102 protein-coding genes, 1 tRNA gene and 1 pseudogene (2 of these 104 cut by a window edge) are annotated in these 115343 nt (G+C 27.4%); 47 read left to right on the top strand and 57 right to left on the bottom strand.

Going from position 1 to position 115343, the window contains the following annotated elements; all coding sequences use genetic code 11:
- The 5 genes in view from MARPI_RS10575 to MARPI_RS01085 are tightly spaced (at most 52 nt apart) and all read left to right on the top strand, a layout consistent with a single transcriptional unit that may run on beyond the window.
- Positions 1-191 carry the 3' end of a response regulator gene (locus tag MARPI_RS10575; RefSeq protein WP_014295747.1) on the top strand. 460 nt of this gene lie to the left of the window's left edge, so the window shows 191 of its 651 coding nt (coding positions 461-651); its start codon lies beyond the left edge, outside the window; its stop codon occupies positions 189-191.
- A 52-nt stretch (positions 192-243) separates the two neighbouring features.
- On the top strand, positions 244-4434 hold the full coding sequence (locus MARPI_RS01100) for a hypothetical protein (RefSeq protein ID WP_014295746.1): 4191 nt from the start codon (positions 244-246) through the stop codon (positions 4432-4434).
- Positions 4421-5380, top strand: coding sequence for a Wadjet anti-phage system protein JetD domain-containing protein (locus tag MARPI_RS01095; RefSeq protein WP_014295745.1), 960 nt, complete (start codon positions 4421-4423; stop codon positions 5378-5380). The genes MARPI_RS01100 and MARPI_RS01095 overlap by 14 nt, the downstream gene beginning before the upstream one ends.
- A complete protein-coding gene (locus MARPI_RS01090; RefSeq protein WP_014295744.1) occupies positions 5373-6737 on the top strand; it encodes a hypothetical protein in 1365 nt (454 codons plus the stop codon). Before MARPI_RS01095 ends, MARPI_RS01090 begins: the two co-directional genes overlap by 8 nt.
- Complete coding sequence (locus tag MARPI_RS01085; protein ID WP_014295743.1) at positions 6691-7437, top strand: DUF6063 family protein; 747 nt, start codon at positions 6691-6693, stop codon at positions 7435-7437. The genes MARPI_RS01090 and MARPI_RS01085 overlap by 47 nt, the downstream gene beginning before the upstream one ends.
- A 46-nt stretch (positions 7438-7483) precedes the next feature.
- Here MARPI_RS01085 and MARPI_RS01080 read toward each other — a convergent pair whose 3' ends face one another.
- On the bottom strand, positions 7484-8833 hold the full coding sequence (locus MARPI_RS01080) for an ATP-binding protein (RefSeq protein WP_014295742.1): 1350 nt from the start codon (positions 8831-8833) through the stop codon (positions 7484-7486).
- A gap of 275 nt (positions 8834-9108) precedes the next feature.
- On the opposite strand from MARPI_RS01080, the gene MARPI_RS01075 reads away from it, so the two are divergent.
- Together MARPI_RS01075 and MARPI_RS01070 are read left to right on the top strand one after the other, a co-directional pair.
- A complete protein-coding gene (locus tag MARPI_RS01075) occupies positions 9109-9834 on the top strand; it encodes a DNA alkylation repair protein (protein ID WP_014295741.1) in 726 nt (241 codons plus the stop codon).
- A 154-nt stretch (positions 9835-9988) separates the two neighbouring features.
- Positions 9989-11359 carry an ATP-binding protein gene (locus MARPI_RS01070; protein ID WP_337998606.1) on the top strand — a complete coding sequence of 457 codons (1371 nt, stop codon included), beginning with the start codon at positions 9989-9991 and terminating at the stop codon, positions 11357-11359.
- A gap of 96 nt (positions 11360-11455) precedes the next feature.
- Here MARPI_RS01070 and MARPI_RS11045 read toward each other — a convergent pair whose 3' ends face one another.
- Entirely contained in the window at positions 11456-13045 is a 1590-nt protein-coding gene (locus MARPI_RS11045) for a hypothetical protein (protein ID WP_171814216.1), read from the bottom strand.
- Positions 13046-13367: 322 nt separating this feature from the next.
- On the opposite strand from MARPI_RS11045, the gene MARPI_RS11280 reads away from it, so the two are divergent.
- The 5 genes and pseudogenes from MARPI_RS11280 to MARPI_RS01050 all read left to right on the top strand — a co-directional run bounded on the left by MARPI_RS11280 (position 13368) and on the right by MARPI_RS01050 (position 18486).
- On the top strand, positions 13368-13499 hold the full coding sequence (locus MARPI_RS11280) for a hypothetical protein (protein WP_014295738.1): 132 nt from the start codon (positions 13368-13370) through the stop codon (positions 13497-13499).
- A 322-nt stretch (positions 13500-13821) separates the two neighbouring features.
- Positions 13822-15210 (top strand): radical SAM/SPASM domain-containing protein, encoded by a 1389-nt coding sequence (locus MARPI_RS01060; protein ID WP_014295736.1) that lies wholly within the window; start codon positions 13822-13824, stop codon positions 15208-15210.
- A complete protein-coding gene (locus tag MARPI_RS01055; RefSeq protein ID WP_014295735.1) occupies positions 15180-16865 on the top strand; it encodes an ABC transporter ATP-binding protein in 1686 nt (561 codons plus the stop codon). Before MARPI_RS01060 ends, MARPI_RS01055 begins: the two co-directional genes overlap by 31 nt.
- A 134-nt stretch (positions 16866-16999) precedes the next feature.
- On the top strand, positions 17000-17113 hold the full coding sequence (locus MARPI_RS11375) for an ATP-binding cassette domain-containing protein (RefSeq protein WP_083825949.1): 114 nt from the start codon (positions 17000-17002) through the stop codon (positions 17111-17113).
- Positions 17114-17221: 108 nt separating this feature from the next.
- Positions 17222-18486: pseudogene (locus tag MARPI_RS01050) on the top strand (IS256 family transposase).
- A 349-nt stretch (positions 18487-18835) separates the two neighbouring features.
- On the opposite strand, the gene MARPI_RS01045 reads toward MARPI_RS01050, so the two are convergent.
- Positions 18836-19048, bottom strand: coding sequence for a hypothetical protein (locus tag MARPI_RS01045; RefSeq protein WP_041638416.1), 213 nt, complete (start codon positions 19046-19048; stop codon positions 18836-18838).
- Positions 19049-19269: 221 nt separating this feature from the next.
- Here MARPI_RS01045 and MARPI_RS01040 point away from each other — a divergent pair, with 221 nt between their 5' ends.
- The 3 genes from MARPI_RS01040 to MARPI_RS01030 all read left to right on the top strand — a co-directional run bounded on the left by MARPI_RS01040 (position 19270) and on the right by MARPI_RS01030 (position 23440).
- Positions 19270-20997 (top strand): ATP-binding cassette domain-containing protein, encoded by a 1728-nt coding sequence (locus MARPI_RS01040; RefSeq protein WP_014295734.1) that lies wholly within the window; start codon positions 19270-19272, stop codon positions 20995-20997.
- Between the two features lie 673 nt (positions 20998-21670).
- Positions 21671-22060: a response regulator gene (locus MARPI_RS01035; protein WP_014295733.1), complete on the top strand. Its 390-nt coding sequence runs from the start codon at positions 21671-21673 to the stop codon at positions 22058-22060.
- A gap of 12 nt (positions 22061-22072) precedes the next feature.
- The gene (locus MARPI_RS01030) at positions 22073-23440 is read left to right on the top strand and encodes a GAF domain-containing protein (RefSeq protein WP_014295732.1); all 1368 of its coding nucleotides are present in this window, start codon (positions 22073-22075) and stop codon (positions 23438-23440) included.
- Between the two features lie 17 nt (positions 23441-23457).
- On the opposite strand, the gene MARPI_RS01025 is transcribed toward MARPI_RS01030, so the two are convergent.
- From MARPI_RS01025 to clpX, 3 genes are read right to left on the bottom strand one after another with little or no spacing between them, the layout of a single operon-like run.
- Complete coding sequence (locus tag MARPI_RS01025; protein WP_014295731.1) at positions 23458-24351, bottom strand: tRNA dihydrouridine synthase; 894 nt, start codon at positions 24349-24351, stop codon at positions 23458-23460.
- Positions 24348-25355 (bottom strand): tRNA (adenosine(37)-N6)-threonylcarbamoyltransferase complex transferase subunit TsaD, encoded by a 1008-nt coding sequence (tsaD, locus tag MARPI_RS01020; RefSeq protein ID WP_014295730.1) that lies wholly within the window; start codon positions 25353-25355, stop codon positions 24348-24350. Before tsaD ends, MARPI_RS01025 begins: the two co-directional genes overlap by 4 nt.
- Positions 25355-26587: an ATP-dependent Clp protease ATP-binding subunit ClpX gene (clpX, locus tag MARPI_RS01015; RefSeq protein ID WP_014295729.1), complete on the bottom strand. Its 1233-nt coding sequence runs from the start codon at positions 26585-26587 to the stop codon at positions 25355-25357. Before clpX ends, tsaD begins: the two co-directional genes overlap by 1 nt.
- Positions 26588-26913: 326 nt before the next feature.
- On the opposite strand from clpX, the gene MARPI_RS01010 reads away from it, so the two are divergent.
- A complete protein-coding gene (locus MARPI_RS01010; protein WP_014295728.1) occupies positions 26914-27192 on the top strand; it encodes a hypothetical protein in 279 nt (92 codons plus the stop codon).
- A gap of 84 nt (positions 27193-27276) precedes the next feature.
- Here the strand turns inward: MARPI_RS01010 and wecB are convergent, their stop codons facing one another.
- The 6 genes from wecB to MARPI_RS00980 are packed head-to-tail and all read right to left on the bottom strand — an operon-like array spanning position 27277 to position 34057.
- On the bottom strand, positions 27277-28398 hold the full coding sequence (gene wecB, locus MARPI_RS01005; RefSeq protein ID WP_014295727.1) for a non-hydrolyzing UDP-N-acetylglucosamine 2-epimerase: 1122 nt from the start codon (positions 28396-28398) through the stop codon (positions 27277-27279).
- A gap of 45 nt (positions 28399-28443) precedes the next feature.
- Complete coding sequence (locus tag MARPI_RS01000; protein ID WP_014295726.1) at positions 28444-29772, bottom strand: hypothetical protein; 1329 nt, start codon at positions 29770-29772, stop codon at positions 28444-28446.
- 12 nt (positions 29773-29784) lie between these two features.
- The gene (locus MARPI_RS00995) at positions 29785-31143 is read right to left on the bottom strand and encodes a hypothetical protein (RefSeq protein ID WP_014295725.1); all 1359 of its coding nucleotides are present in this window, start codon (positions 31141-31143) and stop codon (positions 29785-29787) included.
- Positions 31140-31706: a DUF4416 family protein gene (locus MARPI_RS00990; RefSeq protein ID WP_014295724.1), complete on the bottom strand. Its 567-nt coding sequence runs from the start codon at positions 31704-31706 to the stop codon at positions 31140-31142. The genes MARPI_RS00995 and MARPI_RS00990 overlap by 4 nt, the downstream gene beginning before the upstream one ends.
- Positions 31693-32025 (bottom strand): hypothetical protein, encoded by a 333-nt coding sequence (locus tag MARPI_RS00985; protein ID WP_014295723.1) that lies wholly within the window; start codon positions 32023-32025, stop codon positions 31693-31695. Before MARPI_RS00985 ends, MARPI_RS00990 begins: the two co-directional genes overlap by 14 nt.
- On the bottom strand, positions 32018-34057 hold the full coding sequence (locus MARPI_RS00980; protein WP_014295722.1) for a CBS domain-containing protein: 2040 nt from the start codon (positions 34055-34057) through the stop codon (positions 32018-32020). The genes MARPI_RS00985 and MARPI_RS00980 overlap by 8 nt, the downstream gene beginning before the upstream one ends.
- An 81-nt stretch (positions 34058-34138) precedes the next feature.
- Between MARPI_RS00980 and MARPI_RS11040 the strand changes: the two genes are divergently transcribed.
- A complete protein-coding gene (locus MARPI_RS11040) occupies positions 34139-34699 on the top strand; it encodes a hypothetical protein (protein WP_014295721.1) in 561 nt (186 codons plus the stop codon).
- On the opposite strand, the gene MARPI_RS00970 is transcribed toward MARPI_RS11040, so the two are convergent.
- From MARPI_RS00970 to MARPI_RS00945, 6 genes are read right to left on the bottom strand one after another with little or no spacing between them, the layout of a single operon-like run.
- The gene (locus tag MARPI_RS00970; RefSeq protein WP_014295720.1) at positions 34700-35077 is read right to left on the bottom strand and encodes a late competence development ComFB family protein; all 378 of its coding nucleotides are present in this window, start codon (positions 35075-35077) and stop codon (positions 34700-34702) included. It abuts the gene before it with no gap.
- Complete coding sequence (rsmD, locus tag MARPI_RS00965) at positions 35077-35625, bottom strand: 16S rRNA (guanine(966)-N(2))-methyltransferase RsmD (RefSeq protein ID WP_014295719.1); 549 nt, start codon at positions 35623-35625, stop codon at positions 35077-35079. The genes MARPI_RS00970 and rsmD overlap by 1 nt, the downstream gene beginning before the upstream one ends.
- Before the next feature lie 11 nt (positions 35626-35636).
- The gene (recG, locus tag MARPI_RS00960; RefSeq protein ID WP_014295718.1) at positions 35637-37979 is read right to left on the bottom strand and encodes an ATP-dependent DNA helicase RecG; all 2343 of its coding nucleotides are present in this window, start codon (positions 37977-37979) and stop codon (positions 35637-35639) included.
- Positions 37979-38854: a DegV family protein gene (locus MARPI_RS00955; RefSeq protein ID WP_014295717.1), complete on the bottom strand. Its 876-nt coding sequence runs from the start codon at positions 38852-38854 to the stop codon at positions 37979-37981. The genes recG and MARPI_RS00955 overlap by 1 nt, the downstream gene beginning before the upstream one ends.
- Positions 38851-39105, bottom strand: coding sequence for a hypothetical protein (locus MARPI_RS00950; RefSeq protein WP_014295716.1), 255 nt, complete (start codon positions 39103-39105; stop codon positions 38851-38853). The genes MARPI_RS00955 and MARPI_RS00950 overlap by 4 nt, the downstream gene beginning before the upstream one ends.
- Positions 39102-41738, bottom strand: a complete 2637-nt coding sequence (locus tag MARPI_RS00945; protein WP_014295715.1) for an O-antigen ligase family protein — start codon at positions 41736-41738, stop codon at positions 39102-39104. Before MARPI_RS00945 ends, MARPI_RS00950 begins: the two co-directional genes overlap by 4 nt.
- A gap of 392 nt (positions 41739-42130) precedes the next feature.
- Here MARPI_RS00945 and MARPI_RS00940 point away from each other — a divergent pair, with 392 nt between their 5' ends.
- From MARPI_RS00940 to MARPI_RS00925, 3 genes are all read left to right on the top strand, one after another.
- Positions 42131-42586, top strand: coding sequence for a FeoA family protein (locus MARPI_RS00940; protein ID WP_014295714.1), 456 nt, complete (start codon positions 42131-42133; stop codon positions 42584-42586).
- Between the two features lie 238 nt (positions 42587-42824).
- Positions 42825-44774 carry a ferrous iron transport protein B gene (feoB, locus tag MARPI_RS00930; protein ID WP_014295712.1) on the top strand — a complete coding sequence of 650 codons (1950 nt, stop codon included), beginning with the start codon at positions 42825-42827 and terminating at the stop codon, positions 44772-44774.
- Positions 44771-45142 (top strand): hypothetical protein, encoded by a 372-nt coding sequence (locus MARPI_RS00925; RefSeq protein WP_014295711.1) that lies wholly within the window; start codon positions 44771-44773, stop codon positions 45140-45142. The genes feoB and MARPI_RS00925 overlap by 4 nt, the downstream gene beginning before the upstream one ends.
- Positions 45143-45172: 30 nt before the next feature.
- On the opposite strand, the gene MARPI_RS00920 is transcribed toward MARPI_RS00925, so the two are convergent.
- From MARPI_RS00920 to MARPI_RS00875, 10 genes are read right to left on the bottom strand one after another with little or no spacing between them, the layout of a single operon-like run.
- Positions 45173-47026 carry a WD40 repeat domain-containing protein gene (locus tag MARPI_RS00920; protein WP_014295710.1) on the bottom strand — a complete coding sequence of 618 codons (1854 nt, stop codon included), beginning with the start codon at positions 47024-47026 and terminating at the stop codon, positions 45173-45175.
- Between the two features lie 28 nt (positions 47027-47054).
- On the bottom strand, positions 47055-48482 hold the full coding sequence (locus MARPI_RS00915; protein WP_014295709.1) for a complex I subunit 5 family protein: 1428 nt from the start codon (positions 48480-48482) through the stop codon (positions 47055-47057).
- Positions 48482-48820: an NADH-quinone oxidoreductase subunit K gene (locus tag MARPI_RS00910; RefSeq protein ID WP_014295708.1), complete on the bottom strand. Its 339-nt coding sequence runs from the start codon at positions 48818-48820 to the stop codon at positions 48482-48484. The genes MARPI_RS00915 and MARPI_RS00910 overlap by 1 nt, the downstream gene beginning before the upstream one ends.
- The gene (locus MARPI_RS00905) at positions 48820-49503 is read right to left on the bottom strand and encodes an MnhB domain-containing protein (RefSeq protein WP_014295707.1); all 684 of its coding nucleotides are present in this window, start codon (positions 49501-49503) and stop codon (positions 48820-48822) included. Before MARPI_RS00905 ends, MARPI_RS00910 begins: the two co-directional genes overlap by 1 nt.
- Positions 49500-50237 carry a transporter substrate-binding domain-containing protein gene (locus tag MARPI_RS00900; RefSeq protein ID WP_014295706.1) on the bottom strand — a complete coding sequence of 246 codons (738 nt, stop codon included), beginning with the start codon at positions 50235-50237 and terminating at the stop codon, positions 49500-49502. Before MARPI_RS00900 ends, MARPI_RS00905 begins: the two co-directional genes overlap by 4 nt.
- Positions 50230-50511 (bottom strand): monovalent cation/H(+) antiporter subunit G, encoded by a 282-nt coding sequence (mnhG, locus tag MARPI_RS00895; RefSeq protein WP_014295705.1) that lies wholly within the window; start codon positions 50509-50511, stop codon positions 50230-50232. Before mnhG ends, MARPI_RS00900 begins: the two co-directional genes overlap by 8 nt.
- Positions 50504-50764 (bottom strand): MrpF/PhaF family protein, encoded by a 261-nt coding sequence (locus MARPI_RS00890; RefSeq protein ID WP_014295704.1) that lies wholly within the window; start codon positions 50762-50764, stop codon positions 50504-50506. The genes mnhG and MARPI_RS00890 overlap by 8 nt, the downstream gene beginning before the upstream one ends.
- Positions 50761-51183 carry a Na+/H+ antiporter subunit E gene (locus tag MARPI_RS00885; RefSeq protein WP_014295703.1) on the bottom strand — a complete coding sequence of 141 codons (423 nt, stop codon included), beginning with the start codon at positions 51181-51183 and terminating at the stop codon, positions 50761-50763. The genes MARPI_RS00890 and MARPI_RS00885 overlap by 4 nt, the downstream gene beginning before the upstream one ends.
- Positions 51180-52157, bottom strand: coding sequence for a DHH family phosphoesterase (locus tag MARPI_RS00880; RefSeq protein ID WP_014295702.1), 978 nt, complete (start codon positions 52155-52157; stop codon positions 51180-51182). The genes MARPI_RS00885 and MARPI_RS00880 overlap by 4 nt, the downstream gene beginning before the upstream one ends.
- Before the next feature lie 9 nt (positions 52158-52166).
- Positions 52167-52979: a purine-nucleoside phosphorylase gene (locus tag MARPI_RS00875; RefSeq protein ID WP_014295701.1), complete on the bottom strand. Its 813-nt coding sequence runs from the start codon at positions 52977-52979 to the stop codon at positions 52167-52169.
- A gap of 132 nt (positions 52980-53111) precedes the next feature.
- Between MARPI_RS00875 and MARPI_RS00870 the strand changes: the two genes are divergently transcribed.
- Entirely contained in the window at positions 53112-53717 is a 606-nt protein-coding gene (locus MARPI_RS00870) for a cyclodeaminase/cyclohydrolase family protein (RefSeq protein WP_014295700.1), read from the top strand.
- Positions 53718-53728: 11 nt separating this feature from the next.
- Positions 53729-54850, top strand: a complete 1122-nt coding sequence (gene tgt, locus MARPI_RS00865) for a tRNA guanosine(34) transglycosylase Tgt (RefSeq protein WP_014295699.1) — start codon at positions 53729-53731, stop codon at positions 54848-54850.
- Between the two features lie 15 nt (positions 54851-54865).
- On the opposite strand, the gene MARPI_RS00860 is transcribed toward tgt, so the two are convergent.
- From MARPI_RS00860 to MARPI_RS00810, 11 genes are all read right to left on the bottom strand, one after another.
- Positions 54866-55102 carry a Fic family protein gene (locus MARPI_RS00860; protein ID WP_041638412.1) on the bottom strand — a complete coding sequence of 79 codons (237 nt, stop codon included), beginning with the start codon at positions 55100-55102 and terminating at the stop codon, positions 54866-54868.
- Between the two features lie 89 nt (positions 55103-55191).
- Positions 55192-58440: a UvrD-helicase domain-containing protein gene (locus tag MARPI_RS00855; protein ID WP_014295698.1), complete on the bottom strand. Its 3249-nt coding sequence runs from the start codon at positions 58438-58440 to the stop codon at positions 55192-55194.
- Between the two features lie 13 nt (positions 58441-58453).
- Positions 58454-61735 carry a PD-(D/E)XK nuclease family protein gene (locus tag MARPI_RS00850; protein WP_014295697.1) on the bottom strand — a complete coding sequence of 1094 codons (3282 nt, stop codon included), beginning with the start codon at positions 61733-61735 and terminating at the stop codon, positions 58454-58456.
- Positions 61736-61942: 207 nt separating this feature from the next.
- Positions 61943-63649 (bottom strand): AAA family ATPase, encoded by a 1707-nt coding sequence (locus MARPI_RS00845; protein ID WP_014295696.1) that lies wholly within the window; start codon positions 63647-63649, stop codon positions 61943-61945.
- A gap of 191 nt (positions 63650-63840) precedes the next feature.
- The gene (locus MARPI_RS00840; RefSeq protein ID WP_050899146.1) at positions 63841-64278 is read right to left on the bottom strand and encodes a UPF0158 family protein; all 438 of its coding nucleotides are present in this window, start codon (positions 64276-64278) and stop codon (positions 63841-63843) included.
- A 69-nt stretch (positions 64279-64347) separates the two neighbouring features.
- On the bottom strand, positions 64348-66099 hold the full coding sequence (locus MARPI_RS00835) for an AAA family ATPase (protein WP_014295694.1): 1752 nt from the start codon (positions 66097-66099) through the stop codon (positions 64348-64350).
- A 134-nt stretch (positions 66100-66233) separates the two neighbouring features.
- On the bottom strand, positions 66234-69107 hold the full coding sequence (locus MARPI_RS00830; protein ID WP_014295693.1) for a type III restriction-modification system endonuclease: 2874 nt from the start codon (positions 69105-69107) through the stop codon (positions 66234-66236).
- A 2-nt stretch (positions 69108-69109) separates the two neighbouring features.
- Positions 69110-71254 carry a site-specific DNA-methyltransferase gene (locus MARPI_RS00825; protein ID WP_014295692.1) on the bottom strand — a complete coding sequence of 715 codons (2145 nt, stop codon included), beginning with the start codon at positions 71252-71254 and terminating at the stop codon, positions 69110-69112.
- Positions 71255-71452: 198 nt separating this feature from the next.
- Complete coding sequence (locus MARPI_RS00820) at positions 71453-72565, bottom strand: hypothetical protein (RefSeq protein WP_014295691.1); 1113 nt, start codon at positions 72563-72565, stop codon at positions 71453-71455.
- Positions 72558-73136, bottom strand: coding sequence for a restriction endonuclease subunit S (locus tag MARPI_RS00815; protein WP_014295690.1), 579 nt, complete (start codon positions 73134-73136; stop codon positions 72558-72560). The genes MARPI_RS00820 and MARPI_RS00815 overlap by 8 nt, the downstream gene beginning before the upstream one ends.
- Complete coding sequence (locus tag MARPI_RS00810) at positions 73123-73650, bottom strand: hypothetical protein (RefSeq protein ID WP_014295689.1); 528 nt, start codon at positions 73648-73650, stop codon at positions 73123-73125. The genes MARPI_RS00815 and MARPI_RS00810 overlap by 14 nt, the downstream gene beginning before the upstream one ends.
- Before the next feature lie 221 nt (positions 73651-73871).
- On the opposite strand from MARPI_RS00810, the gene MARPI_RS00805 reads away from it, so the two are divergent.
- Both MARPI_RS00805 and MARPI_RS00800 read left to right on the top strand, forming a co-directional pair.
- On the top strand, positions 73872-74492 hold the full coding sequence (locus MARPI_RS00805; protein WP_014295688.1) for a deoxynucleoside kinase: 621 nt from the start codon (positions 73872-73874) through the stop codon (positions 74490-74492).
- The gene (locus MARPI_RS00800; RefSeq protein ID WP_014295687.1) at positions 74492-75127 is read left to right on the top strand and encodes a deoxynucleoside kinase; all 636 of its coding nucleotides are present in this window, start codon (positions 74492-74494) and stop codon (positions 75125-75127) included. Before MARPI_RS00805 ends, MARPI_RS00800 begins: the two co-directional genes overlap by 1 nt.
- 38 nt (positions 75128-75165) lie before the next feature.
- Here MARPI_RS00800 and MARPI_RS00795 read toward each other — a convergent pair whose 3' ends face one another.
- The 9 genes from MARPI_RS00795 to MARPI_RS00755 are packed head-to-tail and all read right to left on the bottom strand — an operon-like array spanning position 75166 to position 82806.
- The gene (locus MARPI_RS00795) at positions 75166-75714 is read right to left on the bottom strand and encodes a 2-oxoacid:acceptor oxidoreductase family protein (protein ID WP_014295686.1); all 549 of its coding nucleotides are present in this window, start codon (positions 75712-75714) and stop codon (positions 75166-75168) included.
- Positions 75711-76466 carry a thiamine pyrophosphate-dependent enzyme gene (locus tag MARPI_RS00790; RefSeq protein WP_014295685.1) on the bottom strand — a complete coding sequence of 252 codons (756 nt, stop codon included), beginning with the start codon at positions 76464-76466 and terminating at the stop codon, positions 75711-75713. The genes MARPI_RS00795 and MARPI_RS00790 overlap by 4 nt, the downstream gene beginning before the upstream one ends.
- A gap of 15 nt (positions 76467-76481) precedes the next feature.
- Complete coding sequence (locus MARPI_RS00785; protein ID WP_014295684.1) at positions 76482-77537, bottom strand: 3-methyl-2-oxobutanoate dehydrogenase subunit VorB; 1056 nt, start codon at positions 77535-77537, stop codon at positions 76482-76484.
- A 13-nt stretch (positions 77538-77550) separates the two neighbouring features.
- Positions 77551-77781: a 4Fe-4S dicluster domain-containing protein gene (locus tag MARPI_RS00780; RefSeq protein WP_014295683.1), complete on the bottom strand. Its 231-nt coding sequence runs from the start codon at positions 77779-77781 to the stop codon at positions 77551-77553.
- 20 nt (positions 77782-77801) lie between these two features.
- Complete coding sequence (locus MARPI_RS00775) at positions 77802-78470, bottom strand: hypothetical protein (RefSeq protein ID WP_014295682.1); 669 nt, start codon at positions 78468-78470, stop codon at positions 77802-77804.
- Complete coding sequence (gene buk, locus MARPI_RS00770; RefSeq protein ID WP_014295681.1) at positions 78463-79551, bottom strand: butyrate kinase; 1089 nt, start codon at positions 79549-79551, stop codon at positions 78463-78465. Before buk (MARPI_RS00770) ends, MARPI_RS00775 begins: the two co-directional genes overlap by 8 nt.
- Before the next feature lie 12 nt (positions 79552-79563).
- Positions 79564-80457, bottom strand: a complete 894-nt coding sequence (locus tag MARPI_RS00765) for a bifunctional enoyl-CoA hydratase/phosphate acetyltransferase (RefSeq protein ID WP_014295680.1) — start codon at positions 80455-80457, stop codon at positions 79564-79566.
- 9 nt (positions 80458-80466) lie between these two features.
- Positions 80467-81528 carry a butyrate kinase gene (gene buk / locus MARPI_RS00760; protein ID WP_014295679.1) on the bottom strand — a complete coding sequence of 354 codons (1062 nt, stop codon included), beginning with the start codon at positions 81526-81528 and terminating at the stop codon, positions 80467-80469.
- A gap of 30 nt (positions 81529-81558) precedes the next feature.
- Entirely contained in the window at positions 81559-82806 is a 1248-nt protein-coding gene (locus MARPI_RS00755) for an aminotransferase-like domain-containing protein (RefSeq protein WP_014295678.1), read from the bottom strand.
- Positions 82807-83035: 229 nt separating this feature from the next.
- Here MARPI_RS00755 and glyA point away from each other — a divergent pair, with 229 nt between their 5' ends.
- From glyA to uvrA, 3 genes are all read left to right on the top strand, one after another.
- Positions 83036-84307: a serine hydroxymethyltransferase gene (glyA, locus tag MARPI_RS00750; RefSeq protein ID WP_014295677.1), complete on the top strand. Its 1272-nt coding sequence runs from the start codon at positions 83036-83038 to the stop codon at positions 84305-84307.
- A 100-nt stretch (positions 84308-84407) separates the two neighbouring features.
- Positions 84408-85580: a DUF401 family protein gene (locus MARPI_RS00745; RefSeq protein ID WP_014295676.1), complete on the top strand. Its 1173-nt coding sequence runs from the start codon at positions 84408-84410 to the stop codon at positions 85578-85580.
- Between the two features lie 50 nt (positions 85581-85630).
- On the top strand, positions 85631-88450 hold the full coding sequence (gene uvrA, locus MARPI_RS00740; protein WP_014295675.1) for an excinuclease ABC subunit UvrA: 2820 nt from the start codon (positions 85631-85633) through the stop codon (positions 88448-88450).
- A 49-nt stretch (positions 88451-88499) separates the two neighbouring features.
- Here the strand turns inward: uvrA and pyk are convergent, their stop codons facing one another.
- Both pyk and pfkA read right to left on the bottom strand, forming a co-directional pair.
- Positions 88500-89927, bottom strand: coding sequence for a pyruvate kinase (gene pyk, locus MARPI_RS00735; protein WP_014295674.1), 1428 nt, complete (start codon positions 89925-89927; stop codon positions 88500-88502).
- 12 nt (positions 89928-89939) lie between these two features.
- Positions 89940-90899, bottom strand: coding sequence for a 6-phosphofructokinase (gene pfkA, locus MARPI_RS00730; protein WP_041638685.1), 960 nt, complete (start codon positions 90897-90899; stop codon positions 89940-89942).
- Between the two features lie 176 nt (positions 90900-91075).
- On the opposite strand from pfkA, the gene MARPI_RS00725 reads away from it, so the two are divergent.
- The 5 genes from MARPI_RS00725 to gcvPB are packed head-to-tail and all read left to right on the top strand — an operon-like array spanning position 91076 to position 95598.
- Positions 91076-91291 (top strand): putative signal transducing protein, encoded by a 216-nt coding sequence (locus MARPI_RS00725; protein ID WP_014295672.1) that lies wholly within the window; start codon positions 91076-91078, stop codon positions 91289-91291.
- Complete coding sequence (gene gcvT, locus MARPI_RS00720; RefSeq protein WP_014295671.1) at positions 91291-92397, top strand: glycine cleavage system aminomethyltransferase GcvT; 1107 nt, start codon at positions 91291-91293, stop codon at positions 92395-92397. Before MARPI_RS00725 ends, gcvT begins: the two co-directional genes overlap by 1 nt.
- 12 nt (positions 92398-92409) lie before the next feature.
- Positions 92410-92775, top strand: coding sequence for a glycine cleavage system protein GcvH (gcvH, locus tag MARPI_RS00715; protein WP_171814206.1), 366 nt, complete (start codon positions 92410-92412; stop codon positions 92773-92775).
- Positions 92776-92828: 53 nt separating this feature from the next.
- Complete coding sequence (gcvPA, locus tag MARPI_RS00710) at positions 92829-94187, top strand: aminomethyl-transferring glycine dehydrogenase subunit GcvPA (protein ID WP_014295669.1); 1359 nt, start codon at positions 92829-92831, stop codon at positions 94185-94187.
- Positions 94171-95598 (top strand): aminomethyl-transferring glycine dehydrogenase subunit GcvPB, encoded by a 1428-nt coding sequence (gene gcvPB / locus MARPI_RS00705; protein WP_014295668.1) that lies wholly within the window; start codon positions 94171-94173, stop codon positions 95596-95598. Before gcvPA ends, gcvPB begins: the two co-directional genes overlap by 17 nt.
- A gap of 59 nt (positions 95599-95657) precedes the next feature.
- Here the strand turns inward: gcvPB and MARPI_RS00700 are convergent, their stop codons facing one another.
- Positions 95658-96287 (bottom strand): DUF6115 domain-containing protein, encoded by a 630-nt coding sequence (locus MARPI_RS00700; RefSeq protein WP_014295667.1) that lies wholly within the window; start codon positions 96285-96287, stop codon positions 95658-95660.
- A complete protein-coding gene (locus tag MARPI_RS00695) occupies positions 96284-96907 on the bottom strand; it encodes a DUF4897 domain-containing protein (RefSeq protein WP_014295666.1) in 624 nt (207 codons plus the stop codon). Before MARPI_RS00695 ends, MARPI_RS00700 begins: the two co-directional genes overlap by 4 nt.
- A gap of 96 nt (positions 96908-97003) precedes the next feature.
- On the opposite strand from MARPI_RS00695, the gene trpS reads away from it, so the two are divergent.
- The 5 genes from trpS to MARPI_RS00670 all read left to right on the top strand — a co-directional run bounded on the left by trpS (position 97004) and on the right by MARPI_RS00670 (position 100074).
- Entirely contained in the window at positions 97004-97981 is a 978-nt protein-coding gene (gene trpS / locus MARPI_RS00690) for a tryptophan--tRNA ligase (RefSeq protein ID WP_014295665.1), read from the top strand.
- Between the two features lie 4 nt (positions 97982-97985).
- The gene (locus MARPI_RS00685) at positions 97986-98663 is read left to right on the top strand and encodes a segregation and condensation protein A (protein WP_014295664.1); all 678 of its coding nucleotides are present in this window, start codon (positions 97986-97988) and stop codon (positions 98661-98663) included.
- Positions 98653-99183, top strand: coding sequence for an SMC-Scp complex subunit ScpB (scpB, locus tag MARPI_RS00680; protein ID WP_014295663.1), 531 nt, complete (start codon positions 98653-98655; stop codon positions 99181-99183). The genes MARPI_RS00685 and scpB overlap by 11 nt, the downstream gene beginning before the upstream one ends.
- Positions 99146-99901, top strand: coding sequence for a pseudouridine synthase (locus tag MARPI_RS00675; RefSeq protein WP_014295662.1), 756 nt, complete (start codon positions 99146-99148; stop codon positions 99899-99901). Before scpB ends, MARPI_RS00675 begins: the two co-directional genes overlap by 38 nt.
- A gap of 82 nt (positions 99902-99983) precedes the next feature.
- Positions 99984-100074: transfer RNA gene (locus tag MARPI_RS00670), tRNA-Ser, on the top strand.
- Between the two features lie 39 nt (positions 100075-100113).
- On the opposite strand, the gene MARPI_RS10565 is transcribed toward MARPI_RS00670, so the two are convergent.
- A complete protein-coding gene (locus tag MARPI_RS10565) occupies positions 100114-100734 on the bottom strand; it encodes a LexA family protein (protein WP_014295661.1) in 621 nt (206 codons plus the stop codon).
- A 183-nt stretch (positions 100735-100917) separates the two neighbouring features.
- Between MARPI_RS10565 and MARPI_RS00660 the strand changes: the two genes are divergently transcribed.
- Entirely contained in the window at positions 100918-101163 is a 246-nt protein-coding gene (locus MARPI_RS00660) for a hypothetical protein (RefSeq protein WP_014295660.1), read from the top strand.
- Between the two features lie 35 nt (positions 101164-101198).
- On the opposite strand, the gene glgP is transcribed toward MARPI_RS00660, so the two are convergent.
- The 3 genes from glgP to MARPI_RS00645 form a co-directional block, all read right to left on the bottom strand.
- A complete protein-coding gene (gene glgP / locus MARPI_RS00655) occupies positions 101199-103766 on the bottom strand; it encodes an alpha-glucan family phosphorylase (protein ID WP_014295659.1) in 2568 nt (855 codons plus the stop codon).
- Between the two features lie 98 nt (positions 103767-103864).
- Positions 103865-105202 (bottom strand): 23S rRNA (uracil(1939)-C(5))-methyltransferase RlmD, encoded by a 1338-nt coding sequence (rlmD, locus tag MARPI_RS00650; RefSeq protein WP_014295658.1) that lies wholly within the window; start codon positions 105200-105202, stop codon positions 103865-103867.
- Between the two features lie 54 nt (positions 105203-105256).
- The gene (locus tag MARPI_RS00645; RefSeq protein WP_014295657.1) at positions 105257-105736 is read right to left on the bottom strand and encodes a YybS family protein; all 480 of its coding nucleotides are present in this window, start codon (positions 105734-105736) and stop codon (positions 105257-105259) included.
- 70 nt (positions 105737-105806) lie between these two features.
- Between MARPI_RS00645 and MARPI_RS00640 the strand changes: the two genes are divergently transcribed.
- From MARPI_RS00640 to MARPI_RS00600, 9 genes are all read left to right on the top strand, one after another.
- Entirely contained in the window at positions 105807-106250 is a 444-nt protein-coding gene (locus MARPI_RS00640; RefSeq protein WP_014295656.1) for a MarR family winged helix-turn-helix transcriptional regulator, read from the top strand.
- On the top strand, positions 106237-107928 hold the full coding sequence (locus tag MARPI_RS00635; protein WP_014295655.1) for a PEGA domain-containing protein: 1692 nt from the start codon (positions 106237-106239) through the stop codon (positions 107926-107928). Before MARPI_RS00640 ends, MARPI_RS00635 begins: the two co-directional genes overlap by 14 nt.
- Positions 107929-107940: 12 nt before the next feature.
- Positions 107941-110253 carry a coiled-coil domain-containing protein gene (locus MARPI_RS00630; RefSeq protein WP_014295654.1) on the top strand — a complete coding sequence of 771 codons (2313 nt, stop codon included), beginning with the start codon at positions 107941-107943 and terminating at the stop codon, positions 110251-110253.
- Positions 110253-111059 (top strand): patatin-like phospholipase family protein, encoded by an 807-nt coding sequence (locus MARPI_RS00625; RefSeq protein ID WP_014295653.1) that lies wholly within the window; start codon positions 110253-110255, stop codon positions 111057-111059. The genes MARPI_RS00630 and MARPI_RS00625 overlap by 1 nt, the downstream gene beginning before the upstream one ends.
- On the top strand, positions 111046-111840 hold the full coding sequence (locus tag MARPI_RS00620) for a patatin-like phospholipase domain-containing protein (protein WP_014295652.1): 795 nt from the start codon (positions 111046-111048) through the stop codon (positions 111838-111840). Before MARPI_RS00625 ends, MARPI_RS00620 begins: the two co-directional genes overlap by 14 nt.
- Positions 111837-112499 carry an LptA/OstA family protein gene (locus MARPI_RS00615; protein WP_014295651.1) on the top strand — a complete coding sequence of 221 codons (663 nt, stop codon included), beginning with the start codon at positions 111837-111839 and terminating at the stop codon, positions 112497-112499. The genes MARPI_RS00620 and MARPI_RS00615 overlap by 4 nt, the downstream gene beginning before the upstream one ends.
- Positions 112496-113773, top strand: a complete 1278-nt coding sequence (serS, locus tag MARPI_RS00610; RefSeq protein ID WP_014295650.1) for a serine--tRNA ligase — start codon at positions 112496-112498, stop codon at positions 113771-113773. Before MARPI_RS00615 ends, serS begins: the two co-directional genes overlap by 4 nt.
- Positions 113773-114474: an RsmE family RNA methyltransferase gene (locus tag MARPI_RS00605; RefSeq protein ID WP_014295649.1), complete on the top strand. Its 702-nt coding sequence runs from the start codon at positions 113773-113775 to the stop codon at positions 114472-114474. Before serS ends, MARPI_RS00605 begins: the two co-directional genes overlap by 1 nt.
- 61 nt (positions 114475-114535) lie before the next feature.
- Positions 114536-114904 (top strand): hypothetical protein, encoded by a 369-nt coding sequence (locus MARPI_RS00600; RefSeq protein ID WP_014295648.1) that lies wholly within the window; start codon positions 114536-114538, stop codon positions 114902-114904.
- Positions 114905-114967: 63 nt separating this feature from the next.
- Here MARPI_RS00600 and MARPI_RS00595 read toward each other — a convergent pair whose 3' ends face one another.
- Positions 114968-115343, bottom strand: partial view of an ABC transporter permease gene (locus tag MARPI_RS00595; protein WP_014295647.1) — the 3' portion only. It continues 371 nt past the right edge of the window; only the last 376 of its 747 coding nucleotides appear in the window; its start codon lies beyond the right edge, outside the window; its stop codon occupies positions 114968-114970.

Raw genomic sequence — 115343 nt, 5'->3', positions numbered from 1 at the left:
AAAAACCAATAAGCGGGAGAGTTCTTGAAAAGATAAATAAGGTAGTTGATGGGCTTCTAATAATAAAACCTCTAAAGATTGTATTTACGTACTTTGATAATGAACATAACATATTTGCATTAAAAAAATCGTTAAATGATATAATGTTAAAAATAAAGCGACATGGTGGCGATGTCGATATTGAAATATAATGTATTGATAATTGAAAACTAATTTAATATATAAATCTGGGAGAAGATTAATATGCCTAAAATAGATAGTTTTAGAATAATTAATGTTGATTATGATAATAAAACAAAGAAAATAAATGATCTATATATTGAAATGTCTGGAAAAAATACCAATATTATAATAGCTAATGGTTCTGGTAAAACCTTTATTATTTCATTGTTATTCCAAACAATTATTCCTGGACAAATCTCTGCAGAGGGTAGAACCTTTGAGACAATGCTAAAGGATATTGAGGGAACAGCACATATAACATTATGTCATATACTCGATAACAATAAGAAACTAATTACAGGGTTTGTTGCTAAAAAGGCGGAAAGGATAAATTATTATAATTACACTATAGAAATTCCATATGATTATACATTAAAGGATATAGAATATGTAAAAGAAAATGGTGAAGTTGTAGAATATAATGAATTTCGTGAATACCTTGAAAGAAATAAGAAAGTATATAACATAAGAATATTCGGTGAAACCTTAAAAAGTGAATATAGAAAATATCTTGAAACATATAGAATATTTAAAAGTGAATGGGAAATGATGGCACGTACCAATCGTATCGAAGGTGGGGTATCGGAGTTTATATCCTCTGGAGCAAGGAAAAGTACAGAAAAACTACTTTCTCAATTTATTATACCGAATATTACGTATTCTTTGAAAAGAAAGAAATCAAATAATGAAATTGCTGAAGCTTTCAAAAAACAAATTGACAATATTAAAAATCTACCAATATGGGAAAAACAGATTGAAGATAGTAAAAGGGTAGAAAATCTATTTAAAGTGCAGGTAGAAAAACTGGAAAAATTATATCAAACGCAGATTGAAATTAATAAAAAGATATATACATTATTTGAAATAAATAGATTATTAAAAATTCAAAAAGAAGAATATAAAGAAGAGTATGTGAAAAACACGGCTATTTTTGAAAATCTTCAAAATGAAATAAATTTTATTTATCATAAAATTGAAAATATAAAAAACGGTTATTTATTATATCAATTAAAAAATAATGAGAAAAAACTTAAAAAAATTGAAGATTCAAAATACGAATATGAAAGGTTAATTGAAGAAGAGGAAGAAAAAATATCCTTAAAAAAAGCGTTGGATGAGTATCTCGAATATTGTGAATTAGAAAATGAGATAAATGTTATTGATGAAGAAATAAAAAATAAGAGTTCAAATAAAGATTTAAAAAGAGAAATAAAAAAGGTATCTTCAAAATTATATGATTATTATGATATGCAGATAAAAGAATTAAATAAAAAATTAAGGGATCTGGAATCAAATATATATAAACTTGAAGTTAGACGAGATAAAGTTATAAAAATCATATCTGAAAAAAATAATAGAATCAAAACACTTGTTAATGATATAAAATACCTTGAAAGAAAGCTATCCGAGATAAATAAAATAATTGAAATTAAAAAGATAAAAACACTTGATATTCAAATAGAAGAGATAAAGAATAAAGTAAATGTTATTCAGGAAAAGATTAGTGAAATAAACATCAATATAAAAACCATTGATAATGATTTAATAGGTAATACAAGTAAAAAAGAAAACTTAGTCGAAAAAATAAAAGAATTAAAAGATGAATATGAAAAGTTTAAGGAGTTATATAATGATATTGATGCTCTAAAAAAACTGTATGGAGTAAAAACTTTTAAAGTGTTATATATAGAGATTTTAGAAAATTCAAAAAAGTTGCTTATTGAAAAAGAATCAATTTCAAAAAAAATAACAGCTATAGATATTTTAATGGATAGAATTAAAAGAGATAATTATATTCCAATACCGGAATCTATAGAAAAACTTGATAATTATCTTCAGGAGAAAAATTTTTATGATTATACAACAGGATATAAATTATTAAGAGATGGAATAGAACACAAAAATCCAATATTGTTAAATTCTATTATAGTGGAAAAAAAGGATATAAAAAAATTATCTGAAAAACTTAGAAAATATAGATTTTCAAATGACATAATTTTTATACAAAATAGGGAAAATCTTGCAAATTATGAAATAAATGATAGTATTTATAATTCTGGAATTCAGATAATTATGAATGATTATCATAAATTTGTTTCTGGTGAAATTTCTATTGAAGAATTATATGAGAGATATAAAACAGATAAAGAAAAATTAGAAAAAAAGCTGGAAAGTATATCCGAAGAATACAATCGTATAAAAGAATATCAGGATATTGTAATTAAATTTGAAAATCTATATGGAAAAAATGATATTGAAAAAGATAATGAATTTCAAGAAAGAATAAAGGTTTTAGAAAAAGATAAAGATAATATCCTATTAAAGATTTCAAAATTAAATTCTGAAAAAGCAGAACTTATCAATGAAAAATCCAGATTAGAAACGGAAATAAAAGAGATATCAAATAAGTTAAATCAGTTACTGGAAAAACAGATGAAAATTAGAGATATTCGAAACACATTAAATGACCGATTTGGAATAGATATATTCCAGATAAATGAATTCAATAAAAAATTATATAGAGAAAAAGAATCTATAGATCTCAAATTATTGGAATTAAACAAAGAGCTGGAAAAACTTAAAGAAGAAAAGAGATACATCAGTGCAGAAAAAGATGAAACATTTTTAAAAAAGTCTGAATATAAATCATATTTAAATATATATGAAAAGGGAATATGGAAATATGAAAACGAAGATATTTATGAATTGTCTTCACGCTATGAATATCTTATACAGCAAATTGATACAAAAGAATTATATAAAAGGAAAGAAAAATTACAGAAAAAGCTCAATAATAAATTACAGAAAATAAAACGCTATAAATATGAATTGGAAACACTTGAAAATCTTAAAAATGCAGAATTAAAAGATGAAAGTTATTATCGAAGTAATATTAGGCGTTATAGAAATGAAATAGGTGAATTCAATAGAGAAATTGGAAAAATTGAAGCCGAAATAAAATTGTTGAAAAAGGATATAACCAATTTTGAAGTAGAAGAAATTCCTGAAGAAAAATATATTATTTTAAAAGAAAAATTTGAAAAAGAATTATCCGACAAAAAAGAAAATTTATCAGTAATTGAAAATCAAATAAACGCGCTTGAAAAAAATATAGAGCGTCTGGAAATGAATATAAATGATGAAGAAAAATTACTTCAACCATATGAATTCCCTGGAAAACAGATAATAACAAATTTATCAGTATTTCAAAAAGAACATTTGCATAATAATTTTATAGCAGTTTTTCAGGAATTAAAAGATCTGGAAAATACCGAAAAGAAGAAAAGGGAAGAGATATCAGATGGTTGGCAGAAAATAAAATTATTAATTTCAGAAGAAGGATTTGATTTAATAGTAAATATGGGATTTTTGTATGAAAGAAATGATTTTCAATTTAACTATGAAACCGCTAAAAATCTCTATATAACAGTAAAAGATTTAATAGAAAAGAAAATTAACACATTAAAAAGTTATAAAGAAAAAGCCATGCGATTTAAAAATGAGATGATAAAAAATATTCTGAGTGAAGTTTCAATATACATGTCAGCATTAAAAAAACTCTCAAAATATTCAGAAATATATGTTGAAGATAGAAAAATTGAAACAATAAAAATAATATTTAATAAATATAACGAAGAAGAAGCATATTCAAAAATTTCAGAGTATATAGATGAAATAATAAAGCATATCACAGATAAAAACAACGAAAAGTTTAAAAGCGAAGAGGAGATAACGAAGTATATAAATATTAGTTTTTCAATTTTTAATCTCTTAAAAGTGGTTAATAATGGACCGATAAAGATTAAAATATTAAAACCGGATAAAACATTTGAAAATCCACGATGGTATTTTCTTGAAAATGTATCAGCCTGGTCTGGTGGAGAAAAGTTCTTTGCATTTTTTTCAATATACATATCAATTGTAAAAGTATTAAAAAATAATATTGGCGGAAATATGGTTGTTATATCAGATAATCCATTTGGAAAGGCAAGTTCAGAACATATACTTTCACCATTAATGATACTCATGAAAAAGAATAATGCACAATTCATCACCTTTACGGCACATAATGACATGAATATATCCAGATATTTTAATTATAATTATAGCCTTGTCCTTGTAAAAAATAAGGTTGTTTCTAATAACATATTAAAAATAGCCAGAAAAGAACATAAAGAAACATTTGAAAAAGGGTATTATGTGGAATGGTGAAAATATGAATTTAAAAAAATATCTTGAATCATATAAAAAGAAATATATCACCTATGAAGAACTGGAAAAAATTTCAAATAATGAATATGAAGAAATATATAAAAAAATAACAAATTTAATGAATAAAGGAATTCTAATACCTGTAAAAAATAAAAAAGAAAATGGAAGATATCCCTCATTACCGGCCAAATATCGTATAAATATAAATAATAAAAAAGACGAACTCTTTTTATTACATCCTAAAATAAATATAGATTATTATTTAAACCATATAAATGAGTATCAAAAAGATAGAGAAATTATTTTGAAGATAGATAATTACTTGAAAAACGGTGATAAAAAGTATGTTGCTATGCGTGAAAGGGCCTATGAAATATTTGATAATGAAAAGGCATTTGAAAGGGATAGAGAAGTACTAAATGTATTAAGAAACATAAAAATAAACATAAAAGAAGATTTATATACCTTTGATTCAAGAGAACCATTTTATATATTTGCATTTAATAACAATATAAAAAAGGTTTTAATATCAGAAAATCAAACACCATTTTATAATTTTTATCTTTTACACCAAGAAGGAATAAATCCTTTTGATGCAGTTATATTTGGCGAAGGAAAAAAGATTTTACGCAGTTTTGAATTTATATATGAATATGTGCCTGTTAATACCATTTTTTATTATTGGGGAGATATAGATTATGATGGTATATTTATTCTAAACAAATTAATAGAAAGATATAATAAACATCATATTATCCCCTGGGAAAAGGGATATAAAGCTATGCTTAATCAAAAATCTAAAAAAAGCAAGGAAAGAAAGTTCAGTATAAAAAGTGAAAATAACCTTATAAAAGAGTTATTAAATATAATAAGAGAAGGGAAGAATATTCCTCAGGAAGCAATTAATTATCAGTTATTAAAAAAGCTGGTGAGTGAAAGTGTTTAAAACATTTCATGAAAGAGTTTTTACAATTGGAGAATTTGCAGCATTATATAGAAATCTCACATCCTTTAAAAAAATTTCTCCTTCACGTTCCTTTTCAATTGGAATACTCATGCTAATATATATATTTAATAAAACACTTGAAGGTGAAAAAGAGGTTGAAGTTAAATCTATAATAGAAAATATGAAAAATATAGATAATAAAATATCTGAGGATCTATTAAAGGAAATATTTGAAAGACTAATCTTTGAAAATGGTTTTAAAGGTTTGTCCTTTCAATATTATGATTATGTAGAGGGAATAGAGAAAAAAATAAAATATAACTTTCTTGATATACTTCCCAAAAGGGATATTAGCGGAATAAAAACGGTGGTTTCTTTAACAAAGTCAGGCAAGGATTTTATGCTTAAAACACTGGAAGTTTATAAAGAGCTACAGATAACCATGGAATTATTATTTCTTCAAGAACAATTTAGAAAAGGAACATTTATAAATGCAAGAAACTCAGCTGAAAAATTGAAATTAGTGGTTTCATCAGAGCTGGAAAATATTGAAAAATTAATATATGAAATCCGCAGAGCTCCATGGAGAGTGGAATTTAAAAAAATAGAGGAAACGTATGATTTTACTCTAAATCAATTACAAAATGAAAAACAAATATTTGACAGGATATTCTTTTTAATTGATGAATACAATCTTGATACTTTATCAGAAGAAAAAGCAAAAAATCTGAATTATATAAAGAAAATATTATTAGAATCAAGGGAAATGCATTCCAGATTGCTTACAAAGTATCAACAGATAACAACGGAAATCATGAGAGCTGGTGAAAAGAACTTCTGGGAACATATAATAAATGAAATAAATATTGAAAAGAAATACCTTGATAAATTATTTTTATACAAAGAATTAAATCCTTTTTCAATATACATATTTTCATCATTAAAACCAAAAAAAAGCATAGCCTTTAATGTATTCTTTAATAATTCATATGAACATAATCAAAAGAGCAGTATAATTTTAGATGAAAATGAAGTAGAAAATATAGACGAACAAAAAATGATAGAAGAAATGCAAATTTCTTTTCTAAAAAAATTATTAAAAGCTTTAAAAGAGGTCGAAAATAAAATATATTTAAGTCAGATTATAGAAAAACCAAATAAAATTATCCTGGATACAGTCTTATATATGCACCAGCTAAAGACAATAAATATTACCAGAGAGCCGTTATTTAAAAAAGCTTTAAAAGATTTCAACGAAATATTTGAATTTAAAAAAATACATATTATACCCCTTGAAGAGGAAATAACAATTGAAGATTTTACATTTACAGAATACATATTTAAAAAATCAAGGTGAGAAAATGGAATCCATAGAGAATGCAATACAGATAATAACAAAATTAATAGAAAAAACAGAGATTTCAGAAGAGGAAAATAGAGAATTAATTCATATATATTTCAATGATGAAGAAGTAAAAAAAATTGTTGAAATATTTGCTGAAAAAGCCAACCTTTCATTATATGAATCTCCATCGGAAAATTATATATGTATTATTCCACGAAGTGTAAGAAGTATTTACGCCTACACTAAAGATGATATATATAAGCGATACGGATTAGAAAAAAATTCATATATGTTATTTATGTTCTATACATTTTGTATATTGCATATCTTTAATGACTTACAGGAAATTAGCGTGAAGGTTGATAAAGTATATGAAATAGCAGAAGAGTATATAAACAAAATAAAAACAGACCTTTCAAAAGAAAATATCAATCAAAAATACAATTGGAATTTTGAAGGGCTTATAAAAATATGGGATGAAATGAAAGAAATTTCGAGAAGTGATTTAACAAAAGAAAGAAGCAGTATTCATAATAAAATCGGTATGTTGAAAAAAACAATAAATATATTAAGTGAAGAAAAAATTATTGAATATATAGGCGAAAGCATAAATGCCATAAAAATGACTGAAAAAACGCATGCAATTATATTTGAACTTTCAAAAAACGATACATATCTTACATTAAAAAAATATTTTGAGGAAAGAGACTGATAAATTAAAACTCTTCTGGAAATTACAATCCAGAAGAGTTTGTTTTTTAAAAATTTTCAGGGGTAAGCAAAAATAAATTTTTATCTTTTAAACTAAGTAAATCTTCTGCAAATCCGCTTTTAGAAAAAATCACAAATTTCTTATTTTTATTTCCGTAATTTACAAATTCGCTCCTCAATTTTAATTTATCATAAATTGATAAATCAACTTTTTTGTTATTCCATTTACATTCGCCGAAAAGTATATTATTCTCATCATAAGCTACAATGTCAATATCATACGACTCATTTTTCTTATAAGGAACCCGTCCCCATACTTTTCCAATATTTTCAGGTATAAAGTCAAATAATTGAGGATTTTCCTGGATAAAAGTTTTACATATCTCTTCAAATTGAAAACCCATATATGTATTAAATTCATTATAAATCTTTTCAATTGCCTTTTCAGGAAAAAATTCAATTAAAGAGTAATTTCTATAAATATGATAAAAAAAGAAATTATAAAACTTATCCTTTATAGAATAACGAATATCTTTATTTTTCTTTGAAAACAACGATTTTTCTCTTGAAATGATTTCGTATATATCGCTCAATTCATTTAAATATTTTGGCAGACTTGTTTGTGGGATTTTAGAAATATCCTTTATTTCAGATGTTGTTTTCATTCCACCAGCAAGTGCTTCAAGAATTGAAAAATATGACTTATGTTCAGAACCGAATTCACTTATTAAAATATTCTTAGCTTCTTCTCGTAAAGGAGAAAAATCATCAATAAAAATATCATAAATTAAACTTTTTATATCTTTTTTTTCTTTAAAAAGCCATAAATATTTTGGAATTCCTCCTACCATCCCATAAATTTCCAGAGATTCAATAATATCGTATCCAAAATCTTTAAGCATAATAAGAGAATCTTTTAATGAAAAATCTTTTATTTTCAAAAAATAATCACTTCGCCCAAATAATGGCATCTTTTCTTCCATAAATATTTTTTTAATCATTCCAACATATGAACCTAAAACAATTAATTTAATATTATTTTCAGTATCATCCCAGGCATGTTGAAAAGCATATAAAATTTCCGGATTGATTTTATAGAAATTTTGAAATTCATCAAAAATAACATAATCATATTTTTCAAACAGCTCTGTAAATAAATCATACCATCGCATATATATACTTTTTGAAAAAGCTAAACTTAACTCTTTTAACAGTGTTTCTTCCTTTTTTACTTCAATAAAATAATAGAATGAATTATATTCATTTTTAAAAGCTTTTTTAATTAATGTAGTCTTTCCAATTCTTCTTCTTCCATATAAAACAATAAATTTTTTATCTTTAGAATTCTTAATTTTTTCAAAAAAATCCAATTCCTTTTTTCTATTATAAAATTTCATATTCTCACCTCGGTATTATACTAATCAGTATTATACTATATATAATTATACTATACAGTATAATTATATACCGTTTAAATTTATTTGTCAATAGAAATATTACTTTAAAATGATAAAATAAAATTGGAATATAGTCAAAATTTTTTAATATTATTATTGACTTTATTCCAGAAAAATTATGATATTATATAAGAATATAGAATTTAATCTAAAAAGAAAGTGGTTAAATTGGAGTTTTTTAAAAACTTATCAAGAAGTTAAAAAAGAGAAGTGTTATGAAAAAAATTGAATTTTTTGGTGGTGATATAATGGGAAGAATTGAAAAAATCATTTCTGAAATATCTGAATTTAAAAATAGTGAAAGAGCCGAACATTCTCAAAAGTATTTTAAAGGTAATGATGGGTATGGAAAAGGAGATAAATTTTTGGGAATAAAAGTTCCTATTATAAGAAGATTTGCAAAAAAATACAAAGATTTAGATTTTTCAGAAATTGAGAAATTTTTAAATTCTGAATATCATGAATTTAGATTATTAGCTCTTTTTATATTGACACACAAATATAAAAAATATCCTGATAAAGTAGTAGAAGTATATCTAAAAAATATTGATAATGTAAACAATTGGGATCTTGTAGATAGTTCTGCACCACACATTTTAGGTGCATATTTATATGAAAAGGATAAAAGTCTTCTGTATGATTTTGCGAAGTCAAATAATTTATGGAAGCAAAGGATAGCCATCTTATCAACTTTTTATTTTATTAAAAGGAATGATTTTAGTGATGCACTTAGAATATCTGAAATTCTTATTAATCATGAACATCATCTAATTCATAAAGCAGTTGGATGGATGTTACGTGAAATAGGAAAAAGAAATAAAAAAGTTGAAGATGAATTTTTAAAGAAATATTATGAGAAAATGCCGAGAACAATGTTAAGATATGCAATTGAAAAGTATCCAGAAACTGAAAGAAAAAAATATTTGAAAGGTGAAGTTTAAAAATTTCTAAGAAATTATAGACTTGTCAGAATAAAAACAAGCTGAGATTTTTCAGCTTGTTTTTTTATTTAGATTTTTATGATATAATTATAAGTGTTATTATACTAATTTAAATTATACTAATCTAGTTTAGTATAATTAATTGTGAGGTGATATTATTTTTATAGACAGATTTGAAGAAAGAGAATTTTTTGAAAAGATATTAAATTCAAATAAAAAAGAGGTATTTGTATTATATGGTCGTCGAAGAATAGGAAAGAGTTTTTTATTAAAAGAAGTTACAAAAAATAAAAACACATTATATTATACAGCTAGAAAAATTTCTCCAAAAGAGCAATTAAAAACATTTTCCAATAAAGTTGGAGAATTTTTGAAATTTGGAAAAATATCTTTTGAAAATTGGGAAGATGCTTTTAGGGTTTTATTCGAATATTCAAATAGAGAAAGTATAATCATGGTTCTTGATGAATTTCAATATTTAGTTGAAAAAAATCAGGAAATACTTTCTATATTACAATTATTAATTGATGAGTTTGAATCATCAAAAATGAAATTAATCCTATGTGGTTCGAGCATAAGTTTTATGGAAGGTATTTTAAGTTATAATAATCCATTATATGGTAGAAAAACAGGAAATCTAAAATTAAATCCCATAGCCTTTAAAGATATTAATTTATTTATTCCAGATAATGATTATCATTCATTAATGACAATTTATTCCATTATTGGTGGAATTCCATATTATCTTCAATTGTGGAATAGTCAATTAGATATATTAAAAAACATAGAAAATTTATTTTTAACTCTTGGGGCACCCTTAAAAGAAGAGCCATATTTTATTTTAACACAGGAATTAAGAGAAACATCTATTTATCAATCAATTCTTGAAGCAGTCGCCAGTGGAAAAACAAGAATTAACGAAATAACCTCATTTATTGGTGAAACCGATTCAAGAAGGATACAGCCTTATTTAAAATCATTGCAGCTTTTAAAAATAGTAAAAAGGGAATATCCTGCTTTTACTAAAAATCCACATAGAATAAAGAACTTTATATATAAAATCGATGATCAATTATTTAATTTCTGGTATAGATACATTTTCCCACATAAAGATAGTGTTGATTTAAATGATTATTCCAATGTTATTGAAATTATAAAAAATGATTTGACGCAATATGTTTCTTTTGAGTTTGAAAAACAAAGCATAATATTTTTGAAAGAAAAATTTAATCTTGCTGAAGCAGGTAATTATTGGAATAAAAATATTGAAATAGATATGCTTGGAAAGGATTTTGAAAATAAAATATATGCTGCAGAAATAAAATGGAGAAATAGGAAGATGAATATAAAAGATTTTTATAACCTAAAATTCAAAACAGAAAAATCTAAAATAAGTGTGGATAATTTTATTTTGGTATCAAAAAGCGGATTTGAAGAAAATCTAATTTCATTGGCCAAAGAAGAAAAAATTACACTTATAGAATTTACAAAAGAAAAGGGATGGAAAATTGTAAATATCAAGTAACCTTGGAAAGAACCAATTTATTTTACCATATACAGAGGATTATATAATTGAGAAAATTTAATAGATATAATAAAATCCCTATTTATAGGGATTTTGTTATAAGAATTTATCAATAATCTCATCAATCAAAATTCTTTCGTCATCTTCAAAAGAGTAATAACCTAAAGCAATTCTTTTTTGACCAAGACCATATTTAATTGCAAAATCACGAATCTTGCTTTTTGGATAAGGAGTAATGGACCATTTAATATCGTATCGAACGCAATTTCTTAAAAACACATCAAAAACTTTCATTTCCTCATCACTGAGCTTAAAATAATTAAAAACAAACTCCTTAAAGTTCTTTGGTTTCTTAAAAAGCTCAGTGATGAGTTTTTTTCTTGCTAAATAGAATAAACAGCCTTCGGCAGTCTGAGGATTATTATTTTTATTCAGTAAATTATCTATGAGAATTTTCTCATGAAAATTCTCCATCATAACATTAAAAAAATACATCTTCTCATAATTAGCAGAGAAGAATTTAATAATCTTATTTTTATCATCTTTAAATATTAATTTCAATAGAGGTAATTTTGAATATTTGGGTTTATTTATATAGGATATATATGTAGCTAAAAATAATACAGAAAGATCAATTGTCTTTTTTAAAAATACTTCTTTATTTTTTTCAAATAAATTCTTTATTTGCCTTTTGAATATTTCATTATTTATTTCATACGGTTGGTTACTGGAAAAAATAAGATGATATTTTCTTATCAATTTATTTAAAGTAACACTTTGTATAGTCATATATTTTTTTATATCATTCAAATTCAAAACATTTTTCATATACTGAAATAATGAATTATCAATTTTATAATAAGTAACTGGAGAAAATAAAAATTTCATAAATTTTAAATCAATAGAAATTTCTGAATTATTATGATAAATCGCATTCACAACATCACAACATTCAAAAATTTTTATATCCTTGTTAATTCTTCTAACTTCAAAAATAGTATCAAACCAGTTATAAATATAATTTAAATCCTCAAAATAATAACCGATATAATACTCCAATAAATCAGCAGCAATTAAAGCTTTCTTTTTATCTACTTTTCTTATCCACCATGCAGCACCATTTAAACCATTACACATCATTGTTGGATGTGGAAAGTCTTTTGCAAGAAAATAACCATCTATAAATAATTCATATGCTTTATTATATTCTTCATTCTTAATGTATTCTCTTGCCTGAGAATATTTTAAAATAGCCTTATCTACATTATTTTCTTCATAATTATCAGAATACGCTTTAAAATCCTTATTAAGGATATTATATTTTGTATTCAATAATTTTAAACCAGGAATCATTAAATTCCTGGCATATTCAGAAATATTCTTAAAGTTATTTCTTAAACATTCACACTGTTTTTTAGCAGGTTCAAATTCTTTATTTTTCACATAAAGAGATATGAGTTCAAATCTTGCAAGTTCTCTTAATATTGTTGTTGTTGTTGTTGCAATAACCTTATTTGCATAAAATATTGCAGATTTAAAATCTTTTTTCCATTTTGATTTTAATAATAGAATATAATATTTTAAATCGTCTTCTGTATTGTTTTTATAAATATAATTAATAATTGGTGTTGAATAGTATCCATATTTTATAATATCGATAAGTATTTTAAAGGATATATCTTTCATTGTCAAACAATCACCTCAATGATTTGAATTTTGTGAAAATAAACAGAAATAAAAATGATACAAAATTTTAAAAATAAAAAATAAAAAACTTTTTCACAAATATTTTTGCGGAATAAAAGGATAAAATAAAAAAAATAAAAAGTTTAAAAGAGGCATAAAAAAAAGAAAAATAGAAAAAATTACAATTAAGTAACCATTGATAATTTACAACTTTGTGAAAAATATAGAAGTTTCTAATATTGATAAATAACGGATTTTTATTTTTGAAAAAACACTTGAAAGTCATGTTAGAAATGGTAAAATCAAAAATGGAGGTGAAAATATGAAAAAAATCACTATATTAATAATCATAGGAATAGTAATATTTTCAACAATAATATTTGCAGGAGATAATGATGATGAATATGCTACAGATTCAACCAATCCTCAAATCCAAATTGAATTTTCTGAGTAGTTAGATAGAATCTATTTTCTATTTTATATCTACGTAGATATTATATCAAAAATTTAAATTTTTTCAGCCGGCTGTTTTGTTCTGGCGCCAGAAAAATATAAAATAGAAGGAAATATAAGGAGGTTATAAAATGCTAAAAGGTTATTATTTTATTAATAGTAAAATAGAACCTGTTGTTGAATGTTCTTTTTGTCAATCTGCTATAGTAGTATGCGGAGTTATATGGTAACTACATAATTATTAGTAAATATAGTTAAACGTTTCCCATCATAAAACAAGATGGGAAACGTATTTTAAAAATTATCAAGTAAGGAGGAACAAAATGAAAAATAAAATATTATTATTATCCCCAAAAGTAAATTTAATAAAAACTAATAAAGGCGCTATTTTAAAGCGTGTGGGTGGAAGTAATCTGATATTTTTAAGTCAAACAGAAGCTTTATTTTTATCGTTGTGTGACGGAACTAAAACTTTTGAAGATATTAGTGAAAAGATATCAAATTTATATGAAGTTTCGATTGATATAGTAAAAAATGATTTACATATTTTAATAGACAAATTTAATAAAATTAATATAATAAATTTTTTACCTCAAAAATTACATAAAAGATTGTCGAAATATACTGAGAATGAATATCTTTTTATTCCTGAAATTGATAGTCCTATTATTATTCCACATAAAATTAATAGTATAGGTTTTTCTTTAACGGATTATTGTCCTTTAAATTGTAATTATTGTTTTGGTAATTTCAATTCAAATAATACTAAAAAATATTTACCAACCGAAAAAGTTATTTCAATTATTGAAGAAGCTGAAGAATTAGGAAAAGTAGAATATGTATCTTTATCAGGCGGTGATCCTATAGCTCATTCTGGATTAGCTAAAATTATTAATTTTTTGGAGAAAAAAAGAATAAATTATGAAGTTTCAACAAAAGGAACAATTCTATCAAAAGAAAAAATTATAGAATTAGTTGATGCGGGTTTAAGAAACATTCAAATAAGTATAGATGCATGGGAACCAGAAAAATGGTCCAGAATAACAGGTTTAAAGAAAGAAGATTTTAACAAAGTTATAGAAGCTTTTTATTGGTGCAATGTGTTTAATATAAAAACCAGGGGGCGAATAACTTTATCTAAGGAAAACTTAAATGATTTAGAAATTTTATTTCAGAAATTACCTTTTTTAGGTGTTGAAGAAATTAGAGTAGTTCCTATACTTCCAATTGGAAGAGGAATTTTATCCCAAACATTGACAGAAAATGAAATAAAATATGCAATATCGTTAAAAGAAAAATATGAAAAAATATACAATGGAAGTATCAAAATTACATATGGATTACAAAAATTTGCAAAAAATATAACCTGTGGCGGTGCAAAAGTTGCAATGCAAATATGTTCTGATGGGGAAGTTATATTGTGTGATGTAGTAGAAGGAATAAATAAATCGGCATTCAGTTATGGAAATATATTCGAAAAATCTATAAAAGATATATGGTTTTCCGAAAAAGCGAATAGATTTAGATATAATTTAGATTTAAAAGAATGTATTCAGTGTGATAAATTTAGTACCTGTAATGGTGGCTGCAGAGCAGTTGCATATAAATATTATGGAGATATAAACAAACATGATCCAAGATGTTTAAATTATTCAGAAAAGAAAGAAGGTGAATTATTTATATGGAAAAAAGAAGAGATGACAACAAATTAGAAAAAAAAGAAATATATAATTTTTTATTCAAAATATTTAAAAGATATTGGAAAAGACAAATAATAGCTATTTTATTTATTGGTTTGATGGCAATATCAGCATTGGTTTTTCCAATGCTGATTAAATATATGATAGATGTTGTAATACCAGAAAAAAATTTTCAAATTCTCTTTAAATATATATTTATAATGATAGGAGTATTGATTGCAACTTCTGTGATAAGTTATTTAGGTGAAATAATATTTGAGATGAATGCATTAATAGCCAAACGTGATATAAGAAAAGAAATTATAATAAAATTAACAAAATTACCATATGAATTTTTTATGAAAATTAATTCAGGTGAGTTAATATCAAAATTAATGTCAGATCTTGAAATGGTTGGAGTTGTAGTTTCTCAGGTGTTTCCAGTTTTTGTATTATCGATATTACAAATTGCAGGAATAATAGGAATGATGTTTTATTTAAATTGGAAACTAGCAATGGTGCCAATAATTTTAACAATAATATCCCTTTTAATTTTGAAGATCATAAATAAAAAAGCAGAACATATCTCAATTATTGAAAGAGAAAAATTTGGAGAAATTACAAATTTATTAGTAGATATTATAAATAATATAAAAACAATAAAAGTAATGAATGTGTATAGTTGGACAGAAGAAATGATGGATACTATATTATATAACCATTATAATGTTGGGAAAAAGTTTATAAAATTTATAAAATTATCCGGAGCAATAGGTAATTCCATAAATGGATTAATAACAGTTGGAGTATTTGGATATGGAGGATATTTAATTATAAAAAATGAAATAACTCTTGGAACATTAATAGCTTTTTGGACATTTATTCAAACATTGATGTCACCTTTGCAATTATTAATGAAGGTAAATATGGTACTTAGAAGCTCATGGGGTGGGATAAAGAGAATAGTTGATATAACAAAATATGAAGAAGAAAAGGTTGAAGAGAAAAAAATAGAAAATATTAATTCAATTCAACTGGAAAATATCGAATATGGTTTTAATAATGAAAAAATACTTGAAACAGTAAATTTAAACCTACAAAAAGGAAAAATAATATGTATAACAGGAGAGAATGGAGTAGGAAAGACAACTTTATTTAATGTAATAACAGGTCTATATATACCGAAAAAAGGAAAAATAAAATTAAATGATAAAGAAACAATAGAAAGTAATATATTAAGAAAACATATTGGATATGTGGAACAAGAACCCGTATTATTTAAAAATTGTAGTATTAAAGAAAATATATTGATGGGAAGAAAGATTTCAAAAGAGAAATTTGAGGAAATTTTGAAAATAACTGATCTGGAAAAAATAATATCAAAATTTGAAAATGGAATAGAGGAAAAAGTGCAGAATATAAATTTATCTGGTGGTCAAAAGCAAATGATAGCAATAGCAAGAGCATTAATATCAGAACCTCAGATTATCTTACTTGATGAATTTACATCTGCAATGGATGCGAAAAATGAGGAAATAATACATGAAATTTTAAAAAAGTTAAAAAAAGAAGGAAAAATAATAGTTTTAATAACACATAGGAAATCAACATTAGAGATATGTGATGAGAAACTAAAAATCGAAAAAGGTGAATTAGAAAAGCTTACTGATAAAAATTTATATTATTAAGCAATTATCCTCTGGAGGTATAACAAATGGAAGAATTATTAAAAGTAGAAAAAATAAGCAAAACATATCCAAATGGAGTAAGAGCAAATAATAATATAAATTTTAGTTTAAAAACAAATGAAATTATTGGATAAATTGGTCCAAATGGAGCAGGAAAAACAACATTAATAAGACAGATTTTAAAATTATTGAAACCAACTTCAGGAAACATTATTATAAATGATGGTAGTATAATAAAAAGTGTGTAAATAAAAAAATAGAAAAATAAAAAGAATGAATATGTGAAAAAAGGAAGCCCAGTAGTGTGGTGAAAGAGAAAGGGGATTTTGAAAAAAAGGTTACATGGGGGGATAGTAATGCCGAGAAAAAGAAAAGAGGAAAATGAACAGATTCTTGGCAATGTGGATAGGAATTTCATAAAACAATATATAAAAGAAAATGGAATTAAGGATTGGAATGATGTTGAGGATATAAGCAAAAAGCTTGTAAAAATAATGCTTGAAGAAATGTTGAAAGCAGAAATGGATTATGAACTTGGATATGAAAAGTATTCCAGAAAACCTGAGGATAACGATAATTATCGAAATGGTTATTCTAAAAAAACTGTAATAACTAAAAATGGTGAGATGGAATTAACAGTTCCAAGGGATAGGAATGGAGAATTTGAACCACAAATTGTTAAAAGAGACAAAGACATATTTCTGTTATTGAGGATTTGGTATTATCGCTATATTCAAAAGGATTAAGTGTCAGGGATATTAGAGACCATATTAAAGAAATATATGATGTGGAAGTTTCTCCAGAGAAAATCAGTATGATTACTAATTCTGTAATGCCTTTAATAAATGATTGGAGAAATAGACCTTTGGAAGAGATATATGCTATTGTATATCTGGACGCTTCATTTTATTCAGTAAAAGAAGATGGTGTTGTTAAAAGAAAGGCTATATATAACGTCATAGGTATTAATCTTGATGGATATAAGGATATCCTTGGTATATACATAGAAAAAACTGAATCCTCAAGATTCTGGATGAATGTCTTGAATGATTTAAAAGCCAGAGGTGTTAAAGATATTTTAATCGCTTCTGTTGATGGGTTAAATGGTTTTGTTGATGCAATCCATACCGCTTTCCCTAATGCTGAAGTTCAAATGTGTATTGTCCATCAATTGAGAAATACATTTAAATATGTCCCTCATAAGCATAGAAAAGCTGTTGTTAAGGATTTAAAACCTATATATCAAGCTCCAAGTCTTGAAGCTGCTGAAGCTGCACTTGAAGATTTCGAAAAAAAATGGGGCGAAACTCACCCCTTGGCAGTACAAATATGGAAAAATAATTGGGATAAATTATCAGCCTATTTTAAATATTCAGAACCAATAAGAAGGCTGATATACACAACCAATCCAATAGAAAATGTTCATAGACAATTTAGAAAAATAACCAAAAACAAAAGCGTATTTCCAACAGATGACTCATTGATAAAAGCAATATATTTTGCAGCAATGAGAATAACGGAAAAATGGACTACAAGAATTAGGGATTGGGGACAAATATTAAATGAGTTAAGAATATATTTTGGAGATGATAGAGTGCCTATTTACAGAACAAACGATTAAAAAGAAAATTCAAAATTCTGTATATATTAAACTTTGAAAAGTGAATATTTCTTAAAAGATTGCACTAAATTGTGCAAAAGGAGTGAAAACTCAAAAATTAGCTTCTTAAAAAACAAAAAGATTATTAAAAAAATTATTCAAACAATTTTTAATATCTCATTAAAAATTATAACTCTAATATTTTGATTTCACAAAGTATTGAATTTTCTTGAATTATTAAGAATAAACATCATATTTATTCCTAAACACAAATAATCTCTTATAACCAACTATAATTAATTTACACAGTATTTTGGATAGTCCCAAAAATTATAAAACTTTTAACCAGGTAAAGAAAATTGTGAAAGAATCAGTATGAGGTTTTAATTAAAAACCCCTCAATAATCCCATCAATCAAAAACCTTTCATCATCTTCAAATGAGTAATATCCTAAAGCAATTCTTTTTTGACCAAGACCATATTTAATTGCAAAATCGCGAATCTTGCTTTTTGGATAAGGAGTAATGGACCATTTAATATCGTATCGAACACAATTTCTTAAAAACACATCAAAAACTTTCATTTCCTCATCACTGAGCTTAAAATAATTAAAAACAAATTCCTTAAAGTTCTTTGTTTTCTTAAAAAGCTCAGTGATGAGTTTTTTTCTTGATAAAAAGATATTAGAGATATAAATTGATAGTCAAAAGTGTTATAAAGCGCCAAAGATACACTAAAAACTTTGTGAAAAATAAAAAATGTATAACTTAATTAATACAATACAGAGATTAAGGAGTGGAATACATGAAAAAGATAAAAGAAATAATAAATTTTTATAGATGTATTAGCAGGAAAAGATTGATTTTAACTCTTATTGGAGGTCTAATTCTTTCCTTTCCAATAATCATAAATATATATACGCCCGTTATTATAGGTAAAATAATCGATAATCTGTCAAATCAAACGCTAAATATAAATAATATATATCTTTTAATAGGATTATTTGCATTAAATATAATATTAGATTATATAGGAAATAAAATATATTTGTACAATAAATACAAAGCAGCAGATGAAATGAGAAACTATATATTTGAAAAAACTTTTAGTATACCTATAAAAGAATTTAACAGAAATGGTGCAGCATATTATTCTACATTAATTAGAGAACAATTAAATAACGCATTTGCAGTACTTGATTATTCGTTTATCCAAAATATTTTACTTACAGTACGAATGATATTTATTATGGGAATAGTATTTTTATGGAGCAAAATAATATTTATAGTATTTTTATTAAATGGTGTGGCAGTTTATTTGTTTTCAAAAAACATGAATAAATTGACAAGACCATATATAGAAAAAGGAATGAATGAAGTAAGGAAAATAAATTCCTTTCTAAATGAATCGTTTAATAATATCATACAGGTACTTTCCGGAAATTTCGTTAAAAAACTTTCAAGAGAATATCAGGAAAAGAATAAAATTACAACAGATTATTTTTTAAAATCAGAATATATAAGAGTGAAATTGAATATTTTGCTTTCTGAAATTCCGGAAGCATTTACAAAAGTGTTTATTATAGTTTATTCTGCATATCTGGTTTTAAAAGGAAATATGGAAATAGGTCAGATATGGGTATTATTGACTTATTATTCTTATATAAAACAACCATTTGAATTCTTTAGATACTTCTCTAAAGCATTTTTAGAAGGTGATGTAACTATTAATGAAATAAATAAATTTTATAGTAAAACAAAAGAAAACAAAGGAAAAGATAAAAAATATATGGAGTTATTATCTGAAGATAATTTTTACACATTAAAAAATGTAAACTACAAAATAAATGGAAGAAAAATATTGAAAAATATAAATATTGTATTCCCTAAAAATAAAATAATAGGAATAGTTGGTTTATCTGGAGAAGGAAAATCAACACTGATAAACATCTTATTAGGATTTGAAAAAGAATATGAAGGAGAAATATACTTAAATAGAAAAGACATAAGGAATTTAACTCATGAAGAAATATTTAACGAATTGGATTATTATGAACAAAATGTAAAAATATTTAATAAATCACTAAAGGAAAATATAATTTTAGGTCGAGAATGGAATAAAAAAAGATATGAAGAAATAGTCGAAAAATTAAAATTAAAACATTTAGAAAATAGAAAGTTAGGGAGCAATGGTGAATTTATTTCTGGTGGTGAAAAACATAGAATTCAATTAGCCAGAATTATGTATTCAAATAAAAAATATGTAATCCTTGATGAACCGCTTACCAACCTGGATGCAATTAATGAAAAAGAACTGCTGGATATATTAAATGAACATTTAAAAGATAAATCAGCAATTATAATTTCTCATAAATTTAATATCATAGATATTTGTGATTTAATAGCGGTAATAGAAAACAGTAAGATAACCTCATTTGATGCTCATGAAAATTTATTAAAGAAAAATGATTTATATAAAAAATTAAGAGATATAGCTGTTAATTTTGAAAATCGATCTAAAATAAATCAATGAATTTTATTAATTTTATAGTAAAACTCAAGAAAAATTTCCTTAAAAAGAATTTCGCGATATAAGACCTTTGTTTGAAATCGGATGATAAATTAATCATCCGATTTTTTTATTGCCTTTAAAATCGCTAATTTTTAAAAATCATAAATTTTGATACCTGGTAAAATTATATTTTTCCACTTAACTTCGGTAAATCAAAATTTACCGAAGTTAAGAGAAAGTCTTTAATAAAGCTAAAAATCGCTATTTTTCTATTAAATATACCTATAAAAATACAAATATTTGAGTATGAGACATTATCTATTTTTTCTAGATGAAATATTTTTTTAGTACTTTTTTATATAATATATATAGTTTATACAATATATAATAATTATTACATTGTATTTGTGGTCTTTGTTTGTTTTTGATTTTTCTATTGGTCGTATTAATGTATATTGCATTATATAATTTATTATTGAATATATAATAATTTATCTATTGTATAATATAAATATTTGATGTATAAGAAAAATGAAATTGATTATTTTTAATTTTTAATAAATAAATTTTATCTATGAATATATAATATATATTAAAATATATAATGTATAAATTTAATTGATAAAAAAATTCCAGATTTGAATTTTTATGGTATACTTATCATGGAGAAATTTTTTGATTGGAGGATGAAATTATGGGAAAGGTTCTAGTTGTTGATGATGATAAAGTAATTAGAGAATTTTTAAGAGAATTACTAACTTCAAAAAATATTGAAGTTAACGATGTAGAAAAAGGAAGCGAAGCTATAGAATTACTTAAGCATACAGAATATGATGTTGTATTATTGGATATAATAATGGAGGATTTAGATGGAATAGAGGTTTTAAGAAGAATAAAGAAAATGTCACCATTAACTACTGTAATTATGATGACTGCTTATTCAAGTCCGGATTATGTTTTGCATGCACTAACTCTTGGTGCAACTGATTTCGTTGAGAAGCCGTTTGAGCCAGAACTGATATTAAAATTAGTTAAGGAAAATCTTACTCGTGTGAAAAGATGGAAAAAATCTTTGGGTTTATGAGGGCTATATATTATGTCCTTTATATCTAATCTAACTTTTTCGGAGTTTAATGAATATATTAGTAAAATTTTTGATTTAATAATAAAAAAAGTAAGAGCTGATTCTGGCTCTATTCTTGTTCTTGATGAAAATGAAAATATTATATACAAGGCTGAAAAAAATCTTACCATTGAAATTGAAAAAATCTCTGTTGGTGAAATTGACAGACTTGTTTCCAGAATGAAGAAGCCTGTTATTCTTGAAGATTTATCAGAATTTCCTGATTTAAAAGGTAAAAAACGAGAGGAAATAAAATCATCTATTATTTTTCCAATGTATTTCAAAGATAAATTAATAGGTTTTTTAAATTTAAATAGAAAAAATTCGTCTTTTATCAATAAAGATATTGAAATTATAAAAGAGCAGGAAGTTTTTTTAATTCCTACTATATATAATATTGTTCTTTTAGAAGAAATAAATAAGGAACGTAGAAAGTTTAATAGATTTATTATTGCATTAAAAATTATGATAGATTCATATTCTAACTCAAAAAATACATTTGAATTTTTAGGAAAGGTTTTAAGTGCGGTAAAAAAAGAATTGAATGCAAAAATTACATTTGTTTTTCATGATTCACAATATACTGGAAAGGGGATAAGATTTGGAGACAAGGTGCTTGAGATAGTATATGGTGAAAATTATGATATTGAGTATGTTGAAAAAATAGAAGAATTCTTTAAAAGTATATTATTATTAAAACATCTTGAAGAAATTACAAAAACCATAGATGTATATTCTGAAAATTCCAAAGAAATTTTAATGATGAATTTTGTATCCTGGGAATTGCTTCAAGAGGTAAATAGCACCTTAACCTCATTAAATATGATAGCTTTTATGTTAAAAGACAAAGATCCACGATTAGCAGAAAATATAAAAGAAACTGTTAAAAGATTACAAAGTGCATCTGATAAATATAAATCTAAATTCTTTAAAGATAAAAAAATAGAACTTGTGGATATCTATGATTTACTTGAAGATATTGGAAAACGTATAAAAATATTTTTACCTGATATTGATTTTAAAATATTGAATATTTTTCATACTAAAATATACTTTCAGAAAGAAATTATTTCAAATGCCTTTTTCAGTATTTTCCTAACAATATTAAAAGATTTAAAAACAGATAAAAACATTTCTTTTGAAATTTCACACGAAAAAATAAGTTTACGTGAGATAAAAGTGATAATTACAGCATACCCAATTAATATGTCAATAAGCGAAGAAAAGATTAAGGAGCTTTTTAAAATACCATTTGGTATATTTGAAAATTATCATATTAAATCAAATGTTCAAATTAACGAAGATAAAATAATTTTAGATTTCATTATCCCAAAAAAATAATACCCTTAAAAAGGGTATTATTTTTCTAATGCATAAACAATTTTTTCTAAATCGTTATATGTGTTAATATATGGAATTTGTTTTCTTATTTCCCTGGCATTTTTTAAACCTTTTGTGTAAGCAATAAAAATCTTTTTAAATCTTCTAATTGCTTTTTCTTCACCATAATCATCTATCATCATTTTAATATGTTCTAAAATTGTTAATTTAAATTCTTCAAATTCTGGCTTTCTATTTGAGAAAATCCATGGATTGCCCATACTTCCACGAGCAACAATTACAAAATCTACATTATATTCACTCATTAAAATTTGCGCATCTTCATATGAATAAATATCTCCACTTGCTCCTAAAGGAATATCACAAATTTTTTTTAAATCTCTAAACCTTTTCCAATTCGCCTCTCCAGAATATAATTGTTTTTGAGTTCTGGCATGGACAATAACATAATTAGCATTATTCTTTTGAACAACTTCGATTATCTTTTCTGCAATATCCTCATCAAAACCCAATCTGATTTTTACTCCCACTGGAATTTCAACATTTTCCTTTAATGCTTTAATAATATTTCCCAACTTATCTAAATCCTTTAATAAAGCCGAACCTGCTCCTTTTTTTATTACTTTTTTAACAGGGCAACCGGCATTTATGTCAATCCAATTTCCTTTATTTTCAACTAATTTTGCAGCTTTTATAAAACTTTCTATATTAGAACCAAATAATTGAATACCAATATCTTTTTCATTTTCTTTTGGCAACATTGAAAAACTTTCTTTTTTATCTCTAATTAATGCTTCTACACTAATCATTTCAGTAAAAGTAAATTCTGCACCATTCTTCCTGCATATTTCTCTATATGCATAATCTGTATAATCTGCCATTGGTGCCAATCCAATTTTACCTTCTATCATATATCTCTCAACCCCAAATTTGGAACTGCATCAAGAGATAAATCGGCAAAACTATTTCTAATAAATTTTTCATATCCCGCACGTGCAATCATAAGCGCATTATCAGTACATAAATTTAACGGCGGGAAATAGATTTTCATATTTTTTCTTTTAGCTTTTTCGTCTTCTATTCTTTTTCTTAAATATGAATTTGCAGCAACACCACCTGCAATAATTATTTTATCAACCTTTAAATCTTTAGCTGCCTTCATAGTTTTGTGAATCAATGTATCTATTAAAGCCTTTTGGAATGAAGCCGCCACATCTTCAATCTTATAATTATCATTTTTCTTAGTAAAATATAATAGTGCAGTTTTTAATCCGCTAAAGCTAAAATCATATCCTTTATGATACAACGGTTTTGGAAAATCATAAATAGGTTTTCCATTTTGAGCTAATTTATCAATTTTAGGACCGCCAGGGTATCCAAGATTCAACAATCGAGCAACCTTATCAAAAGCTTCGCCTGCTGCATCATCTATAGTTTGACCAATAATTTCAAAATGCAAATAATCTTTCGCATGAAGTATCATAGTATGACCACCAGAAACAAGCAAAACGAGAAATGGCGGTTCTAAATCATCGAAGGCAATAAAATTGGCATAAATATGCCCGTACAAATGATTAACTCCAATTAATGGTTTATTTAAATTTAAAGCCAACCCTTTTGCAAAATTTAAACCAATAAGCAAAGCCCCGACTAATCCGGGGCCATATGTAACTGCAATAGCAGAAATTTCTTCAGGTTTTATATTAGCTTCTTCAAAAGCCTTATTAGTTAATTGATTTAAATAATTCAGATGTTTTCTTGCTGCAATTTCCGGAACAACACCACCAAATATCTTATGTATATCAATTTGTGAAACAACAAGGTTAGAAAGTACTGTATTTCTTCCCTTTAAAATTGCAACAGCTGTTTCATCACAGGATGTTTCAATAGAAAATATAATAGGTTCTTCCTTCATTATGCACTCTCCCGCTCAATCATAACAGGTTCTTTCTTTTTCTTAACAACATCTTCATCAATAATAATTTTTTCTATAATGCCTTTTCTTCCAGGAACTTCAAACATTATATCAAGCATTACTTCTTCAAATACGCTTTTTAAAGCTCTTGCACCGGTTCCTCGTTTTAATGCTTCTTTAGCAAGTTCATATAATGCACCATCAGTAACTTCCAATTCAACGCCATCTAATTCAAGCATTTTCTGGTATTGTTTTAACAATGCATTTTTGGGTTCTTTCATAATTTTTACTAAATCTTCTTCACTTAAGTCGCTTAATGTAGAAACTACAGGAAATCTTCCAACAAATTCTGGGATTAAACCATAATGTACTAAATCATCTTGAGTTACATTCTTTAATATTTCTCCAAGTTTTAAATCTTTTTTAGACTTTATTTCAGTACCAAAACCCATTGTAGTTGTAAGAATTCTTTGTTTAATAATATCATCAAGTCCATCAAATGCACCACCAGCAATAAATAATATATTAGAAGTGTCTATTTTAATAAATTCTTGATATGGATGTTTTCTTCCACCTTGAGGAGGAACATTTGCAATAGTTCCTTCTACAATTTTTAATAATGCCTGTTGAACACCTTCACCTGAAACATCTCTTGTAATTGAAGGATTAGGTGATTTTCTTGTAATTTTATCAATTTCATCAATGTATATAATACCCATTTGAGCCTTTTTAGTATCAAAATTAGCAGCCTGTAAAAGTCTTAAAATAATATTTTCAACATCTTCACCAACATAACCAGCTTCTGTTAAAGGTGTTGCATCAGCAATTGCAAATGGAACACCAAGAATTTTAGCTAAGGTTCTTGCCATTAATGTTTTACCAGTACCAGTTGGTCCTATTAATAATACATTTGACTTTTCAATTTCAACATCATCGTGTTTATTGCCGTAGAAAACTCTTTTATAATGATTATAAACGGCAACAGCAAGTGTTTTTTTAGCATATTCCTGTCCAATTACATATTTATCTAACTCTGCCTTTATTTCAGCAGGTGTAGGTAATTCCTTTTTTTCGCCTGCATTTTCTCCCTCGATATTTTTTGCTTCCTGTTCTTCTATTAAATCAGCAAATAATTCTATACATTCATTACATATATACACACCAGGTCCAGCGATTAATGTATCAACTTTGCTTGCTGGCCTTCCACAAAACGAACAATATTTTTCTTTCATAAACCGATTCCTCCCGTTTAAATATAATTTCTTTTATCCTATTTTAACACCTTCATGTAGATTTTCTTCAATAACTTTCTTTAATATTTTGTAAAAAAATACATTATCATAAAATTTTTTATTTTATGTAGTTTTTAGTTTTATCGAATTTTAGTATTTAATAATTAAAATCAATAGCTTAAATATATTTTATTAAATACTATAATTTACCAAATTTCTATTTTATTATATCTATAAATTTGACATTTATATAAATTTTTTGTATAATTATTTATATTCAAACTTAAAATTCTTTTTAAATCCTGAAAGTTTACAGGAGGCTAAATATGTTAGAATTTATCTTTAACAGTAAAATAAAAATAAAAGTTTTAAGAACTCTTGTAGAAACTGATGAAATTTATTTTAACGACTTAAGAAGAAAAATAAATAGTGGTGCTGGTAGTTTGAAAAAAGTTATTGATTTCTTTTATGAAAAGAATATAATTGAATTAAAAAGAATAGGTAAAAGAAAACTTCTTATATCTCTAAATAATAATTACAAAGAATTATTAAAAAAGATTTTCGAAATAGAAAAAGATTTTATAAAAACCTATAGAAAAATTTAAGATTATTTTTTTTGAATTTAAAAAATTAAAAAATAATTTTTCAAGGAATAACAATAACATCCTCCAAAAGGGAGGATGTTATTGTTATATATTAAATTCTTCTATATCTTCACCAAGTAAAATTTTTGAAATTCTTAAAGATGCCTTTCCATCACCAAAAGGATTTTTTGCATGAGACATTTTATTATAGAAATCTTTATCAAATGCCAATTTATTTATATATTCTTTTACTGTTTCTTTTTCAGTTCCTATGAGTTTTGCTGTCCCGGCTTCTATTGCTTCAGGTCTTTCTGTTGTTTTTCTTAAAACTAATGTTGGTTTTCCTAAAGCTGGAGCTTCTTCCTGGATACCACCGGAATCGGTCATAATAAAATCAGCTCCTGTCATTAAAGCTGTAAATTCAAGATATTCAACAGGATCTATTAAGATTGCATTTTTTATATTTTCTAATATTGGATAAACAACTTCTCTTACTGCAGGATTTAAATGTACTGGAAATACTAAATATATATCTGGATTTATTTCAAGGAACTCTTTAACTGTTTCCATTACATTTTTCATTGGTTCTCCCCAATTTTCTCTTCTATGCATTGTCATTAGTATGTATCTTTTATCGTTTAATCCGTATTTTTCCTTTATTTTTTCTATTTTTTCTTTATTTTTATCTATAACCCATAACAATGCATCAATAACCGTATTTCCTGTTATAAATATATCTTTTTCGTTTATTCCATCTTTTAATAGATTTTCTTTTGCATTTTGTGTTGGAGGAAAATGTAAAGTGCTTAATACTCCAGTTAATCTTCTATTCATTTCTTCCGGAAAAGGGTTATATTTATTGTTTGTTCTTAATCCTGCTTCCACATGTCCAACAGGAATTTTATAATAAAATGAGATTAAAGCACCTATAAATGTTGAAGTTGTATCTCCCTGAACGAGTATATAATCAAATTTTTCCTTTTTTAAGATATCATCTATTTTTTTTACGAGATTTGCTGTTAATTCCGGCAATGTTTGGCGATGTGTCATTACATTTAAATCGTAATCAGGTTTTATATTGAATAGTTCTAAAACCTGATCCAGCATTTCTCTATGCTGTGCAGTTGCAATAACTTTTGCGTCTATATTATGTTCTTTTAATGAATGATATACCGGTGCCATCTTTATTGCTTCTGGTCTCGTTCCAAATATTAGTCCAACCTTCATTTTTTCACTCCTTTAATATATTTAGATGATTTATTGCATTTGATTTTAGAATTCATATGATATTTTTACTGTATATTTGATTAATTCAAATTTATCAAATGTTGTATTGATTTCTAAATTTTTGAATTTTAATTGTAATGTTGTGTAGTTGAATTCAGTTGTTTCACCATATGGTCCTGGCCATGTTTCGGTATTTCCCTTTAATTCAGTATTAAAATATGATGTGTTTAAATCTATTTCGCCTTTAATTATGTGCTCATATAATACCTTTAAATTGCCAAATTTATTTATAAATTCTAATGAAATGAGATAGCTTTCTATATCGTTGCCATAATCATATCCCATTGGTATATCGTATATTTTATTTCCGTCAATATATCGTCCGGTAAATTTTAATAGTTCCTGCCATCTATTATACATCCAGGAGTATATTTTATATTTTTCACCTTTTAAAATAAAATATGTGTTTTTATATTTTCCATTTATAGAGCTTCCGTATCCCCATGCAAATGCTGTTGGTTTATATGATTCAGCACCAGCTTCAGTTAAAGGTACAACATAGTCATCCATGGCAAATTCGCCATATAACTTTATTCCTTTAAAAGGAACAATTTCTCCATCTAATCCAAAAAGAGCATTTGAATATCCTTCGCCATATGTATTATGTAAAATATTCATAAAATTTAAATCGACTAAATCAGGGAATTTACCACCAATTAAATTTAATTCATTGAGGGAAATTCTTAATTGTTTTATAGGTTTAATATCCAATCTATGAATTAAGAGAGACTTGTATGGATCATAATATCCTATACCTATTGATCTTCTATCGGAATTTCCATCTACATTCATTTTTTGTATTGCTAATTCCTCATCTGTAAGATATGCATTAAATGAATATGCGCCAAAATATATTCCCATTTCACCTAATAAAAAGTCTGTTGTGAAACCACCTGTAATTCCATTTACATATGGAAGTGCGTCTGAAAAAAACACGCCATGTTCCAACAAAGACCAATCTGTTTTATACTTTCCAGCGATAAACCAGAAACTGTTTATCTTTTTTCCAAAGTAATATTCAAAGTTTAAATTGTTTTCAGGAGTTATTTCAAAAAGTATACCATAATTATTTGCTCTGTATGAAAAAAGATCATATAATTCATAACCTGTATTTTTTCGTAAAAAAGGAAAATACAAGGAAATATTTTTGGTATATTCAATAGGATAAGGTGAAATTGCTGTTGGAAGTGTCTCACCAGATATAGTTTTCTCGATTGTGTAAATTTTATATTCATTATCGTTTTCAAATGAAAAAGCAAATAGTTGTATTGCTGATAATACTATAAATAGTATCAAAATAACTGTTTTTTTCATAACACACCTCTATTACTTTAATTTAAGTGGTATTGTTGTAAATATTGAATATATATTGTATCTTTCATCGCCGTATTCCATATTAATATATTTAAATTCAAGATTTTCAATTAAAGGTATGTTTATTATCCCTTTTATTTTTTGTACTTTAAATTCTTCACCAAAAGATATCCCAAATTCATTTTCATAGTATAACAACCAGTTTTTTGAAGAAATATATCCTGAAATGGAAGTTGCTTTTGAATTTTCATCATATTTAAATCCAAGGGGATAATCATAAAAATATCTTGCTCCCGGGTCATTTATTATTTCAAGTGAACGGTTGTATAATCTATTATATGGAATATCGTCTTCGTATATTCCAGCATCTACAGAATAATATTCGTATTGTCCTGAAATAAATAGTTCTTTTAAAGGTTTTAATAATATTTCCACACCATATCCGTAACTATTTTTTTGTTTTATAGGATTATATGCATCTTGAAAGTACAATCTAAAAGGCATTTTTTGATATTGAATGTCAATACCTGCTAAAGCATTTTTTACATCAAATGGTGTAGATGGAATTTCTCCACCATATAATCCTAAGGTTGAAAGTCCTATGTTTATTGCGTAACTTTCATAATCTATTCTGTTTACCCATACTTCTTTAAATGCAAGTGTTGCATCTGTTGAAAATTGTTTTTCATATTCCGTTTTTGTCATCATTGGCTGCATTGAAATTAATATGGAATTATATGTAAAATCAGCTAATTTAATCTTAAAATTTATATTTTCATAGTATTTAGATGCATCTGATATTAAAAGTGAGTTTTTTAAAGGGCCTAATGATATAGGAGTACGTCCAAGTACCATGCTCCATTTTTTTTCGTTTAAACTGAGATAACTAAGAGATGGTGTGTCTAGAGTTGTTCGAGTTAAGATTGATGCATCTTTGTATATATCATAAATGTTCATGCTTTTATATTTAAAGTAAGGCGAATTTCCTTCTTTAAAATCAACAATAAATTGTGCATATAAATTTTTATTATGATAAAATTCAAAGCCAAAATCCAACCATGAATAATATTCTTTATACATATTACTAAAAAATATTTCATCTTTTTCAAGGGTAGAATATCCTCCACCATCAAATATTACTGTATTTTCTAATCTTTTTTCGTAACCCAGGGGTATTTTAAATAAAATTGAAGATTTGTATTCTGAATCATTTTTGTATAATAAAGGAAAACCGGTATATTGAATACCGGCATACATGTTTAACGATTTTTGATAATAATATTCGATTGTTCCAGGAAAAAGTAATTTTGCGGAACTAAATAATATAGTATTTAAGATTGCTATAAAAAATATTAATACTATTTTCTTCATCTAATCTTCCCTGCCAGCCATTTTTTTCTTTTTTCAAGATATAGATTTCTTATTTTTGTTAATTCTTCCTGGTATTCTTTATCTTTAAAATTTTGATAAGAATGGTCAAAAGCCTTCCATTGTTCATATACATACATTAAGGTTATTTCGGCATAAATTCCTTTGGATAAATATATTCTATTACCCCATGGTTTAGTACTCGCTAAAACAAATTGCATATGATGAACATAACCAATATCAAGATTTACCTTTCTTTTTCCATCAACAGAATATTTTTTTTCTATATCATTTGTTATTGTTTTAGCTTCTGCAAGAAATCCAGGCGAATATAGGTTTTTAAAACTTATCATTCGCGCCTTTATTTTAACGTTTTGCCCCATTTCCATATTGTAATAATATGTATATTTTTGAAAGTCAATTTCATCTGAAATATAATCTATTTCTCCAAAATGTTTTACAAGTTCATTATATACTCCCTCAGTATATAACCAGTAATCGGTATTACCAGCTGAAAAGAAGTGTATGACATAATTAACTCTATCAATATCTTTAATTTTTCCCATCTTCGACCACCACCTCAAATTTTTTGAGTTTAATTTTATATATTTTATCGTAAGTTTTTACAGTAATTATTCCATAATTGTCTTTAATAATAAATTTTTCATTTTTCCCTATTATTAGGTTTTTTGTATTTCCAGGTTTTAAGATTTCATCGTTTATAAAAACAGTTTTTGTTCCATTATTTGTAATTTCCACTGGAATTTTTTGAGATGAAGCAATATATATTAAATCTGCTGAGTTTTGAAGTATTTTAACAGCTAAAATCAGTGAAACGATAATGATAAAAGCTGATATACTCATGTATATTTTATATTCATTCATTTGATATCACCAAACGTTCCAAAAATTCTTTTTCATCTTGAATTTCACCATCAAGTTTTTTGATTTTTATATATTCTAATATTTCTCCGACTTTTTTTCCTGAAATACCTTTTTTTATGATATCTTTTCCTGTAATTTTTAATTCTAAATTTGAAATGGCCTTAAGATATTTTATATATTTTTCCTCCATTTCCTTACTGGTTAAAAAACCAGAAATCACAATCTTCAATTCATCATCTATATCTCCTAAAATATTATAAAAATCCGAATTTTTCCATTTAAATGGCAAAGTTTTAAACTTTTCTATTATGATGTTTAATCTGTTCAGGTTATTTATAAATTTCTTTGGCAACCCATATCTTTCAGTTGCATATATCGCCGCCTCTCCATTTTCGCAGGCTAAATAGCTATATAAGAATATATGGAAATCCTTAATTTTCTTATTTTTTATATTACATTTATTTTCAAACCATTTTTTAAATTTAAGTATTTTTTTAAAGCGTTCTACTTTTTCTTTTTTATATTTTGAATGCCAGAATAAATGATCAAATATTGATAATTCTCCCATTTCAATAATAGAATCTATTACATTTTTTTCAGATAATATTTTTTCTAATTCTTCTCTCAAACGCATTCCGGTAACTTTTTCAATATAATTATTGTTTATAGCTTCTTTCATTAATTCAAGTGTTCTTTCTTCTATTTTAAAATTAAATCTTCTTTCAAAACGTATTGCTCTTAAAATCCTTGTTGGATCTTCAATAAAACTTAAATTATATAAAATCCTTATTATGCCATTTTCTAAATCATTTTGACATCCAAAGAAATCAAATAATACACCAAATTCTTCTGGATTTAATTTTATAGCCATTGCATTTATTGAAAAGTCACGCCTGTAAAGATCTTTTTTTATTGTACTTATTTCAACTTTTGGTAAATCAGCAGGTTTTTCATAATATTCAACACGTGCAGTTGCAATATCTATTCTAAATCCATCTTTAAAGAATAATGAACCTGTATGGAACTCTTTATGTTCAACAAATGTTGTTCTAAGGTATTTAGATACGTATTTTGCATACTTTAATCCATCACCTTCAATAACTATATCAATATCGTAATTCTTTTTTCCCAATAATAAATCTCTTACAAAACCTCCAACTACATATACTGGAAAGTTAAGTTCTGCTCCATATATTCCGAGTAATCTTAAAAGATTTAGATATTTTGGTTCTATAATCTCTAACATCTTTTTTAAAATATTTTTTTTATGAAGAGTATTGGTATAGTCAATTATTATTTTTGCAGGTGATTTGTGAAAAAATTTCCCTTTTATTAAATCGCTTCTTGTAATTATTCCTATAAGAAGATTCTCTTTATTTAAAACAAGAATTCTTCCTATTCCATTTTCCGCCATTATTTCTCTAATTTTTTCAATAGAGGTTTCAGGTGAAACGGAAATTATCTTTTTTGACATTATTTTTTTTATAGGCTCTTTTTCAAGACCATGGTTTATAGCTTTTTCAACATCTTTTTTGGTAACAATTCCAATTAATTCATTTTTTTCAATAATTGGAAATCCGCTATGTCCAGTTTGTATCATAAGTTTATATATCTTTTCTATTGGTTCTTCTGATAATACTGTTCTTACAGGTGAAGACATAATGTCTTGTGCTCTAATTTTTGGAATACAGATATTATCTATGTTATTTAAGATTTCTTTCAAAAGAATATCCGGTGATTTTATTGAGCTTTCAAATGAAATCATATTATGGGATAACATATCTATTTTATAGTATTTCTTTAATTTATTGATATCTATATCCGAATTTGCAGATTTTATTATAACTTTTATTTTTTCATGAGTTTCAATAATAAAAATTATGTAAATATCATAAATTCCAAAAATTTCTGAATTTACATACTTATCTATATAATTATTTAGCGTTTTCTCAATATATGAGAAAAACACATTATAAGAGTTAAATTTAATTATCTGTGAATTTTTCTTCAATTCATCAATTATTTTGTCCATCTTCCCATCTCTCTTTATTTGAACTTTTTAAGTATATGTTTATTCTAAAGTATTAGAGTTTTCAACTTAGGAGTTGAAAATATGCGAATAAATCCTGATGCTGTAAATCCAATTCTTGGATATAAACTTGATCCCGGAGAACCTGGTCTTTCAACGGGAGCACCTGCATCATTGAGTATTTTACGTGTTCTTTCCCAAGAAACTTCAAATTTAGTACGTTTTAAAGCAGAAGCCGCAAAAAACGGCGGGTATATAATTTATAGCAAAATCTCGCTTGATATGGAAAAGCGAGGTGCCTTTCTGGCTGCTGTTGCTGGAAAAACAGAAGTAAAAGTTGCTTATAAAAAATCTGATGATACGTTAAATCCGGATAATTCCAATCCATTAAATCCCGAAAGTGATAAAGATGAAAAAAATTCTTTAAATCCTACAAAAAATAAGGATAAAAAACTCCTGGAAATGGAAATGTTAATAAAACGTTTGAAAAATTATGCACAAAGTGAAACTGATCCAATTATAAAATCTGAATTAGAAGAAAAAATTCGTTCTTTAGAAAATCAATTAATAATGATGAAATTGGGAAATACAATCATTTCCCAGAATGAGTCTATTTTAGGTATGATTTTTTCTGCGTATTTTTAATTATTTATTTTTTTTGTTATTACTTATATTTTCAAAATGCTTTTCAAGTTCGTCAAGATCTATATTTTCTTCATTTCTATATATAGATTCTTCTTTAGGGTGTGAAGGATGTTCTTTTACCTTTTCCATGGCTTTTAATACTTCTGTTAATACTTCCGCTCTTGTCTGGAATGTGTAATTTTGCAATTCTGAATATAATCTACCTTTTTCAGTGACTACATATTTTGGATGCAGATGGTTTAATGCCAGTGCAATAACATCGGCTCTACATCTGTCGCATATACACATATCGATATTTGGCATCGCAAACATTTCATTGGTTATTTCTTCAACTATATGTTCCATTACATTAGTAATATGATACTTTTCAATAATCATCATTTTCCCCCCATTGTAAATAATGTTAGTTTTATATCACCATAATTATACACCTTATATACTGCAAGTTCACCATATTTTTCTGAAATTTCTTCTCTTTTTGAATGTTCAACTATGATTAAAGTATCTTCATCATATATATTAGAGTTTTCACTAATTTTTTTCATTGCTTCATCTGCAAGTCCCATTTGAAAAGGTGGATCCATAAATATTATATCGTATTTTTCTGTTAATTTTGCAATAGCATTTCTAAAATCAGAACATATTAAATTTATTTTGTCTTTAACTCCTAAATTCCTTGCATTTTTTAATATAGTAGAACAGGCTTTTTTAGATGCTTCAATAATAGTTGCATCTGTGGCTCCTGAACTTAAAAATTCGAAAGTAACTATTCCTGAACCTCCGAATATTTCAAGAGATTTCATATCTTCCACATCAACAAAATTAAATATAGCTCTTCTTACATTTGCCGGTGTATAACGTGTTCTTTTATCATTAACAGTCATTACTTTTTTTCCTCTTAAACTTCCACTTTCTATTGATAACATATCTTTTTCACCTACGCTTCTAACATTTTTAATTTTTTCCCATATCGTTTATATATTTCTTCTCTTAATGCAGGATATTTTATTAAATCGGGATCTTTGGACAATATTTCATTAGCATCTTTTCTTGCTGTGTTTATAAGTTCTGGATTGCTTAATATATCAGGAAATTTAAAATCTGGTAATCCATGCTGCTCAGTGCCAAAGAATTTTCCAGGCCCTCTCCATTGCAGATCCATTTCTGAAACTTCAAATCCATTTGTTGTTTGAGCAAATTTTCTTAAGCGTTCTCGTGTTTCAGAAGTTGTTTTTTTGCTAACAACAAGGAAACAGTAAGCCTGCTTATTGCTTCTTCCAACTCTTCCTCTTAATTGATGCAATTGTGATAGACCAAAACGTTCTGCATGTTCTATAACAATTACGGTAGCATCTGGAATATCAACACCAACTTCCACAACTGTTGTAGAAACAAGGATTAAGAATTCTTTTTTGGAAAATCGTTCCATAATATCGTTTTTTTCCTGTGATTTCATTTTACCATGTAATAGTTCAACACCATATTTTTTAAATCTTTTATTTAATACTTCATACATTTCCGTTGCGGCTTTTAAATCTATTGCTTCAGATTCTTCAATTAGCGGATATATAAAGAAAACCTGGTGTTTTTGTTTTAATTCATCTTCTATAAATTTATATATTTCATTTATTTTTTCTTCTGTTGCATAAACTGTTTTAACTTTCTTCCTTCCAGATGGCATTTCATCAATTATTGAAACATCAAGATCTCCATACAATGTCATGGCGAGCGTTCGGGGAATTGGGGTAGCTGTCATAAATAAGATATCAGGCATTACCCCTTTATTTATTAAGCTTAAACGCTGTTTTACTCCAAAACGATGTTGTTCGTCAATTACAACAAGACCAAGGTTTTTAAATTCTACATCTTCCTGAATTAATGCATGTGTTCCTATCAAAATATCTATTTCACCATTTTTTAATTTTTCTTTAATAATTTTTTTCTCAGAATTTTTTGTTTCACCCAATAATAATTCCACGTTAATCCCAAAATTCTCCATATGTTTTTTAATTTTTAAAAATTGTTGTTTAGCGAGTACAGAGGTTGGTACCATCACTGCTCCCTGAAAACCACTTTCATAATTGTATAATAATGCCATTTCTGAAACTACAGTTTTTCCTGAACCAACATCTCCTTGTAATAGTCTGTTCATAGGTTCTTTGGAATCCATATCTTTTCTTATTTCATTAAAAACCTTATTTTGAGCATTAGTCAATTTAAAAGATAATATCTTTTTAAATTCTTCAATTAATTTCCCTTCATTTTTTTTAGATATACCTATTTTTTCTTTAATTAATCTTTTTTTCATTAATACTGAAAATTCAAATAAAAAAATCTCTTCATATTTTAAAGCTTCTTTGGCTTTTTCATAATGAAAAAAACTCTTTGGAAAATGTATCCCTTTTATTCGCCTGGATAAACTTATTAATTTATATTTATTTTTGATTTCTTCAGGAATAAATTCTTCTTTATAATTTACATAGGGAATTGTTTCTGAAAAAATGTTTCTCATATTGTTTTGGTATATACCTCTTTTTAAAGGATATACTGGAAGAATTCCAGTTTGAACTTCTTGTTCAGAAGTTATTATCTGAAAATCAGGATTTTTAATGGTTTTCCTGCCAAACTCCACTTCAACTGTTCCATAGGCTGCAACCTTTAATCCAACTTGAATAAATTTTTTTATATAATCCTGGTTAAACCATGTAAGAATTAAAACACTCCCATCTTTATCTTCAAGAGCATATGATAATATTCTTAAACTTCCTATATTTTTTTCTTCAAAATTTACTATATTACCAACAACAAGACAATTTTGACCATGATAACAATCAATAATACGTTTAATTTCTCTTCTATCTTCATAATCTCTCGGGAAAAAATAAAATGTATCTTCAATTGAATTAATACCAAATTCTCTTAATATTTTTGCACGTTTATTGCCGACACCTTTGATAAATTTAATATCTGTAGCTAATGGCATATCTTTATATGGTTTTTCTGGTGAATCAATTAGATATTCATATTTCAATTTTTCTATTAGTTCTAAACCATTTAAAGCTCTTTTTATACGCCTTTCATCTGAAAGATTAGCTATAGGTTTATAATAACCAAGAAAAGAGCCTATTTTTTCTTTTAGGCCCTTCTCCTGTTCTATTATGTTTATATAATTGGCGGAATATTTATATAACTCTTTAAATAAATATTCCCATTTTAGTTTTTCTTTTAAAGCATCTTTTAATTTAGCTTCGAGACCGTTAAAAAAGTCTTCTATATTCATTATAAGGGTTTTTCCTCCCCATATACTGCAAGCCCGAATACTTCCGGACCACTATGACATGCTACTGTTGGCCATATTCTACCTTCAATTAGTTCGTAATCATAGCCAAGTGTTTGGAATTTGTCCATAAACATGTTAAACACTTTTTCTTCCTGTTCTTTATTGCTTTCAAATCCGTGTATTTTATATATTTTAATGTTATAAGGTTTATTTTTTATAAATTCAAACAATGATTCAGACATAGTTTTATATGCTTTATTTAAACCTCTAACCTTAGCTAACGGAGTAATTTCAGCATCTTCAACAGTTAATACTGGAATTATTTTTAATAAAGTTCCTGCCATCCCTGCTGCTTTTCCAATCCTTCCATTTTTAATAAGATATTTTAATGTTGGGACAGAAAATTCCATAAATGTATTATCTATAATTTTCGGAATTAATTCGTTAACTTCTTCAAATTCTCTTCCTTCATTTAAGAGTTCAACAATTCTTCTCGCAACAAGAGAAGCTCCTATTGAAACCATTTTGGTGTCAACAATTTTTAGATTAATATCATTGAGCATATTTTTTGCCATATTAGCAGTGTTGTATAACCCTGACATTTTCGATGAAAAATGAATATCAACAATTTCATCATATCCCTCTTCTTTTAATGACTCATAAATATTCATTATTTCCTTTAAGGATGGTTGAGCGGTATGAATTTCTTCAGCACCTTCTACTAAATCATAAAATTTTTCTTTTGAAAGATCTACACCATCAGTATATTCTTTTCCATCAATATATACCTTCATTCCCATAAATTTCAGATTATATTTTTCAATCCAGTCAGGTGTCGGAGAACATCCTGAATCTACGATTATTGCCCTTTTCATTTTTGTTCCTCCTCTACGACTATATAATTACCCTCTCGTTTAAAAATCAAATTATTTATTTTTACTTCTTTTATTTCTGAATGATTGTTCATAAACATGAGTAATTTATCATAAAATCTTACTTTTAAATATGCATCAAAAATATTATATTTTGATTTTAGATTTTCACGCTGTCTAACATTTAAATAGAAATAGAAAGTTATTGAATTTATGACTATAATTATTGTTAAAAGAATTATTGCCAATCTCATTTTAAAAATTCATACACCCTTTTAAAATTTTCTATTCTGGATTTATAACGTGTATCAGGATATCTCTCTAAATATAGTAAATTATAATTATAAACTTCTGAATAAAATTTTGTTACATGTTCCGCTAATTTTATTGCCAATTCCGAATTACCATTTGACTTTAGATAAAAATAGAGATCTTCAAAAAATGCAAAAGATTTATCAGGTATTCCTCTTGTTTTTTTCATCATATAATAATCTGCTTTTGCTTCTTTTTCGGCTATTTTTAAAATATTATTTATTGTTTTTTCCATACCTATATAGCCATTAAAGTTAAACATTATTTTCATGTATTCGGTATATACATCTTCCCATTCAGGAAATCTATTCCATCCTCCTGGCAGTATTTCAATTGTTTTATCATACCAATACACAAATTGAGTATAGTAATGCTTTTTTAACTTTTCTATCTCTTCAACAATGTTTTTATCTTCATTAAAATATCGTTCTAGATTATTTAAATTCTGGAAAATGATAACATTTAATTTTGAAATTAATCTATACGCATTTTTTTCATTAAAAGATGTATAATTACTTTTTAATTGATCAATTTCATCCTGTAAACTTTGTATATATGCAAGTGCCTGTAATACTTCTGGATTTCCGTTTGTTTTTTCTTTAAGTAATAAATAAAGATTTTTTATAGTAAATCTAATCTGAGATGAAGAATACGGCATTAAGTCTAATGCGCCTTCGAATTTTTTAAACATAAAATCATATTCAGGATATTTCATATCCATATAATCAGTTAATTTATTATAATCAATTTCCATTAACCTATATGGCGTTTTTGCAAGTAACTGCGCAAGATAAAATCCAGATTTTCCAAATGCTGGATTAGCTTTTAATGATTTTAAGAAATATTCTTTTGCTTTTTTATATGATTCAAAAGCTTTATTTTCATATTCTCTTTTTGTATTTAGATATTTTTTCTTTTCATCTTCCAGTTTCTGTATTTCTGAAGAAATCTTTTGTAATTCAAGCGGATTTGATACTTTATAATTTTTTAATTTACTTATTTGAGTATCAATTTGATTTATTATATTTGGAATTTGGTTTTTAACTACATTTTGATAAGCATCAATTTTCATATATTCTGCATTGGCGGTTTTAAAGTAGATTTCTGCCGCTGTAGAATTGATTTTTAAAAATGATACAAGAATTCCAATTATAAAAAATACAACAAATACACTCTTTAATGTTTTAGAAGAAATTGATACTTTTTTTGTTTCTCCAAACTGTTCTGAAACAGCTACAGAAATAATAAACAATGCGGACATTATATTTGGATGTAAATGCATTGGGAATTCAGTTGCACTATGAATTGCTACAATTGTAAGTGACCATGCAAATAAATTGAACATTAAAAGTTTATTGAAGTCTTTAATATTAAAAACTCTTTTAAAGAAAACAGTTATTAAACCAAATAATAATAACATTATTGATATAAAACCAAATAAACCCGTTTCACCTAAAACCTGTAAGTAATCATTATGAGCTCTTTTAAAATTGTTCCATGCATAATAAAATTTTTCAGGGTTTCTTGCCTGAATATCAGCCATATATCTTACAGCATAAACAGGATAAGTGACAATTCCTCCACCTATAAATCTATTTAATAGATGATTTGGGTCTTTCCACTGTTCAACAGCAGCAAGCCAGGATAAAGTTCTTTCATCCCATGAAGATACCGATGTAATTGCTTCGAATCTCTTTGCTGCAACAACTTCCCCACCCTTGTTAAATGGTGATGGAATATTGAACATAATTAATAAAAAGGAAATTATAAGAATAATTAAAATCATCGGAATTAAAAACTTTTTGCTTTTTATATAATTAATATCTTCATCGTTTTTATTTTTTAAAAAACTAATTGAAAAGAATATTGCAAATATTGCCATTCCAAGGAAAAAAGATAAATAAATTGAACGTGTTTGTGCAAATAATAATACCCAGAACATAACAAATATTGAGATAATACTAAAGACTCTTTTTAAAAGAGAAGAGTTTTTTGATAATGCAAAATATATTCCTATTGGAATCATTTGTCCCATGTAGTCTGAAACAAAATTTGGATTTCCTATTGTTGTTCTTAAGGTTATTCTCTGGGAAGGATCACCATATTTCCCAAAAAATATATCATATCCGAAAAATTTATTTAATAATCCATCTACTCCAATGATAAAACCAGTTATTAAGAATATAAACAGCGCATCTTCAATAAATTTGAAGTCTTTTCCAAATCTATTTGTTAAAATATAGGATACAAAAACAATTATTGAGATATATAAAGCTACTTCAAAAGAATATCTGAAATAATATTTATTTTGTATAAATACGTTTATCAAAGAAAAAACAGACGCCAGACCAAATAACGAGAAATATATGTGATTTAGAGAATAAGAAATTTCATATTTTTCTTTATTAAGCTTGAACAAATAAACAAAAAACATAGCAGTATAAAAAAGAGCAAAAACGAGATGTTTTTGTGTTGAATACTCATAAACCCATGATGGCACCATTAAAAATGGTAATACTAAAAAGAAAACTCCCATTGCCATAATATCAGCTGGATACTTTGACCTGACATTCATACTACTTCCTCCTCCGTAATTATCTTTATCTTTACCATTTTATCATACCACAAAAATTATAAATACTTACATCTAAAATCAATAAAAATGTTATATAATATGCCTGGTTATATTAAATTTTTGTCATTTAATTATCTCATCGGTTAGCTGCAAAATTATATGTTAATAAAAAATAATAATATGTAAAAATAAATTTTATTTAGAAAAGAATTTGTTTTTTCAAGAAAGATTTTTTGCGGTAAAAGATAAAAAAATATTTTTTATTCTTTATAGGTAATAATACCTTTGCTCTAATTCTGACTCTTTTTAACAGATTTAGAGTATAATAGTAATGAAAAATATCACAACACTTTTTGATTTTGTTTTTATATTCTATTTAGGAGGAATTCGCCATGATAATACCATTAAGCAGTTTAATAATAGGAATGGATGGAATAATTGTAAGGCTCGATTTTGAAGATTCAATAAAGGAAAGATTTATTGCCATGGGGGTATTACCTGGTAAGAAAATAACTTATGTTCACGAATCACCATTTGGAGACCCAATGGTATTTAAAATTGAAGATAATAAAATCATGATAAGAAAAAGTGAAGCTCAGCGTATTTTTGTTGATGTTACTGAAGAATATATTACTTTGGATGAGGCACGTCCGGGAATGTATGAAGTTTTTATGATTAAAGGCGGAATGTTATTAAAAAAAGAATTGGAGAAGACAGGTATTACTATAGGCAGTAAAATTCAGGTTTTAAGCAATAATTATGGAAAGGTTTTAATTAATGCAAATGGTAAAAAAATAGGATTTGGTAAAGGAAGGTCGAGAAAAATAATTCTCAGAAAAATCAGATAATAAAGCTGGTGGAATAATGGTAAACGAAATAATGGAGTATATTAATAGTCAACAGGAAAATGTATCTACTGATGATATAAAAAGATATTTTAATCTTTCTGATAGTGATTGGAACATTATTTATCCTTTTTTATTATCAAACGGTGTCAAAACAAACACTTTCGAATCAATGAACTTAACCTGTGAAAGTTGTCCTTTAAAAGGTTTTTGCAATAAAAAAAGTTGTGGAGGGTAAGATATGACTTTTGAAATAGCCATAATAGGTAATCCAAATGTAGGTAAAACCTCTATATTTAATATTATTACTGGAAGTAGGCAGTATATTGCCAATTGGCCTGGAGTTACTGTAGAAAAAAAGGTTGGTTCATTTAAATACATGGGACACAACTTTAAATTAGTTGACTTACCCGGTATTTATACGCTTTCAGCCCAAAGTGACGATGAAAAGGTTGCACGTGATTATTTAATAAATGAATCTCCTGATGCTGTAGTCGTTGTTGCTGATGCATTAAACCTTGAACGTTCAATGTATCTTTTGACTCAGATTTTAGAAATGAATTTACCGGTTGTTCTGGCAATAAATTCAATTGATGAAGCTGAAGCAAAAGGAAAGGTTATAAATCCTTCATTTATTTCAAAAACATTGAATATCCCCGTAATTTTAACTTCTGCGAAGAAAAATATTGGTATTGATAAATTACTTGAAGAAATTCATAAAACTGCTGAAACAAAACATGTTCCTGCGAAAAATTTTCTTTATACAGATAAAATCAATGAGTACATAAACGAATTTATAAATGAAGTGAAAAAATATTCCATGTTAAATTCATATGATTCAAGATGGTTGGCAATATACTATCTTGAATTTGGAAATAAAAACTTTCATTATCCTGAAGAGTTAATAGAACATATTAACAAAAAATTCGATATGAATAAATTAAAATCAGAATTCATGAACTGGAAATTTAAATTTATCTCTTCTCTTATAAACAGCGCTGTCGTTGAAGAAGGTAGAAGCTGGGCAATGAGGGACATTTTAGATCATGTAATGACACATAAAGTTTTAGGGTTATTAATTTATGTTATTGCATTGTATTTTGTATTTTCTTTAACCTTTAATATTGCCAGTCCTCTTTCTGATCTAATTGATATGGGATTTAGCGCATTAGGTAACTTAATTGATGGTAAGATTCAAATTCCATGGTTAAATTCATTGATTGTAGATGGAATTATCGGTGGAGTTGGCGGAGTTTTAGTATTTATCCCACAACTTTTCGTGCTATTTTTCTTTATGGGATTTTTAGAAGAATCTGGGTATTTACCTCGTGCCGCATTTCTTGTTGATAAACTGGTTAGAAAATTCGGTCTTAGCGGACGTTCTTTTATGTCAATAATTTTAGGATTTGGATGTAGTGTTCCAGCAATAATGTCAACAAAAACTATTGCCAATAAGAAAGAAAGAATGGCTTTAATTTTAAGTATCCCATTTGCTTCATGTTCAGCAAGATTACCTGTATTTATACTTTTAATAAGCGCCTTTTTCGATAAAAATGCTGCATTTATATTGCTTTCTGTATATATTACCAGTATTTTATTAGTTTTAATTTCAGCTAAAATATTACAAATCTTCTTTATCCGTGGTGAAGAAGTTCCATTTACAATAGAATTGCCACGTTTTAGAATGCCTACATTTAGAAATCTTGCTTTATATTCATGGAATAGAGGAAAACATTTCCTTGAAAAAGCTGGAGGAATTATATTAATCGCAACTATTTTTATCTGGCTTTTATCTTATTTTCCAAATAATAATGATATAGCTAATTCATATGCAGCAATGCTTGGTAAATTCTTTGAACCTATAACAATGCACTTAGGATGGAATTGGCAAACAAATATTTCCTTATTATTCGGAGCTGTTGCAAAAGAAGTTGTTGCATCATCATATATGACCATATTAAACGTTGGAGAAGACGGAATTTCATATGCTTTGAGAACTATTTTAACAGAACGTTCAGCTTTAGCTTTAATATTCTTTGTATTGACATATATTCCATGCTTTGCTACACTTAGTGTAATTAAACAAGAAACAAATAGCTGGAAATGGATGTTCTTTGAATTATTTTATACATTATTGGTAGCTTATGGCCTTGCCAATCTTGTATATTGGATTGGAGGTTTTATATTATGAAAAACAAACGATTATTGCTCATTATAATAGGAATTATGTCTTTAATAATGGGTTATATAAATTTTTCATATGATAATTTCATTTTCCTTTCCTATATTACTGTATCATTAATAGCTTTTTTTGGATTTTGGGAAGATATAAAAAATATATGGTATCATCGTTCTGCACATATTATTGTTAGTGGTATTATTTCTGTTTTAATAGGGATATATGAGATATTAAAATACATATTTGGATGGCTTGCAGTTTATACAAGTCAGGAGAATCCTCCTATATTTAAAATTGACATTTTTGTTTTTAGTTTATTTATGATTTTAGTTATGGTATATGAAATTAATTATCTAAAAAAAGCTGGAAAAAATATATAATTAAAAATAGCTCCCTGACGGGAGCTATTTTTAATATTGAAATATTTTCATTGATTTTACAGAATCCTTTCCAAGTAAGAAAATCACATCTCCTGTTTTATCAACTAAAGCATATTTTATATCGTATTTTAAGTTAAAACTATAAACTTTATTCAAATTTACACTATTCCATATTTCCACATTACCGCCTTTACCGGAAACAATAAAATATTTTTTCAAAAGAGATGGTGAAACGTTATACACACCTTCAAATGATTTAAAGGAAGTTAAAACATTTCCATCTTCAATATTTATTATAGAAATTTTTCCATCAAATTCTGCTGCAATAAGATATTTGTCATTTTTTAACAATAAGATATCTGTAATTGTATTATTGAATTTAACCTTCCAGATTAACTTACCATTAAATTTATCAATTTTAGAAACCATACCATCTAATGTTGAAATATAGATAGCTCTGTCATTTACACTAACTTTTGTTATTTCTTCTTTTAAATCAACAAGGAGCTTTTTCTCTGTTCCGGTAATTACATATAAATTGCCATTTTTTAAAGCTACATATACCATTTTATTTTTCGCTGTTAAATAGGTTATGCCGTTTTTAAAATTAAAGGTATAATCAATCTTCTTTGTAGTAAGATTATAAACATTTAATATACCTTTTTCATCACCAGAATATAATAACTGATCTTCATCATCAAAAGCAAGTGCCGTGATTTTATTATCGTGATTGTAACTATCAAAACCTTCATTGGTTATATCTGATACAATCATAACCATTTTGTCATTTCCATAAGCAAGAAGATTATATTTACTTAAAGCTATAGCTTTACCTATTACATTGCTTTTTAGATCCCAATTTATTTCAGGATTTTTCAAAACGTTTTCTGTAGTTTTTTCTGAAACAACATCTATTAAATCTATATCGCTTTTGTTCTGCGGTTTAAATGAGATTTTTCTGTTTTCTTTTGTATAATTTCCATATAATATTCCATCCTTTGAAAGAACAACCATTGTATTTTCGTCAGGAATTTTTGCATAGGTTAAAATTGAATCCTTTGAAATTGTATGTTCTCCAAAAATGCTTGTTACATTTATATTTGCTTCATCACTACCTGTAATATCTCCAAAAAATTTCATTCCATTTTGCAATACAAAATATGTATATTTGCTTTCAGGTTTTTCCATACCTCCAGAAAATCCGTAAATAGCATTATTTAATAAACTCAAAGTTCCATAGCCAACATCAAAGAAATAATAATCATTTACCTTTTTTATGAGTTTTTCATATTTAAATTCATAACCATTATAAAGTTTTAGAGTATATGGTTTTTTAAATTCATATTTCGGATATGAAATACTTTTTATTACTGATAAATCAAGAGCACCTTGCCCTAAAACAGGAATATTCAAAAACAATTGATTATCTTTAGCTTCAAATATATTACCTTTAATTTCAGTATAATTATCCCCTAATGTTATTTCAAAGTTAGTGGGCTGTTCTTTTCTTGTCCATTCAACATCTGGAACCTCTGGATGTGCAACATTTACAAACTTTAGCTTTGAAACATCGTTTAATATTAATTCACCAATATTCATTTGGATATTAGCTGTTCCAGATGCATAAGAAGTTAATTTACCTTCAAAAATCTTATCATCAACAATTACTCCATAATCAGACGTTGTTTTTTCATCAAAAGAAATATATAAAACATTATCAAGCATTACTGTCATTATCTGATTAAAAACTTTCATTTTTACAACGCCATCTTTTATTTCAATGATTTCTGTTGTAACAGTATTTCCATCAACAGACTTTAGTAATGCTCCATACCCCATCCCCATAAATACCATAGTCAAAAACAATACAAAAAACTTTTTCACATAAACTTCCTCCTTTCTCTCCCTCACTTTATATTAATTTTATTATATAATAACCAATAACAATTGAAAAAATCTGCAATATCAAAGAGTTTTCCAGATAATTTAATTTAATAGATAATGATTTCGTTTTCAAATTGGAAACAGCAAGTGAAACTATTAAAGCTGTAATGGAAATAATTAAATCAAGTTTGGTAAAATGATATTCAACAATTCCAATTAATGGAATAATAGAAATTAATATAGTTGAATAATATATTTTTTTTGATAGTTTTAAAGCATTTATTATTTTTATTGAATACATCGCTGTTGTAAATGCTGATATATACAATAATATCTTTAAATCCCCATGGATACCTATACTTTCTTTTACAAAAAATCCATGTGATGGAAAAATTCCTGATAAACCAAAAATACTGAATATAGCCAGCATTTTATTTATATCGTAATTATTTACATCTCTCAATAATATTATACTACGAATATGCGTTTTTTCATAAATTCTTCCAACATTGTAAAAAGCTAAAGATTTATATATCATATGCATAATAAAAAACGGAATAAAAAGTTCTTTCTTTTCAGCTATAATTATCATTGCTAATCCCATTTGAGATATCGTCGAATATGCAAGTATCCTTTTGGCATCATTTTCCAGAAAAGCTAAAATACCACCAATAATTAAAGAAATAAAACCATAAATTAATAAAATTTCTTTTATTTCATTATAAAATCCGTCATATAAAGCAAAAGAATATATTACATAAGTTCCAATTGGTGCAATGTAACCTGATAAAACCGCGGAAATTTCAGAAGAAGCTTCAGAATGTGCTGTTGGTAACCATGCAGATAAAAAAATCATACCGCTTTTAACTAACAATCCAGTAACAATAAGTGAAACAGCTAAAGGATTTGGTTCTTTTGAAAATGCTATATGTAAATTCAAGCTTCCAGTTTGTGCATATATTAGACCAACTCCTATTAAATAAAAGGTTAATCCAATATAACTCAAAAACATATATTTTAAACTTGCCCATATCCTTCTTTCATTTCTTCCTATTCCAATTAGCAAAAATGAAGATATTGAAATTAATTCTAAATGAACATATGTATTAAAAAAATCTTCTGAGGTTAATATACCAATGAGCGTACCATTTATAATAAGCCAGAGTGCCGTAAAGATATTATCATGACGTCTTGCTGAACGCCAATATATTATAAACATCATAATATTGAAAAAGAAGGCAACAACATACATTTCTCTCGGAAAATAGATTTCTATTCCGTTAAATCTATTCCAACCACCTGGAAATATTCTTTCTTCTTTTCCAAAGAACATTAAATACGTATTTAATGTAATAAGAAAAGCATAGGTTATATAACCAATTTTTTGATGGTGATGTCTGGAAAGATATGCTATAATTCCCATTGATACAGGAAATAAAATCAATAAAATAGCCATTATTTTTCTAACTCCTCTTCTATAATTTCAACATTATGAGTTTTAAATTTTTCTGCAAGTATCATAATATAAACAAGAGAAAGTGAGATTGTGGCAAAACCAATAACAATAACCGTTAATAAAAACGAATGTATTAACGGATCTGAGAAATTTTCCCTAATTTGCTGAGATATTATAGGTATATTTTCATCATAGGCTACAAAGGTAAAAAACAACAAAACACCAGATTGAAAGATACTTAAAAAAAATAATTTAATTATTAAGTCTTTTTTTATAATAATTCCCAATAATCCTAATATAATTATTATAAATGAAAATATTATATATATATAACTCATTACAACAGCCCCCTATGTTTTATAAACTGATATAATATTGTCCAGGAGCCACCAAAAACCTCAAAAGCAATAAAAGAATTTAACATTATAGCACTTCCACCACTGAAAAGCGAACCTGGTTCAAATTTTGGGAAAAAGTTTATAAAATATTCACCAAAAAAAATCTTTCCAATTACTGCATATATAATTATAAAAAGCGGCACTAAGACTTTTATTTCTTCAATATGAGATTTTTCAAATACTTCTTCAATATCCTCATATTTTTTTACCAATGCCAATGAAAGAACGCCTGTTCCTAAAATAATTCCAGAATTAAATCCTCCACCAGGGTATAAATGACCTGTAAATGTATTATAAAAACCAAGAAGAAGTGTTATTGGAAACATAACAGGTGAAAAGACTTTTAACACAACAGATGGTTCGGAAAATTCATATTCACTTTTTCCAAAGAATTTCATAAAATATGAAATTCCAATTATAGTAACTGTAAAAACAAGAATTTCAAAGAAAGTATCATAAAATCTATAATCTAAAACTATTGCAGACACAATATTCAAAGATCCGTTTTCATTTAAAACGTTAATTCCATAATATTGATTTTTTATAAACTCATGAGGAACTTCAACTATTAAAATATAAAAGAATAAGCCAAGTGATAATAAAGAAAGAAATAATTTTTTCATCCCAGATTCCTCCGGATTATATTTTCATATTCTTTTGAAGATAAGAAACCTTTTAAAAACCTGTTAAATTCATCCTTTAACGCTTTATTATTTTTTGGAAATAGTGCTATATAACCTGAGCTTTTATATTCTTCTGGAGAAATATTTTTCTCTTTTCTCAAATAAGCTTTTAATCTTAAGTAATCCATCAAATTTTTATTTTCAAAATCTGAAAAAAGCATTTTAAATTCTTCTGGTATTTCTTCATTGACTATAAATAATTTTGTTGGAAGATATTCTTTGGAAAACAATAATTTTAATTTTTTGGGATTTTCAATACTTATCCCGCCAATTATCATATCCAAACGTTCTTTTTTTATATTTTCCAAAAGGCTATTTTTATCCATCTTTACATATTCTACATCAAAAAAAGAATTTTCAGAGAAATTTTCAATGAGTTCCTTTTCAAAACCCGTTAGTTTTCCATCAATTTCTTCAATTAAATACGGCGCTTCTATATACCCAACTCTAATTTTAGACCTTGTTTTTATTGCGATAATATAGACAAAGATTATAAATGCAGAACCTATAGTCATTTGAACTGCAGCAACATCAGGTGCATTAAAAACAAAAAAAACACCCGATAAAATCGTTCCAAACGATGCATATATCAGGATTGCTTTAATATATTTTTTCACAAAAAACATCATAATTGCAAGAATTAGTAAAGAAGTCAAAAGTACAATTTCAATCATTATCTCTCACCTTAACCTTATTTTGTGCAGCACTGTGAGCAATTGCATGAGATAATACGGGACCTATTAATAATATTAAAATACTTATAATTAAAAAACGGAATATTTCGTCCTGATACTTTAAAGCAAAACCTATTAGTACTGTAAAAGTTCCTACAGTATCTGCAATACCTGCAAATTGAATTCGCGTATATAAATCTTTTTGGTTTAGCATTCCTATACTTCCCAATAATATTAATATCCCGCCAACAATAAGCAATATATTGCTAATCATTTTTCCCACTCCGTTCAAGAAACCTTGAGATAATTACAACTCCCCATAAATTTAATACCAAAAAGATTATAATTATATCAATCATTACATAAAACTGTTTATTTATTGCATAAACAATAGATAATATAGAAATTTTAGATGACATTGAAGCAAATGCTAAAACTCGATCCCACGCTGTGGGACCGAGTATAAGTTTTATTATCATTAATATCAAAGAAATTAAAATTAATATATCCAGAATTATAAATATCAAAACAGTTCACCCTTCCATACATTGTTTGGATTGTGTGCTTCATCGGGTGATTTATCAACTTTATGGATTATTAAATGATTATTCTCTTCAAAAATAAACATTGTTCCCGGTGTTAGGGTAATGCAATTTGCTATAGCAGCTTTCTCAGAATCAGTTTTATTATTTACATCTACTGGAACAAGCCCAGTATAACTTTTTTTTATTAGAAAAGGTAACATTTTGAATGTTGTTTTATACATCTGAATAATTCTGCCAATGGCTGATATAAATAATTCTACAACTCCTTTAATTTCTTCTTTTAGAAAATATTCAGAAATTTTCACAACAGCAATAGAAATAATTATTCCAAGAGATATGGATATATCATTTAATGATCCTATAAACCCTAACCAGAGAAATAATATAAATAAGTATATCATTTATAACTCTCCATTAATTTTTTTATTGTATCAATAACCTCTTGTTCAGTTTTTTCAATATTATCTGTATTAATACTAAACCCAGCAGCTCTTGGGTGGCCACCGCCACCAAAATGTACAGCAACTTTTGAAACATCAAACCATGATTTTGATCTCATACTAACATGAAACTCATTTTCTTCAGCTTCGGTAAATGTAATAGCCACTTCTACGCCTTTTATGGATCTTAAATCCCCAACAAATGATGGTGAATCCTTTGGTTTAATATCATATTTTTTTAACATATCCAATGTAATATGTGAATATGCAATTGTATTGTTATAATCCAATTTCATTACATCAAGGAAATCTTTATATAAAAGTATATGTTCAAGAGGTCTATTTTCAAGAATCATATTACTTATAAATGCAATATCTCCACCTTTTCCAACAAGCCATGCAACATCTTCAAAAACTGTTGCATCAGTATTTGAGTATTTAAAAAATCCTGTGTCTGTAGCAATTCCTAATAAATTTGCAGTTGCCAATTCTTTATCATACTCAACACCTAACATTTTATTTATTCTCATAACCATCTGTGCAGTTGCACCATACATTTCAACCCAATTAATATTTCCAAAATATGTATTAGTTGCATGATGATCAATTACTATACTTCTTGCAAACTTAAAATGGTCATAGACCCTACCTATTCTGTCAGGCGAAGAAGCATCCACTGAAATAATTAATTCAGCTGGAAATTCTTTTATACAATCATATGATTTTATTTTATCCTTAACTCCTGGAAATTCTTCAAGATACGCTGGGATTTCATAATCAATAACCCCTCTTACATTCTTTCCTAATCTTTCCAAAGCAATAACCATTGATAATACTGATGATATATCATCACCATCTGGCATAATATGTCCAACAACAAGAATATTTTTTGCTTTTTCTATTTCACCAACTATAGCTTCTATATTTCTCAACATCCAATCACCTCAAAACGTTTTAATTGCTATTTTTACAACTTTAGCAAATTTATGTTTTATTCTTTCAGCAACTTCCATAACTTCCTTATGATTAAGCGGCTGAGGCAAAATACCTGCTGCCATATTAGTTACTGCAGAGAAAGCAACGGCCTTTATGCCACAATGATTTGCAGCAATAATTTCCGGCATTGTTGACATACCAACAAGATCACCTTCTAATTTTTCAAGCATCTTTATTTCTGCAGGTGATTCATAAGATGGACCTAACATCCAGCAATATGTTCCTTCCTGAATCTTTATTTTCTTTTCTTCAGCACTTTTTTCAATTTTATCAAGCCATTTTCTATCAATTGGTGTTGCCATTGATGGAAATCTTGGACCCATTTCGTCAATATTTGGACCAATTAATGGATTCTTAAATGTGAAATTTATAAAACTTGTATTAGCTACAATATCTCCAGGATTATATGTTCTATTAACTCCACCTGCGGCATTAGTTAATACAAGTCCTTCAACGCCTAGTTCTTTAAAAACATAAATTGGAAATACCAATTTACTTAACTCATGACCTTCATATGCATGAAATCTTCCTTTTAAAGTGATAACAGGTTTCCCTTCTAACATGCCAATAACCATTTTTCCTGCATGACCCTTTACTGTAGACTGTGGAAAATGCGGAATATCCTTATAATCAATAATAATAGGATCTTCAATTTCGTCAGCGATATATCCTAATCCAGATCCTAAAATTAATCCAATTACCGGTTTAATATCTGATTTTGATTTAATATATTCTGCTGCTTCCTGAATTTTCTTATACATATAAATTCCTCCCTTTCATATTCGTTTTAGTCTTTACTTAAATTTTATCACAAAAATATGGCGATTTTACTATATAAAAATTTATTTTTGATATAATACTATTAGAAAACATTCCATTATGGAGGTGAAATTATGTTAAATGAAAAAAAAATAATAGAGTTTCTTGATGATTTAAGCGCCAAAACTCCTACACCTGGCGGAGGAGCAATGGCTGGCGTTTGCGGAGCAATTGCTGCATCGTTGGGAATAATGGTGTCAAAATATTCATTAAAGAAAAAAGGACTTGAAGATTTTCAACCAATTATTGAAAAATCTCTGGAAAACTTTTTAAAATGCAAAGAAAGGCTTATTGAACTTGCTGAAGAAGATATGAATGCATATCAAGGGATAAAAGATGCCTTTAAATCAAAGGATAAAGAAAAAATAAATATTGCTGTACGAAATGGTATAGAAACAGCTTATAAAATTGCAAAATGCGGCTATGAAATTTTAAATAATTCATACAATATTGCAAAATATGGAAACCAAAATTTACTTTCAGATGCTATCATAACAGGATATTATGCCTGGGCTACGTTACAATCAGGTCTAATCCTGGTAAAAGATAATATACAATATTTATCAGATGAAGAATATAAAAAAGAATTAATTGAAGATATCAATGAATTTACTGCTGAAACTGATGGATTAGTAAAGAAAATTAGAGAATTATTTGAAGAGAAAAATATTAAATTATAGGAGGATTTTTGATGCTTGAAGGACCTTTAAAATATGAATTATTACACAAAGATAAACACAGTAATGCACGAAGAGGAAGAATATATACACCAAATGGGATAATTGAAACACCAGTATTTATGCCTGTTGGAACTAACGGAACAGTAAAAGCCTTAAAAAACTCAGATTTAAAAGATATTGAAGCAGAGATAATACTTGGAAATGCTTTTCATTTATTTTTGAGACCGGGATTAGAAGTGCTTAAAAATGCTGGTGGATTACACAAATTTATGAATTGGGATAGACCAATATTAACTGATAGCGGTGGATTTCAGGTATTTTCTTTACGAGACAGAAAGATTTCTGATGAAGGGGTGCTATTTAGATCACCGCTTGATGGCTCGAAAATTATGATGACTCCTGAATTATCTATGGAAATTCAAATGACAATAGGTTCAAATATTGCCATGGCTTTTGATGAATGCGTGGAAGCTGGTGCTGAAAGAAAATATGTTGAAGAATCAGTAGATAGGACTTTTGAATGGGCTAAGCGTTCATATAAAGCTCATACTAAAAAAGACCAGGCTTTATTTGGAATAGTTCAGGGTGGATTCCATGAAGATTTAAGGGATAGAAGCTTAAAACAGATTACTTCAATTGATTTTGACGGTTTTGCACTTGGAGGATTGTCTGTTGGAGAACATTATTCTGAAACCGAAAGAATATTAAAACATTCAGGACCAAAATTACCTGAAGATAAGCCTCGATATATAATGGGAATTGGAACACCTTTAATAATATTAATGTCTGTTGAAAATGGCATGGACATGTTTGATTGTGTTCTTCCAACAAGAATGGGAAGGCATGGAACTGCTATGACCTGGGAAGGAAAGGTGAATTTAAAAGCAGGAAAATGGAAATATTCAACTGAACCAATAGACAACAAATGTGATTGTTATGCATGTCAAAACCATACAAGAGGTTATATTCACCACCTCATAAGAAAAGATGAAATACTTGGTAAGATATTATTGAGTATTCATAACCTTAGATTCCTTATTAATTTTGTAAAAGAGGTACGAAAAGCTATAGAAGAAGATAGATTTCTCGAATTTAAAGAAGAATTTTTATCAAATCCAAATAATGTTTATTAATACAATCCCCACTCATTACGAGTGGGGATTAATTGTATAATATGTATTTTTTCCGCTGCCATTTCTTTTAAGTAATCCTTTTTCAACATATTCTTTTAAAATATTACGCGCCTGTCTTTCTTTTATATTAAGGATTTTTTCAACATCACTCCTTGTGATTTTCCCATGTTCATTTAAAAATTTTAATATATCCTCGTTTATTTCCGGCAATTTTCCGGCACTTTCCGGCAATTTTCCGGCACTTTCCGGCACTGTATTTTCAAAAGCTTCTTTATTTTCTATTATCTTATAAATAACAACTTTAAAATATCTTCCATCATCAATAAATTCTGGCTCCTTTATTATAACATGGATATCTTCTTTTTTAACTCTTCTTCAAAGTTTTTGTTGTATTCAACCTCAATTATTTTTCCATTTTTCAAGCTTATAATATATCCTTTTAACGGATTTCCAAAGTCTTTTAAAAGATACATATAAAATTGCAATTGGAATTTATAATCTTCTATTTTTTCAGAATTGTTCAATTCTGAATATTTATAGTCCAGAATTTCAATATTATTTTCTTCATCAAATATTACCCTATCTGGAACACCAAAAATCATATACTCTTTATTATCAATCAACAACCTTTTCACAAGTCGCCATTCAGTTTTGAACCTTTTAGCAGAAAATAATCTTTCAATTAACGCATTATTCAATTCCTCTGGAAGCTCTCCAGTTTCGATTAAATTCAATATTTGACTGAAATTACCAACACTTTCCATTAAATTGTGTAATTCCGTTCCTTTTAATATACTTTCTTCATCAGAAAAGAAATCATCTGCTGTGATTTTTATATATCCTTCTTCTGTTAAATCATCTGTTGTTTCTTCCTTTTTTAATTCATTGATTATATATGTTGGTGCTATATATTTTTTATATGCAAATCCTGTTAAATCGCTTAATTGTTTTTCTTTTATATCACGCGATTTTTCAGAAACTTCTTCATTTACAGATATTTCATTATTTTCAAGCTCTTCTAATGCAATAATATCTCGCTTGTCTTCGTATTGAAAATGCATAAACAAATCGGCTACATATTTATACTTTCCATCATCATTTTCATCTTTTTTCTTTTTTGTTTTATTTTCCTGAACAATAGGAATTATAGGAATTAACATTTCTTTTGGCCTTGTTATTGCAACATACATTAACCTTAAAACTTCAGTATCTTCAAGAAATTTATTAATATCAAACTTTTTTGAAAAACCTTCTCCAAGTTCCACATTAATTTTTTCTTTATCTGTTAAAGGAAGTTCTATATTTTTAACTGTCTTGAGGAATAATTTTTTTAGAATAAAATATCTTACATTGTCTTCTGGCAATGAAAATTCCGTTTCTTCCTTACTTAAACTGACATTTTCACCTGTTTCTTCTTCTGAATTTAAATTTAGCTCTTTACCAAGGCCACCAAGTATTACAATAGGAAATTCAAGGCCTTTTGACTTGTGGATTGTTAATACTTTTACAACATTTTGTTTTTCATCTTCTATAGCTGCTTCGCTTTCTGAAACTTCCGATGTCTTTTTTAATAATTTTATTAATTCCGCAAATGAAACAGCAAGTGTGTTATATTGTTCAGCTTCATTGATAAGTTTTTTTACATTTGCTATTGCATAATGTGCATCAGACATCAGTGTTAATTTTGATAAATAATTTGTTTCTGAAATAAATTGTTTTAAAATATGTGTTGGTTTTAAATAGTATTTTAATTTCACATATCTTTCCAGAACTTCAAATGCTTTTAATTCTTCAGGAGATAGTTTATCTTTATTATTGCTTACTACTTCATATAATGAACTATATTTTTCCTTATTTCCTTTTTTTATTTCTATGAACTCATTTAATCTTTCAAATGTCATACCACCAATTAATGACATCATATATGCTGAAAAATTGAAGTCATTACGAGGATTTTGAACGGCATTTAATGCAGAAAATATGGTCTGAATTTCGTTTTTATCATAAAATGATTTACTTCCAAGAATATAAAAAGGAATATTATATTTTTTAAATGATTTTCTTATTTTATCTTCTGAAATTTTTAATTCTCTCAATAATACAGCAATATCGCTATATTTTATTTCTCTTTCTTCAAAAATAATTTTTCCATTTTCTCTTTTTCTAAATTTCATTTTTTTACCAATTAATGATTGAATAGTTCTGGCAATTGTTTCATATTCAATATTCTTTTCTTCATCTGACTTTTTATCATTTTTCTTTGGTTTTATGTACGTTACATATTTTATTCTTCTTTTATCTGTTCCATCTTTTGAAATTGAAGGAATAACATCGTTTTCGTCTTTTACTTCATATTCAGAATAATCCTTATCTTCACTAAATAACAAATTTTTATATATTTTTTCATATGTTTTCTTTACATTTTCATATACCCCAAGTAATTCATCATTAAACAGCATCTTTTCCGAAAATTCATTGGCAAACTCAACAATTTCTGCATTTGAACGTCTATTAACCCTTAATTGAAATTTGCTATCTTCTTCAAATTCATTTTCTGTAACTGCAAATACAGAAACATCTGCACCTCTAAATCTATATATTGATTGTTTCCTGTCTCCAACATAAAAGATATAATTTTCATCTGTATGAATCTTATCAAATAATGCTTTTTGAAGGAAATTGGTATCCTGATACTCATCGACTATTATATATTTAAATTTATGCTGATACTTTTCTTTTATATTTTCATCTTCAAGTGTTTCCAACGTTTTGGCTAATACACCTTTAAAATCAAATTGAAATTGATCTTCTGTATATAAGTTATATATTTCCTGCGCTATTAAAACAGCATTTTTAAAGAGCCATAATACCTTATTATAATCAGGATTAGGTAAATCATATTCAGGAATTTGACTCATTTTCATTTCAGTTCGCCAATTTCTTAATGTATCCAATAAAACTTCCTTAAATGTATCGATTTTTAGCTCCTGAAGTATAAATTTCAATGCAATAATGAAATTTTCTTTATTTTGAATTAACTCATTTATAATTTTTTTCACTGTCTCTCTTCGTTCAGGCGATAAAAAGAATGTAATTTCTTCAATGTTTGATTCTTTATCTTCCATAATATCTTCATATATTGAAAATATTATCTTTAATGTATTATAGACAGATTTTTCTATTTCAATTCCCATTCTTAATTCATTGATTATTGTAAAATTGGGATCAACACCTATCGCTATATTATTTTCTCTCAATATTCTCGAGCAGAAACTGTCTATTGTCATTATCCATGCACTATTGAGATTTGTTTTTATTTGACGCCAGTATTTATAATTTTTTCCTTTATCTAACTTTTTATCAATCTCCTCCAAAATCCTTTCTTTCATTTCTCCAGCCGCTTTATTGGTAAAAGTAACAGCAAGAATATTTTGAACAATATCTGGATTATTTTCCTTTTCGTATTTTTCCAGTATAGCAACATAATATTGAGTTATAGTATATGTTTTTCCAGTACCTGCAGAAGCTGAAATAAAATAATTTTTATCAAGATTCTTTTTCATTTCTTCTATATTTAAAACTTCAGGCATTTTCTTCACCTCATTATTTAGATTTACGTTTAGCTTTTAAGTGATCTCTATTTTTTAAATTAATATATTTTCCCAATCCCATAATCTTACATAATGAATAATACTCACATTTTATTGATAATCCGTTAGGATTATCATTACCTTCACATGTATAATATTTTTCATTACTATTTCTCACATTGTATCCTTTTGATTTTAAATAATCTAAAAATCTAAATTTTAGTTTTTCATCATCATTAATAAAAACAGGATAAAATTCTGAATTTTTAATGGCATCTACCACTTCATTAAACCAACTTTCAAATTCTTTTAGTGATATTTGATTATATGAATTTGAATTTCCAGAATATTTTATATACAAATCGTCATTTTTTATTTTAATCCATATTAAAGCGTCAGTTTTATTAAAATCCTTTTCTTTCATTGGAAGGAAGCTCAAAAATACGGATTTTTCTTTTAATTTTTCTTTCCAATCAGAATTGCTTAATAATATATAATAATAAAATAATAATTGTTCACTTTGGAAACTTTTACTATTTTTATAGTCTATTATTGAATATGCTTCCTTTTCTTCTTTACCAACAGGAATCAATTCATTCTTTGACTTGTCAATATCAAAAATCACATCTTCTTCAAGAATATCGATTCTATCAATCCTTGCAAAAAGATCATAATTTTCATATTTACCGGAAACAGGAAATTCACTTTTCAATACTTTTTTGTATTTTACCCTCTTCTTTTGTTCGTCTTTAATCTTTGAATTTTTAAAGTAAATATAAGACTCTATCAATCTTTTTATCGTAAAGATCAAATCCTGTGATATATCCTCAATCTCCACTTCTTTTACAATCTTATACGATTTCAATTCATCTACACCTGAATTATCCCATTCTTCATAAGCAATACTTTTAATTTCTTCATATAATTTTTCTTCGTCTCCAATAAGGCTATAAATGGAATTATATGTTGGATACTTATCAAATAATTTCTTCATTATCTTATGTTTTAAATTACCTACATAGAAAATAGAAAAGTCCTTATTTGCCCCTATTCTTGCTATATATTTCAGATAATATTTAAATGGGCAATCAACATATGTGGATATCTTATTATGACTGATATCCCCAATAGGATATTTGGTATCCAGCACCCAATTATAATTATCCCTTTTCTCTTTTAATTTTTCAATTTCTGAAATAACTTCATTAATTTCATCAAGGTCGGACTCTAAATTATTATATGCAAAATATAAAGCTGCCTGTTCGAGAGAATAAATTTCGTCCGTGTTTTCAGGAATAATCTCTTCGCTTTTTATAGCAAAAGGATACTCTCTAATTTCAAATAATTTTTCAAAATCCTTTTCATATGAGGAACCAAGGATTTCTTCTCCTGATAATGTGGCTTTTGGATATGTAAATATCACATTATCAGCAAAAAGCATTGAGATAAACATATTTTCTCTGAATTGTAACTCAGAGATTTTTGAGTAATTATTTTCTTTTGTAATAGACGATAATAATGGATTTATATGTATAGAAGGATAATTCATATCCGTAAATGAAACAAAGATTTTATACTTTTTATGTACAAACCTGGAATCATTAAGTGAAAATATTTCCACTGTATTGGAATATTTTTCTGAAATTCTGTATTTTTCTGTTTCTATTAAACTGGAAAGAATATTATAGAACTTTGAAAGTTTTATTTTTCCAGGTATTAAATGTTCCAGATTTTTTTCTAATGTAAGCAGCAGTTCATGAAATTTATACAATGCATTTAATTCACTTTCAACCTTATCAATATTTTCTACTTTTATTCTTCCTTCTTTAATCCATGTATTTAAAAGTTCCCTATAATATGTAAGCTCAAAATCGTTTTTATCTATTTCTTCCAGTAAATCAAACAATGTTTCAAGTATCTTCTCTAATTCTTCCAATTCGGCTCTCTGTAATTCCAATCTTTCTTTTTCATCGGAATCAATTAATTCTTTATCTATTTCTTTAAGACGCTTTGAAACAACGCTCAACCACTTTTCTTTTCTCGATTTCAAAGTTGCTTTTGGAAAGTCATAATAAAGGTTTAATGTTTTTAAAAGCGATTCTATTTCATCAATTGATAATGAACGTTCTCCGCCATAACCTGCTTCTATTAATGCAAGCAAATCTTCAACCTCATAACCGGAATATTTTGTTTTTAATGGCAATAATAATTTAGATACCATTACACTTTCTGAAAGTGGCATATCGTTTTTTAATCTATATGGAACCTTTAATTCTTCAAAAAATTCTGCAAATGCATTGGCAGTTTGTGAATCTGGAACAATTATTCCGAAATCATCAGGTTGATAATTCTCGTATATTATTTTTCTTTTTATTTCTTTTGCAATATTTTCAATTTCAAGAACAGTATTCTTAAACACGCCCTTTTGAAAAGTTGTATTTAAAAATAATTCCTTTAAACTTTCCTTTTTATAATTTCCAGAAAAACCTTCATTTTTCAGGAAATAAAGAATATTTTCAAGACTTTCAAACGACTCATCATCAATAGGATTCCACGCAAAAAAGATTACATTATCAAACAGATTAAACAATGTTTTTAATACTTTATTTAATATTGGAGGAATATCAAAAAATCCACTTATAACAAGTGTTTTTCCAAGTTTTTTTTCAATTTCAGGCAATTCCTTATAGAACCATTTATAAATACTAATCTGATCATAATTTTTCCCATTGTTTTTTGAATCGTCAAAAGTTGTATTTAAGATATCTTCTAATTTTTCTTCAAGATGTTTATACAGTTTAAAGAGATTATTATCACTTTCCATATCTTTATCTATTTCTGAATACAACGGATGATTTTCAATAAGTTTTTCATCTTCAATTCTAGATATTTCCCATTTCTTTTCGAAGATTTCAAGCAAATATTCAATGGCCTGTTTTGATTTTGCAAGTGTTTTTACATATTTTCTAAACTCTATATTATTTTTTTCTTTTTCAATTAAATCTTCTAATTCCTTGGCGATATAGGCTTTTAAAAAATCTCTGTCTATAAAAAGGGAAGTTGGCTCATATCTTCTAAACATCTCAACAGCATATTGATTTATAACCCTAAATGCATCTCTATTGATAGTCTTATCAACTTTTCTTGCAACACTTTCTGCAATTTGCTTTACATAATCACCAGAAGGTCCTAAAAAGAGAAAATTCATAGGATCTTTCTCATATAAAGGCAATATAAACTCAGCAATTTCATCAAAGTGATTTTTATTTAAATTAATTAACTTCAACTCTTTCATATCATTCCCCCGTTTTTATAGAATTTTTTATATTATCCTGATTTTCATTAATTTTATTATTTCACTTCCTCAACAAACTTAGCTTCTTTTCCAACAAAGATTATTATGAATTTTTTTTGCTATATTAAAATTATACCATACTAAAATTATAAAAAGCCCTTCCGAATTTTGTCGGAAGGGGGATATAATAAATCTTTTATAGAATCCTTATTTAATTACAATCTCAACCTCTTTCTTATCAAAAGCAATAGCAACTTTTATTATTTTTTCTATTCCATAACTCTTGATTTCTGCTTCATAATTCTTTTCTTCTATTTGTTTCATTCCTTTTTCTGCACATTCTTTTAAGTTTTTATCTTCGTCTATATCTAATTTTTTGAATTCAAATATTATTCCTGGCTTGCTTTTCTCTTTTGGAATCAGTATTAAATCTGCTCTTCCGTATCCTGATTCTCTATTGCTTTTTATTATATATTCTCTTTGTAACCCCACACTCATTCCCAATATAAGTCCATGGTAAAATCTTTCAGGTTCTTCTCCGCTTACATCAAAATAACTTAATGTTCCTTCTACTATCTTTTTAAATTCCTCTTCAAACTTTTTTTTCTTATTATTTGTTAGCAACCAGATTATACTCTTATAATCTATTCTATTTTCTTCTAATATATTCACCACTGTTCTTTCAAAGAAGCCTTTTGTCTCTTTGTTTGTTATTCTCAATGTATATTCTGGATTTTCTTCATCTCCTTTTTTATCTATCCAGGTTAAATATCCAGTAAATAGAAATAATGTCCATACACTTTCTTCTACATTGACATTTAAATCTCCATATACCAAATTTTCATTTATTGTTGTTGTTACTGTTCCACCTTCTATTAAATCATACATCTTTGCTTTTATTTCTGCTGTTCCTTTTGCTATTAAATCCTTTATTAATTTATTCCCGCTGGTGTTTATCCAATAATTCTTTATTTTCTTTTCATATAATAAATTCATTATTGAATATGGATTATATATTTCCAATCCTCCAAAATTAAATCCATTATACCATTCTATTATCTTTTCTTCTTCATATTCCATACCATAATATTTCAAAGCTTCATGTAATTCTTCTTTTGTCATTCCGAATTTGTCATTGAATAATTCACTTAATACTGTTGATACTTGAAGATTATTTACTCCAGTGAATATGCTTTCTTTTGCCACTCTTGTTATTCCTGTTAATACTGCTTTTTCCAAATACTCATTATCTTTTAATGCGCTTCCAAGCATATTTCCTATGAAGTTTATGAATTCATTGTAATATCCATTTAGATATGATTGTTGTATTGGTGTGTCGTATTCGTCTATTAATAATATTACCTTTTTACCATGATGCTTGTAAATAAATTCTGTTAGATTTTTTAATGAAGATTCAAATATTGTATCTTCTTTTGCATCTTTCTCTTCATCTGTTTTTCCTGGAATTTCCTCTAATTCTAACAATTGTTTTATATATCTTTTTTCCAGTATATTTAATTTATCGCTTTCCAGTAAATATAGATGTTCTGAATATATCTTTCTTATTAATGCTTTTACTTCTATTTTCATTGAAAGTAATTTATCTTTTTTTGTGTCTTTAAAGGTTATAAATATAACAGGATATTTATTTAAATACTTTTCTATTATTTCCTTTTCATTCCAAATTTTTAAATCTTTAAATAAATTCTCACTGTTTTCTTTCATTGAAAAGAAATGTTCTAACATGCTCATGTTTAATGTTTTTCCAAATCTCCTTGGTCGAGTGATTAATATTACATCTCCACCTTCTAATATATCTTTTATAAGCATACTTTTATCTACAAAATACATATTGTTTTTTATTAAACTTTTAAAATCGCTTTTTCCGAGAGGAAGTTTCTTCAATTTTTCCATTCTTTCACCCCCACGGTGTTATTATACCATACTAAAATTATAAAAATCCCTTCCGTGCTTTGTCGGAAGGGGATTTTTAATTTTTAATTAAATATTTTTTTGTTATTTGTTTATAACCAACATACATAAATTCCCACGAATATATAAATCTATCCATTTTACAAATTCACTTTTATGTTAAATTTTATTTTTCATTCCTCATATTCTATTCCGTGTTTTTCACACCATTCTATAGCGATTTCTTTATATTTTTCTGTTTTATAATCGAACCATTTTTCTCTTAGACCTAATCTAAAAATTTCATTTTTGAATCTTCTAAATGCTCCTCTACCTCTAATTGCATTTAATAATATTTCAGAAGTTTCGTCATCAACCATATAAATAGAAAACTTTTTCATGATCATATATTCATGAATGTCATATTGTGATGGTATTGGAATATAATTTTCCGGATGACTTAATATATCCTCTGCCAATTTTAATTGTTCCTTTTCCCATTCATCGGCTTTTGAATATATATTATCATAATCATCATCCTCAGCATCTTGAAGATATTCGTCTTCAATCATAATAAATTCTCCATTTTTTTTGTTATAATATGTAGTTGTTTCCGCCATTTGAATTTCCATTTCTCCAATAAGATCATTTATATTAACTTTAATAATATCCCCCCTTTTTTTACTATATTTTACATTCTTTTATTCCACCTCTTCAACCAACTTAGCTTCTTTCCCAACAAAGATTATTATGAATTTTTTCATTTTCTCATTTTTTGAATTTAATTCATATGATTTTTTGTATCTTTCTATCTGTTCTCTCGCCTGAACGATTTTTTCCTTGAATTTACTTTCGGTATATTCGTTCTGTTTTATGTATTTTATTTCTATTATCGCTTCATATGGCACTTCTTCATATCTTTTGAATATTGCTATATCTACATATCCGCCTTCTACTGGATATTCCATTTTTACCATTGCTAATGAGGTTAATACTAAATAACTATACATGAGTATTTTTATATATTTTTCATCAAATCCCATGAATATTCTATTATCCAGTTTCTTTAATATATTTTCTATCTCTTTTACAAATGGTTCTATTGTTCCTTCTGATAATAGACTTATTATTGCATCTTCTATTTTACCGGTGTCTATTATATCCGTTAGTTTTTCTTCTATATATTCTGTGAAATAATCTGAGAATATCTTTCGCATTGAGTAATTTGGTATTTTTAAATATGTTCTTATTCCTTCTCTTTCAAATGTCATAAATCCAAGATAAAATAATAATGATTTTATGTCTTTTGTTTCTATCCTTTTTCCTGGATTGAATATTGTTGTGAGTTCCGGTAAGGTTGTTTTTCCTGTTAATAGTATTTCATTTAATAATTCTCCTATTATCCTTTTTGCACTTTCTTTTTCTCTTTCTTCTTTTGACAAATCTTTATTATTTTCTATCGCTACTCCTAGTAATTCCCCTAAATCAAATAGGTTTTGTACTTTTTTATAATCACTTAATATGTTGTCGTCTATTATTTTTTCCGGTGGTTTTTTCCCCCTTTGATATTTTATTATGAAATAAAATACCATATCAGGGTTATATACTGTTTCTTTTGCATCTGGATTGAACTTATAGCCATTATAATTTTCTTCCATTTCTTTAAGTAATTTATCTGAATATATTTCATAATATTTTAATAATTCAATTACCTCTTCTTTTGTAAATCCAAGCATTCTATTAAATTCTTTTTCTAAGGTTATATTCATTGTAATATTAAATCCACTGGTTAATGAGTCAAGCATAATAGGGCTTACCCCTGTCATGAATATTCTTTTTATTATTGTTTTTGTTCCTTTTTTGATTTCTTCATAGAATTTCCTTACAAATCCGTGTTTCGTTACGCTATCTCTAAACAAGTCAAGATTAAAACTCAATAATTCATTGGCAAAGTGATCATATTCATCTATTAATAAATATATTGGTTTGTCTAAAATATCTTTCGTATCAGTTAAAAAAGCTCTTATTATATCTGCTGGTTCACTATATTCTTCTTTTATTGTTAATTCTAAATTATATCTATTATTGAAATCTACAAGTGAAGCTATTACATTATTTTTAAAACTTTTTATTAATATATCCTTGTTTTCTGTTTGTATTCCTGAGAAATCCATATATAATATGTAATATTCATTTTTTAATGGTGTTGGATTTTTGCCGATATATAAATCTCCAAATAATTCTTCAAATTTATTTTTATAATTGATATCATAATATTTTCCAAGTGTATCTAAAAACAATGTTTTTCCAAACTTTCTTGGCCTTAAAAATACTATATATTTTTCATCTAAATTTTCTAACTTTTCTATATATTCTGTTCTATCTATATAATAATAATTATCTTTTCTTAATCTTTCAAAATTTTGTTCTCCATATGGTATTTTCTTTTTCATTTACCCCACCTCTTAAAAAGTATTATGGATTTTCTTTGCTATATTAAAATTATACCATACTAAAATTATAAAAAGCCCTTCCGAATTTTGTCGGAAGGGAAATTCTAAATTTTTAAAATAGTTAAGTTTCAATATTAAATATCTTTATAAATTTCTTTTATTAAATTTGCTATGTCGTCATCTTTAAATTGAGTTTTAAATTTAATTTTTATAGTATCTCCAAAAAATTTCTCTGCATGTTTTATTTTTATTCTTTCTTCATCTCTTAAACTATCTTTATCAGTATCCTTTGTTTCTACAATAAAATACATCTTCTTTTGGCCATTTTCATAATCTAAAACATATGCAAAATCCGGGGAATATGTTTTTCCACCAGCTATCGGTATTTTTATGGAGTTTTTAGGAATTTTTGTAAAAACAATTATTTCTTTTATTTCTTTTTTTATATTTTCTCTTTCCAAATCTGAATCATAAAATAATTCTTCAAATAAATAATCATCAGAAACTTGTTCTTCCGAATAGAAAATTCCAATATCAGAGGAATCAATTTCTTTTTTAACCATCCCATCAGAATTAGTAATTTTAGTTGGATGAATTGAACCAGTAACCTTCTGATATTCTATACTAAATTTATTTAATGCATTAAACATTAAATAATTATCAAATTTTTGTTTGAATAATCTAATTGTAGTTTGATTAAGATATTTATTCATTTCTATTTCGGCTTCTACAAAAGCATTATGCAAAGTTTTTATATTTATATATAATTTTTTAGATAATTCTTTCAGAAATTCCTCATAACTCATTGTTTGAATAAAACTATTTTCTTCACCATAAATTGAAATTTCTTCATTTACCATTGCTTCATAATTTTCAAAATTTAATTTTTTAATTTTTTCTTGAAAAATTTCTGGTTTAAAAGGGTCATATTTTTTTAAAAAATCCAAAAATATTTCCTTGAATTGTTCTTCATTTTTTATTTTATATTCAAGTATAACCTTTTCATTAAGCTTTTCCCAAAGCTCCTTTAATAATGGATATTTTTCAACTCTTATTTTTACTTTTTTCTTGAATTCAGTATCTTTTTTTATTTTATTAGAATTAACTCCATTAAATATAAGAGGATAATTTTTTTTAATATATTCAAATCCATTCTCTTTAAATTTATTAGTTCTTGTTATAACATTATTTTTATCTAAAGTTTCTAATAACTCTTCTTCACTAATTTTATAAATTTTACAGATTCTTTTAATCATTACATCATCAAGTTTTTCAGGTTTATCCTCTCTCGAAATAGCTCCTGATTTATCATTTATTTCTTTAACTAACTTTTCCACAAAATCATTTTCAGTAAAATCTACAAAATAATGTAAATAGAATTGTTCATTTTTAACTCTGTTACCATATTGATTCACAGGCAATCTTAATCCTCTTCCAACTTCTTGTAATTTGGAAATTTCTGAACCACTACTTCTTAATTTACATATTTGAAAAACATTAGGGTTATCCCAACCTTCCCTTAAAGTCCATTTTGAAAATATAAATCTTCTTGGATTTTCCAAATCTAATATTGCTTGTTTATCATGTAATATTTCATTTACTTCTTTTTCGATAACTTCATCATTTTCCCTTTTATCTGCAGCGAAATATCCACCATGGGTTTTTGAAATATCTTCTAAAGTTTTTTTTAGATAATTTCTATAAAATTCATTTTTTTCTTTCTTTAATAATTCTTTTACTTCTACTTCAACATAATTTTCAAGTGTTTTTCTAATATAACCTTCTTTATTTCTATATTCATCAATATTATCTATAAAAAATAAAGTTAACGGCTTTATTTTTATATTTCTTGTAAGATATTCTTTTTCTAATTTGAAATGATTTTTAACAGCTTCTTTGATCATTATTTCTTGCAATTTTTCAGCATAGGAATAAGGATTTATTTTATCTCCTTTTTTAAGTTCTAAACCATTAGATAAAATAATAGTATTTTCATTTAATTTTTCAATAATTAAATTCTTCATTGCAGGATGTATTTTTTCAAGACTTTCATTTTTTATTAATTTAAAAATTTTTTTTGAACTACCTTTTTTGGTTAATTCAAATGTCGCTTCTTTTCCATTTGAATTTACAAATCTAACAAATACATTTTTCCCATCTTCAAATTCTGTAATATGAGCAATAACCCCTTTTACCAAATTTCTATTAAATGCTTCTGCTGCTGTAAGTGTATATATTAAATTTTCATATTCCTTAAAAGTTGCTCCAAATCTTAAAATGAATTGTGGCTTCATTTTTTCTCGAATATTCTTCCAAGTTTTATTAGATTTATCGAATTTATGTGGTTCATCAATAATCATAAAAGGATTTACTGAAGCAATTGCATCAAATGGTACTGAATATTTATCTAATAAAGTTTTATCATAACTTTTTTTCATAGTTGGAGAATTTATCATTCCTAGATTAATAATAAGAACATGTATTTTATCTTTTTCAAATCTTCCAGCATTTACAAAATTACTAACAGCTTGTGGCATATATAATTTTTTATTTTTATTAGATTTTTGACTCGCTACAACATGTAATTCAATAATTTTTCCATATTGATCTTTAAAATGTTCTCTTGCACTTTCTGATCTTAAAAAATTTATTGTTCCAGCTTTAATTGCTATTGTTGGAACAACTATAATAAATTTAAAAATTCCATATAACTTATTGAGTTCAAAAATAGTTTTTGTATATGTATATGTTTTTCCAGTTCCCGTTTCCATCATAATATCTATAATATTACTTTTTCCTTTCACATTTCTTTTAATATCATTTTGTTCTTGAATACTTCCAATATTATTTACGTAACTAAAATTTGTATCTTTATTGAAAATAGGATTAACATATTCTTTTTCTATTCCAAATGGTTCTATTATCTCAACACCTTTAAAAACGTTAATAATAGATTCTACAGCACGATTTTGATGTTCTAAATTTTTTTCAAAATGAAATCTCATCATATTTAATACCTCACTATAAACTCAATATTATCTGCACTTTCTTTTTTATTGATATAATTTTTTAGATTTTCTGCAATTTCTCTCAACACTTTACTTTCAAAATGATATCCAAATGCTATTATTTTCAAAGGATTAAAGTTTGGATTTTCATCTATTTCTTCTAATAATTTTTTTAAATTTTCCGTTTTAAATTCCTTATTTATAAGATAAAGAATTCCTTTTTCATGATGGTAATAACTTTTATATCCATCAAGATCAAGTTCTTTTAAATCTTCTGTTAAAATTATTCCGTCATATAGTTTCCATGTAGTAAGAAGTGTTTTTAAATCATCATTAGTTAACTTATTCTCATCAAATAATTTTATTTTTGGATTAAATTCTTTAGCATTAATTTTATAACTTTCCCATTTTCCTTCATTATTTGGAATAGTTTCAAATATTTTAAATCCTAAATCTTGATTTTTTATATTATTCACTTTTTTTTCTAATTTATTTATTTCTTCATTGAGTATTATTATCTTTTCCTCATCTTTTTTATTTTTCTTTTTTTTGTTTATTATTTTTTCTAATTCTTCCTTTTTATTTTTCAATTCATTTTCAACATCTTCTTTTATTTTTTTAGCTGCTCTAATTAACCTTTCTTTTGTTATATCAAAAATAGTAGGATTATCTACCTTAAGTTCATTTTTTACAAAATCATAAGCAGTTTTGTTTTTCTTTTCCTCAATCGGCTCTGGTAATTGAACCAAAATATATTTTCTATTACCCCCATCTTCTGCATTTAGTTGCATTACTGCATCGCCTGTCGTTCCAGAACCGGAAAAGAAGTCTAAAATAAGAAAATCTTTTTCTTCAAAAAGCGTAATTAATAACTTAATGAAAGAAGGATTTTTAGGATTATCAAAAATTTTTTTATCTTTGCCATTTGGTATTCCAAAAAGATTATTAAGATATGTTCCTGCAGTTTCTGTTTTTAAATCAATTTCATCAGTATTTTTTAAAATACTTTTTATTCTAATAAAAGTATTAAAATCTTTCTCATAAATAGAATTCTCTTTAAAAATTAAAGAATTGGTTTCAAATAATTCTTTAAATTTTGAAGATGTATATGTATTTTCTATAAATTTGCCATTTTTTGTTGAGATATATCTTTTATATCCCTGTTGTATCAATTTTACATCTATAGTATTAATATTTTCTTCTTTTTTTATAACAATTTTTTTCTCGCTTTCATTGTAATAAACCGTATAATGTTTATCAGAATTAACTGACACTTCTTTATTTGAACTCTCACCAACAATAACTCTTTTTCCATGAGTATAGTATCTTCCAAATTCATCCACTTTTAATTCTGTTTTTAATTTAGGAAGATTTTCTATAAAATAACTTTCACCTTTATTTTTTGCATAAATTAAACAATAATCATTTGAAATTGAAACAAAATTAGAATTTTTTCTACCTTTAGGATTGTTTTCAACGGATAACAATGCAATAAAATTTTCTTCCCCAAAAATTTCATCCATTAAAATTTTTAGTTGTGCAACTTCATTATCATCAATACTCACAAAAATAACTCCATCTTCTCTCAAAAATTGCCTAGCTATGTAAAGTCTTGGATACATAAAAGTAAGCCATGCAGAATGTGAATTACTTTTACTATTTACAAAATCCAAAATTCTTTTTGCTTTTTCTTCAGAAATTCCTGCTAATTTAGACAATTCTTCCTTTGAAAATTTTCTGTCATCCTGATATACAAAATCATCTTTTCCTGTATTATACGGTGGATCGATATATATCATTTTTATTTTTTCTCTATATGCATTTAAAAGATGTTTTAATACTTCTAAATTATCACCTTTTATAAGAAGATTTTGTGATTTTCTATTTTCTTCTTTCGAATTAAATTCTTCATCTTCTTTTATAAAAGTTCTAACAGGCTCATGAGTTAATACTCTCGCATAACTTTTTCCAAGCCATTCAAGACTGTAACTCTCTTTTGATAAGTTAATTTCATTTATTTTTATTTCTTCTTTAAACTTTTCTAAATTAAAATTACCTTCTTTATCAAAACATTGAGGGAAATACTTTTTTAAAATATAAATATTATCCGGAAGATTTTGTTCAAAAATATTTTCTTCGTTAATCATAATTTCCTCCTTCATAAATTTGTTTTCAAAAATAGTATATTCAAAAATCCTAAAAAATTATACCATATTTTTATATAAATTTCATCCTATAACATTCCAACATCTAAGTTTAACTATAAAACAATATCAACTTTTATTATTTTTTATATTTCACAGCTTTTTATTTCTGTTTCGTAATTTTTTATCTTTTTAAAATAATTATTCTTTATATAACTCTGATAATAACTCCAGCGTTTTTAGACCTATTTCTTTTTGTTTTTTTTCTGAGTATTCTGTTTCAAGGAGTATTTTTATTTTTTCGATATCTTCTTTTATTTTTTCGTTTGTGAATTGATAGTTTTGAATATCAAAAGAGAAGTTATGGTTTATAACTTCTTTTTCTTTTATTTCTATTTTATCTGTTTTTCCTGATTGGTTTGTATTGATTATTATTATATTTTCTGTTTTTTTATTTGGGTTTATTAGATAGATGTATAATTCATTTTTGCCATTTATTTTTATCATTTTTTCAATGTTTTTTGAGTATTGACTGTTGTTTTCGTGGAATCGTTTTGCACAATTTTCCGAGTCAAAGATAAGTATTTTTTTGGTATTTAATTTTATTTCTTTTTCGCATTTTTTATTGAATAAGGAAATAAAATCTATTTCTGTATTTATTTTTTCTGATTTAATTTCATTAGCCTGAATAAGGTATTTGTATATTTCAAAGATTATCTTTTTTTCAGCGGTTTCTGGGTTATATAAAATTGAAATTTTTTCCGGTAAAATTCCTGTTAAATAAGGATTTGTGATGTGAACATTCTCATTAGATGTAATTGTTTCTGCTAATGCTTTTTTTAGTTCTTTGAGTTTTATACTTATGAATATATGCAAGTCCTCATTTTCATTGTTTCTTATATTCCTTTGCAAATTTCTTTCTGGAAGCGTATTTAACGTATCAAGGAATGTATTTATAATTTCATTATATGTTCCTCTTAATATATTTTTTGAAAAATCAAGATTGTTTAATAATCTAAATACTTTTGTTCTTGATTCATCGGGAATATCTGGAATATTTTCTGCATTTTCAATAAAGGATAGTTGTTTTTTTATCTGTTCAAAAAAGTTTTCCGAGTTTAAGAGTGAAATTTCTATATTTTCTGTTTTTTCAATTAATTCATGTTTTTGAGTTATGTAATCTTTTTCTGTTTTTAAGTCGTATAGGAATTTATAAAATGCTATTAAATGCGTTTGTGTCTGGATTAATTCCAGATTTTTTGAATCCGAATGTTGCCATATATTTTTCAGTATTTCCGCTATTGTTTTATACATTTAAATCACTCCATACTTTTAAGAATATTGTTTTGTCTATTAGCTCTTCTTTTAGCAGGAGGCTTTTTAGTTTTAATTCTTTTTCTTTTTCAAAGTTTTTTACAATTTCTATTATTTGCTTTTGTATTTCAAGCGGGGGTAATGTTAATTCAAAATCTTCAAGTGTTTTTTTCTTAATAACTTTAATTATCTTACCAACACGTCTTTCTTCAAAATATCTTTTTGCATATTCATTGTTTAATATTATTGTGAGAAATTCTGGAAGTATTTTATCAGAATTGATTCTAATATTAAAAAAGAATTGTGCAGAAATGAGATTTGGAATGTCTTTATCAATATGGACAGCAAAGATATTTGAACCTTTTGCGCTGAAGATTATGTCGTTTTTCTTTAAGAGATATTTTTCTATGTTTCTATTTTTATTATACACAGCTTTTGACAGTTTTTCTATCTCTATTTTGTTTTTTGTTATTGATGAAAGTTTTATATAATTAAGATTGCCCTCAGGTGTTTCTTCTACCTGAGGTGATAAAAAAATATTTGATATTTCCTTTAATTTAATCTTTTTCATCGCCCCACCTCTTTTCTTTATCAGGATATTGATATACATCACTAACTTCTACTACATTGTCATCATCATCTAAATTTAAATCAATACCAAATGAACCTTTATGCATAACAAATACCTTTTTTTCCTCATTCTCTAATACAATTACATCTCCTTCATCATAATATTGTTCTATAATTTTCACTTCCCCATTTTTTAGTCTCTTAATCCTTCTATATAACTCTCTTACATAAACTCTTTCATTATTGGTTTTATATACTTTATACATCGTTATTGCTTCTGTTCCATCATCTAAAATCTTTGGAGGGGTTGTAACTTCATATGGCTCTACATTAAAATCAAGAAAAGGATATTCCTCTTTTTTGGCTTCACTATAATAAACTTCAGGATACTCATCAGATGGATCAAATTTTATTAGTTCTAACATTCCACTACTACCATAACCATCTAGTAATGGATAAAAACCGTCTTTTATAAATATACCAAATGTTTCAAATGAGATAAAATCTAAATCCATATTATCCCTCCTTTATTTTTTACAGTATATATTATACTGTAATTTTTATAATTTGTCAAGTACTATAATATTTTTATTTTAAGTTGCTATGTATAGTATTTGAGAAATTAATAACTACTATATATAGATATCTTAATGAAAATTAAAGATTTTTTCAATATTTCTTTTATATAATGATAGAGCATTAATGAATTTATTTTATTGAATATTGAGGTGGCATGATGGAAGAGATTTTGGCATATTTTAAGGATAAACAGTTAAGAATTAATATCGAAGGGAATATTGGAAGTGGAAAGACAACGCTTGCTAATGCTATTTTTTATAAAATTAATGCTGATGAGTTGATTTTAGAAGAATTTGAAAATAATCCTTATCTTCCATTATTATATAAGAATGAAGATGTAGGATTTCAAACAGAAATGTTTTTTCTTGTTTCAAGATACAAGCAATATCACAGGAATAATGATTCAAGATTAATTGTTTCTGATTATGATATGTTAAAGAATAAGATTTTTGCCGATATTACAATTACCAATCCAAAGGAGAAATATAAGTTTTTCAAGATTTATGATATTTTAACTGAGGATATTAAGAAACCTGATGTTCTTATTTATATTGATACCGATGTGGATACTGTTATTGAAAGAATTAAAAAGAGAAATAGGGATATGGAGAAGGTCATTGCAAAGGAATATCTGGAATTGGTTGATAGAGGTTATAAGGAATATTTTTCTAATGAGAAGGATTTTCTTTATATTGACGGAAATAATTTTAATGTTTTTGATGAAAAACAGTTAAAAGAAGTTTTATTAAAAATAATAAATTATCTGGAGGGAAAATAATGGGAAAGATGATAGTTTTGGCCGGGAATGTTGGTGCTGGAAAATCTACATTTACAAGAGTTCTTTCAGAAAGGCTTGGTTTTACACCATATTATGAATCTGTTGCTGATAATCCATTTTTAGAAGATTTTTATAAGGACCAAAAGAAATGGTCATATCATTTACAAACCTTTTTCCTTTTTCATCGATTTAATAGTATTAAGGATATAATCGATAGCGGTACAGATGCTATTTTAGATAGATCAATATACGAAGATGCAGAGATTTTTGCAAAAAATCTTTATTTAACAGGTAAGATGAGCGAAAGGGAATATAAGACATACACTCAAATATTTTATACTATGCTTGAATTTTTAAAAAAGCCTGATTTATTGATATACATTAAAACAAGTGTGGATACTGTTGTTAAAAGAATTGCTAAAAGAGGAAGAGAAATGGAGATGCAGGTTCCTATTGAATATTGGCAGCAACTTGATAATTTATATAAAGACTGGATTGATAATTATGATGAATCAAAGATTTATGTTGTTGATGGTGATGAAATAGATATTGTAGAGAATCCAGAATATATAGATAAAATTGTTAATGATATAAATGAGATACTCAATATAAATGAAGTTGATGAAGTAATATAAAACCGGAAGCTTAAAAGCTTCCGGTTTTATATTATTAATTATAATTGTTCTTCTGCAGCTTTCATTCCAGCTTCAATTGCTTTTAAGTTAAGTTCTAATAAGTCTGCTTTTTTACCTTTTAATGATTTTTCAAGAGCTGCTTTTACTGAATCAAATGAAACTGCATCTGTTGCTTTTAAATATGCTCCTAACATTACCATATTTTGAACTTTTATATTTCCTAATTCATCTGCAATTTCATTTGCAGGAATTTTTATTACTTTTACATCTTTTCTTTCTGGTTCTCTATCTATAACAGATGTATTTAAAAGTAATAATCCACCTTCTGGTAAGAATTTTTCAAATTTGTACATTGATGGAATATTAAATGCTATAACTTCTGATGGTTTGTCTACAACTGGTGATGCAATGTATTTTTCTGAGATAACTACTGTACAGTTTGCTGTACCTCCACGCATTTCTGGACCATATGATGGTAACCATGTTGTATATAAATTTTCGTACATTGCTGCTAATGAAAGGATTTTTCCAAAGAGCATTACACCCTGACCACCAAATCCTGCTGCTATGAATGCATGATGTCTCACTTTTCATCACCCACCTTGTCAACATAAACGCCTAATGGAAATTCTGGAACCATGTTATCTTCTAACCATTTGTTAGCTTCAATTGGATTTACACCCCAGTTTGTTGGACATGTTGAAAGAACTTCAACCATACCAAAACCAAGGCCATTTAATTGAGCTAAGAATGCTTTTTTAATCATTTTCTTTGTTTTTAATACATCCTGTGGTTTGTTAACTTTTGTTCTTGCTAAGAATGCTACACCTGGTAGGTTTGATAATACTTCTGCCATATGAATTGGATAACCTTCATTTTCTGCTTTTCTTCCATATGGCGAAGTTGTTGTTTTCATTCCAAGCAATGTTGTTGGAGCCATTTGTCCTCCAGTCATACCATATATAGCATTGTTTACAAATATTGTTGTGATTTTTTCTCCTCTGTTTGCTGCGTGCATAATTTCTGCTGTACCTATAGCAGCGAGGTCACCATCACCCTGATATGTAAATACTACATTATCTGGTCTTGCTCTTTTCATACCTGTTGCTACTGCTGGAGCTCTTCCGTGTGGTGCAACTGTACCATCTACATCAAAGAATTCATATGCAAAAACTGAACATCCTACTGGAGCAACCATTAATGTTTTTTCTCTTATTCCTAATTCATCTAATACTTCTGCTATTAATCTATGGATTATACCATGATGACATCCTGGACAGTAAGTAAATTCTTTTCCGCTTAATGACTCAGGACCTTTAAATTTTATTTTATATGACATAATTTTCCTCCTTTCTTATAACAATTCCATTAAATGATCTAATATTTCATTTGGTGTTGGAACAACACCACCAGTTCTTCCGTAGAATTCAACTGGTTTTTTACCGTTTACTGCTAATCTTACATCTTCAACCATTTGTCCCATACTCATTTCAACTGTGTAGAATAATTTTGCCTGATCTGCTAATTTTGCAATTGCTTCATATGGGAATGGCCATAATGTAATTGGTCTTATTAAACCTGCTTTTACGCCTTTTTCTCTTGCTGTATCAACAACTGTTTTTGCAATTCTTCCAATTGTACCATATGCAACGAGAATAACATCTGCATCTTCTGTTTTGTATTCTTCGTACATTATTTCGTTTTCAATTATTTTCTTATACTTTTCCTGATATCTTAAGTTCATTTTTTCTAAAACATATTCATTTATATCAAATGAAGTTATTTTATGTGGTTCTCTTCCTTTTGCTCCCTGCATTGCCCATGAGCTATGATCAGGTAATGTTGATAAATCCCTATATTCTGGGAATTCAACTGGTTCCATCATTTGACCGAGCATACCGTCTGCAAGGATTAAAACAGGATTTCTGTATTTATCTGCAACATCAAATGCCTTTATTGTTAATTCTACAGCTTCCTGTAATGATTCTGGACCATATACAACAAGTCTGTAATCTCCGTGTCCTCCACCTTTTGTTGCCTGGAAGTAGTCACTTTGTGCTGGCTGAATATCTCCTAAACCTGGACCGCCTCTAACAACGTTTACAAATACTGCAGGTAATTCTGCACCAGCAATATATGAAACACCTTCTTGCATTAATGAGTATCCTGGTGAAGATGTTGATGTGAATACTCTTGAACCTGTTGCTGCTGCACCGTAAATCATATTTACAGCTGCAACTTCACTTTCTGCCTGTAAGAATGTACCATCAACCTGTGGTAACCTTCTTGACATATATTCTGTTAATTCACTCTGTGGTGTTATTGGATATCCAAAATATAATCTACATCCAGCCCTTATGGCGGCTTCACCAATTGCTTCTGTACCTTTAACCATTACTTTTTCGCCCATCAATTATCCCTCCTTAAGCATTTGCCTTTTCCAATGTTGAAACTGTGATACATACATCAGGACACATCTGGTAACAGAATCCACATCCTATACATTTTTCTGGATGTATTACTGCTGCTGGATGATAACCTTTTGCATTAAATGCTTCTGAGAATCCTAATGTCTGTGTAGGACAGGCATCTATACAAAGGCCACATCCTTTACATCTTTCCTGATCGATTTCAACTTTGTTTTTGTATTCCATCGTATCCCTCCTTTTCAGGTTCATAATTCATACACTTTATCCATAAATCTTCTTAAAATGAATTTCTTATTTTGTGTTTCTATATCTTTTAAGAATTCAGGAACTACTGTAAATGCTATTGGTATTCCTGTTTTTTCAGAAACTTCCATTAATAATTTTTCACCTTCGAGAATTACTTCTTCAGTAGTTTCATTTTGAAGATTGGAATTTGATACTAAATAATCTATTTTTCTTCTTGCCTTTGCACCTAATCTTTCGAGATTATATATAATATCATCTACTGTGTTCATAAACGGTCTTTTAGTATTTACAACCAAATATGTTGCTGTTTTTGTTTGAGTCAAAAAGTTATTTAGTGATCCCACTACTGTAGCTCCGTCTTCATTACCACCAGCATCTATTACTGTTTGGTATTCTGGATTTACTATATATCCTCCAACTTCTGGTGGAATTATTGGTAAATCCGCATGCATAAATCTTTTTGGTGGTGTTATTACTTTGATATTCATATTGCTTAATATATCTATTTCGTCTCTTGTTCTGAAATATGGACTTATTACATCTATATCAGCTATTGCAACATGATCATATTTTTCTTTAAGATATATTGCTGTATTTAAGGCTATTTCTGTTTTTCCAGAACCAAACATTCCAATAAAAACGTGACATTTAAAATCAGTATTAACCATTATTTACCTCCTGAGGATAACTTTTAACTTCCTCTTCTCCTTTTAACGCTCTCAATGCTGCTTCTGCAAGAGCTTTTTCTTCATCTCCACCTGGCACAACATAAATAGGTGCTATAAACTCTGTATGTTCTTTTAACCATTTAACCATATTATTTTTATCGTATGCCAAACCGCCAGTTAAAACAATTCCATCTACTTCAAAATTCAAAGCAGCTGCCATTTTTCCAATCCATTTGGATATCTGTAATGCCATTGCTTTATAAATTGTTGTAGCATATTCTTCTCCACTTTCTACTCTTTTTTGAACTTCTAATGCATCGTTTGTGTTAAGATATGCTACTAAACCACCTTTTCCTTTTATCCTTTTTTTCATTTCATCTAATGTCATTTTTCCTGAATAGGCCAAATCCATTACCTGAGTCATTGGCAATGTTCCAGCTCTTTCGGGGGTAAAAGGACCGTCGCCATCGAGTGCGTTATTTACATCAACAACACGTCCATGTTTATGAGCACCGATAGAAATACCACCGCCCATATGTACAACAATTAAATTAACTTCTTCATATGATTTTCCCATTTCTTTTGCTGTGCTCCTTGCAACAGCTTTTTGGTTTAATGCATGGAAAATAGATTTCCTTACATAATCTGGATGTCCTGAGAATCTTGCAATATCTTCCATTTCATCAACTACTACAGGATCTGCAATGTATGCTGGAATACCAACTTCATTTGCTAATTCACTTGCAATTAATGCCCCAAGATTTGAAGCATGTTCTCCGTATTTTCCTTCTCTTAATTCTTCTTTCATTAATTCATTTACTGCGTATACTCCACCTGGAATTGGTCTTAATAATCCACCTCTTCCTATAATTGCAGAAAATGTTTCTAATAAATGTCCGCTTTCTTCAAGGAATTTCTTTATAACGTTTTTTCTAAATTCGTATTGATCTGCAATATGTTCAAAAGGAGCTAATTCTTCTGATGAATGTCTTACTGTATCTTTTGAAAGAAGTTTATCGTCTTCGTAAATTGCAAGTTTAGTTGATGTTGAACCAGGATTTATTACTAATATTTTATACATAACTATTACCTCCTAAGCTAAGAGTACTGATAATGCAATTGATAATAGTTTCGCATCATCAGAATCTGCTCTTGAAGTTAAAACTACAGGTTTTTTACCGCCAAGAATTGTACTTGCAACACCAGCACCTGATAAGAATACCATGGATTTATAGAATATGTTTCCAGCTTCGATATCTGGCATAATTATAATGTCTGCATCTCCGGCAACTTCACTTTTTATTCCTTTGTGTTCTGCTGCTTCTTTAGAAATTGCATTATCCATTGCAAATGGTCCATCTACTATGCAGCCTTTTATTTGACCACGTCTGTTCATTTGAGTAATTATTGCTGCATCCATTGTTGCTGGCATTTTTGGATTAACCTTTTCAAGAGCGCCTACTATTGCTACTTTTGGTGTTTCAATTCCCAAAGCTTTTGCTATTTTTACTGCATTGTTTATTGAATCAACTTTTTGTTCTAAAGTTGGTGCTATAACCATTCCAGCATCTGTTACAATAAGTAATTTATGATAACCTTCTATATCAAATACGCTTACAAGATTCATTGTGCTTTTTGTTCTTAATCCATATTCCTCTTTTAAGAATACTGAAAGCAATTCACCTGTTGTGATATGGCCTTTCATTGGAAGGTCTGTTTTTCCTGAGGCTACATCTTCAACAGTTTTTCTAACTGCTTCTTTATTATTTTCACAATGAACTATTTCCATTTTGGAAATATCTATATCATGTTCTTTTGCAATTTCTTTTATTTTTTCTTCGTTTCCATATAATACAACATTACAAATTCCTTCCTTTAAAGCTCTTTCAACAGCCTTTAACACTACTTCATCTTCAGCTGCTGCAACACCAACGGTTTTTTTTACTTCCATTGATTTTGCAAGTTCAATTATTTTGTTAATTCTCATTGTTTCACCTCACAATTTCCATTCTTTAGCTGGTTCTTCATTGTTTAATACCCTTAATGCACCTTCTGCTAATGCTTCCATTTCAAATGAACCTGGATATCTCATAATTAATGCAATTTTCGATACTCTTTGTTTAATCATATCTATAAATACATCGTTTCTTGCCATACCACCTGTTATAATAATTGCATCTACTTCACCTTTTAATATAGCTGCCATACCGCCAATTTCTTTAGCAATTTGATATGCCATAGCTTCAACTACTTTTTTAGCGTATTCATCTGTTTCGGCTTTTTTCATTGCTTCTCTTAGGTCATTTGTTCCAAGATATGCTACGAGACCACCTTTTCCAATATATCTTTTCTTTAATTCTTTTTTATCGTATTTACCAGAAAATGCCATTTTTGCAAGATCGCCAACTGGTAATTCCCCTGTCCTTTCAGGACTAAATGGTCCTTCGTCATTTGCGTTGTTTACATCTATCATTTTTCCTTTTCTTTGTGCGCCAACAGAAATTCCCCCACCAAGATGTGCAATAACAAAATTACAATCTTCATATTTTTTGTTTAACTCTTTAGCAGCCTTTCTTGCAACGCTCTTCATATTCAAAGCGTGGAATAAACTTCTTCTTTCAATTTCAGGTATACCTGAAATTCTTGATTCTGGTATAAACTCATCAACTGAAACAGGATCTGTAATGAATATTGGTATTTCTCCATTTGACAATTCCCAACCAATTACAGCGGCAAGATTTGAAGCGTGTTCTATTTTTGTTTTGTTTCTTAAATAATCAACCATTTCTTCATTTACTTTATAAGTACCGCTTTCAAGAGGTGGAAGAATACCACCTCTTGCAGCAATTGCATCAAAGTCTGAAACTTTGTATCCATATTTTCCAATAAATTCTTCGATTTCGTTTTTTCTTAAATCTATTTGATCCATTAATCTATCGTATTTTTCTAATTCTTCCATTGAATGAGAAACTTCTTCAGAAACTATTAAGTTATTATCTTCAAAAACTGCTATTTTAGTTGATGTTGAACCAGGATTGATTACTAAAATTCGTTTCATTTTTTCACCTCACAATGCTTAAAATATTATTTATTTTAATTTCAATTCTATTCCTTTTTCTTTTGCATATTCGTCAATTGCTTCTCTTAATCTTTTTACACCTTCATCTAATTCTTCAAATGATGGAAGACAGAATGAAACTCTCATTGTATTTCTTTCTGGTTCATCTACATAGAATGTTTCGCCTGGTATATAGATTACTTTCTTTCTCTTTGCAATTTCAAATAATTCCATTGTATCAAAACCTTCTGGTAATGTAATCCATGAGAACAATCCACCTTCTGGTCTAATCCAGTCAACACCTTCAATATCTCCAAGGTATTTTTCCAACGCTTCCATAAATTTATCTTTTTTAGCTCTGTATAACTCTATTGTTGGTTTTATTTCTTCAAATAAATCATATTTTTCAATAAATCTTGCTGCTATTCTCTGAGTTAATGTTGAAGAACAAAGATCCATTCCCTGTTTTGCCAATACCATTTTTCTGATTAACTCTTTATTTGCAACAATAACACCTATTCTTAATCCTGGAGATAATACTTTACTAAATGTATTTAATAAGACAACCCTTTCACCATTATTTAATTTGAAGATACTTGGTTGCTTTTCTCCTTCAAATCTTAATGCACCATATGGATCATCTTCAATGATAATAAAATCATATTTTTCTGCTAATTCAATTAATCTTTTTCTCTTTTCAAGTGATAATGTTGTTCCTGCTGGATTGTGGAAATTACTTACTGTATAAACAAATTTGAATTTATCGATTTCTCCATTTTCATCTAATTTCTTTAATTCATTTTCAAGATAGTCAATATTCATACCATCTTTTTCAAGTGGAATGCTAATGTATTTTGGATTTCTTTGATTAAAAGCACTTCCTGCTCCTAAATAAATTGGTTTACTTACTGCACAGTAGCTATCTTCATCTAAAAATACTGTTCCAACAATAAATAATGCTTGCTGTGATCCTGTTGTAACCATTAAATTTTCTTCTGTTAAACCATGGATACCTTCATATTCTTCCATTAATCTAATGTACTGTTTAATTAATTCTGGATCACCTTCTGTTGAACCATACTGTAATGATACTCTGTATTCATTCATAATTACTTCATTTGCAATTTCTGACATTTTTTTTATAGGAAATGTTTCTGGATCTGGAATTCCACCACCAAATGAAATAATATCTTTATCACCAGCTGTTTTTAACAATTCTCTGATAAGGTTTGATTTAATCCTTTTAACGGTTTCTGAATACTTATTTTCAAATTTCACAATAATCACCCCTCCAAAAAGTAGTTTATTTCTCACTTTTATTTTACACTTTTAATTTACTTTTTACAAAGTTGATTAGAGGGGTATACATCTGGTTATATGGAATTATCCCTGATTAAATGGTGTGTGAAATTTTTTTCACGAAATTTTTTTCAATGTTAGTATTAGTATTTTTATTATATTTATTGTATAATATATGTGAAAATTTTATCGGTGAGGAGGAGAGAATATGTGGGAAAATGTGAAAACAATTGATCCTGAAATCTTCGAAATTATAACCGAAGAATTAAACAGACAGGAATATGGAATTGAATTAATTGCTTCAGAAAATTTTGCATCAGTTGCAGTTATGGAAGCAATGGGAAGCGTTTTAACAAATAAATATGCTGAAGGTTATCCTAAAAAAAGGTATTACGGTGGTTGTGAGGTTGTAGATAAAGCAGAAACTCTTGCAAGAAATAGAGCAAAGGAATTATTTGGCGCTAAATATGCAAATGTTCAACCACATTCAGGTTCTCAGGCTAATATGGGTGTTTACCTTGCATTAATGGAAACTGGCGATACATTAATGGGAATGTCATTAAGCCATGGGGGACATTTAACTCACGGTGCATCAGTAAACTTTTCAGGTAAAATATTCAACGTTGTACAATATGGTGTAAATGAAGATACAGAAGTAATAGATTATGATGAAGTAGAAAAGTTAGCTCTTGAACATAAACCAAAGGTAATTGTTGCTGGTGGAAGTGCGTACGCAAGAATTATTGATTTCAAAAGATTTAGAGAAATAGCTGATAAAGTCGGAGCATATCTTGTAGTTGATATGTCACACTTTGCAGGACTTGTTGCTGCTGGATTATACCCAAATCCTCTTGAATATGCACATGTTGTTACAACAACAACACATAAAACATTAAGAGGCCCAAGAGGCGGTATGATTTTAACTAACGATAAGGAATTATATAAATTAATTAATAAGAGTATTTTCCCTGGAATTCAGGGGGGTCCTTTAATGCATGTTATTGCTGCAAAAGCTGTGGCATTTAAGGAAGCTTTATCTCCAGAATTTAAAACTTATCAAGAACAGGTTATAAAAAATGCAAAAAAACTTGCTGAAGAAATGGAAAAACTTGGATTTAGAATTGTTTCAGGTGGAACAGATTCTCATTTATTCCTTGTTGATTTAAATGAAAAAAATGTAACCGGAAAAGCTGCTGAAAAAGCTTTAGAAGCTGCTGGAATTACAGTAAATAAAAACACTATTCCAAAGGAAACACGTTCACCTTTTGTAACAAGTGGTATTAGAATAGGAACACCTGCTGTTACAACAAGAGGCATGAAAGAAGAAGAAATGGTTGTTATTGCTAAATTAATTAATGAAGTTATTACAAATATAAAAGATGAAGATGGAACATTAGACGAAGAATTTAAAAATAAAATAAAATCAGAAGTAAAGGAATTATGTGAAAAATTCCCATTATATAAAGGAAAAATATTTTAAGTGTTTATAATTAATCCCGCTTTTTGCGGGATTTTTTTATTGTTATCAATATTTTTATGATATAATGATTAGGATAACTAATTATCAGGGAGGTTTTTGAATGATTACATTATCCATATTGGCAGGATTTTTTATTTTGATTTTAGCAATAAAATTTACCAAAAGTGTTCATTGGGGAATATTTGCTGCTTTGATTTCTACTGCAATAATCTCTGCAAAGTTTCCTATGACCGCAACAGCTTTTTTGATAACATTAAAAGACCAAAAGTTTTATGAAATAATTATAACTATATATAGTATCTATTTAATAGCTGATACTTTTAAATCTTCTGGAAACTCACAAAAGTTTTCCAATAGTATAAAAAATATTTTTAATGCTAAACAGGCTTCTGCTTTAATGCCCATGTTTTTAGGCTTTTTGCCTATGCCAGGTGGTGCAATGTTCACTGCACCAATGGTAAGAGATATTTCTGATGAAACTGAGTTGGATCATCTAACTGCTGCTTCTATGAATTATTGGTTTAGACATTCTATGGAATTTTTCTGGATATTATATCCGGCTCTTGTTCTTGAAGCAGTATTTACAAAAACTGATCTGGTTAAAATTTTATTTTTGCAATTACCAATTGGTATTTTTGCAATTGTAAGCGCCTGGTTTTATTTTGGACTTGGTAAAATACATATTAATTATAGTAAAAAAGATATGATAACTTTTATTGACTCTTTAATACCAATTATCGCTATAATTATTGGAGTTTTATTAAAGATAGAAGGTTGGTTAGTTGTATTTACTGTTGCAGTTTTATACGCAATTTTTACCAAGAATTATAAAAATCTTTTTAAATTGAAATATTCTATTTTTCTTTTATTATTTTTGGTTTTCTGGTATAAAAATTTTATTAGTGCTTCTAATCTTTCTGTTATGTTTACTGAAGAACTTAAAAATTTTGGAATTAATCCCTGGATAATTATAATTTTTTCTCCATTTATTCTTGGATTGATTACGGGAATAACTCAAGCAGCTTTTTCTATTACAATACCTCTTACACTAAGTCTTGCAACCTCTGGGGCATTTCCGTTATTAGCAGCTGCAGTAACTAATTATTATTTTGCAATAATAGGAGTTTTGCTTTCACCTGTACACTTATGTTTATTATTAACTTCTAATTTTTTTGGTGTTAAGATGTCTTCAATGCTAAAAAATTTGATTATTCCCTTTATTTTTTCTTTTGTTGGTTATTTAATGATTTTATTATATCTTTTACATTTTTGAGTTGATTACAGAAATAATATATGTGGTATAATTTAGTGTGAGGTGAAAATATGAATTATATATATGTGAAAGGTGCCAAAGAACATAACTTAAAAAATATAGATGTAAAAATCCCTAAAAATAAATTAGTGGTTATTGCAGGACTTTCTGGTTCTGGAAAATCTACACTTGCAATGGATACAATATATGCCGAAGGTCAGAGAAGATATTTGGAATCTGTTTCTTCATATGCAAGACAATTTCTTGGCGAATTAAAAAGACCAAATGTCGAACAAATAATAGGACTTTCGCCTGCAATTGCCATAGAACAAAAATCTGTATCCCACAATCCACGTTCTACCGTTGGTACAGTTACAGAAATATATGATTATATGAGGGTTTTATTTGCCAGAATTGGAAAAGCATATTGTCCAAAATGTAAAATTCCTGTTGAAAAATCTTCAATTGATGAAATTATTGAAAGAGTGTATGACCAATTTGATGAAAATTCAAGGTTATACGTTTTTGCACCTATTGCAAAAGAGAAAAAAGGTGAATTCAAAAAAGAATTGGAAACAATGAGAAAAAATGGATATAAGCGTGTTGAAATTGACGGTGAAATATACGATCTGGATGAAATTACATCTTTAAAGAAAAGCTATAGGCATACAATTAATTTACTTATTGATAGATTAAAGTTAAAAAAGGAGAATTTCGAAAGGTTATATGAAGCTATTGAGCTGGCTTTAAAGGAATCTGATGGATTTGTTGAAATTCGAGAATTGGATAAAGAAGGTAATGTGTTAAAAAAGAAAACATATAGCGAAAAATTGGTTTGTCCTGAATGTGGGTTTAGTTTCCCTGAAATTACTCCAAAACTTTTTTCTTTTAATAGCCCATATGGTGCATGTGAGGAATGTCATGGCCTTGGTTTTAAATTCGAATTTGAACCCACATATATCTTAGATTATGAAAAAAATATATATAATGGTGGAGTTTCTTTTGGAAAAGATACATATATGATGAAGGTAATTGAAAATGTTATAAAACATTTTAATGATGACCCTCAGAAGAAAATAAAGGATTTAAAAAAGGAAACTATTGATGGTATTTTATATGGAACAACAGAACCTATAAGATTTGAGTACAAAACTTCAAATGGTGTTTATCGTTATTATAAAGAGTTTGAAGGACTTATCAATATGTATGAGAGACGTTATAGAAATGCTGAGAATGATGAAATACGTTTATATTATCAAAAGGAATACATGGTAATGAAAACGTGTAATACCTGTCACGGCAAAAGATTAAAAGAAGAACCTTTAAACGTTAAAATCAATGGCAAGAATATTCAGGAAATAACTGAAATGCCAATTGAAAAAGCCAAAGAATTTTTTGAAACAATATCTTTAACCAAAAAGGAAAAAGAGATTGTTGGAGAATTATTAACAGAGATAAAGAAAAGAATAGGATTTCTTGTTGATGTAGGATTGGGATATATAACTCTTTCCAGAAGTGCAAATACCTTATCAGGTGGAGAATCACAAAGGGTTAGACTTGCTACTCAAATTGGTTCAGGGCTAACTGGTGTAACATATGTACTTGATGAACCAACAATAGGTTTACATCCCAGAGATAATGACAGATTAATAGAAACTTTGAAAAAATTAAAAGAATTAGGAAATACTGTTATTATAGTTGAACATGATGAAGAAGTAATAAAATCTTCAGATTATATAGTTGATTTAGGCCCTGGCGCTGGAATTAATGGTGGAGAAGTTGTATATAGCGGGACAGTTAAAAATCTTCTTAAAAATCCTGGAAAATCCCTTACAGGACAATATATTTCAGGAAAGAAAAAAATAGAGTTAATAAAATATAAAACTAAACGTGTTGAAACAGATAAAAAGATAGAGATAATTGGAGCAGAACATAATAATTTAAAAAAAGTAAATGTAGAAATTCCTCTTGGAAAATTTATCGTGGTAACAGGTGTTTCTGGTTCTGGAAAATCCTCATTGATAATGGATACACTATATCCAGCATTATTAAAAGAGCTAAGACATTCAAAAGTAAGACCTGGAAAGTATAAAGAAATAAAAGGATTGGAATATATTGATAATGTTATCGCTATTGACCAATCTCCAATTGGAAGAACTCCAAGAAGTAATCCTGCAACTTATACAGGTGTATTTGATTTAATAAGGGATTTATTTGCTGCAACAAAAGAAGCTAGAATGAAAGGATATACAAAAAGCAGGTTTAGTTTTAATGTAAAAGGAGGAAGATGTGAAGCTTGTAAAGGTAATGGTTATTTAAAGATTGAAATGCAATTTTTGCCCGATGTTTATGTTACCTGTGATGTATGTAAAGGAAAGCGATATAATAAAGAGACGCTTACTGTAAAGTATAAAGATAAAACAATTGCTGATGTTTTAGATATGTCTGTAGAAGAAGCACTGGAATTTTTTGAGAATATTCCTCGTATTAAAAGAATACTTCAATTATTAAATGATGTTGGAGTTGGATATATAAAACTCGGACAACCAGCAACTACATTATCCGGTGGTGAAGCACAAAGAATAAAACTTACTTCAGAATTAAGAAAAAGAGACACAGGAAGAACTATATATTTTCTTGATGAACCTACTACTGGTTTGCATTTTGAAGATGTGAGAAAGTTAATTGAAGTTTTGCATAAATTGGTTGAAAAAGGAAATACTGTAATAATAATAGAACATAATCTTGATGTTATTAAAAATGCAGATTATATTATTGATCTTGGTCCTGAAGGTGGAGAAAAAGGAGGATATATTGTAGCCACAGGAACTCCAGAAGATATTATCAAAGCAAATACATATACAGGAAAATATTTAAAAAATGTGTTATAACAAAAAAAACGCCTCAGAATTATTCGAGGCGTTTTTTGTTATATTAACATTATTTTATTTCTGCAATATGTAAAAAGTTTGTTTTACTTGAGAATCCATAAGGGATTCCAGCTGTAAATATAATTTTTTCTCCTGATTTTACTAATCCTTCTTCTTTTAAAGTTTGTTTAACAATATAAAGCATGGTGTCTGTACTTACAAATTCATTTACTATCATTGGTTTTACTCCCCAAACTAATGCCAACCTATTGTATGTTTTTTCTGAATGAGTAACAGCTATTATATTTACGTTTTCTCTATATCTGGATACTGCACGAGCTGTATAACCTCTATCAGTAACAGCTACTATAGTTTTTATTCCTGAACTTACAGCAATTTCATTAGCAGCTCTTGAAATTGCATTTGTAGTTGAATCATCTTCTTCATCAAATTCATAGAACAAAGTACTATAATGATTAATATATGGTTCAGTTTCTTTAGCTATTTTATCCATAACCTTAACTGTTTCTATGGGGTATTTTCCTATTGATGTTTCGCCGGATAACATTATTGCATCTGTTCCATCTAAAATTGCATTTGCAATATCTGTTGTTTCAGCTCTTGTTGGAACTGGATTTTCTATCATTGTTTCAAGCATTTGAGTTGCTGTAATAACTGGTTTAGCCATTCTATTTGCAATTTTTATAATTCTTTTTTGTAAAACCGGAATTTTTTCAACTTCTACTTCAACTCCAAGATCTCCTCTTGCAACCATTACACCATCTGAGAGTTCAATAATTTTTTCAAGATCATTCTCTATTGCTTGCTTTGTTTCAATTTTGCTAATAATCTGTGCATCTTTTGCATTTAAGGAATTTAATATTTCTCTCATTTCAAGAACATCTTCTGGCTTTCTAACAAATGAAAGTGCAAAATAATCAACTTCATGTTTAATACCAAATTCTATATATTTTTTATCTTTTTCTGTTAACGCTGGAATTTTTATATCTGCCCCTGGTGCATTTATTCCTCTTCTATGTGTAATTGTTGCTGTATTTAAAACTTTAGTTTTTATGTTAACTCCGTCAGATTCTATAACTTCTAACTTTAATTTTCCATCATTAACTAAAATTTTATCTCCTGGTTTTACATCTTTTGGTAATCCTTTATAATTAATCGATACTTTTGTTTCATCGCCTGTAACTTCCTCTGCTGTTAATATAAATTCCTGTCCTTCTTCAAGTGTAATTTCATCTTTATAGAAATTTCCTGTTCTAATTTTTGGACCTGCAAGATCCAATAAAATCGCCACAGGTTTGTCAAATTCTTTTCTTACTTTCTTGATAGTTTCAATTCTTTTTTCATGAACTTCTGGGTTTTCATGAGATGTATTCAATCTTAAAACATCAGCTCCAGCTTCTATTAATTTTCTTACCATTTCTTCTGATTCAGTTGCAGGCCCTATTGTTGCAACAATTCTTGTTTTTCTCATTGTCATTCTCATCACTCCTTATGATAATGTATTTGCTAATTTTACTAATTCATAATCTAACTCTTTCTTTTCACTTAATACTTTATCAATAGGAACTGCTATTAGTTTGCTTCTGTTTAAAGCAACCATAACTCCAGCTTCTCCATTAAGCAAAAACTTTACAGCTTCATAACCCATTCTTGAAGCTAATATTCTATCAAATGCAGTTGGTGACCCTCCTCTTTGAATATGACCTAAAATGGTTATTCTTGTTTCATACCCTATTTTATTTTCAAAATGTCTTGCAACTGTATATGCGCTTGCAGCACCTTCTGCAACAACAATAATACAATTTATTTTTCCTCTTTTTCTTTGTTCCCAAATTTTATCTGTTAATTGATCATAGTCAATTGGCAATTCCGGAATTATTATTCCTTCAGCACCAACTGCTATACCAGACATTAAAGCTATATATCCAGAACCTCTTCCCATTACTTCTACAATAAATGCTCTTTCATGAGAAGATGCTGTATCTTTTAATTTTTGCATTGAGTCTACAGCTGTATTTAAACATGTATCAACACCAATTGCCATATCTGTATCAGGTATATCGTTATCAATAGAAGCAGGAATTCCAACAATTGGTATTCCATGTTCTTCATATAATAATTTAGCACCTGTTAAACTTCCTTCACCACCAATTACAATTAATGCATCTATACCCAGTTCTTTTAAATTTCTTGCTGCTTCTGCTCTAATATTAGGATCTTTAAATCCCGGTACCCTCGCAGTTCTTAAAATAGTTCCGCCTTTTTCCATTATTCCTCCAACAGATGCATAAGTCAATTCAGTATATTCCTTATCAAGAATTCCTGCATAACCTTTGTAGAATCCTATTACTTCCAATCCATTTGAAGTTGCTGTTCTTGTTACAGCACGTACTGCTGCATTCATCCCCGGAGCATCTCCACCACTTGTTATAATACCTATTTTCTTAATTTGAGGCATTTTGTCTCTCCCTCCTTAAAAGTTATTAAACATGAAAATCTATGAATATATGAAATTTTTTTCAATTATCGCCGTTTATTGATATTATACCATGTTTTTTATAAAATTTCTTTTCTTTATAAAAACAAATTTTAGATGTATAATAGAATTTGAAAGAAGGTGTGAAAATGTGGAAAATTTTAAAATCTCACATTAATGACTTTGAAGCTCAAATGATAAAACAATTGCTCGAATCAAATGGAATAAATGTATTATTAAAAGCTCCTAAAGAAATTGGTATTGGGAGCGAATTTTTTGGTAATGGCACAATAATGAATCTTTATGTAAATGAAGAAGATTATAATGTTGCAAAACAAATTCTTGAAAATAGGGAGGCAGAGTAATGGAAAATTTAAAAAGAACACCTTTGTATGACGAACACGTAAGGTTAGGAGCAAAGATGGTTCCATTTGGTGGTTGGGAAATGCCAGTATGGTATTCTTCACTTAAGGAAGAACATAATGCTGTAAGAAATAACGTTGGAATTTTTGATGTTTCTCATATGGGTGAAATTGATATAAAAGGTAAAGATGCTGTTAAGTTTGTAAATTATTTAATAACCAATAATGTTGAAAAAATAAAACCAGAAGAAATCGTATATTCTCCAATGCTTAACGAAAATGGTGGAGTTATAGATGATTTATTAGCTTATAAGTATTCTGATGAACATATATTGTTGGTTGTAAATGCCTCTAACATTGAAAAAGATTATAATTGGATTGCTGAAAAAGCAAAAGATTTTGAAGTAGAAGTTAAAAATATTTCTGATAATATTGCACAAATTGCTGTTCAAGGACCAAAAGCTGAAGAAATGTTACAAGAAATTTCAGGGGTTGATTTGAAAAATATTTCATATTATAATTTCACTGAAGGAAGAATTAACGGAATTGAATGTTTAATTTCAAGAACAGGTTATACAGGCGAAGATGGTTTTGAAATTTATCTTGATAAAGAGGCAGCAGTTCCAATGTGGAGAAAATTATTGGAATTACTTCCTAAATACGATGGAAAACCAGCAGGACTTGGTGCAAGAGATACTTTAAGATTAGAAGCAACATATTTATTATACGGAAATGATATGAATGATGAAATAACAGCTTTAGAAGCTGGATTAAAATGGGCTGTTGACTTCGAAAAGGATTTTATTGGAAAAGAAGGTTTATTGAAGGAAAAAGAAGTTGGCATTAGAAGAAGATTAAAAGGAATAGAAATGCTTGAAAAAGGAATTCCAAGACATGGTTATAAAGTTTTTGTTGGTGATGAAGAAGTTGGATTTATTACCAGTGGAACAGTTTCTCCTACATTAAATAAGCCAATCGCATTAGCAATGTTAAATAAACCATATTATAAGAAAGATACAGAAATTGAAGTTGAAATAAGAAATAAAAGGGTTAAGGCAAAAGTAATAAAAATACCATTTTACAGAGGTAGTGTAAAAACAAGAAAATAACTTTAGGAGGGTATGAGAATGAAAAAGTATACAAAAACACATGAATGGGTAGAAGTAGAAGGTAACATTGCAACAATTGGTATAACAGCACATGCAGCAGAAGAACTTGGAGATATAACATATGTTGATTTACCAGAAGAAGGAAAAGAAATCAAAAAAGGTGAAGCTCTTTGTGCTGTTGAATCAGTAAAATCTGCAAGTGATGTTTACTCTCCTGTTTCAGGAAAAGTAATTGAAGTAAATTCAGAACTTGATGCTTCTCCTGAACTAATAAATGATGATGCAGAAAATGCTGGTTGGATTGTAAAAATGGAAATCAGTGATGAAAGCGAATTAGACGAATTATTATCTGAAGAAGAATATAAGAATTCTCTATAATTTCAGGCCCGGTTTTCCGGGTCTTTTGAAATTTTAAAAGTGAGGTGACATTGGTGAAAAAATATCCATACATTCCACATACAGAAGAAGATATTAAAGAAATGATGGAAGTTATTGGAATTAAAAATATTAAGGAATTATATTCAGATATTCCCAAACTTTTTGAAGGTGATTTAAATATTCCTGAATCAAAATCAGAAATTGAAGTAAGAAGAGAAATTATGGAATTGGCTAATAGAACAATAAATCTTGATGAATATGCAATGTTTAGGGGCGCCGGAATTTATAAACATTATATTCCTTCAGCTGTATATCAACTTGCAACCAAAAGAAATTTTTTAACTGCTTATACTCCTTATCAAGCTGAAGTTTCTCAAGGTACATTACAAGCATTATATGAATTTCAAACTGCTATTTGTGAATTAACAGGTATGGAAGTTGCAAACTCTTCAATGTATGACGGAGGAAGTGCTGTAGCAGAAGCTATTTTAATGGCTTCAAGAATAAATAAAAAATATAAAACTTTAGTAGCTTCTTCCTTACATCCTGAATATATTGAGGTTTCAAGAACATACATAGAATCACAGAATCTGGAATTAGAAACTGTAAAATATGATGAAAAAACAGGAAGAATTGATATAGAAGATTTAAAATCAAAATTAACAGAAGATATAAGTTCCGTAGTAATCTCATATCCTAATTTCTTTGGTGTTGTGGAAAATATAAAAGCTATAAAAGAAGTATTACCAGAAAAAGTATTACTTATAGTTAATGCATATCCTATTGCACTTGGATTATTAGAAGCACCCGGAAAACTTGGTGCTGATATTGTAGTTGGCGAAGGACAATCTATTGGAAATTATATGTCTTTTGGCGGTCCAACATTTGGATTTTTTGCTTCTAAAAAGCAATACATAAGACAGATGCCTGGAAGAATTATAGGTGAAACTGTAGATGCTGATGGAAATAGAGGTTTTGTTATGGTTCTTCAAACAAGAGAGCAACACATCAGAAGAGCAAAAGCCACTTCAAATATATGTTCTAACCATGCTTTAATGGCTGTTTTATCTTCCGTTTATCTAAGTGTTGTTGGAAAAGAAGGTTTAGCTGAAATCGCATATCAAAACTATCAAAAAGCACATTATCTTGCTAAAAAATTAATGGAAACAGAAAAGTTTGAACCTGTATTTGAAGGACCTTTCTTTAATGAATTTGTTTTAAAACCAAAATTCGATCTTGATGAATTTAATAAGAAATTATATGAAGAAAAATTTGTTGGTCCATTAAATCTTGGAAAATTCTATAATGAATTAAATAATTATGGTTTATTCTGCGCAACTGAATTAAATACAAAAGAAGAAATTGACTACTTGATTTCTAAGGTAGGTGAAATCGATGAAATTAATCTTTGAAAAGTCAAAAGAAGGAAGAACATCATTTTCATTGCCTAAATTAGATGTACCAGAACAAAAAATCGAAATGGAAGATGAATTAATTAGAAAAGAAAAACCAAATCTTCCACAGGTTTTTGAACTTGAAGTCGTAAGACATTACAATGATTTAGAAAGAAAGAATCATTCTGTTGATAGTGGATTTTATCCATTAGGTTCATGTACAATGAAATATAATCCTATGATTAACGAAGAAATGGCTGGATTATTTAACAACATACATCCATATATAGATGAAGAATATACTCAAGGTGCTCTTGAATTAATGTACAATCTTCAGAATTACCTTGGCGAAATCACTGGTATGGATGCTGTTACATTACAACCTGCAGCAGGTGCTCATGGTGAACTTACAGGAATGCTTATTGTAAGAAAATACATCGATGATAATGGATATACAAATAAAACAAAGGTTATTTTGCCTGACTCAGCTCACGGAACAAACCCTGCATCAGCTAAAATGGCTGGTTTTGATGTTATTGAAGTAAAATCAGGTCCTGATGGAAGGGTTGACCTTGAAGAATTTAAAGAAAAAATGGATGATACTGTAGCAGCTATCATGCTTACAAATCCAAATACTCTTGGTTTATTTGAAAAGGATATTCTTGAAATTGCAAAATTAGCTCATGAACATAATGCCCTTCTTTACTATGATGGAGCTAACTTAAATGCAATAATGGGTAAGGTTAGACCTGGAGATATGGGATTTGATATAGTTCATGTTAACCTTCATAAAACTTTCTCAACTCCACATGGAATGGGTGGACCTGGAAGCGGGCCTGTTGGAGTAAAAGCTAAATTAAAAGATTATTTGCCTAAACCAGTTGTAGACTTAAATGAAGATGGAAAATATTATTTAAACTATGATATCCCTAAAAGTATCGGAAGATTAAGAACATTCTATGGAAATTTCTCTGTAATGGTAAGAGCTTATACTTATATTCTTTCAATGGGTCATGATGGATTAAAATTCGCAAGTGAAATGGCTGTATTAAATGCAAATTATTTAAGAAAGAAATTGGAAAAAGAATTTAAAATTGCTTATGATGAAGTATGCAAACACGAATTTATCATCGATGGAACATTCTTAAAAGAATATGGAGTAAAAACTCTTGATTTTGCTAAAAGGTTGCTTGATTATGGCATTCATCCACCAACAATTTATTTCCCATTGATTGTGCATGAAGCTATGATGATTGAGCCAACAGAAACAGAATCTAAAGAAGAATTAGACCATTTTGTAGATGTTATGCATAAAATATTAGAAGAAGCAAAATCAGATGCAGAAATTCTAAAAGGTGCCCCTCGAAATACACCTGTTAGGAGATTAGATGAAAAGGTTGCTAATAAAGAGTTAAAAGTAAGATTTTAATATAAAATATAGGGAATAGTCAAATGGCTATTCCCTATATTTTATAACAACTAAATTTTTTATTTTTTATTTTTATGGTATAAGTTTATTATAAGTTTTATCTCACCTGATCCTTTATCAAGCATTTTTGCAATTTCCTGTATGCTCATTCCCTTATCATAATATTCAATTATTTTTTCTTTTAAAATTTGTTCCGGACTTTTTTCTTCTTCAATTTCTTTTTCAATTACATGTGTTTTATAATTTTTTTCAATATTTTCTCTGTTGTATCCAATTGATATTTCACGTTGCTGATAATCTATTTTTGGGATATGTTTCTCTTTCATAGGCGAAGACGATTCCGCTAATCTTCTTTTTTCCTGTTTTATCTTTAAATTTGTTCTTTCTCTTTTTAGCTCATCTGTTTTTTTCTCAAGATCAGTAAGCATCGAAAAAGATTTCATATATGCTTCATCGGCATCTTTTATAAGTTGATCAAGAATTTCGATTTTGTTATCTAAAGCCCTTAGTCTTGACGAGGTTATTTTTTGAAAACGTGCTAATAAAGTATTTGTTTGATCCTCAATGGAAGAATCAATTGTTATAGAAAAACTATTAAATTTTTTCCATAATGAAATTAATAAGGAGAGATTAATAAGAGATATAATAGATAATCCTATTAACCATATAAAAATGATTAGCGTTATCATTTTTCAACCCTTTCTAATTTTATTGTTGGAAATTCAATTTCGCCAGCATCCTTCCATAACAAATAATCTTCAGTAATTTCTGTTGGCTGAGGATATGTTTCAATAAACTCCCAATTTTTAGGTTTATAAATATATAATGTAGAATTTGCCAGATTCATTTTTTGTGAATTAAGAGAAAATTCATATTTGTTATTACCTAAATCTTTAATAAATCCAAAAATCACAGCTTTTTCATTGACATATATTGTATAATTATTATTGTTTGTAGTCAATGATGATTCTAAAGATACTAATTTGAAATCACGCCCTGTATTTTCTGTTAATTTTGATAAAAATTGTTCATATGCCTTTCTTTTTTCTTCATCAGGTTTATCATAATTTTCAATTAATCGGTTATAAGATTTTTCATCTTCAGCCTGAATTTCAACTTTAGAAAACATTACAACGCTTTTATCGTCATTTATATAATAATAATTATCGCTTTTTATTACCTTGAAATTTGTTTTCATATTTTTAACCATAAAAATATTTACAATACTTATTGCCAGTATAAATAATAAGGCTATCAAAATAAAATTATTTGAGAAACCTCTTTTCTGTTGAGCATTTGAATCTTTCATTTAAGTTACCCCCTTGAATTTTTATTTTTCATAGTATATAATACCACAAAATGTGGTAAAATAAAAAGAGTAAACGGGAAAAAAGGAGGGTTTTATGTGAGAATTTTAAGTGGTATGCGTGCAACTGGAAAATTACATCTTGGTCATGTTTTGGTGTTAGAAGATTGGAAAAGATTGCAGGATGAAGGAAATGAAACTTTCTTTTTTGTTGCAGACTGGCATGCATTGACCACTCACAAAGAAGAAAGTCATAAGATATACCAATCTACAATTGATATAGTAAGAGGATATCTTGCTGCTGGAATTGATCCAGAAAAATCTGTAATATTTGTTCAATCTGCGATTAAGGAACATGCCGAATTATATCTTTTATTAAATATGCTCGTTTCTGTTAGCAGATTAGAAAGAATACCAACTTATAAAGATTTAAAAGAAAATCTTGAAAATAGGGATTTATCAACTGCTGGATTTTTAACTTATCCAGTTTTGCAAACTGCTGATATTATTTTATATAAAGCAACAGGCGTTCCGGTTGGTGAAGATCAGGTTTATCATATTGAATTAAGTAGAGAAATTGTAAGGAGATTTAATAATTTATATAAAGAAGTATTTCCGGAGCCAGAACCAATTGTTACAAGAATACCAAAATTGCCTGGTACCGATGGTAGGAAGATGTCAAAGAGTTATGGAAACATTATAATGATAGATGAAGACCACGAATCATTGAAGAAAAAGATAATGCCAATGATGACAGATCCTGCAAGAATGAGAAGAACAGATCCTGGCACTCCAGAAAAATGCCCTGTTTGGGAATATCATAAAGCATTTACTTTAAATCAAGAAGAGCTGGATTGGGTTGTAAAAGGATGTACAACTGCTGATATTGGCTGTGTTCAATGTAAAAAATTATTATTAAAAAATATGGAAGAACGTTTAAAACCAATATGGGAAAAATACGAAAAAATTTCAGATGAAGATGTTTTAAATGTGATTCATGAAGGTAATAAAAAGGCCTCCGCTGTAGCGAAAAAAACTATGGAAGAAGTTAAGGAGGCTATGAACCTCAGGTGGTGATTATATGTTTTCCGACATAAATATTGAATTGGATATCTTTTCAGGCCCTTTTGAAGTTTTAGTTGACCTTATAAGAGAAAAAAAGATACCGGTGCGTATGCTACCGGTATCTTATATTGCTGATATATTTAACGAATATATAGAAAAAAATTATGACAATTTAAATGATATTGGTGAGTTCTTAAGAATTGCATCTTATCTAACTTTATTAAAATCAAAAGAATTATTACCAAAAGCCAATGAAGATAAAGAGTTTACACGTCAAAAAAATACATTATATAATATTATCGAGGATTATGATCAAATAAAGAAAGCTATGGAAAAACTTAAGGATAATTTTGGAAAAAATAATACTAAGAAACCCATTAGAGTTAAGGCTATGAGATTTGATAAAAAGAAAATTTATGAACAGTTAGACTTATATATGACAGATTATATACGGCTTCAGCATAAATTAGAAATATTACGTGAAGGTTTTACAGTAGAAGAAGCTATAGAAGAACTTGAAAAAATGGAAAGATTTACTTTACAAGAATTGTATATCCTTTCAAACAAAAATAGATTGAGATTTATAGTTTATTTTCTTGCATCATTGACACTTGTAAGAAATGGCATTCATTATATTAATGAAAATTACGAATTTATTCGTTCTAAAAAAGAGGTGACATTAGGTGCAGAATAAGCATCTTATCCCTATAGTTGAAGCTATGTTATTTTCAAAAAGTTCCGGCTTTTCTGTAAAAGAAATTTCAGAAAAATTGGAAATTTCAGAAGAAAAAGTCAATAGCATTTTAATTGAAATTTGGAAACATTATAATTCAGAATTTCATGGAATAGAACTGGAAATGTTTGAAGGAAAATATAGATTTACTATAAAAAGTGAAATAAAATCTATTTTAAAACCACGCCCAAGAACATTTTCTCTTACTGAATCACAATTTGAAATTCTTGCTATTTTACTTTTAAACGGTCCATCCTCTACAACAGAAATAGAAAAATCACGCGGAAAATCATCATACCATCAAATAAAAAAACTTATGGAAATGGGATTAATTGTTAAAAAAAGAAAAAACAATACAAAAAATAGATTTGTTTATGATCTTTCAGAGACTTTTTTTGAATTATTACCAGAAAAAACTATAGAAGAGTTAAGAGGTGCTAAAATTGATAAAACTTCAGACATTTCTCCAGAAGATAGGTGAAGGTTCTCGAAGAAAAGTTGGAGAAATGATTATCTCGGGAAAGGTAAAAGTAAATGGAAAAACTATCAAAGAACCCTGGTTTTTGCTTTCAGATAAAGATATTATTGAAATAAATAATAAAAAAATATATGTCAGAGAAAAAATAAACGATATAGATAATTATGTATATTATTTATTGCATAAACCTATAGGATATTTATCCTCTCTTTCCGATGATAGAGGAAGAAAAACTATTACTGATCTAATAAAAGGAAAAATACCTGAAAAGGTTTTTCATGTAGGAAGATTGGACTATAATACTTCCGGATTAATGCTCCTTACTAATGACGGAGAATTAGCTAATTTACTTTTACACCCCAAAAAAAAGATTTATAAAACATACAAAGTATTAATTAATAAACATATAAAAAACGAAGATATTGAAAAACTTAAAAATGGGGTAATTATAGAAAATTATAAAACTCAACCTGCCAAAATTGAAAAAATTAGAAAAAAAGGAAAATATTCAGAAGTAATTATTAGTATCCATGAAGGAAAAAAAAGACAGGTAAGATTAATGTTTAAAGTATTAGGATATAATGTACTAAAACTTAAAAGAATTAAGTTTGGTCCTTGGACTGTAAATGAAGTTCCTAATCCCGGAGATATAAAAAAAATTGATAATAAAGATATAAAAAAATTAAAAGATTATTTACAAATGAGAACGAAAAAAGATTAATAATAAATTTTAATTTCGTTTAAATAAAGTAGTTGACTAAAATCAATGTATATGATAAAATATTATGGAAATTAAATATGCTGGAGAGGTGGCCGAGCGGTCGAAGGCGCACGCCTGGAGAGCGTGTGACGGGCACAACCCGTCCGTGGGTTCAAATCCCACCCTCTCCGCCATAATATAAAAAATAGGAGCTTAAGCTCCTATTTTTTATATTAATATCTCCTATATAAGTTCACAACTTTTCCAATTATTTTCCATCTTAAATCTGGAGTTAAAATAATTGGTTCATACTTCGGATTTAAACTATATAACATTATAGTTCCATCAAATGTTTTCCTGAATACTTTAACCAATGCGTCTTCACCATCATTTAATAATGCTATTACCCTATTTCCTGAATCTATATACGATTCCGGATCAACTATTACGTAGTCACCTTCTTTTATTTCTGGTTCCATACTATCCCCAACAACTTCAACTGCAAATGTTCCTTTCCAACCTTTTGGTATATAAATTTCATCAATAGGATAATCTACTGGTTGTGCTGCACCACTCACTCCTGCAGCAACTTTTTCATATACAGGAATTTTTTTCATTTCCACTCTTACATAAGTGTCATTACCTGATATATTATCCAATCCTAGCAAATAATCTGTACTTACATCAAAATATTTTGCCAATTCTATAATTACTTCAGCTGAAGGCTTGTTAATACCTGCTTCAATTCTATATACACTATTTCCCGCTATTCCGATAATAGCTCCAAGTTTTTCTCTTGATATTCCTTTTCTTTCCCTTAATTTTTTTATTCTTTCTCCAATTTCATTCTTCAATTTATTCACCTCACTTTTTTTATATCACTTATATTATACACCATTTTCTACCTTATAGTAGAGTTGTAACATTAAAGTTACTCTTTCTTAATTGTATTAATGAAAAAAATATAGTAATATATAAATGTATTGATTATGATGTAGTAATTAAAAAGTATAAAAATACTAAAAGGAGGAAATAATATGATAAAAAGTGGTGAATTAGTAAAATGGTATGAAGAAAAAAAGCATTATTTTAAAAAATTCTTTATTAATCCAGATAATAATAAGTTTTACCTCGAATTAATTGGTCTGGAAAATGCTATCACAGAAAAAGATTTAACTTCTATTAATTCAATTGAAGAATTAGAAAGATATATTAAATATATTTTCGATATAGAAATTAAAAATATTTTTAAAAATAAAAACAAACAACCTCTTTCAGCATAAACGTAAAAAAAGCGGCTTTAAAAGCCGCCTTTATCTTATTGTGGATATTTTACAAAACCTATTAAATAATGTTGATATGGCATTATAGGATTATATGGAATAACTCTTACATTCCAGCCATACTGCCCTCTTTCATCTATTTCAAATTCACCTTCATACAAATATGTATCTTTATTTACTTCTTTTTTCAACTTCATATCAAACGATTTTAATGTAACTATTTTGTTGTCTTCCAATTTTGCTACAACAATTTGTGTAAGTACAGAATCCGGCCCAATTCCCGGTAAATAAACTTCTGCTTTTACTTCTATTTTTCCACCAGTTGAATATTCAATGTCTTCAGTTACATTTGAAAGAACTTTTATTCTAATATTTCCCCAGTTTTTCTCCAATATTTCTACCCAAGCAGAGAATTTCTTAGCTATTTCAAAATTATCTTTTACAAACTTTTCTCCTAATTCCGCTGCAGTCATATATAATTTTTGTGTATATTCTTTGAGCATTCTATGTGTATTAAAGAATGATGTAACTGATTTTATAGATTCTTTCATTATTTTTATCCATTCTCTTGAAACTCCCAATTCTTCATTATGGTCATAATAAAGAGGTACAATTTCTTTTTCAAGAGTATTATACATTGATGAACTATCTATTCTATCCTGTAATTCAAGGTCTGTGTAATCTCTTTCATCACCTATAGCCCATCCATTTTTTCCATTATAACCTTCAACCCACCAACCATCAAGAACACTAAAGTTCGGAGAACCGTTCATACCAGCTTTTTGACCACTTGTTCCACTTGCTTCTCTTGGTCTTCGTGGATTATTAAGCCATACATCAACACCGGCTACTAAATGCCTTGCAACATTCATATCATAATTTTCAATAAATACTATTTTATCTTTAAATTCAGGCATTCTTGAAATTTCGTAAATTCTTTTTATTAATTCCTGACCTGGTCTATCTGCCGGATGTGCTTTACCCGCAAAAATCAATTGAACAGGTCTTTCTGGATTATTTAAAATTTTACTGAGCCTTTCAAGGTCTTTAAAAATTAATGTAGCTCTTTTATATGTTGCAAATCTTCTTGCAAAACCTATTGTTAAAGCCTTTGGATTAAGAATATTTTCTATTTCTTCAAGTTGTTCTACTGTTTCACCATGTCTCATTCTTTGTTCTTTAGTTCTTTGATGTACAAATTCAATTAATTTTTTCTTTAAAGATTTTCTTACATTCCATAATTCTTCATCTGGAATCTCATCAATTTTTTTCCATAAATCAGGATCATCAATCTTTTCATGCCAGTCTTTTCCAAGATAATGAGCAAATAAATCCTGTAATTCTTTGGAAATCCATGTTGTTGCATGAACACCATTTGTTACATGTGTAATTGGAACCTCAACTGCTTCAAGTCCTTTCCATATGTCTTTTGCTAAATCCCGTGATACTTCACCATGTAATTTACTTACTCCGTTTGCTCTTGAGGATAAATTTAAAGCTAATGTTGTCATTGAAAATAATTCAGAACCATCAGCCCTTATTTCAGCTCCTAAGTCAAGAAATTCCCTTCTTGATGCTTTAAGTTGTGGCCAATAATCTTTGAAATATTTATCCATTAAATGAAAAGGAAATGCATCATGACCTGCTGGAACAGGAGTATGTGTTGTAAATACCGCACCAGCTTTTGCTGCTTGAACTGCTTCTCTAAATGTTAAACCGTGTTCCTGAACAAATTCTCTAATTCTTTCTAAACCTAAAAATGCAGAATGACCTTCATTCATATGCCATACCGATGGGTTATATCCAAGAGTTCTTAATGCTCTAACTCCTCCAATACCCAAAAGCATTTCCTGCCTTATTCGCATTTCCTGATCCCCGCCATATAATTGGTAGGTAATCATTCTATCTTCAGGATCATTTTGCGGAATATCTGTATCAAGATAAATTAAATTTATTCTTCCAACGGATAATTTCCATATCTTCGCATAAACTTTTCTATTATCCATTTCTACTGTTATATAAATTTCATTTCCTTCATCATCTTTTACTGGAACTACAGGAAAATTATCAAAATCATAAGGATTAAAAATAGCTTCCTGCCAGCCTTCAGAATTAATCCTTTGTTCAAAGTATCCCTGTTTATACAAAAGTCCAACAGCAACCAATGGAATTCCCAAATCACTTGCTGATTTTAAATGATCACCAGCTAATACACCTAATCCTCCAGAATAATTTGGAAATGATTCATGTAATCCATATTCAGCACAAAAATATGCAAATTCTCCACCTTTATATTGTTTATGTGTGGATTTAAACCATGTATTTTCAGCTTTCATATAATTTTCAAATTTTTCCACTACCTGAGAGTATAAACTCAATATAGCCTGATTTTGCGCTGCCTCGTTCAATTTTTTCTGGCTTACCTTTTTTAAAAATGCAACAGGATTTCTATTTACTTCAACCCATAAATCTTCATCAATTCTTTCAAAAATCTCCTGTGCATCATAATTCCAGGTCCACCAGAGATTTCTACTTAATTCTGGTAATTTTTTTAAATTTTCAGGCACTTTTGGTAATACATTTATCCTTGAAATAAATTCCATGGAAAGGCCTCCCTCCAATTTTTAATTTTAACAATACATATTATACCAAAAAAAGGTGTCTCAATTCAATATCTAAAGAAAAATTAAAATAATCAGGTTTATTTACTGTTTTTCAACTTTAAAAACGCAAAATTTTCTATATGAAAAGTATTTGGGAACATATCGAAAGGCTTTATTTTTTCTATATTATAGAATTCTTGCATTTTTGATAGATCTCTTGCCAGAGTGCTTGGATCACAGGATAAATAAAAGATATATTTAGGTTTCAATTCTGTTATCTTTGTTAAGATTTTCTTACTCAATCCACTTCTTGGCGGATCAAGAATGATTAAATCCAATTTTTTATCATAATTTTCTATAAATTTTTCCACATCTTCTTTTACGAAACTAACATTTTTTATGTTATTTATATTCGCATTTGCTTTGGCAGCTTTTACAGACACATTATTACTTTCAACACCTGTAATGTGTTTTAATAGTGGGGCAAGATATATTGAAAATAGTCCAACTCCAGAATATAAATCTAATGCTGTTCCAGAAATTTTTTCAGATTTTACTATTTCAACAAACTCCTCTAAAATTTTCTTCGTTATAAAATAATTATTTTGAAAGAATGCTGTTGGTGGAATTTGATATTCAAAACCATCAAAATCCTCTTTTATTACTCCTTCACCTCTTAATGTTTTATATGGTCCTCTTAAAACAACAGAATCAGAACCATTCATGACATGGATAAAAGAATCTGCTTTTATATTTTTTAATATTAATTCCTTAAACTTCTTATAATTAGAAATGTATTCTGTTTTTGTTATAAAGATAGCCATAATCTCATTTTTTGAAAATGATTTTCTTAATACAAGATGTTTAAATTCACCTTTTTTTCTTTTTGGATTGTATATCTTCATATCCAGAGCTTCAAATATTTTTTTTACCTCTGTAATTATTCTATTAAATTCTTTTGGAGCTAATAAACAATTTTTTATATCTATAATTTCATTACTATTTCGTTGTTTTAATCCTAATTTTACTTCACCATTTTTATAAGCAAATGCAAATTCCATTTTGCTTCTATAATGGTTTATTTCATCAGATGGCACTACATTTTCTACAAGAGATTCATCGATTTTACCAATTCTTTTCATTTGTTCTTTTACAATGCTTTTTTTTATTTCCAATTGTTTTGAATAATCCATATCCAATAATTGACAACCACCACATTCATAAAAATGCGGACATACCGGTCTATTCCTATATGGTGCCTTTTCAAGATATTCAACAACTTCTGCAAAATACACATCTTTTTTATTATATTTTGTTTTTATCCTTACAAACTCACCAGGATATGCATGTTCAACCATATAAATTTTATTGTCATATCTGGCAAACCCATATCCTCCATATACCATTTTTTCTATAACAAGATCAATATAATCCATATCTCTCACCTCATTTTTATTTTTTATATTTAAATTATTATTTTTATTTCATTTTTACGCCTTTTTTTGATAAAATATAGTAGGTAGTTTATTGAGAATAAGTTTTGATATTCTACTATAATAAAATTTTATACTAATATATGCACCAGCTCCAATTAACGGCCAAAGATATCTGAATATTACTACATTAAAAAAAGATTTATACATAAAATAGGAAGACGCCACTGGTACGAGAAAAAATAAAATGTGGAGTATTTTCTTTTTTTTATCAACTACCAACCCCAAAACCGGCGGAAGTAAAAATGTGGTAAAAAATATCATTCCAAAAAGATCATTTATCATTAAAATTAAAAAACCCGTAGTTATTACAGAAATAATAAAATATTTCATATCCGTCAATTCATATACCAATACAAGCGGAATTAAACTAAAAAAAGAAATTAAAATACCAAATACAGGTATAAACATTTGAGCTGAAAATAATAATACCGCCAAAACGCTTAGTATAGCTGAGTAACTTATACTTTTCCCCATTTTAATACCTCTCTTTCTAAATATATATTATGAAATTATTAATAAAACAAAATAAGATAGGAGGAACATTATGGAAAAAACAAGAGTTCAAAACTTCGAAAAAATTATACGCGATATATGTTTCAAAGTTAAAGTTGAAGGAAGAAAAATTATAAAAAACAGTGATATTTCCCCTGCACAATTTGATTTACTCCAAATTTTATATTTCAGAGGTCCAAAAAGAGTCACAGATATCAGCCTTATTTTAGGAATTACTAAAAGTACTACAACAGGTCTTATTAATAGATTAGAAGCTTCTGGCTATTTAGAAAAAGTAAAAGATAAAAGAGATAAAAGAGTTACTACAATAACTATAACAGAAAAAGGTAAAAATGTTATTGATGAGGTTATAAAAGCTCGTGTTGAATTTATGCAAAAGGTTTTAGATAAAATGAAAAAACCAGAAGAAGTTATGGATCGTCTCGAGTGTCTTGATAAAATGATAAATGAGGTGAGGGAAAATGAAAAAGAATAAAATATTCCTGCTTTTATTTTTTATTGTCTTTAGTATATTATCCTTTTCATATCAATTAAAAATTTTTGCTCCAAAAGGTGCTTTAATCTATATCGATGGTCAGTATATTAAAGCTGTAAAAAATACTTTTGAATCCATCGATATTTCATCTGGAACTCATACAGTTACTATAAAAAAGTTTGGATATGAAGATTACATCAAAACCATGGATATTTCTTCTGATACCGAACTTAGGGTCTCTTTAATTCCTCTTGCCTCATTAAAAATTATATCAAATATTGAGCAATTTTATGTACAATATAACAATAAAAAATTCCTGGTAAATAATCATGATACGATAACAGTTCCAGTTAATATTAAAGATTTTTATTTTACTTTTGACAATTATAAACCTCAAAAATTACAAATTGACTTAAAACCTTTCGAAACCAGAGAATTATATTTAACCTTTATACCTGAAGGCATGATAAAAATAACTTCCAATCCAACATCAATATTATATATTAACAATGTAAAGATTGGTGAAACACCTTATTCTACAGTTTTAAATAAAGGAGTAAACTATAAACTAAAATTTGAGCGTAAAGATTATATCACTATTGAAAAAAACATTAATATTACTGAAAAAGTTAAAGATATATCTGTTCAATTAAAAAAGGGAATTAATTTATATGTGGACTCTTCACCAAGAAATGCTCTTGTTGTTATTAATAATAAAAAATACGGATATACACCTGGTAATTTCGTAGTCCCAGAAGGAACATTAAATATTGTAGTTTCTAAAATTGGATATATTTCAAAAAGACTAACCATAAACCTTGATAAAAAAACAAAATCCAAACAGTTATTTTTCGAATTATACGAAAATAGCAGAACTGTATTCTTTAAGGATGTCAAAAATTTAGAATTTTATCTTGATGGAAAATATATTGGCAAAGAAGTTGAGGAATTAGAATTAGATGGGATGCCGCATATTATAGAAATTGTATCTAAAAACGATAAAAATCTCTTTTTTAGATATATTATACATAAAGACGATCCAAAACAAATTGTTTTAAATCCAAAATTATATACATCTATAGAAGTTTTATCTTCAATTGATAAAGTCTTAACCTACATAGGTGATAAATTCGCATTTACTCCTTCAACAATATTGATAGATACAATGCAGGAAACCAAAAAAATTGATATTTATTATTTAAACGCAAAAAAAATGACAACTATTAGAAAAAATAGATCACAAACTGTATTTTTAACAGAAGATAAAAATGTTGGGGCGCTTTCATTATTTACAACATCTTCCAGAGCTTTAATATATATAGACGGAAATTATGAAAATACTGGATATCTAATAGGAAAAGTTTTAAAAACTGGAACACATAACATCACTTTTAAATTTCCTGATGGAAATATATATAATATAGATGTTTCTATTTCACAATATAATCATAAGGTTGTTTTCTTCTCGAGAGCAAATCTTGTACCCGTAAAAATATACAATAGAAAAGGATATGATTTATTTGTTGATGATGTAAAATATACAGGTTCAGAAGTAAATTTAAGGTTGGAATACGGTGTCCATAAAATTGCATTATATAAAGGAAATTTAAAAATCAAAGAAAAATACATTTATTTCACCGACGAAGGAAAATTTATTAACGTCGATAATTGGTATTAAGGGGGCTTTTATATGAAAAAAAGTTTTGTTATAGCATTAATTATTTTATTATTAAATACTTTAATTTTCGCTGAACTTGTTGATGTAAAACCTGCATCTCCTGTTTATCCACATGTACTAAAAGTAATAAATGCTGGTATTATGGATACGGACACTCAGGGAAAATTTAATGGTGCAATATCTGTTTCAAGATATGATCTTGCTATTTTTGGTTCTAAATTTCTTGATTATTTAGATGAAAATTATAAATTAAAAATTGAAACTATGGATGCTTCATTATCCAAGTTATTAAACGAAAAATTACCCGACAGAGTATACACTCTTGAAAATTTTATTTTTTCTCTTGATACTGATTATAAAAATACAAAAAATACAGTTTCAGAACTCAGTAAAGATGTATATTATTTAAAGCAGGCTATATCTATTAACTCTACTGAAACTAATAATCCAATTTTTAAAGCTATAGCTCAAAACGCTTCTATGATAGCCCAAAAAAAATCAGAAGAAACAATTAAGCAGTTATATGAAACAACACTTGCTACAATGATTACTTTTAGCAACAGAATGGATGAATTTGAAAAAAGCGTTGAACAGCTGGCAGAAGAATTTTCAAAAACCAAAGAATATATGATTAATACTCTTGATGATTATTTAAACAAAGAAAAAAATTATTATAAGTCATATATAGATGAACTATTTGAAAAAGAAAAAACCGGTCTAAAAGTTTATATTACAAATGAAATTTCTTCTCAAATTAGATGGAAGGGTAATACCGATGAAGCCACAATAACGCAATTGATGAATGAAATCAATACATTAAAAAATCAAATTGCCTCTTCAAATACATATGTAGATGATATTATCCAACAAAAATTTGATTTTGAAGTAAAACCTTTAATGGAGCTTACTTCAAAAATTCCAGAACTTGATAATCAAATTAAAATATTAAACGATAAAATAACAAAACTTGAAACTTCTGGAGTAAACATTTCAAATTCAGCAACTCTTTCAAATGATACGTTGTTATATAAAAAATTAAGAGATATTGATATGAAAGTAAATTCTTTACAGTCCTTACAAATAAAAGTTGAAGAACTTGAAAAAGCTGTAAATTCTTATTCCGCTATTTTAACTGATACAACTAATAGACTTAATAATATTGATAATAGAATCTTAGATATTCAAAAAAATATGAGTTCTTTAAAATCTGGAAATGGTGGAACTGTTCCTTCAGAAATTATCGATAGAATTGCTGTATTGGAAAATAGAGTATCCAATATAGAACGTCTTGAAAATGCGGCAGATGAAATTGATAAATTTAGTAAACAATTACAAAATTTCGATCAGAGAATAGGGTTACTTGAAGGTGCTGCTTTTGGTAAAGAAAATGAAAGCCTTTCAAATTTATTCACACGTCTTGACCAGATTGAATCAAGAATTAACACAAATGATTATGCTGTTTCTAATTTAACAGCTCAAGTTTTGAATATGTCAAAAGATCTCGATGCTTTCAGAGAAGCAGTAAAGGCAAGTGGCGTTAAAGACTCCTCTGAACTTTTAAAACAAATTGCTGAAGCTTTACCAAAAATAAATAATATTGAGGAATTGAGCAATAAAAATTATCAGGATATTCAGAAAATCAATGCTGATTTAAAATTAGTCTCTGAATTATCAGAACAGGTAAGAAATTTAAATAATATTGTTCAGTCATTGGCAATACAACCACCAACACAAAAATTACAAAATGAGGTTATTGCGAATTCAAAAACACTTTTTGAATTAAAAAGCGATTTCGATAAAAAATCAGCAAAAATCGATACATTAGAAAACAGATTAAAATCATTAGAAAAATCCATCTATACACTTGAAAATCTTCCTTCAAACAATCAAGATGCTTTAATAAATATAATAGATGATATGGTTTCACAGGAATTAATGAAAAAATCTGACGACATAAAAAATTATATTTATATGCAAATAAAAGATGATTTAATTAAGGAAAACATGAAATCATTAGAAGCTATAGTAACAAGATTAAACAACTTAGAAAATAAAGTAAACATGTCTGTTGATTCTTCTTATCTTGGCGATAAAATCTATAAAATAGAAGATGATATAACTGCTTTAAAAACTAAAAATAATCAGCTGGAAAATGAAATTCTTGAAATGAAAAAGAGCGAAATGTCTAATGATGCTTTAAATAGACGTCTTCAAAACCTTGAAGAACAATTACATTCACAAAATTTAATGTCTAACGTAATATATGCATTAATAGGTGGTGTAGTAGGCGGAATTGCAGTTTATATCCTATTAGGAGGGTTCTAATGAAAAAAGAATACGGATTAGCGCTTGGAAGCGGCGGAATAAGGGGAATGGCACATATAGCATTAATTGAATATCTTGAAAATAAATATGAAATGCACCCAGTTGTAATAACTGGGTGCAGTGCTGGTTCATTAATAGGTGGATTATATGCTTTAGAACCAGATATAAATTCAGTATATAAAAAACTTTCTTATTCATTAAAAAATTTTGATACTGAAATAAAATCTATGAAAAAAAGTCTTGATTCAAAAATTTCTGGATTTACAAAATTGCTTTCCTCCATGGGAATTATGAAAAATGAAGTTCTATTTAGAATGTTAAAACCTTTGTTTTATAAGAAAAAATTTTCTGATTGTAAGATACCTTTTGGTGTTGTTGCTCTAAATATCGAAGAAGAAAAAACAGAAGAAATCACAGAAGGATATCTATTAGATGCCATTATGGCATCTTCAAATGTTCCTGGTGCTTTTACACCTACATTATTAGGGGGAATGGAATTATTAGATGGCGGAGTGCTTGAAGAAGTCCCAATACAACTTTGCAGAAAAATGGGAGCGAATTATGTTGTAGCTTCACATATTCCTTCTACGAATAAAAGTTTAAGTAGTGGATTTAATTATATAAATTATATTTCATCATTGAGTATAGATTTAGTTACAGATTTAAAACTTTCAGATGCTGATGAACCATATATATTTGAATCACAATATTCATGGTATGAGTTTGATAAATACGAGGAAATTTACAACGAGGCAAAGACCAAACTAGCCCAACAAAAGAGTGGTGAAATAAATGTCGCAAATTAAAATTGCTTCTGGTGATTTTAAATACGGATTGTACTGGAATGCTGGAGTTGTTTCTTCTTTTTATGAAAAAAAATTAAATCCATTCTTAAAATTATCCGGTATAAGCGTTTTAATGCCGTTCTTTATTTCGAAATATAAAAGAAATTTTTTTGGAAAAATGATTGAATTCATTGAAAATACAAAAATTTTAAATAAGTTTGTGTTTAAAGACAGAATATATGAAAATTTATATAATCAAGCAACTGCGTTATTAAAATTAAACAAAAAAAAGCAATTTGAGTTCGAATCACATACAGAACTCACTAAAGAATTAAAAGCATATTTTGGAAATACAAAATTATCAGATTTAGGAGATTTTTTTCTAATCGAAGCATATGATATAAAAGATAATACAATATATTATTTTCAAAGAGAAGAATTATTCGTTGATGCATTAGTAGCCTCATTATCTTCACCTCCATATTTCAAATACTATGAATATAATGACAAATTTTTAATTCCCAGTGCAGAAATTTCACTATCGCCATTAAATATAGAAAATTATGACATAATAACCTCTTATGAATGTTCAATAAAATTACCAAAACCAAGAAATGGTGCTGAAATATTACTTTATTCGTTCTTTTTGAGAAAAAAGGAATTATTTGGTATAATTACTAAAGATAAAGATGTAATCTGCCCTCAAAAAGTGGAATTCTCTGCTTTAAATGCAAAAACTTATATGTACGCAAAAAGATTAGCTGACAAATGGATTAGCGATAAATTGGAGGGAAACAAATGAAAAAATGGTTGTTTTTATTAATCAGTGTTCTTTTATTTTCCATTGCACTTGCTGATACTATTCATGTAAGTGCAATAACCGTTAATGGTGGAGATGATTTTTATGTACTAAAAAATGATGTAAAGGTTATTAAAAATGATTTAGAAGTATTAACAGACCTCGCTACCGTAACTTTAGTAAATGAAGAATGGCGAAACCTCGAATCTTCAGGTGATATTTTTATTAAAACAGATACTATGGAAGCAACTTCTAATCTTTTAAAATATGATTTAAAAAAGGATATAGGTACTCTTTCAGGCGATGTTGAAACTACAATAAAATTAAAAGAAGACAATAAAATTATATATATTTTTTGTGATAAAATTGAATTTAATAATAAAGATAAAACATATTCTGGAAATATGAAAAGTGATGATGGTTTAGTAAAAATTTTAAAAGATGATTATGTAATTTTCGCAAAAAGTTTTGAATACGATGAAAATACAAAAATTCTTGTATTAAAGGATAATGTAACAATAAAAAATGATGTAAAAAAGATAAATATGAAAACATCAAAAGCTACCTTTAAAACAGATAAAAACGAAATATCTGCACAAAGAGTACAATTAACTCTTGAAATAAAAAATGATAATGAAAAAGAAGAGGAGGAAAATAAATGATAGATATAAAATTAATAAGAAGAAGTCCTGAAATTATCATTGAAGCTTTAGAAAAGAGAAATCATGAAACCGATTTAATCAATCGTATAAGAGAATTAGATGAAGAAAAACGTGAATATCAAAGAGAAGTTGAAGCTTTAAGAGCTGAAAGAAATACATATTCTAAACAACTTGCTAAATTAAAAGCAGAAGGAAAAATGGAAGAATTTGAAGAATTATCAAAAAAATCCAAAAGAATTGCTGATAAAATCAAAGAACTTGAATCAAAAATGAATGAAATTGAAGATAAAATACATATAAAATTACTATACATTCCTAATATTCCTGACGAAAGTGTTCCCGTGGGAAAAGATGAAAAAGATAATGTCGAGATAAGAAAATGGGGAACCCCTACAACATTTGACTTTAAACCAAAAGCACATTGGGATTTAGGTCCTGATTTAAAAATGCTTGATTTTGAAAGAGCTTCAAAATTAAGTGGTTCAAGATTTTCAATTATAAAGTCTCAACTTGCAAGATTAAATAGAGCTTTAATCAACTTTATGCTTGATGTCCATACACAGCAACACGGTTACACTGAAATTGTTCCACCACATCTTGTAAAACGAGATACAATGCTTGGAACAGGCCAATTGCCAAAATTCGAGGAAGATGCATACAATACAAAAGATGACGATTTATTCTTAATTCCAACAGCAGAAGTTGCTCTTGCTGGAATGCATCAAAATGAGATTTTAAGCTTTAAAGAGCTCCCTTTAAAATATGTTGCATATACACCATGTTATAGAAGAGAAGCAGGAAGTTATGGTAAAGACGTTAGAGGAATGATCAGGCAACATCAATTTGATAAAGTTGAATTATTCTGGTACTCAGAACCAGAAAAATCCGAAGAAGCCCTTGAAGAATTAACTTCACATGCTGAAAAAATATTACAATTATTGAAATTACCATATAGAGTAATTACCTTATGTACAGGTGATTTAGGATTTGCAGCAGCAAAAACATATGATTTAGAAGTATGGCTTCCAAGTTATAATGCATACAAAGAAATCTCTTCATGTAGTAATGTAAAAGATTTCCAGGCAAGAAGAGGAAATACACGTTATAGAATGAAAAATAACAAAATGGCATATGTTCATACATTAAATGGTTCAGGATTAGCTATTGGAAGAACTTTAGTGGCTATTATGGAAAATTATCAGTTACCAGATGGAAGAATAAAGGTTCCTGAAGTATTGGTTCCATATATGAATGGCCTGGAGGTTATAGGCTAATGCCCAATGCCTTTTATGGTATTCTTTCTGATGAAAATTCAATTATACTTGATAAAAATGAAACTGCTCATCTTAAAATAGTGAGAATAAATATCGGCGAAGAAATCACCGTATATGATGGCACAGGAAATATTTATACATGCATAGTAGAAAAAATCTCAAAAAATCAAACAAAATGCAGAGTTTTAAATATACAAAATTACAATAAAGAATATAAACCAGAAATTGATTTTTACATTGGTGCCAGTAAATTCGATAGAATGAAAATTTTAATTGAAAAACTCGTTGAATTAAGAGTAAATAGAATACATATATTCCACGGTAAAAAATCTCAATTAACATTTAAAAATCTGGAAAAATTTAAAAAAGTAATAATAGAAAGTTCTAAACAATCTGAAAATCCAAAATTTCCTGAGATTTCATTTACTGACTTTAAAAAGATAAACAAGTTAGAAAATGCTATATTACTGGATTTAAAATCTTCTTTATCATTAAATGAAGCACTTTCATTAGAATATTTTAAAAAAAATAAAAAGATTTCTGTTATACTTGGTCCTGATATGGGATTTTCAAATGATGAACTGGAAAATGTTTCAAATAACATTATAAAGGTTAATCTCGGAAAAACTACTATGAGATTTGAAACAGCTGGAATATATGTAATGAGTATTCTTAATTATTTTTATAATAGACTTTATTAAGAACTTTTATCCCCTTTTATAAGTCATATTTAATGACTACATAATCACAAGGGGGGATTTGATGAAGTCATACGTAAAGTTTTATGAAGAAACAAAGAGGGAATATCATGAAATGCTTAACAAAGCAAAAAGACCTCAAGATGTCGTAGATGTTTTCGCAAAATATACACTCAATTTTTTAAAAAGCGCTTTCCCGGAAAAAATTACAGACGAACATTTAAATTATATTGTCTTTGATGAAGAGTTAGAAGATGGATATTATTTTGAAGAACCATTAATGGAATTATTAAAAGAAGAATTTGAAAATTCCGATTTACCTTCTATCCTAAAGAAAAAAGCCAAAGAGGCTAAAGATAGATATCTTCACATTATAAATGATAATGATAGAACAGAAACTTTTAGACTTTCAAATAACGCAAAAAGCTATTAATAATTAATAAAGCCGGCTCAAAAGCCGGCTTTTATATATAAAAACCATTACTAATGAATTTACTTAACTTTTATGCTTCCATAAATTTATTATTGTTAATCTTAAAAGTATATATCCAATTATCAACCAAAATATTGCATTCAAAACAGAAAAAAAGAAAATTTTCAAATCGAAAAAATCCTTTAACACGTAACTTCTTATAAATAATATTGAATGCGTAATGGGATTAATTCTAACTATTGGTTGTAACACCTTAGGAAATGCTGTTATTGGAAAATATATAGGGCTTAGATATTGAAATATCGGTATTATTATTGAATTTACCACAGCTACAGCTGTTATATTTTTTCCAATTATTGACGATACTGAAGCTGATATTCCAGATAATGTCATTGTTTGTATTAATAAAAATAAAAAAACAAAAACTAATTTTAGAAAA

Origin of the sequence: Marinitoga piezophila KA3, from assembly GCF_000255135.1 — a bacterium.
GTDB lineage: Bacteria > Thermotogota > Thermotogae > Petrotogales > Petrotogaceae > Marinitoga > Marinitoga piezophila.
This window is presented reverse-complemented; position numbering and strand designations above follow the sequence as displayed.

Coding starts and splice junctions, on each gene's coding strand:
- MARPI_RS01100 (WP_014295746.1), top strand. CDS start 244: ATGCCTAAAATAGATAGTTTTAGAATAATTAATGTTGATTATGATAAT.
- MARPI_RS01095 (WP_014295745.1), top strand. CDS start 4,421: ATGTGGAATGGTGAAAATATGAATTTAAAAAAATATCTTGAATCATAT.
- MARPI_RS01080 (WP_014295742.1), bottom strand. CDS start 8,833: ATGAAATTTTATAATAGAAAAAAGGAATTGGATTTTTTTGAAAAAATT.
- MARPI_RS01075 (WP_014295741.1), top strand. CDS start 9,109: ATGAAAAAAATTGAATTTTTTGGTGGTGATATAATGGGAAGAATTGAA.
- MARPI_RS11045 (WP_171814216.1), bottom strand. CDS start 13,045: ATGAAAGATATATCCTTTAAAATACTTATCGATATTATAAAATATGGA.
- MARPI_RS11280 (WP_014295738.1), top strand. CDS start 13,368: ATGAAAAAAATCACTATATTAATAATCATAGGAATAGTAATATTTTCA.
- MARPI_RS01060 (WP_014295736.1), top strand. CDS start 13,822: ATGAAAAATAAAATATTATTATTATCCCCAAAAGTAAATTTAATAAAA.
- MARPI_RS01055 (WP_014295735.1), top strand. CDS start 15,180: ATGGAAAAAAGAAGAGATGACAACAAATTAGAAAAAAAAGAAATATAT.
- MARPI_RS01045 (WP_041638416.1), bottom strand. CDS start 19,048: ATGAAAGTTTTTGATGTGTTTTTAAGAAATTGTGTTCGATACGATATT.
- MARPI_RS01040 (WP_014295734.1), top strand. CDS start 19,270: ATGAAAAAGATAAAAGAAATAATAAATTTTTATAGATGTATTAGCAGG.
- MARPI_RS01035 (WP_014295733.1), top strand. CDS start 21,671: ATGGGAAAGGTTCTAGTTGTTGATGATGATAAAGTAATTAGAGAATTT.
- MARPI_RS01030 (WP_014295732.1), top strand. CDS start 22,073: ATGTCCTTTATATCTAATCTAACTTTTTCGGAGTTTAATGAATATATT.
- MARPI_RS01025 (WP_014295731.1), bottom strand. CDS start 24,351: ATGATAGAAGGTAAAATTGGATTGGCACCAATGGCAGATTATACAGAT.
- tsaD (WP_014295730.1), bottom strand. CDS start 25,355: ATGAAGGAAGAACCTATTATATTTTCTATTGAAACATCCTGTGATGAA.
- clpX (WP_014295729.1), bottom strand. CDS start 26,587: ATGAAAGAAAAATATTGTTCGTTTTGTGGAAGGCCAGCAAGCAAAGTT.
- MARPI_RS01010 (WP_014295728.1), top strand. CDS start 26,914: ATGTTAGAATTTATCTTTAACAGTAAAATAAAAATAAAAGTTTTAAGA.
- wecB (WP_014295727.1), bottom strand. CDS start 28,398: ATGAAGGTTGGACTAATATTTGGAACGAGACCAGAAGCAATAAAGATG.
- MARPI_RS01000 (WP_014295726.1), bottom strand. CDS start 29,772: ATGAAAAAAACAGTTATTTTGATACTATTTATAGTATTATCAGCAATA.
- MARPI_RS00995 (WP_014295725.1), bottom strand. CDS start 31,143: ATGAAGAAAATAGTATTAATATTTTTTATAGCAATCTTAAATACTATA.
- MARPI_RS00990 (WP_014295724.1), bottom strand. CDS start 31,706: ATGGGAAAAATTAAAGATATTGATAGAGTTAATTATGTCATACACTTC.
- MARPI_RS00985 (WP_014295723.1), bottom strand. CDS start 32,025: ATGAATGAATATAAAATATACATGAGTATATCAGCTTTTATCATTATC.
- MARPI_RS00980 (WP_014295722.1), bottom strand. CDS start 34,057: ATGGACAAAATAATTGATGAATTGAAGAAAAATTCACAGATAATTAAA.
- MARPI_RS11040 (WP_014295721.1), top strand. CDS start 34,139: ATGCGAATAAATCCTGATGCTGTAAATCCAATTCTTGGATATAAACTT.
- MARPI_RS00970 (WP_014295720.1), bottom strand. CDS start 35,077: ATGATTATTGAAAAGTATCATATTACTAATGTAATGGAACATATAGTT.
- rsmD (WP_014295719.1), bottom strand. CDS start 35,625: ATGTTATCAATAGAAAGTGGAAGTTTAAGAGGAAAAAAAGTAATGACT.
- recG (WP_014295718.1), bottom strand. CDS start 37,979: ATGAATATAGAAGACTTTTTTAACGGTCTCGAAGCTAAATTAAAAGAT.
- MARPI_RS00955 (WP_014295717.1), bottom strand. CDS start 38,854: ATGAAAAGGGCAATAATCGTAGATTCAGGATGTTCTCCGACACCTGAC.
- MARPI_RS00950 (WP_014295716.1), bottom strand. CDS start 39,105: ATGAGATTGGCAATAATTCTTTTAACAATAATTATAGTCATAAATTCA.
- MARPI_RS00945 (WP_014295715.1), bottom strand. CDS start 41,738: ATGAATGTCAGGTCAAAGTATCCAGCTGATATTATGGCAATGGGAGTT.
- MARPI_RS00940 (WP_014295714.1), top strand. CDS start 42,131: ATGATAATACCATTAAGCAGTTTAATAATAGGAATGGATGGAATAATT.
- feoB (WP_014295712.1), top strand. CDS start 42,825: ATGACTTTTGAAATAGCCATAATAGGTAATCCAAATGTAGGTAAAACC.
- MARPI_RS00925 (WP_014295711.1), top strand. CDS start 44,771: ATGAAAAACAAACGATTATTGCTCATTATAATAGGAATTATGTCTTTA.
- MARPI_RS00915 (WP_014295709.1), bottom strand. CDS start 48,482: ATGGCTATTTTATTGATTTTATTTCCTGTATCAATGGGAATTATAGCA.
- MARPI_RS00910 (WP_014295708.1), bottom strand. CDS start 48,820: ATGAGTTATATATATATAATATTTTCATTTATAATAATTATATTAGGA.
- MARPI_RS00905 (WP_014295707.1), bottom strand. CDS start 49,503: ATGAAAAAATTATTTCTTTCTTTATTATCACTTGGCTTATTCTTTTAT.
- MARPI_RS00900 (WP_014295706.1), bottom strand. CDS start 50,237: ATGATTGAAATTGTACTTTTGACTTCTTTACTAATTCTTGCAATTATG.
- mnhG (WP_014295705.1), bottom strand. CDS start 50,511: ATGATTAGCAATATATTGCTTATTGTTGGCGGGATATTAATATTATTG.
- MARPI_RS00885 (WP_014295703.1), bottom strand. CDS start 51,183: ATGATATACTTATTTATATTATTTCTCTGGTTAGGGTTTATAGGATCA.
- MARPI_RS00880 (WP_014295702.1), bottom strand. CDS start 52,157: ATGTTGAGAAATATAGAAGCTATAGTTGGTGAAATAGAAAAAGCAAAA.
- MARPI_RS00875 (WP_014295701.1), bottom strand. CDS start 52,979: ATGTATAAGAAAATTCAGGAAGCAGCAGAATATATTAAATCAAAATCA.
- MARPI_RS00870 (WP_014295700.1), top strand. CDS start 53,112: ATGTTAAATGAAAAAAAAATAATAGAGTTTCTTGATGATTTAAGCGCC.
- tgt (WP_014295699.1), top strand. CDS start 53,729: ATGCTTGAAGGACCTTTAAAATATGAATTATTACACAAAGATAAACAC.
- MARPI_RS00855 (WP_014295698.1), bottom strand. CDS start 58,440: ATGCCTGAAGTTTTAAATATAGAAGAAATGAAAAAGAATCTTGATAAA.
- MARPI_RS00850 (WP_014295697.1), bottom strand. CDS start 61,735: ATGAAAGAGTTGAAGTTAATTAATTTAAATAAAAATCACTTTGATGAA.
- MARPI_RS00845 (WP_014295696.1), bottom strand. CDS start 63,649: ATGGAAAAATTGAAGAAACTTCCTCTCGGAAAAAGCGATTTTAAAAGT.
- MARPI_RS00840 (WP_050899146.1), bottom strand. CDS start 64,278: ATGGAAATTCAAATGGCGGAAACAACTACATATTATAACAAAAAAAAT.
- MARPI_RS00835 (WP_014295694.1), bottom strand. CDS start 66,099: ATGAAAAAGAAAATACCATATGGAGAACAAAATTTTGAAAGATTAAGA.
- MARPI_RS00830 (WP_014295693.1), bottom strand. CDS start 69,107: ATGATGAGATTTCATTTTGAAAAAAATTTAGAACATCAAAATCGTGCT.
- MARPI_RS00825 (WP_014295692.1), bottom strand. CDS start 71,254: ATGATTAACGAAGAAAATATTTTTGAACAAAATCTTCCGGATAATATT.
- MARPI_RS00820 (WP_014295691.1), bottom strand. CDS start 72,565: ATGTATAAAACAATAGCGGAAATACTGAAAAATATATGGCAACATTCG.
- MARPI_RS00815 (WP_014295690.1), bottom strand. CDS start 73,136: ATGAAAAAGATTAAATTAAAGGAAATATCAAATATTTTTTTATCACCT.
- MARPI_RS00810 (WP_014295689.1), bottom strand. CDS start 73,650: ATGGATTTAGATTTTATCTCATTTGAAACATTTGGTATATTTATAAAA.
- MARPI_RS00805 (WP_014295688.1), top strand. CDS start 73,872: ATGGAAGAGATTTTGGCATATTTTAAGGATAAACAGTTAAGAATTAAT.
- MARPI_RS00800 (WP_014295687.1), top strand. CDS start 74,492: ATGGGAAAGATGATAGTTTTGGCCGGGAATGTTGGTGCTGGAAAATCT.
- MARPI_RS00790 (WP_014295685.1), bottom strand. CDS start 76,466: ATGTCATATAAAATAAAATTTAAAGGTCCTGAGTCATTAAGCGGAAAA.
- MARPI_RS00785 (WP_014295684.1), bottom strand. CDS start 77,537: ATGGGCGAAAAAGTAATGGTTAAAGGTACAGAAGCAATTGGTGAAGCC.
- MARPI_RS00780 (WP_014295683.1), bottom strand. CDS start 77,781: ATGGAATACAAAAACAAAGTTGAAATCGATCAGGAAAGATGTAAAGGA.
- MARPI_RS00775 (WP_014295682.1), bottom strand. CDS start 78,470: ATGGTTAATACTGATTTTAAATGTCACGTTTTTATTGGAATGTTTGGT.
- buk (WP_014295681.1), bottom strand. CDS start 79,551: ATGTATAAAATATTAGTAATAAATCCTGGTTCAACATCAACTAAACTT.
- MARPI_RS00765 (WP_014295680.1), bottom strand. CDS start 80,457: ATGAGAATTAACAAAATAATTGAACTTGCAAAATCAATGGAAGTAAAA.
- buk (WP_014295679.1), bottom strand. CDS start 81,528: ATGAAACGAATTTTAGTAATCAATCCTGGTTCAACATCAACTAAAATA.
- glyA (WP_014295677.1), top strand. CDS start 83,036: ATGTGGGAAAATGTGAAAACAATTGATCCTGAAATCTTCGAAATTATA.
- MARPI_RS00745 (WP_014295676.1), top strand. CDS start 84,408: ATGATTACATTATCCATATTGGCAGGATTTTTTATTTTGATTTTAGCA.
- uvrA (WP_014295675.1), top strand. CDS start 85,631: ATGAATTATATATATGTGAAAGGTGCCAAAGAACATAACTTAAAAAAT.
- pyk (WP_014295674.1), bottom strand. CDS start 89,927: ATGACAATGAGAAAAACAAGAATTGTTGCAACAATAGGGCCTGCAACT.
- MARPI_RS00725 (WP_014295672.1), top strand. CDS start 91,076: ATGTGGAAAATTTTAAAATCTCACATTAATGACTTTGAAGCTCAAATG.
- gcvT (WP_014295671.1), top strand. CDS start 91,291: ATGGAAAATTTAAAAAGAACACCTTTGTATGACGAACACGTAAGGTTA.
- gcvH (WP_171814206.1), top strand. CDS start 92,410: ATGAGAATGAAAAAGTATACAAAAACACATGAATGGGTAGAAGTAGAA.
- gcvPB (WP_014295668.1), top strand. CDS start 94,171: ATGAAATTAATCTTTGAAAAGTCAAAAGAAGGAAGAACATCATTTTCA.
- MARPI_RS00700 (WP_014295667.1), bottom strand. CDS start 96,287: ATGATAACGCTAATCATTTTTATATGGTTAATAGGATTATCTATTATA.
- MARPI_RS00695 (WP_014295666.1), bottom strand. CDS start 96,907: ATGAAAGATTCAAATGCTCAACAGAAAAGAGGTTTCTCAAATAATTTT.
- MARPI_RS00685 (WP_014295664.1), top strand. CDS start 97,986: ATGTTTTCCGACATAAATATTGAATTGGATATCTTTTCAGGCCCTTTT.
- MARPI_RS00660 (WP_014295660.1), top strand. CDS start 100,918: ATGATAAAAAGTGGTGAATTAGTAAAATGGTATGAAGAAAAAAAGCAT.
- glgP (WP_014295659.1), bottom strand. CDS start 103,766: ATGGAATTTATTTCAAGGATAAATGTATTACCAAAAGTGCCTGAAAAT.
- rlmD (WP_014295658.1), bottom strand. CDS start 105,202: ATGGATTATATTGATCTTGTTATAGAAAAAATGGTATATGGAGGATAT.
- MARPI_RS00645 (WP_014295657.1), bottom strand. CDS start 105,736: ATGGGGAAAAGTATAAGTTACTCAGCTATACTAAGCGTTTTGGCGGTA.
- MARPI_RS00640 (WP_014295656.1), top strand. CDS start 105,807: ATGGAAAAAACAAGAGTTCAAAACTTCGAAAAAATTATACGCGATATA.
- MARPI_RS00635 (WP_014295655.1), top strand. CDS start 106,237: ATGAAAAAGAATAAAATATTCCTGCTTTTATTTTTTATTGTCTTTAGT.
- MARPI_RS00630 (WP_014295654.1), top strand. CDS start 107,941: ATGAAAAAAAGTTTTGTTATAGCATTAATTATTTTATTATTAAATACT.
- MARPI_RS00625 (WP_014295653.1), top strand. CDS start 110,253: ATGAAAAAAGAATACGGATTAGCGCTTGGAAGCGGCGGAATAAGGGGA.
- MARPI_RS00620 (WP_014295652.1), top strand. CDS start 111,046: ATGTCGCAAATTAAAATTGCTTCTGGTGATTTTAAATACGGATTGTAC.
- MARPI_RS00615 (WP_014295651.1), top strand. CDS start 111,837: ATGAAAAAATGGTTGTTTTTATTAATCAGTGTTCTTTTATTTTCCATT.
- serS (WP_014295650.1), top strand. CDS start 112,496: ATGATAGATATAAAATTAATAAGAAGAAGTCCTGAAATTATCATTGAA.
- MARPI_RS00605 (WP_014295649.1), top strand. CDS start 113,773: ATGCCCAATGCCTTTTATGGTATTCTTTCTGATGAAAATTCAATTATA.
- MARPI_RS00600 (WP_014295648.1), top strand. CDS start 114,536: ATGAAGTCATACGTAAAGTTTTATGAAGAAACAAAGAGGGAATATCAT.